General features: G+C 68.5%; 108 protein-coding genes and 1 tRNA gene (2 of these 109 running past the window's edge). 42 read left to right on the top strand and 67 right to left on the bottom strand.

The genetic code is table 11. The features are described from left to right. The 7 genes from EGT29_RS02160 to EGT29_RS02130 all read right to left on the bottom strand — a co-directional run. On the bottom strand, nt 1–378 hold the beginning of the coding sequence (locus EGT29_RS02160) for an aldehyde dehydrogenase (protein WP_124687486.1). The gene continues 1,101 nt to the left of window position 1, outside the view; only the first 378 of its 1,479 coding nucleotides appear in the window; it begins with the start codon at nt 376–378; its stop codon lies beyond the left edge, outside the window. Beyond that, nucleotides 375–2,066, bottom strand: a complete 1,692-nt coding sequence (locus tag EGT29_RS02155) for a thiamine pyrophosphate-binding protein (RefSeq protein ID WP_124687485.1) — start codon at nt 2,064–2,066, stop codon at nt 375–377. The genes EGT29_RS02160 and EGT29_RS02155 overlap by 4 nt, the downstream gene beginning before the upstream one ends. A gap of 19 nt (nt 2,067–2,085) precedes the next feature. Then, a complete protein-coding gene (locus EGT29_RS02150) occupies nt 2,086–3,279 on the bottom strand; it encodes a M20 aminoacylase family protein (RefSeq protein WP_124692185.1) in 1,194 nt (397 codons plus the stop codon). A 35-nt stretch (nt 3,280–3,314) separates the two neighbouring features. Beyond that, nucleotides 3,315–4,082: an ABC transporter permease gene (locus EGT29_RS02145; protein WP_124687484.1), complete on the bottom strand. Its 768-nt coding sequence runs from the start codon at nt 4,080–4,082 to the stop codon at nt 3,315–3,317. Nucleotides 4,083–4,085: 3 nt separating this feature from the next. Beyond that, a complete protein-coding gene (locus EGT29_RS02140; RefSeq protein WP_202865580.1) occupies nt 4,086–4,844 on the bottom strand; it encodes an ABC transporter ATP-binding protein in 759 nt (252 codons plus the stop codon). Next, entirely contained in the window at nt 4,841–5,809 is a 969-nt protein-coding gene (locus tag EGT29_RS02135; protein ID WP_161567664.1) for an ABC transporter substrate-binding protein, read from the bottom strand. Before EGT29_RS02135 ends, EGT29_RS02140 begins: the two co-directional genes overlap by 4 nt. Nucleotides 5,810–5,952: 143 nt before the next feature. Then, complete coding sequence (locus EGT29_RS02130) at nt 5,953–7,266, bottom strand: CapA family protein (RefSeq protein ID WP_124687482.1); 1,314 nt, start codon at nt 7,264–7,266, stop codon at nt 5,953–5,955. A gap of 148 nt (nt 7,267–7,414) precedes the next feature. Between EGT29_RS02130 and EGT29_RS02125 the strand changes: the two genes are divergently transcribed. After that, entirely contained in the window at nt 7,415–8,314 is a 900-nt protein-coding gene (locus EGT29_RS02125; RefSeq protein WP_124687481.1) for a LysR substrate-binding domain-containing protein, read from the top strand. A gap of 45 nt (nt 8,315–8,359) precedes the next feature. On the opposite strand, the gene EGT29_RS02120 is transcribed toward EGT29_RS02125, so the two are convergent. After that, a complete protein-coding gene (locus EGT29_RS02120; protein WP_124687480.1) occupies nt 8,360–8,881 on the bottom strand; it encodes a cupin domain-containing protein in 522 nt (173 codons plus the stop codon). Nucleotides 8,882–9,068: 187 nt separating this feature from the next. Continuing rightward, nucleotides 9,069–10,259 carry a signal recognition particle-docking protein FtsY gene (ftsY, locus tag EGT29_RS02115; RefSeq protein WP_124687479.1) on the bottom strand — a complete coding sequence of 397 codons (1,191 nt, stop codon included), beginning with the start codon at nt 10,257–10,259 and terminating at the stop codon, nt 9,069–9,071. Nucleotides 10,260–10,373: 114 nt separating this feature from the next. Here ftsY and rsmD point away from each other — a divergent pair, with 114 nt between their 5' ends. From rsmD to EGT29_RS02100, 3 genes are all read left to right on the top strand, one after another. Continuing rightward, nucleotides 10,374–10,976 carry a 16S rRNA (guanine(966)-N(2))-methyltransferase RsmD gene (rsmD, locus tag EGT29_RS02110; protein WP_124687478.1) on the top strand — a complete coding sequence of 201 codons (603 nt, stop codon included), beginning with the start codon at nt 10,374–10,376 and terminating at the stop codon, nt 10,974–10,976. A gap of 175 nt (nt 10,977–11,151) precedes the next feature. Further along, nucleotides 11,152–11,652, top strand: a complete 501-nt coding sequence (gene coaD / locus EGT29_RS02105) for a pantetheine-phosphate adenylyltransferase (protein ID WP_124687477.1) — start codon at nt 11,152–11,154, stop codon at nt 11,650–11,652. A 29-nt stretch (nt 11,653–11,681) separates the two neighbouring features. Beyond that, nucleotides 11,682–11,942, top strand: a complete 261-nt coding sequence (locus tag EGT29_RS02100; RefSeq protein WP_124687476.1) for a YfhL family 4Fe-4S dicluster ferredoxin — start codon at nt 11,682–11,684, stop codon at nt 11,940–11,942. Nucleotides 11,943–11,958: 16 nt separating this feature from the next. Here the strand turns inward: EGT29_RS02100 and EGT29_RS02095 are convergent, their stop codons facing one another. After that, complete coding sequence (locus tag EGT29_RS02095) at nt 11,959–13,056, bottom strand: maleylacetate reductase (RefSeq protein ID WP_192901788.1); 1,098 nt, start codon at nt 13,054–13,056, stop codon at nt 11,959–11,961. Nucleotides 13,057–13,294: 238 nt separating this feature from the next. Between EGT29_RS02095 and EGT29_RS02090 the strand changes: the two genes are divergently transcribed. The 4 genes from EGT29_RS02090 to EGT29_RS02075 all read left to right on the top strand — a co-directional run bounded on the left by EGT29_RS02090 (nt 13,295) and on the right by EGT29_RS02075 (nt 17,138). Next, nucleotides 13,295–14,257 carry a VOC family protein gene (locus EGT29_RS02090; protein WP_124687475.1) on the top strand — a complete coding sequence of 321 codons (963 nt, stop codon included), beginning with the start codon at nt 13,295–13,297 and terminating at the stop codon, nt 14,255–14,257. Between the two features lie 41 nt (nt 14,258–14,298). Continuing rightward, entirely contained in the window at nt 14,299–15,087 is a 789-nt protein-coding gene (locus tag EGT29_RS02085) for an alpha/beta fold hydrolase (protein WP_124687474.1), read from the top strand. Nucleotides 15,088–15,162: 75 nt separating this feature from the next. Beyond that, nucleotides 15,163–16,143, top strand: coding sequence for a tripartite tricarboxylate transporter substrate binding protein (locus EGT29_RS02080; RefSeq protein ID WP_124687473.1), 981 nt, complete (start codon nt 15,163–15,165; stop codon nt 16,141–16,143). Between the two features lie 116 nt (nt 16,144–16,259). Further along, entirely contained in the window at nt 16,260–17,138 is an 879-nt protein-coding gene (locus tag EGT29_RS02075; protein ID WP_161567663.1) for a LysR family transcriptional regulator, read from the top strand. Nucleotides 17,139–17,147: 9 nt separating this feature from the next. Here EGT29_RS02075 and EGT29_RS02070 read toward each other — a convergent pair whose 3' ends face one another. After that, complete coding sequence (locus EGT29_RS02070) at nt 17,148–18,614, bottom strand: 2-hydroxymuconic semialdehyde dehydrogenase (RefSeq protein WP_124687471.1); 1,467 nt, start codon at nt 18,612–18,614, stop codon at nt 17,148–17,150. A 21-nt stretch (nt 18,615–18,635) separates the two neighbouring features. Continuing rightward, the gene (locus tag EGT29_RS02065; RefSeq protein WP_124687470.1) at nt 18,636–19,844 is read right to left on the bottom strand and encodes an NAD(P)/FAD-dependent oxidoreductase; all 1,209 of its coding nucleotides are present in this window, start codon (nt 19,842–19,844) and stop codon (nt 18,636–18,638) included. A gap of 259 nt (nt 19,845–20,103) precedes the next feature. Between EGT29_RS02065 and EGT29_RS02060 the strand changes: the two genes are divergently transcribed. Then, the gene (locus EGT29_RS02060) at nt 20,104–21,873 is read left to right on the top strand and encodes a thiamine pyrophosphate-requiring protein (protein ID WP_124687469.1); all 1,770 of its coding nucleotides are present in this window, start codon (nt 20,104–20,106) and stop codon (nt 21,871–21,873) included. On the opposite strand, the gene EGT29_RS02055 is transcribed toward EGT29_RS02060, so the two are convergent. The 6 genes from EGT29_RS02055 to EGT29_RS02030 form a co-directional block, all read right to left on the bottom strand. Continuing rightward, on the bottom strand, nt 21,822–23,402 hold the full coding sequence (locus EGT29_RS02055) for a gamma-glutamyltransferase family protein (RefSeq protein ID WP_124687468.1): 1,581 nt from the start codon (nt 23,400–23,402) through the stop codon (nt 21,822–21,824). The genes EGT29_RS02060 and EGT29_RS02055 overlap by 52 nt on opposite strands. 14 nt (nt 23,403–23,416) lie before the next feature. After that, nucleotides 23,417–25,117 (bottom strand): amidohydrolase, encoded by a 1,701-nt coding sequence (locus EGT29_RS02050; protein ID WP_124687467.1) that lies wholly within the window; start codon nt 25,115–25,117, stop codon nt 23,417–23,419. Continuing rightward, a complete protein-coding gene (locus EGT29_RS02045; protein WP_161567662.1) occupies nt 25,114–26,061 on the bottom strand; it encodes a tripartite tricarboxylate transporter substrate binding protein in 948 nt (315 codons plus the stop codon). Before EGT29_RS02045 ends, EGT29_RS02050 begins: the two co-directional genes overlap by 4 nt. A gap of 58 nt (nt 26,062–26,119) precedes the next feature. Further along, nucleotides 26,120–27,097, bottom strand: a complete 978-nt coding sequence (locus tag EGT29_RS02040; RefSeq protein WP_124687465.1) for a tripartite tricarboxylate transporter substrate binding protein — start codon at nt 27,095–27,097, stop codon at nt 26,120–26,122. A gap of 218 nt (nt 27,098–27,315) precedes the next feature. Continuing rightward, the gene (locus EGT29_RS02035) at nt 27,316–28,188 is read right to left on the bottom strand and encodes an MOSC domain-containing protein (RefSeq protein WP_124687464.1); all 873 of its coding nucleotides are present in this window, start codon (nt 28,186–28,188) and stop codon (nt 27,316–27,318) included. A 22-nt stretch (nt 28,189–28,210) separates the two neighbouring features. Further along, the gene (locus tag EGT29_RS02030) at nt 28,211–30,628 is read right to left on the bottom strand and encodes an AsmA family protein (RefSeq protein WP_124687463.1); all 2,418 of its coding nucleotides are present in this window, start codon (nt 30,626–30,628) and stop codon (nt 28,211–28,213) included. A gap of 117 nt (nt 30,629–30,745) precedes the next feature. Here EGT29_RS02030 and EGT29_RS02025 point away from each other — a divergent pair, with 117 nt between their 5' ends. Together EGT29_RS02025 and EGT29_RS02020 are read left to right on the top strand one after the other, a co-directional pair. Continuing rightward, nucleotides 30,746–31,627, top strand: coding sequence for a pirin family protein (locus EGT29_RS02025; RefSeq protein ID WP_124687462.1), 882 nt, complete (start codon nt 30,746–30,748; stop codon nt 31,625–31,627). A 119-nt stretch (nt 31,628–31,746) separates the two neighbouring features. Then, nucleotides 31,747–32,724: a tripartite tricarboxylate transporter substrate binding protein gene (locus tag EGT29_RS02020; RefSeq protein WP_124687461.1), complete on the top strand. Its 978-nt coding sequence runs from the start codon at nt 31,747–31,749 to the stop codon at nt 32,722–32,724. Between the two features lie 86 nt (nt 32,725–32,810). On the opposite strand, the gene EGT29_RS02015 is transcribed toward EGT29_RS02020, so the two are convergent. Continuing rightward, nucleotides 32,811–33,677 (bottom strand): GyrI-like domain-containing protein, encoded by an 867-nt coding sequence (locus EGT29_RS02015; protein ID WP_124687460.1) that lies wholly within the window; start codon nt 33,675–33,677, stop codon nt 32,811–32,813. A 121-nt stretch (nt 33,678–33,798) separates the two neighbouring features. Here EGT29_RS02015 and EGT29_RS02010 point away from each other — a divergent pair, with 121 nt between their 5' ends. Together EGT29_RS02010 and EGT29_RS02005 are read left to right on the top strand one after the other, a co-directional pair. Continuing rightward, nucleotides 33,799–34,155, top strand: a complete 357-nt coding sequence (locus tag EGT29_RS02010; protein WP_238160266.1) for a nucleotide pyrophosphohydrolase — start codon at nt 33,799–33,801, stop codon at nt 34,153–34,155. A gap of 12 nt (nt 34,156–34,167) precedes the next feature. Next, on the top strand, nt 34,168–35,217 hold the full coding sequence (locus tag EGT29_RS02005; RefSeq protein WP_124687458.1) for an adenosine deaminase: 1,050 nt from the start codon (nt 34,168–34,170) through the stop codon (nt 35,215–35,217). A gap of 1 nt (nt 35,218) precedes the next feature. Here EGT29_RS02005 and EGT29_RS02000 read toward each other — a convergent pair whose 3' ends face one another. Beyond that, complete coding sequence (locus EGT29_RS02000; RefSeq protein ID WP_124687457.1) at nt 35,219–35,725, bottom strand: PRC-barrel domain-containing protein; 507 nt, start codon at nt 35,723–35,725, stop codon at nt 35,219–35,221. Nucleotides 35,726–35,959: 234 nt separating this feature from the next. On the opposite strand from EGT29_RS02000, the gene EGT29_RS01995 reads away from it, so the two are divergent. Genes EGT29_RS01995 through EGT29_RS01980 form a run of 4 tightly spaced genes read left to right on the top strand, consistent with a single transcriptional unit; the run spans nt 35,960 to nt 39,358 of the window. After that, nucleotides 35,960–37,138: a 4-hydroxybenzoate 3-monooxygenase gene (locus tag EGT29_RS01995; protein WP_124692182.1), complete on the top strand. Its 1,179-nt coding sequence runs from the start codon at nt 35,960–35,962 to the stop codon at nt 37,136–37,138. 26 nt (nt 37,139–37,164) lie between these two features. Beyond that, on the top strand, nt 37,165–37,530 hold the full coding sequence (locus EGT29_RS01990) for a protocatechuate 3,4-dioxygenase (RefSeq protein ID WP_124687456.1): 366 nt from the start codon (nt 37,165–37,167) through the stop codon (nt 37,528–37,530). Then, nucleotides 37,530–38,384, top strand: coding sequence for a class III extradiol dioxygenase family protein (locus tag EGT29_RS01985; RefSeq protein ID WP_124687455.1), 855 nt, complete (start codon nt 37,530–37,532; stop codon nt 38,382–38,384). Before EGT29_RS01990 ends, EGT29_RS01985 begins: the two co-directional genes overlap by 1 nt. After that, the gene (locus EGT29_RS01980; protein ID WP_124687454.1) at nt 38,381–39,358 is read left to right on the top strand and encodes a tripartite tricarboxylate transporter substrate binding protein; all 978 of its coding nucleotides are present in this window, start codon (nt 38,381–38,383) and stop codon (nt 39,356–39,358) included. Before EGT29_RS01985 ends, EGT29_RS01980 begins: the two co-directional genes overlap by 4 nt. A gap of 32 nt (nt 39,359–39,390) precedes the next feature. On the opposite strand, the gene EGT29_RS01975 is transcribed toward EGT29_RS01980, so the two are convergent. From EGT29_RS01975 to EGT29_RS01950, 6 genes are all read right to left on the bottom strand, one after another. Further along, nucleotides 39,391–40,299, bottom strand: coding sequence for a LysR substrate-binding domain-containing protein (locus EGT29_RS01975; protein ID WP_124687453.1), 909 nt, complete (start codon nt 40,297–40,299; stop codon nt 39,391–39,393). A 51-nt stretch (nt 40,300–40,350) separates the two neighbouring features. Then, nucleotides 40,351–41,214 (bottom strand): oxaloacetate decarboxylase, encoded by an 864-nt coding sequence (locus tag EGT29_RS01970; protein ID WP_124687452.1) that lies wholly within the window; start codon nt 41,212–41,214, stop codon nt 40,351–40,353. 13 nt (nt 41,215–41,227) lie between these two features. Then, entirely contained in the window at nt 41,228–41,848 is a 621-nt protein-coding gene (locus EGT29_RS01965) for a cysteine hydrolase family protein (RefSeq protein ID WP_124692181.1), read from the bottom strand. Beyond that, nucleotides 41,848–42,375, bottom strand: a complete 528-nt coding sequence (locus tag EGT29_RS01960) for a 3-isopropylmalate dehydratase (protein ID WP_124687451.1) — start codon at nt 42,373–42,375, stop codon at nt 41,848–41,850. Before EGT29_RS01960 ends, EGT29_RS01965 begins: the two co-directional genes overlap by 1 nt. Further along, nucleotides 42,372–43,649, bottom strand: coding sequence for a 3-isopropylmalate dehydratase large subunit (locus EGT29_RS01955; RefSeq protein WP_124687450.1), 1,278 nt, complete (start codon nt 43,647–43,649; stop codon nt 42,372–42,374). The genes EGT29_RS01960 and EGT29_RS01955 overlap by 4 nt, the downstream gene beginning before the upstream one ends. Nucleotides 43,650–43,773: 124 nt before the next feature. Continuing rightward, complete coding sequence (locus EGT29_RS01950) at nt 43,774–44,559, bottom strand: GntR family transcriptional regulator (RefSeq protein WP_192901787.1); 786 nt, start codon at nt 44,557–44,559, stop codon at nt 43,774–43,776. Nucleotides 44,560–44,669: 110 nt separating this feature from the next. Between EGT29_RS01950 and EGT29_RS01945 the strand changes: the two genes are divergently transcribed. Further along, nucleotides 44,670–45,680 (top strand): tripartite tricarboxylate transporter substrate binding protein, encoded by a 1,011-nt coding sequence (locus tag EGT29_RS01945; RefSeq protein ID WP_161567661.1) that lies wholly within the window; start codon nt 44,670–44,672, stop codon nt 45,678–45,680. Nucleotides 45,681–45,687: 7 nt separating this feature from the next. Beyond that, nucleotides 45,688–46,446 carry an aspartate/glutamate racemase family protein gene (locus tag EGT29_RS01940; RefSeq protein WP_124687448.1) on the top strand — a complete coding sequence of 253 codons (759 nt, stop codon included), beginning with the start codon at nt 45,688–45,690 and terminating at the stop codon, nt 46,444–46,446. Between the two features lie 41 nt (nt 46,447–46,487). Here EGT29_RS01940 and EGT29_RS01935 read toward each other — a convergent pair whose 3' ends face one another. Beyond that, nucleotides 46,488–47,987, bottom strand: a complete 1,500-nt coding sequence (locus EGT29_RS01935; protein ID WP_124687447.1) for an aldehyde dehydrogenase — start codon at nt 47,985–47,987, stop codon at nt 46,488–46,490. A gap of 10 nt (nt 47,988–47,997) precedes the next feature. Continuing rightward, nucleotides 47,998–49,206: an NAD(P)/FAD-dependent oxidoreductase gene (locus EGT29_RS01930; protein WP_202865579.1), complete on the bottom strand. Its 1,209-nt coding sequence runs from the start codon at nt 49,204–49,206 to the stop codon at nt 47,998–48,000. Between the two features lie 177 nt (nt 49,207–49,383). On the opposite strand from EGT29_RS01930, the gene EGT29_RS01925 reads away from it, so the two are divergent. From EGT29_RS01925 to EGT29_RS01915, 3 genes are all read left to right on the top strand, one after another. Then, a complete protein-coding gene (locus EGT29_RS01925) occupies nt 49,384–49,815 on the top strand; it encodes a carboxymuconolactone decarboxylase family protein (RefSeq protein WP_124687446.1) in 432 nt (143 codons plus the stop codon). A 52-nt stretch (nt 49,816–49,867) separates the two neighbouring features. Then, nucleotides 49,868–50,746, top strand: a complete 879-nt coding sequence (sigJ, locus tag EGT29_RS01920; protein ID WP_202865578.1) for an RNA polymerase sigma factor SigJ — start codon at nt 49,868–49,870, stop codon at nt 50,744–50,746. 99 nt (nt 50,747–50,845) lie between these two features. Beyond that, nucleotides 50,846–51,328, top strand: coding sequence for an LEA type 2 family protein (locus tag EGT29_RS01915; protein ID WP_124687444.1), 483 nt, complete (start codon nt 50,846–50,848; stop codon nt 51,326–51,328). Between the two features lie 6 nt (nt 51,329–51,334). Here EGT29_RS01915 and EGT29_RS01910 read toward each other — a convergent pair whose 3' ends face one another. Both EGT29_RS01910 and EGT29_RS01905 read right to left on the bottom strand, forming a co-directional pair. Beyond that, the gene (locus tag EGT29_RS01910; RefSeq protein WP_124687443.1) at nt 51,335–53,104 is read right to left on the bottom strand and encodes a YncE family protein; all 1,770 of its coding nucleotides are present in this window, start codon (nt 53,102–53,104) and stop codon (nt 51,335–51,337) included. 80 nt (nt 53,105–53,184) lie between these two features. Next, nucleotides 53,185–53,829, bottom strand: coding sequence for a TetR/AcrR family transcriptional regulator (locus EGT29_RS01905; RefSeq protein ID WP_124687442.1), 645 nt, complete (start codon nt 53,827–53,829; stop codon nt 53,185–53,187). Nucleotides 53,830–53,932: 103 nt separating this feature from the next. Here EGT29_RS01905 and EGT29_RS01900 point away from each other — a divergent pair, with 103 nt between their 5' ends. Together EGT29_RS01900 and EGT29_RS01895 are read left to right on the top strand one after the other, a co-directional pair. Continuing rightward, on the top strand, nt 53,933–54,355 hold the full coding sequence (locus EGT29_RS01900; protein WP_124687441.1) for a VOC family protein: 423 nt from the start codon (nt 53,933–53,935) through the stop codon (nt 54,353–54,355). Nucleotides 54,356–54,468: 113 nt separating this feature from the next. Next, a complete protein-coding gene (locus EGT29_RS01895) occupies nt 54,469–55,506 on the top strand; it encodes a DUF5924 family protein (protein WP_124687440.1) in 1,038 nt (345 codons plus the stop codon). A gap of 7 nt (nt 55,507–55,513) precedes the next feature. On the opposite strand, the gene EGT29_RS01890 is transcribed toward EGT29_RS01895, so the two are convergent. Both EGT29_RS01890 and EGT29_RS01885 read right to left on the bottom strand, forming a co-directional pair. Next, on the bottom strand, nt 55,514–56,437 hold the full coding sequence (locus EGT29_RS01890; protein WP_124687439.1) for a DUF808 domain-containing protein: 924 nt from the start codon (nt 56,435–56,437) through the stop codon (nt 55,514–55,516). 77 nt (nt 56,438–56,514) lie between these two features. Further along, nucleotides 56,515–57,543 (bottom strand): porin, encoded by a 1,029-nt coding sequence (locus EGT29_RS01885; protein ID WP_124687438.1) that lies wholly within the window; start codon nt 57,541–57,543, stop codon nt 56,515–56,517. A 215-nt stretch (nt 57,544–57,758) separates the two neighbouring features. Here EGT29_RS01885 and EGT29_RS01880 point away from each other — a divergent pair, with 215 nt between their 5' ends. Together EGT29_RS01880 and EGT29_RS01875 are read left to right on the top strand one after the other, a co-directional pair. Next, nucleotides 57,759–58,265, top strand: a complete 507-nt coding sequence (locus tag EGT29_RS01880; protein ID WP_124687437.1) for a hypothetical protein — start codon at nt 57,759–57,761, stop codon at nt 58,263–58,265. Then, on the top strand, nt 58,258–59,568 hold the full coding sequence (locus EGT29_RS01875) for a YfaP family protein (RefSeq protein ID WP_124687436.1): 1,311 nt from the start codon (nt 58,258–58,260) through the stop codon (nt 59,566–59,568). The genes EGT29_RS01880 and EGT29_RS01875 overlap by 8 nt, the downstream gene beginning before the upstream one ends. Nucleotides 59,569–59,620: 52 nt before the next feature. Here EGT29_RS01875 and EGT29_RS01870 read toward each other — a convergent pair whose 3' ends face one another. Next, nucleotides 59,621–60,580: a tripartite tricarboxylate transporter substrate binding protein gene (locus tag EGT29_RS01870; protein WP_124687435.1), complete on the bottom strand. Its 960-nt coding sequence runs from the start codon at nt 60,578–60,580 to the stop codon at nt 59,621–59,623. 142 nt (nt 60,581–60,722) lie between these two features. Between EGT29_RS01870 and EGT29_RS01865 the strand changes: the two genes are divergently transcribed. Continuing rightward, nucleotides 60,723–61,502, top strand: a complete 780-nt coding sequence (locus tag EGT29_RS01865) for a phosphatase PAP2 family protein (protein WP_238160265.1) — start codon at nt 60,723–60,725, stop codon at nt 61,500–61,502. On the opposite strand, the gene EGT29_RS01860 is transcribed toward EGT29_RS01865, so the two are convergent. The 3 genes from EGT29_RS01860 to EGT29_RS01850 all read right to left on the bottom strand — a co-directional run bounded on the left by EGT29_RS01860 (nt 61,474) and on the right by EGT29_RS01850 (nt 63,692). Next, nucleotides 61,474–62,154 (bottom strand): isochorismatase family protein, encoded by a 681-nt coding sequence (locus tag EGT29_RS01860; protein ID WP_124687434.1) that lies wholly within the window; start codon nt 62,152–62,154, stop codon nt 61,474–61,476. The two genes, EGT29_RS01865 and EGT29_RS01860, sit on opposite strands and share 29 nt — an antisense overlap. A gap of 1 nt (nt 62,155) precedes the next feature. Further along, nucleotides 62,156–62,770, bottom strand: a complete 615-nt coding sequence (locus EGT29_RS01855) for a DUF937 domain-containing protein (protein ID WP_124687433.1) — start codon at nt 62,768–62,770, stop codon at nt 62,156–62,158. A 133-nt stretch (nt 62,771–62,903) separates the two neighbouring features. Further along, nucleotides 62,904–63,692, bottom strand: a complete 789-nt coding sequence (locus tag EGT29_RS01850) for an EcsC family protein (RefSeq protein ID WP_124687432.1) — start codon at nt 63,690–63,692, stop codon at nt 62,904–62,906. Between the two features lie 133 nt (nt 63,693–63,825). On the opposite strand from EGT29_RS01850, the gene EGT29_RS01845 reads away from it, so the two are divergent. The 5 genes from EGT29_RS01845 to EGT29_RS01825 all read left to right on the top strand — a co-directional run bounded on the left by EGT29_RS01845 (nt 63,826) and on the right by EGT29_RS01825 (nt 69,717). Continuing rightward, nucleotides 63,826–65,424, top strand: coding sequence for an MDR family MFS transporter (locus EGT29_RS01845; RefSeq protein WP_124687431.1), 1,599 nt, complete (start codon nt 63,826–63,828; stop codon nt 65,422–65,424). After that, nucleotides 65,421–65,867 (top strand): MarR family winged helix-turn-helix transcriptional regulator, encoded by a 447-nt coding sequence (locus EGT29_RS01840; protein ID WP_124687430.1) that lies wholly within the window; start codon nt 65,421–65,423, stop codon nt 65,865–65,867. The genes EGT29_RS01845 and EGT29_RS01840 overlap by 4 nt, the downstream gene beginning before the upstream one ends. A 114-nt stretch (nt 65,868–65,981) precedes the next feature. Beyond that, complete coding sequence (locus EGT29_RS01835) at nt 65,982–66,977, top strand: protocatechuate 3,4-dioxygenase (RefSeq protein WP_202865577.1); 996 nt, start codon at nt 65,982–65,984, stop codon at nt 66,975–66,977. A 35-nt stretch (nt 66,978–67,012) separates the two neighbouring features. Beyond that, complete coding sequence (locus EGT29_RS01830) at nt 67,013–68,716, top strand: thiamine pyrophosphate-requiring protein (RefSeq protein ID WP_124687429.1); 1,704 nt, start codon at nt 67,013–67,015, stop codon at nt 68,714–68,716. 35 nt (nt 68,717–68,751) lie between these two features. Beyond that, nucleotides 68,752–69,717, top strand: a complete 966-nt coding sequence (locus EGT29_RS01825; RefSeq protein WP_124687428.1) for a tripartite tricarboxylate transporter substrate binding protein — start codon at nt 68,752–68,754, stop codon at nt 69,715–69,717. A gap of 9 nt (nt 69,718–69,726) precedes the next feature. On the opposite strand, the gene EGT29_RS01820 is transcribed toward EGT29_RS01825, so the two are convergent. Further along, complete coding sequence (locus EGT29_RS01820; RefSeq protein WP_124687427.1) at nt 69,727–70,638, bottom strand: LysR family transcriptional regulator; 912 nt, start codon at nt 70,636–70,638, stop codon at nt 69,727–69,729. Nucleotides 70,639–70,803: 165 nt separating this feature from the next. Between EGT29_RS01820 and EGT29_RS01815 the strand changes: the two genes are divergently transcribed. Next, nucleotides 70,804–71,727: a tripartite tricarboxylate transporter substrate binding protein gene (locus tag EGT29_RS01815; protein ID WP_124687426.1), complete on the top strand. Its 924-nt coding sequence runs from the start codon at nt 70,804–70,806 to the stop codon at nt 71,725–71,727. 3 nt (nt 71,728–71,730) lie between these two features. On the opposite strand, the gene cynR is transcribed toward EGT29_RS01815, so the two are convergent. Continuing rightward, complete coding sequence (gene cynR / locus EGT29_RS01810) at nt 71,731–72,624, bottom strand: transcriptional regulator CynR (RefSeq protein WP_124687425.1); 894 nt, start codon at nt 72,622–72,624, stop codon at nt 71,731–71,733. A gap of 124 nt (nt 72,625–72,748) precedes the next feature. On the opposite strand from cynR, the gene EGT29_RS01805 reads away from it, so the two are divergent. Both EGT29_RS01805 and EGT29_RS01800 read left to right on the top strand, forming a co-directional pair. Next, entirely contained in the window at nt 72,749–73,213 is a 465-nt protein-coding gene (locus EGT29_RS01805; RefSeq protein ID WP_124687424.1) for a nucleoside deaminase, read from the top strand. 38 nt (nt 73,214–73,251) lie between these two features. Continuing rightward, nucleotides 73,252–73,719 (top strand): nucleoside deaminase, encoded by a 468-nt coding sequence (locus EGT29_RS01800; protein WP_124687423.1) that lies wholly within the window; start codon nt 73,252–73,254, stop codon nt 73,717–73,719. Nucleotides 73,720–73,744: 25 nt separating this feature from the next. Here the strand turns inward: EGT29_RS01800 and EGT29_RS01795 are convergent, their stop codons facing one another. Further along, nucleotides 73,745–74,677, bottom strand: coding sequence for a LysR substrate-binding domain-containing protein (locus EGT29_RS01795; protein ID WP_124687422.1), 933 nt, complete (start codon nt 74,675–74,677; stop codon nt 73,745–73,747). 110 nt (nt 74,678–74,787) lie between these two features. On the opposite strand from EGT29_RS01795, the gene EGT29_RS01790 reads away from it, so the two are divergent. Beyond that, nucleotides 74,788–75,255, top strand: coding sequence for a (2Fe-2S)-binding protein (locus EGT29_RS01790; protein WP_124687421.1), 468 nt, complete (start codon nt 74,788–74,790; stop codon nt 75,253–75,255). Then, nucleotides 75,252–77,393 (top strand): molybdopterin cofactor-binding domain-containing protein, encoded by a 2,142-nt coding sequence (locus EGT29_RS01785; RefSeq protein WP_124687420.1) that lies wholly within the window; start codon nt 75,252–75,254, stop codon nt 77,391–77,393. Before EGT29_RS01790 ends, EGT29_RS01785 begins: the two co-directional genes overlap by 4 nt. Before the next feature lie 34 nt (nt 77,394–77,427). On the opposite strand, the gene EGT29_RS01780 is transcribed toward EGT29_RS01785, so the two are convergent. Beyond that, nucleotides 77,428–78,021 carry a TetR/AcrR family transcriptional regulator gene (locus EGT29_RS01780; RefSeq protein WP_124687419.1) on the bottom strand — a complete coding sequence of 198 codons (594 nt, stop codon included), beginning with the start codon at nt 78,019–78,021 and terminating at the stop codon, nt 77,428–77,430. A gap of 99 nt (nt 78,022–78,120) precedes the next feature. Between EGT29_RS01780 and EGT29_RS01775 the strand changes: the two genes are divergently transcribed. Together EGT29_RS01775 and EGT29_RS01770 are read left to right on the top strand one after the other, a co-directional pair. Next, on the top strand, nt 78,121–78,861 hold the full coding sequence (locus tag EGT29_RS01775) for a 3-oxoacyl-ACP reductase family protein (RefSeq protein ID WP_124687418.1): 741 nt from the start codon (nt 78,121–78,123) through the stop codon (nt 78,859–78,861). Between the two features lie 7 nt (nt 78,862–78,868). Further along, entirely contained in the window at nt 78,869–80,428 is a 1,560-nt protein-coding gene (locus EGT29_RS01770) for an MFS transporter (protein WP_124687417.1), read from the top strand. On the opposite strand, the gene EGT29_RS01765 is transcribed toward EGT29_RS01770, so the two are convergent. Genes EGT29_RS01765 through EGT29_RS01750 form a run of 4 tightly spaced genes read right to left on the bottom strand, consistent with a single transcriptional unit; the run spans nt 80,409 to nt 85,288 of the window. Further along, on the bottom strand, nt 80,409–81,419 hold the full coding sequence (locus EGT29_RS01765; protein WP_124687416.1) for a fimbrial protein: 1,011 nt from the start codon (nt 81,417–81,419) through the stop codon (nt 80,409–80,411). The two genes, EGT29_RS01770 and EGT29_RS01765, sit on opposite strands and share 20 nt — an antisense overlap. Further along, nucleotides 81,416–83,962, bottom strand: coding sequence for a fimbria/pilus outer membrane usher protein (locus tag EGT29_RS01760; RefSeq protein ID WP_124687415.1), 2,547 nt, complete (start codon nt 83,960–83,962; stop codon nt 81,416–81,418). The genes EGT29_RS01765 and EGT29_RS01760 overlap by 4 nt, the downstream gene beginning before the upstream one ends. After that, a complete protein-coding gene (locus EGT29_RS01755) occupies nt 83,959–84,693 on the bottom strand; it encodes a fimbria/pilus periplasmic chaperone (protein ID WP_124687414.1) in 735 nt (244 codons plus the stop codon). The genes EGT29_RS01760 and EGT29_RS01755 overlap by 4 nt, the downstream gene beginning before the upstream one ends. Nucleotides 84,694–84,742: 49 nt before the next feature. Beyond that, complete coding sequence (locus EGT29_RS01750; RefSeq protein WP_124687413.1) at nt 84,743–85,288, bottom strand: fimbrial protein; 546 nt, start codon at nt 85,286–85,288, stop codon at nt 84,743–84,745. A gap of 199 nt (nt 85,289–85,487) precedes the next feature. On the opposite strand from EGT29_RS01750, the gene EGT29_RS01745 reads away from it, so the two are divergent. Together EGT29_RS01745 and EGT29_RS01740 are read left to right on the top strand one after the other, a co-directional pair. Then, nucleotides 85,488–86,402: a LysR family transcriptional regulator gene (locus EGT29_RS01745; RefSeq protein WP_124687412.1), complete on the top strand. Its 915-nt coding sequence runs from the start codon at nt 85,488–85,490 to the stop codon at nt 86,400–86,402. Nucleotides 86,403–86,510: 108 nt separating this feature from the next. Then, the gene (locus EGT29_RS01740) at nt 86,511–86,810 is read left to right on the top strand and encodes a hypothetical protein (protein WP_124687411.1); all 300 of its coding nucleotides are present in this window, start codon (nt 86,511–86,513) and stop codon (nt 86,808–86,810) included. Here EGT29_RS01740 and EGT29_RS01735 read toward each other — a convergent pair. Beyond that, a complete protein-coding gene (locus EGT29_RS01735; RefSeq protein WP_124687410.1) occupies nt 86,801–87,709 on the bottom strand; it encodes a LysR substrate-binding domain-containing protein in 909 nt (302 codons plus the stop codon). The two genes, EGT29_RS01740 and EGT29_RS01735, sit on opposite strands and share 10 nt — an antisense overlap. A gap of 109 nt (nt 87,710–87,818) precedes the next feature. On the opposite strand from EGT29_RS01735, the gene EGT29_RS01730 reads away from it, so the two are divergent. Then, nucleotides 87,819–88,442 (top strand): glutathione S-transferase family protein, encoded by a 624-nt coding sequence (locus EGT29_RS01730; protein WP_124687409.1) that lies wholly within the window; start codon nt 87,819–87,821, stop codon nt 88,440–88,442. 94 nt (nt 88,443–88,536) lie between these two features. Here the strand turns inward: EGT29_RS01730 and ychF are convergent, their stop codons facing one another. The 22 genes from ychF to EGT29_RS01615 all read right to left on the bottom strand — a co-directional run. Continuing rightward, nucleotides 88,537–89,628, bottom strand: coding sequence for a redox-regulated ATPase YchF (ychF, locus tag EGT29_RS01725; RefSeq protein WP_124687408.1), 1,092 nt, complete (start codon nt 89,626–89,628; stop codon nt 88,537–88,539). A 95-nt stretch (nt 89,629–89,723) separates the two neighbouring features. Beyond that, the gene (locus EGT29_RS01720) at nt 89,724–90,713 is read right to left on the bottom strand and encodes a tripartite tricarboxylate transporter substrate binding protein (protein ID WP_124687407.1); all 990 of its coding nucleotides are present in this window, start codon (nt 90,711–90,713) and stop codon (nt 89,724–89,726) included. Further along, the gene (locus EGT29_RS01715) at nt 90,710–91,603 is read right to left on the bottom strand and encodes an alpha/beta hydrolase (RefSeq protein ID WP_124687406.1); all 894 of its coding nucleotides are present in this window, start codon (nt 91,601–91,603) and stop codon (nt 90,710–90,712) included. Before EGT29_RS01715 ends, EGT29_RS01720 begins: the two co-directional genes overlap by 4 nt. 109 nt (nt 91,604–91,712) lie before the next feature. Next, on the bottom strand, nt 91,713–92,186 hold the full coding sequence (locus tag EGT29_RS01710; protein ID WP_124687405.1) for a MarR family winged helix-turn-helix transcriptional regulator: 474 nt from the start codon (nt 92,184–92,186) through the stop codon (nt 91,713–91,715). A 67-nt stretch (nt 92,187–92,253) separates the two neighbouring features. Further along, nucleotides 92,254–93,336 carry a porin gene (locus EGT29_RS01705; protein WP_161567660.1) on the bottom strand — a complete coding sequence of 361 codons (1,083 nt, stop codon included), beginning with the start codon at nt 93,334–93,336 and terminating at the stop codon, nt 92,254–92,256. A gap of 17 nt (nt 93,337–93,353) precedes the next feature. Beyond that, complete coding sequence (locus tag EGT29_RS01700; RefSeq protein WP_124687403.1) at nt 93,354–94,256, bottom strand: ABC transporter ATP-binding protein; 903 nt, start codon at nt 94,254–94,256, stop codon at nt 93,354–93,356. Beyond that, nucleotides 94,253–96,178: a dipeptide/oligopeptide/nickel ABC transporter permease/ATP-binding protein gene (locus tag EGT29_RS01695; protein WP_124687402.1), complete on the bottom strand. Its 1,926-nt coding sequence runs from the start codon at nt 96,176–96,178 to the stop codon at nt 94,253–94,255. The genes EGT29_RS01700 and EGT29_RS01695 overlap by 4 nt, the downstream gene beginning before the upstream one ends. Then, on the bottom strand, nt 96,148–97,092 hold the full coding sequence (locus EGT29_RS01690) for an ABC transporter permease (RefSeq protein ID WP_161567659.1): 945 nt from the start codon (nt 97,090–97,092) through the stop codon (nt 96,148–96,150). Before EGT29_RS01690 ends, EGT29_RS01695 begins: the two co-directional genes overlap by 31 nt. A 37-nt stretch (nt 97,093–97,129) precedes the next feature. Continuing rightward, complete coding sequence (locus EGT29_RS01685) at nt 97,130–98,923, bottom strand: gamma-glutamyltransferase family protein (RefSeq protein WP_124687400.1); 1,794 nt, start codon at nt 98,921–98,923, stop codon at nt 97,130–97,132. Nucleotides 98,924–98,940: 17 nt separating this feature from the next. Further along, nucleotides 98,941–99,333, bottom strand: a complete 393-nt coding sequence (locus EGT29_RS01680; protein WP_124687399.1) for a RidA family protein — start codon at nt 99,331–99,333, stop codon at nt 98,941–98,943. Between the two features lie 41 nt (nt 99,334–99,374). Next, entirely contained in the window at nt 99,375–100,370 is a 996-nt protein-coding gene (locus EGT29_RS01675) for a fumarylacetoacetate hydrolase family protein (protein WP_161567658.1), read from the bottom strand. 18 nt (nt 100,371–100,388) lie between these two features. After that, complete coding sequence (locus EGT29_RS01670; RefSeq protein WP_124687397.1) at nt 100,389–101,663, bottom strand: Rieske 2Fe-2S domain-containing protein; 1,275 nt, start codon at nt 101,661–101,663, stop codon at nt 100,389–100,391. A gap of 45 nt (nt 101,664–101,708) precedes the next feature. Next, entirely contained in the window at nt 101,709–103,250 is a 1,542-nt protein-coding gene (locus tag EGT29_RS01665; protein WP_124687396.1) for an ABC transporter substrate-binding protein, read from the bottom strand. A 212-nt stretch (nt 103,251–103,462) separates the two neighbouring features. Next, nucleotides 103,463–104,260, bottom strand: coding sequence for an SDR family NAD(P)-dependent oxidoreductase (locus EGT29_RS01660; protein ID WP_124687395.1), 798 nt, complete (start codon nt 104,258–104,260; stop codon nt 103,463–103,465). Between the two features lie 43 nt (nt 104,261–104,303). Then, nucleotides 104,304–105,104 (bottom strand): type II CAAX prenyl endopeptidase Rce1 family protein, encoded by an 801-nt coding sequence (locus EGT29_RS01655; RefSeq protein ID WP_124687394.1) that lies wholly within the window; start codon nt 105,102–105,104, stop codon nt 104,304–104,306. Beyond that, nucleotides 105,097–105,690, bottom strand: a complete 594-nt coding sequence (pth, locus tag EGT29_RS01650) for an aminoacyl-tRNA hydrolase (RefSeq protein ID WP_124687393.1) — start codon at nt 105,688–105,690, stop codon at nt 105,097–105,099. Before pth ends, EGT29_RS01655 begins: the two co-directional genes overlap by 8 nt. Nucleotides 105,691–105,952: 262 nt before the next feature. Then, on the bottom strand, nt 105,953–106,540 hold the full coding sequence (locus EGT29_RS01640; RefSeq protein WP_124687391.1) for a 50S ribosomal protein L25/general stress protein Ctc: 588 nt from the start codon (nt 106,538–106,540) through the stop codon (nt 105,953–105,955). Nucleotides 106,541–106,681: 141 nt separating this feature from the next. Then, on the bottom strand, nt 106,682–107,632 hold the full coding sequence (locus tag EGT29_RS01635; RefSeq protein WP_192901786.1) for a ribose-phosphate pyrophosphokinase: 951 nt from the start codon (nt 107,630–107,632) through the stop codon (nt 106,682–106,684). 118 nt (nt 107,633–107,750) lie between these two features. Then, nucleotides 107,751–107,827 (bottom strand) — tRNA-Gln (locus EGT29_RS01630). A gap of 89 nt (nt 107,828–107,916) precedes the next feature. Beyond that, on the bottom strand, nt 107,917–108,813 hold the full coding sequence (gene ispE / locus EGT29_RS01625) for a 4-(cytidine 5'-diphospho)-2-C-methyl-D-erythritol kinase (RefSeq protein WP_124687389.1): 897 nt from the start codon (nt 108,811–108,813) through the stop codon (nt 107,917–107,919). Nucleotides 108,814–108,825: 12 nt separating this feature from the next. After that, a complete protein-coding gene (locus tag EGT29_RS01620) occupies nt 108,826–109,416 on the bottom strand; it encodes an outer membrane lipoprotein LolB (protein ID WP_238160264.1) in 591 nt (196 codons plus the stop codon). After that, nucleotides 109,413–111,015, bottom strand: the 3' portion of a protein-coding gene (locus EGT29_RS01615) for a tetratricopeptide repeat protein (RefSeq protein WP_124687388.1). The gene runs 188 nt beyond the window's last position; the window shows 1,603 of its 1,791 coding nt (coding positions 189–1,791); its start codon lies off the right edge, out of view; the stop codon is at nt 109,413–109,415. The genes EGT29_RS01620 and EGT29_RS01615 overlap by 4 nt, the downstream gene beginning before the upstream one ends.

Raw genomic sequence — 111,015 nt, 5'->3', positions numbered from 1 at the left:
CTCTTCCCAAGTCTCGGCGGCGGCGCCAAAGAACTGAAAGGTTCCCGCGGCGCTGGCCACCAGCGCGCGGCACTCCTGGATGGGCTTGCCATTGTCCAGCCGCTGCAGGTGCGCAAGCTCTTCGGCGCGCTCTCTGATGCCGTTCGCCACTCGGTACAGGAACGCTGCGCGCTCATGGTGCCTGAGCCCGGCCCAGGACGGCCGCAGGCGCGCCTGCTCGGCGGCCTGGACCGCCTCGTCCACGTCGGTCTCGGTCGCCGCATGCAGACGCGATACCACTCGCTGGTCATGGGGATACTCGGTGGCGTACTCCGGCCCGGATCCGTCGCGCCAGCGACCGCCGATCAAGGCTTGAAGGCGGAAAATGGCCGTGCTCATGTGCGCGCCTCCTCTTGTTCTTCCGGCCGGGTCTCGGGTCGTCCCGGCGGTCCGGCGAACTTTCCGGCGAACGGCCCCCAGGCGGCCATGTCCACCTCGACCACGAAAGGCCCCGGCGTCGCCAGGGCCTGCTCCAATGCCTGCGCGGCGGCGGCGGGACCATCGAGCCGGACGTGCGGCACCCCCATGCTGCCGCACAGTTGGCCGAAATCCGGCGTGTGCAGGTCGACATAGCAATGACGGCCGCCGTAGATGTCGTCCTGGATGTTCCTGATGACCCCGTAGCGGCGATCGTTCATCACGAGGAAGGCGACATCCGCGCGCTCCTGCGCCGCGCAGGCCAGTTCGCCCACGTTCAGCATGAATCCCCCGTCTCCGCACAGCGCGAGCGTCTTGCGCCGCAACCCGAAGACCTCGCTGGCGATGGCGGTGCCTATCCCCATCGCGAGGCCCTGCCCTATCCCACCGCCCAGGGCATGGACGCCTGCGCGCGGGTGATCCAGCGCCGGAGCGCGATTGCCCCACATGCTGTTGGACAGCGTGATGTCACGCACCCACCACAGGCCTCCGCGCGCGGCCTCCTCCACCGCTCGCTTGAGGGAAACGTAGGGACCCAGCGCCCCCTCCACGGCGGCCTCCGCCGCCTCGCGCGTCCGCCGCACATCCCCCGCCAGCGCCGGATCGATGCGCATGCGCCCCTCCAGCCGGTCTGCCAGCGCATCGAGGGCCAGGCCCGCATCGCCGAGCACGAAGTCCTCGCTGGCGTAGCCCCGGTTGTCGGCCAGGGGATCGGCATCGATGCGGTAGCGGGTCGCCGGCAACCTGAGCTGGTAATTGAGCGTCTCGTTGCTGCGCAGCCGCGATCCGACGACCACCATGGCGTCCAGCGTCTGGTAGAACGCCTCGGTGGGCGCTTGCAGGTTGTACGCGCCCAGCGAAAGCGGGTGGTCCTCGGCCACGACACCCCGGCCCTGCACGGACGTCACGACGGCAAAGCCCATCCCGGCCAGCCGCGCCGCCGCGGCCGCGGCGCCACGGGCCCCGCCCCCTAGCCACAACAGGGGCCGGCGCGCCCCTGCCAGGCGCTCCGCCAACCGGTCCAATGCCGCCGCATCCGGAACCACGGCCTCCACTGCCAGCGGCGAAAGGTCCGCCGGCAGGTCCACCATCGCCTTCTGCACGTCGATCGGAATTTCCACGCTGACGGGACCGCATGGCGCGGTACGCGCCAGCCGCGCGGCCTTCCTCAGCGTCGCCAGGGCCGTTTCCGGATTGCGGATGCGCAAGGCATCCTTGCCCACTGATTTCAACATGGCCAATTGAGCCGGATGCTCGTGGATATAGCCCAGGTCCCGGTCCAGGAACGGCGATTCGATCTGCCCGGTCAGGTGCAGCAGGGGCGTCCCGGCGGTGAAGGCCTCCACCATCGCGCCCGCCGCGTTGCCGCAGCCCGTGCCGGTGCTCGTGACGCACACGCCCAGCGATCCGCTGACCCGGGCAAGCGCATCCGCCATGTTGCAGGCGCCGGCCTCGCCGCGGGCCGAAACGAACCGGATCTTGCCGCGCCGGTGAATGGCGTCGAGCATGGGCATGTTGTGTATGGAAATCACCCCGAAGGCCGCGCGTACGCCGCAAGCCTCCAGGAAACGCGCGGCGAGTTCGCCCACGGTAACGCGAGTACGAGTCATGGTTCTGTCAAGGGGAAAGTCACGTCGGCCGGGACGCCCGGTCGTCGACGAGATAGGTTTCGGCCAGCGCGGTCCAGAAGCGGATGCCGTGCGGAAGATTGTCATCGTTGAAGTCGTACTGGGGCGTATGGAGTCCTGCCGCCCCGCTGCCGCAGCCGTTGCCCAGCCGGATCATGGCTCCGGGGACCTGTTCCAGCATGTAGGCGAAGTCCTCGCTTCCCATCGACCGCCTGGCGCCGCGAACGACCCGGCTCTCGCCGAACAGCCGCCCGGCCACCGACGCGCCCAGGGCCGAGGCGTCGGCATCGTTCCGGACCACGGGATAGCCATGGACGTAGCGGACTTCCGCCTCGGCGCCATAGGCCTGCGCCGTGGCATTCACCAATCCCAGGACCCGTTCCTTGATCAGGCTGCGGATCGCTGGGTCGAACGAACGGATGCTCAGGCCGAGCTGCGCGGCCTCGGGAATGACGTTCAGGGCCTCGCCCGCGTTGAACCGGCTGACGGTCACGACCGCGGCCTCCTCCGGATCGAGATTGCGCGCCACCACCGACTGGAGGTTCATCACGATCGAAGAGGCCGCCAGGATGGGGTCGACGCTTTGATGCGGCCTTGCGGCATGCCCCCCCTTGCCTCGTATCGTCACGAATACGCGGTCGCCGGCGGCCAGGAATCCGCCATCGCGAAAAAGGAAGACGCCGCTCTCGGCCCCGGGCAGGTTGTGGATGGCGTAGATGCGATCGCAGGGAAAGCGCTCGAACAGGCCGTCGCCAAGCATGGCGGCGGCACCGCTGTCGAAGCCTCGCTCCTCGGCCGGCTGGAAGATCAGGTTCAGCACGCCGGAGAAGCGCCGCGTTTCGGCCAGCCGGCGTGCGGCCCCGAGCAGCATGGCGGTGTGGCCGTCATGGCCGCAGGCATGCATCACGCCCGGCCTGCCGCTCGCATAGTCGAGCCCCGTCGCCTCGGTGATCGGCAGCGCGTCCATGTCGGCCCGCAGCCCCAGCGCACGCGTCCCGCCGCCATGACGGAGCCTGCCGACAACCCCGGTTCCGCCCACGCCACGGGCCACTTCGTAGCCCCACTCCTCCAGTTTCCCCGCCACGAGGTCGGCGGTCGCGAATTCCTCGAAAGCCAGCTCCGGATGGTGATGCAGATGCCTGCGCAACGCCCGCGCTTCGTCTACGGCGGCATCGAATGCCGGACCCTCGTCCATCACGGCGTTGATATCTTGCACGTCGATCATGTCGCTCATAGGCTTGCCCGTTGCTTGGCGGACTCATGCCACGGCACGAGGATCTTGCGCAGCGATCCCACGGAGAAATAGAGAAGAAACCCGATCGTCGCCAGCAGCAGGACAACGGCGAACAGCGTGTCGACCTGCATCTCCTGGAGCTTGACGGTGGCGAGATAGCCCAGCCCGCGGGAGCCGGCCACGAACTCGGAGACCACCGCGCCGATGATGGACAGCACGATCGCCATTTCCATGCCGGTCAGGATGAAAGGCAGCGACGAAGGGATGACCAGCAGCCGGAACCGCTTGCGCACCAGCGCCTTGCCTACCGTGAACACCTCCGACAACCCGCTATCCACCGACTTCGCGCCCAGGTAGCTGTTGGAGAAGACGGGGAAGAAACCCATGACGGCCGAGATCACGATCTTCGATTCGATGCCGAAGCCGAACCACAGGATGAACAGCGGGATCAACGCCACCTTGGGGGTCAGTTGCAGGCCCACGATGAAAGGCTTGAAGATGGTGTCGAGTATCGCCACCCGGCCCAGCACCTGGCCCAGGACGGACCCCAGCACAACCGCGATGCAGAACCCGCCCAGGCATTCGAAAAGCGTCGTGCGCATGTGCATGTAGGTATCCGGCTGTTGCAGCAGGACGATCAGCGCGGTCAGGACAGCCTCGGGAGGCGGCAGCACCAGCGGCGACACCTCGAACAGCACGACGTACGATTTCCAGATGGCAAGGAAGACGATGATCGACGCCGCCTGTATCAGTGTTTTCTTCACGGTTCATATCTCCAGGAGACGGCGCAATTGATCGCACAGCTGCACGTAGCGCGGGTTGGAACGCTCGCGTACATGGGGCCGGGGCAGATCCACGGTGATTTCCGCCGTGACACGGCCCGGCCTGGGAGAAAGAACCAGTACGCGATCGGCCAGCTGTACCGCTTCGTCGATCGAATGCGTGATCAGGAAGGCCGTGAACCGGCGCTCCAGCCAGATGCGTTCGGCGTCGGCGATGATCTTTTCCCGCGTCAGCGCGTCCAGCGCCCCGAAGGGCTCGTCCAGCAGCAGCAACTCGGGCTCCGCGTACATCGCCCGTGCGAACGAGGTGCGTTGGCGCATGCCTCCGGACAACTCCGACGGCATGCGTTTCTCGAAGCCGTTCAATCCCACCAGCGCGCACAGGTCGCGCGCACGCTCCCTGCTGGCCTTGGAGAACTTCGCCGTCATATGGTCCGCGAGCGCGATGTTGTCCTCGACCGTCATCCAGGGAAGCAGGCGATGCTCCTGGAATGCCACGCCGAAGTCGACGGCGCCGCCGCCGCTGTAGCGGATGCGGCCCTGGGTGGGCTGCTCCAGGCCGCACAACAGCCGCAGCAAGGTGGACTTGCCGCATCCCGAGGGGCCGATGACCGCCACGAACTCGCCCTTCCCTATGGACTGACTGATCCCCTGCAGCGCGACGGTTTCCCCCGAGCCCGTATGGAAGGACTTGTGGACGTCCTCGAATGTGACCAGGGCCTGGCCCGATGTGCCGGTGCTCACTTTGCCGCCTTGTTCCAGATGTCGTTGGTGTACATGTTCCGGGAAGATGCCTTGATGACCCCGGCGCTTTCCAGCAGGCGGCGGCCCTCTTCCCACTGCCGCTCGTCGTTGCGGACGACCTTGTCCACGCCATGCGTGGTCCAGAGCGGCCGGGTGGCCTTGACGTCCTGGAGCGCCACGTCGAGCTTGTCCAGCCCCGGTACGTCGTACTTCGCCCGGATGCGGACCAGCGCCTCGGTCAACGCCTTGTCGTCCATGGCGACCAGTTCGCGGGCGGCCTGCATGACGCTGCGGGTGAAGGCGATGTACGGCGCCGGCGTCCGGTTCAGGTTTTCCTCGCGCGCCACGTACACGTTTCCGGGAACGTCATCGTCGATGTCCATCACATGGATGGGCATGCGCTCGGCCTGCATGCGGGCCACCGCGCTGGTGTTGGCGAAGAAGCCGTGCAGCCTGCCCGCCTCGATCAGCCCGAAGGTGGCCGGACTGTAGGCGACCTTCTCCCTGCGGACACTGGCGGGCGCGACGCGGGCCTTTGCCAGCATCAGGTTCAGGCTGACTTCGGCGGTACCGCCGAACGAAGGCAGCCCGATCACTTTCCCCTCCAGGTCCTCGGCCCGGCGCAACGGCGCCTTGGCCGCGGAAACCAGCAGGAAGGGCGACGTCTGCGCGATCGTCCCGAAAGCGATGACGTCCGAATTGGCCGCCGCCCGGGCCGCCATGTAGGCATCGCCGCCGGCCCGCCCGATGTGGATCTGGTTGCCCGCCACCAACTGGATGGCCTGGGCGCCGCCGCGGCCCACCTCGAGGCGCACCCGTACGCCGTTGCGCTCGTATATGCCGGCCACGTCCGCATAGAATTCGGGCGCGTATGCGAGCGACAGCGTACTGGGCGTCATATAGGTAAGTTCCGCGCCCGGTTGCTGCCCGAATACGGGAGCAGCCAGCAGGGAGGCCCCTGCCATGCCCAATCCCGCCTGCATGAAAGTTCTGCGATCCACAATGATCCCCTTTGGTCCAGTCAGTGGGTACGACTCCGAAACTTCTCGTCCTTGCATCGCCGTGCTCGGTCGCACGTGTTGTTTTTCCTGCTTCCCGCCCCGACCGCTCACATCACCAGCCGGCCCATGCCGTCTTCGATGTGCAGCCTCGTTCCATAGGGCTCGCACAGCTTCTGGAAATCGCGCAGGATGTCCTCGTCAGGGACCAGGGCCGGCGTTCCCCGGCGCCATCGCGGCTGGCCCGGGCCCAGCGTCACCGGATGCAGGGTCAGGGCTTCCAGCCGCCCCTCCTTCATCGTCCAGCGCGGCAGCACCGCTCTCCAGATGTCGGGGTTCGTGGCCAGGCCCTTGCGGCCTTGGTCCGACCGCGCATCGAATGCTTCCTGGGGCGACGCCCGCTCATCCAGTCCGTATTTCTCGTAGAAATCGCTGGGCAGCGACGCGACGGTTTCATTCTGGAAAATGAAATTTCCAAGGCTGTAGAAAATAGGGCATCCCTTGTATATTTCGAGCCCTCGCATCACGTGGGGGCCATGGCACAAAATGGCGTGCGCACCCGCGTCGATATATGCATGCGCGGCCTCTTTTAGAAACCCGGCCGGAGCGCATTTATTTCCGCGATGCATTTCATGGGAATGGATACTGACGAGCACATAATCGGCCTGGGCCCGAGCGTCTCGTATTCCGGCCAGGGTCCTGGCCATGTCCCTGGCGTCCGGCCGGCTGACCGGACCGGGCTCCGGGCCCGCCCTGAAACCAATACCTCCGAACACATGGTCCACCCCGTCGGCGGCCAGGGAAAAACCTTCCTTTATACGCAGGGAATCGTGGTCGTTGATGCCGGTGGCCTGGGCGATCGACCGCAGGCATTCGATTTCCGCGGCGGGCAGGGTGTAAACCGTTCGATGGCGCAGCGGATTGACGCCCGGGCGCCCTCGCATATCCATCCGTTGCGCTCCCGCCGCGGCCGATTCATGGAAGGTGGACGCCATCGAGATCAGCCCCACCCTCCCGGCGGCGGTCTCCACGAAACAGGCCTGGCTTGCCTGGGCAAGATCGGCCCCGGCTCCCGCGTGGGCCAGGCCGGCCTTCCGCAACGCCCCGATCGTATCCAGCAGGCCTCTTTCGCCGAAATCCAGGGCGTGATTGGTGGCGGCGGCGACGATATTGAATCCGTAATCAGTCAATATATTCGCGTGATTTTCCGAAGTGCGGGCCCAAGTGCCGCCGCTGATGGCCGCGGGACTGGCTTCGGCCGACGCGAAAGTGGTTTCCAGGTTGCAGAAACGGGCATCCGCGCTTCGTATGAATTCCTGCAAATCTCGAAACGCCGAATCGGGAAAAACATCCCGGTTGACGAAGACATCTCCGGCGGCGACAAATACGATCTCTCCCATTTTCGCATGGGTATTATTTTCCAAAGCCAACTCCCGGCATTTACATGATCATCGAATCCGAAAATAAAACTCCGGCTCCGGGATTCATTGTTGAATATTGACGGGATCAGTATACTGACGTGAAATATCCACGTCGCATGCGATTTTTTCGCAGAAACCATTCCGTTTTCGCATGAAATATTCCCTGGGCCGTCACCTGCCCTCCACCATCAATCTGATAGCCCTGGTCACGGTGGCCCGGACGGGCAACGTCACTCGCGCCGCCCAGGAACTGTTCCTGACGCAGAGCGCGGTCAGCAGGCAGATCAAGGACCTGGAGGAGTTCGTCGGCCGGGCGCTATTCAAGAGAAACCGGGGTGAACTTTCCCTGACGCCGGAGGGCCGCCGCTACGTCGAGCAGATCGAGGCCTTGCTGAACCAGATCGAGGAAGCCACCCTCGGCCTGAGCACCTCGACCGACACGAACGCGCACGTCACCGTTTCCAGCCAGGCGACGCTTGCCGTCAAATGGCTGCTGCCGCGTCTGGCGGATTTCGGAAAACAGCACCCCGACATCATCATCGACGTGGAAACCCATGTCGGGCAGATCGACATGAAGCGCGTACATGCCGATATGCTGATCATTTTCAGGGAGCACGCCGAGCCGGGGTGGACGCTGGACCGGTTGGCCAGCGGCGGCGGTTATCCCGTCTGCGCCCCGTCGTTGCTGGAAACCACGGACAAACGCGGCATCGCGGCGCTTGCCGTATTGCCGCTGCTGCACCAGCGATCCAGCACGGGGGGCTGGGTGGAATATTTCGAAAGCCTTGCCCAGCCCGATCTCCGAGCACGGCCGGGTCCCACTTATTCCCTGCTGACCATGGGCCTGCAAGCGGCTCTTGCCGGAATGGGAATCGCCATCCTGCCCGATTTCGTCGTCCAGGAAGACCTCAACGCGGGCAGGCTGGTCAAGGTGCACGACGTCCCGCTGGTCAAGCGAGGTTCGTATGTGCTGATGATCAAGGAATATGCGCGCGGCGCGCCCGCCATCGAACGCCTGCGGGAATGGCTGCTGGCCGCCACCGCCCTGTAGCGCGCCGGCGCGCAAGGCTGCCTCGAGGGCAGCGGCGCCGCGGCCTTATTTCTTTCCGTGCAACTCGTGGCCGGGCGGATACGTGGGGCGCAACGGGCGCGGCGCGCCAATGACGACGACGAAGCGGCTTTCCTCGTCCGTTTCGGAAACGATGGATCGATAAACCCCGGGCGGAACCGAAATCAGGTCCCCTTCCTGAAGGCTGGTTTCGGCGCGTATGCCGTCATGCTCGATGACGAACCGTGCCTTGCCCTGGGTCAGGTAGAAAACTTCCTCCACATCCACATGCAGATGCGGGGGAAATTCATGGCCGGCCGGCAATAACATGGTCGTGAACGTGAAATGCTCGGGATCCAGGCTTTTGGAATCCGCCGTCGCCCCGGCGGCCCCGAATCCGATATATCGCATTTGCGCGCGCGAATATTTCGGATTGATATCGGCCTGGAATTTCAATACCCCCCAATCGTAGGCCAGGCTGCTCTTGCGGACGACGCGCGACGCCAGCAGGCTTTCCAGCGTGTGCCCCTCCGGCAAGGGACATGGGGAGGTCGTATCATAATCTTGCATACCCGGCTCTCTGCTTCGTCATGAAAAGCAAAGTGTAGATATGCCCGACCCGCGCCACCCAATGAATTAATTTTCAGGACGGCATTCCCTTTTTTCATCGCCGGGCCGTCCCAAGATGAAAAGCGCCCCTTGGGGGGCAGCGCCGCCGCGAAGCGGGCAAGCGTGGGGGCTTTTTCATTGCCGGGGTTCAATTCCCCAGCAGCGCCCCGGCGAACTCGTCCGCCACGAAGGGCTGCAGGTCGTCGATCCCCTCGCCCACGCCTATCCAGTACACCGGCACCGGCCGCACGCCCTGCGCGCCGGCCGCCACCGCGGCCAGGATGCCGCCCTTGGCGGTGCCGTCCAGCTTGGTCACGATCAGGCCGGTCAGGCCCAGGGCCTGGTCGAAGGCCTTGATTTGCGCCAGCGCGTTCTGCCCCGTGTTGCCGTCTATCACCAGCAGCACCTCGTGCGGGGCCGAGGCGTCGGCCTTGGCGATCACGCGCTTGATCTTCTTGACCTCTTCCATCAGGTGCAGCTGCGTGGGCAGGCGGCCGGCGGTATCGACCATCACCACGCCCATGCCGCGCGCCTGGCCGGACTTGACCGCGTCGAAGGCGACGGCGGCCGGGTCCCCGCCTTCCTGGGCGATGACCGTGACGTCGTTGCGGCGGCCCCACTCCACCAGTTGCTCGCGCGCGGCGGCGCGGAAAGTGTCGCCCGCGGCCAGCAGCACGCGGCGGTCCTGTTGCTGGAAGGTGCGCGCCAGCTTGCCGATGGACGTGGTCTTGCCGGCCCCGTTCACGCCCGCGATCATGGTCACGATGGGCGCGGGGCGGTCCAGGTCGAAGCGGCGCTCCAGCGGCCGCAGGTGCTCGGCCAGCAGCTCGCGCAGGACCCGGCGCACCCCGTCGCCGTCCTCGATGCGTTCCTGGCGCACGCGCTCGCGCAGCCCCTTGAGCAGAGACTGCGCCGCGTCCACGCCGGTATCGGCCATGATCAACGCGGTTTCCAGCTCCTCGAACAGGTCCTCGTCGACCTTCACGCCGACGAACAGCGTGGTCAGGCTCTGGCCGGTGCGCGACAGGCCGGTCTTCAGGCGTGCCAGCCACGACGACTTGGCGGGCGCGGCCGCCTGGGGGGCCGAGGGCGGGGCGGGAGCGGGCTCGACCGGGGCAGGCGCCACCGGCTCGACAGGCATGGAAGGCGGTGCCACGGGTTCGGCGGCAGGTGCCGCGACGTCAGGGGCCGCCGGCTCCTGGACAGGCGGCTCCTGGACGGGCGGCTCCTGGGCAGGCGGCTCCTGGGCAGGCGGCGGAACGGGCGCGGCGGCCGGCGCCTGGGCACGGTCCTGCTCGGGGGAAGGCGTGGGGGTCTTCTTCTTGAAGAAACTGAACATGGAAACCTGTCTGCTGTAACGGCCTGCGGCATCATCGGAACAACGGGCCGCGGCCCGCCCGGCGGACTCGCGGCCGCCGGCGTATAGAATCTGGGATTCTACCGGTCCATCGCCATGTCCTCATCCCGCCCCTCCACCGCCCGCTCCCACCGCACGGCCCCCCACAAGGTCCGCATCATCGGCGGCCGCTACAAGCGCACCCCGCTGCCCGTCCTGGACCTGCCCGACCTGCGGCCCACGCCGGATCGCGTGCGCGAGACGCTGTTCAACTGGCTCAACCATCTCTGGGGCGGCGAATTCGCCGACAAGACCGTGCTCGATGCCTTCGCCGGTTCGGGCGCGCTGGGCTTCGAGGCCGCCTCCCGTGGGGTGGCCGAGGCGGTGCTGGTCGAGACCGACCGACGCGCGGCGGCCTCCCTGGAGGAGCTGCGCGCGCGCCTGGGCGCCGGCAATGTCAGCATCGTGGCCGGCGATGCCCGCAGCTACCTGGCGCGCGCGGCCGCCCGCTACGACCTCGTGCTGCTGGATCCACCGTTCGGGCAGGACTGGCTGGACCGTATCCTGCCGTCGGCATTGCAAGCACTTACTAACGGTGGAATGCTTTATATTGAAGCAGAAGCGCCGATCGCGGCTCCGCCCGGCACCGAATTGCTGCGGCAGGACAAAGCCGGCGCGGTACATTTCCACCTGCTGCGTTCCCTGCCGGAAACGGCGTAGCGCCTGGAAACGTCCGATACGCGTCATTTCCAATTTGCTGCGCCGCGCAAATAAGGAAATAATCACATCATCCGGAAACCGGATGCCGGCCGCCGAAGGCGCCGGACGATTCGTCCCGCCCCCCGGCCGGGACCGAAGAGGCTGACGCCCATCAATAGAAATACGGAGCCTACGCATGATCATTGCCGTATACCCTGGCACCTTCGACCCGATGACCCGTGGCCACGAGGATCTCGTCCGCCGCGCGGCCGGGCTGTTCGACAAGGTGGTGGTCGGCGTGGCGGTCAGCCGCAACAAGGCCCCCTTCTTCACCGTCAGCGAACGGGTCGAGATCGCCCGCGAGATCCTGGGCCATTACCCCAACGTCCAGGTGGCCAGCTTTTCCGGCCTGCTCAAGGACTTCGTTCGCGAGCAGAACGCCCGCGTCATCGTGCGCGGCCTGCGCGCCGTCTCGGACTTCGAGTACGAGTTCCAGATGGCCGGAATGAACCGATACCTGCTGCCGGATGTCGAAACCATGTTCCTGACGCCGTCCGACCAGTACCAGTTCATCTCGGGCACCATCGTGCGCGAGATCGCCCAATTGGGCGGCGACGTGAGCAAGTTCGTGTTCCCGTCCGTCGAACGCTGGCTGCAAGCCAAGGTCACGCAGCTGGGCGGCCGCGACGGCGCCTGAGCTCCCCAAGCAGCAAGGAAGTCCCTGTCATGGCTCTGCTGATTACCGACGAATGCATCAACTGCGACGTCTGTGAGCCCGAGTGCCCCAACGATGCCATCTACCTCGGCACGGAGATCTATGAGATCGACCCTGCCCGGTGCACCGAGTGCGTCGGGCACCACGACGAGCCCCAGTGCAAGGTCGTCTGTCCGGTCGAGTGCATCGAGCTGAATCCCGAATGGCCGGAAGACCGGGACCAGTTGATGAGCAAGTACCGCAGGCTGACGGTGCATCCCGTGACGGAATGACCGCCGCCCGGCGCGTTCACTGCGCCGCTAACGGCGCGTCGCCTTCGTAGGCCTGCTGCAGCAGTTCCCGGATCGCGGTCCGCTCCAGCGGACGCGGGTTCGGATAGGGCTGGCTGGCCGCCAGGTCCGCGACCCGGTCCAGCTGCGACGCCCGCACCCCCAGTTCCCTGAGCCCCTTGGGTACCCCCAGCGCCCGGCCCAGCGCATACAGGCCGGCGGCCGCGTCCTGCGCGCCCAGCGCGCGGCGGATCGCCGCCATGGCTTCAGGAGCGGCCGGCGCGTTGTAGGCGGCCGCATAGGGCAGCACGATGGCATGGGTCTGGGCATGGGGAAGGTTCAGGCTGCCTCCCAGCACGTGGCACAGCTTGTGATGCAAGGCCATCGACACCACGTTGAGCGCCATGCCCGCGAGCCAGGCGCCGTACAGGCAACGCTCGCGCCCCGGCAGCGCGCCGGGATCGCGCAGCACCTCGGGCAGCCCGCGCGCCAGGGCGCCGATCGCCTCCTCGGCCATGAGCGACACCACGGGGTTCCCGTCCGCCGCGTACAGCGCCTCGACACAGTGCGCGACCGCGTTCAGGCCGCTGCTGGCCGACAGCGGCGCGGGCAGGCTCAGCGTCAACGCCGGGTCGTACAGCACGGTGGCGGGCAACACCCGGTCGTCGCGGCCCGTGCGCTTCTCTCCGCCATCGGTCAGCCCGTAGATGGACGTCATTTCCGACCCGGCATAGGTGGTGGGAATGGCGAGGATGCGCAGCGGCAGTTCCCGGGCCATGGCCTTCGCCAGGCCGGTCGCCGAGCCTCCTCCCAGCGCGACCAGGCCGTCGGCATCCGATTCGCGAGCCCGGGCCACCGCCGCCCCGACCACCGCCACCGGCACGTGCATGACCGCCTCGGCGAACACCGACGGCTGCGCATCGCCCAGGGCCGCGGCCACGGCTCGCGCGTCGTCCGCCTGCTCCGGCGTGCACAGGATCAGCGGGCGCTTCATGCGCAACATCTCCAGCTCGCGCCCCAGGTGGCGCAGGCTCCCTTCCCCGAACACCACGCGCGCGGGCGCGCTGCGATAGATGAAGGCGGCGATGCCTTCCGACGGATTCCTGCGACCTTGCATGACGGCTCTCCCTTGATGTCCGGTGGACATGGTAGGGACGCCGGCCCCAGCGGGTCGATAACGGAACCCTTATGCATCCAATGCGAAAACGGCATGCGGCGCGCCATCGGGCGGCCCGGGCTTGTATGCCGATTTCGCATGCGGCGCATCGCGAAACCGGTATGGTGCCCCGCGATGCGCTGCCGGATACTGCCCCGGCGCCTGTCGTGAGGAGGCGCGGCACCACACAGGAGACGACATGACCGAACGCTCTAGCTCGATACAGGGCCTGCATCACATCACGCTGTGCACCGCCACGGCGCAAGGCGATGTGGATTTCTTCGTAAAGGTGATGGGGCAGCGCTTCATCAAGCAGACGCTGTTCTACGACGGCAAGATTCCCATCTATCACTTGTACTTCAGCGACGCCGACGGCACGCCCGGAACGGTCATGACGACCTTCCCCATGCGCCGCACCGAACTGGTGGGCCGCAAGGGCTCGGGGCAGTTCACCGCGATCGCGTATTCGGTCCCCCCGGGTTCGCTCGATTTCTGGCGCGAGCATTTCCGCCGCAACGGCATCGCCATCGCCGGCGAGTCGGAACGCTTCGGCGAGAAATACCTGCGCGTGGTCCATGCCGGCATCGATTTCGAAGTGGTCGAGGACCCGACCGACCAGCGCAAGCCCTGGAAATCCGACTACGTTCCCGAGCAGTACGCCGTGCGCGGCTTCCACAACTGGACCGTGACCGTGCGCGAGCTGGAGGACATGGACACCTTCATGCACGCGGCCTGGAGCTTCCGCCGCACGCTGTCCGACGGACTGTTCACGCGCTACGAGGTGGCCGAGGGTGGCGCCGGCAAGCGCATCGACATCCTGCATGCGCCCGACCTGCGGCAGGGCACGTGGACGGTGGCCGAGGGCATCGTCCACCACGGGGCCTTCGACGTGCCGGACTACGACACGCAGATGCGCGTCAAGCTCGAGACCGAGGGCATGGGCTTCACCGATTTCTCCGACCGCAAGAACCGCGGCTACTTCGAATCCACCTACGTGCGGACCCCGGGCGGAGCGATGTTCGAAGCCACCAAGTCGCTGGGCTTCAAGATGGACGAGACCGAGGAAGAACTCGGCACCGACCTGAAGATCTCCCCGCAGTTCGACGTCTCGCACGAAGAGCTCAAGGCCTTCATGCAGAAGGCAGATCCCATCCACCTCTGAGCTGCGTCTCGAACTCGCTCCCCACTCTGGAACACGCCGCCATGAATACATTCACCACCTTCGGCACCGGCCCCCGGAAAGTGCTGGTCCTGCCGGGCCTGTTCGGCGCCCGGCCGCTGGAGCCCATGCTTGCGATGGCAGACGGCGACGCATGCCAGTACGTCGTCATGGACTACCGCGGCTACGGCGCCTCGCGGGCCCTGCCCGGCCTGTGCCACCTGCGCGAAGTCGTCATCGACGCCATCCGCCTGCTGGACTACCTGGGCTGGACGCATGCCCACGTGCTCGGCCATTCGATGGGCGCGCTGGCCGCGCAGATGCTGGCGGTAGCCGCGCCGCGGCGCATCCGCTCCATCGTCTCGCTGGCCGGACTGAACGCCCAGGGCGCCTCCCGCGATCCCGCCCACCGGCGCCTGATGAGCGAAGCCGCGCACGACCTGTCCAAGCGCGCGGCCATCATCGACAACGGCACGGGCAAGCGCCATGGCGCCGCGCAGGTCCGCCAACTGGCCGAGGCCTCCTGGAACACGATGAAGCCCGAAGCCTTCGCCGCCTATGCCGCGGACGCGGCCGCCACCGACATCCATCGCGAGGTCGACGGCAGCACCGTACCCTTCCATGCCATCGTGGGCGCGCACGACCCCGCCGCGAGCGAGAAGTCCGCGCGGGAAACCAGCCTGCGCTGGTACCGCGACAGCAGCCTTACGGTTCTGGCCGACGCCGGCCACTACCCCTCGATCGAAACGCCGGTGCAGGCCATCGCGGCGATCGAATCCTTCCTGAGCCAGGCCGAATCGGCCGCGCGCGAGAAAGAGAAACTGGCGGCCTGACCCAGGCATCCGGCGCCGCCGCCAGGCCGCCGGCCCGGCCGGCGGCCGACCCCATAATCAGAACGGAGACACACCATGCATGCGCGCTTGCCGCGGGCCTTCGCCCGCCTGCTTCTCTTCGCCCCGGCGTTGGTCTCGGCAGCTGAGGCGACCCCCTATCCCACCCGGCCGCTGCATCTGGTGGTCCCCTTCACCAGTGGCGGCATCGCCGACATCATGAGCCGCGTACTGGCGGAACGCCTCAAGGACTCCCTGGGCCAGCCCGTGATCGTGGAGAACCGTCCCGGAGCCGGTACGCTGCTCGCATCCGAGTACGTGCAGCGCGCCGACGCGGACGGCTACACGCTGATGATGGCGGCGTCGTCCCTGACCATCGCGCCCAGCGTCTATCCCAAGGGACGGGTGAAGTACGACCCCGAGCGGGATTTCACGCCGATCTCGCTGGTGGCCGAGGTGCCGCAGGTCCTGGTCGTCTCCCCCTCACTGCCCGTCGGCAGCGTGGGCGAGCTCATCCGCTACGCGCAAAAACATTCCGGACAGCTCAACTATGCCTCCGCCGGCGCCGGCACCTCGAATCATCTCGGTGCGGAACATTTCAAGCAGATGGCCCACGTCAGCATCACCCACGTCCCGTACAAGGGCACCGTGCCGGGGCTGAACGACGTCATGACGGGCAACGTGCAGATGATGTTCGCCGATCTCGCCGCGGCGGACCCATTCATCCAGGCGGGCCGGCTCAAGGCCCTGGGCCTGACCAACGCCAAACCCTCGGCCGCGCGTCCCGAGCTGCCCCCCATCGCCCAGGCCGGCGTGCCGGGCTACGACAGCAAGTCCTGGCTGGGCGTCGTGGCGCCCGCGGGAACGCCCCCGGCCATCGTGGCCCGGCTCAATGCCGGCATCGCCAAGGTCCTCGCGCAGCCCGAGGTCAAGCGCCGCTTCCAGTCCCTGAACGTCGACGTCGCGCCAAGTTCGCCGGAAGAGTTCAGGAACTACATCTCGGCCGACACGGCGCGGTGGGCCCGGATCGCGAAAGAGACCGGCGCTGCGGTCGACTAGCGGCGCCTTGACGCCCCTGCGCCGGCTGGACAGAATGAACGGCCGTTGACCTATCCTGGCTCCCGCCCGTGGCGGGAGCCGCCGGAGGACCAAGCGTGCGCTCCCTCGATCTCCGATTGCTAGCCGTATTCGACGCCATCCTGCGCGAGAAGAGCGTGACCGTCGCCGGCGAAAGCCTGGGCCTGAGCCAGCCGGTCATGAGCCAGTCCCTCAGCCGCCTGCGCGACTACTTCGGCGACCAGTTGTTCGTCCGTACATCCGAAGGCATGATGCCCACGCCCCGCGCGTTGTCGCTGGCATCCAGCGTGGGCGAAGTGCTGGGCATCGTCAGCCAGCGCTTCGAGCCGCCCAGGACCTTCGACCCCTGTACCTCCTCGCGCACCTTCAGCTTCTTCGCCACCGATTTCGCCGCCGCCATCCTGGTCCCCAGCCTGATGGCCCGCTTCCGGCCGCACAGCCCCAACCTGCGGGTGCGCGCCCTGCCGATGCGGCCCAAGGGCATGGACGAGGCGCTGGAAAGCGGCGAGGTGGATCTCGCCTTCGGTAACCTCTCGGAATTCGGCACCGGCTTCTACCAGACCGGCATCTACCACTCCGACTATGTCTGCCTGGCTCGCGGCGACCACCCCGAGATCCGGGAAACGCTGACCGTCCAGCAATACCTGTCGGCCTCGCACGCGCTCATCTCGCCCTTGCCGCCGGGCTACGACGGCCTGGAGAAATTCCTGCGCGACATGCTCGACCCCGCGCGCATCGTCCTGTGCCTGCCCAACTTCTTCACCGTGCTGACCTTCCTGCCTCAATCGGACATGCTCGTGACCATGCCCCGACGCGCGGGCACCACCGCCGCCCGCATCATTGGCGCCCAGGTGCTGGAACCCCCGGTGAAGATCCCGGGCTTCGACGTCAAGCTGTTCTGGCATGAGCGCTTCCACAAGGACCTGGCCAACCAGTGGTTCCGCAACCAGGTCCGGGAAGCGTTCAACGATCGCTAGCGCTCCCCCTCACACCAGCGAACATACATTGCGCTGCTGGCTGTAGAAGTCCAGCGAGGCCAGCCCGCCCTCGCGGCCTATGCCCGATCGCCCCAGGCCCCCGAAGGGCGTGCGCAGGTCGCGTATCCCCCAGGCGTTGACCCAGACCACGCCCGCGCGCAGGCGGGCGGACACGCGCAGCGCCTGCGCGTGATCGCGCGACCACAGGGCCGCCGCCAGGCCGTATTCGCTGTCGTTGGCCAGGTGCACCGCCTCGTCCTCGTCGTCGAAAGGCGCGATGTGGCAGCAGGGACCGAACACCTCGTGCCGGACGATGGCGGACGACTCGTCCAGCCCGGTCCAGATCGTCGGCGCCATCCATGCCCCCTCGGCCAGACGGCCGGACATGGACGGGGCCTGGCCACCGGCGTGCACGGTCGCGCCTTCGTCGCGCGCCACGGCGCAGGCCCGCAATACCTTGTCGCGGTGGCGGCGGCTGATCAGCGGCCCCATGGTCGTGCCGGGATCCAGCGGATCGCCCATCCGCAGCGCGGCGGCCCGCGCCGACAGGCCGTCGACGAATCGCTCGAACAGCGGCCGGTGCACGTAGATGCGTTCGGTGCCGAAGCACACCTGCCCCGAGTTCAGGAAAGCGGACCGCGCCGACCCCTCGATCACGGCGTCGAGCTCGGCCGATCCGAAGACGATGGCGGCGTTCTTGCCGCCCAGTTCCAGCGACACCGGCCGGACGCCGCGCGCCGCGGCCGCCATGATCGCCTCGCCCGTCCGGGTCTCGCCCGTGAACGTCAGCGCGTTCACGCCGGGATGCGCGGCCAGCAGGGCGCCCGCCGAATCCTGGCCGAAGCCGTAGACGACATTGAAGAGGCCCCTGGGCAGTTCAATCTCTTCGATGACCCGGGCCAGCAGCGCCACCGAGGAAGGCGTTTCCTCGGAAGGCTTGACCACCACGGCGTTGCCGCAGGCCAGCGCCGGGGCGATCTTCCAGACGGCCAGCACCAGCGGGAAGTTCCAGGGGCAGATGATGGCCACCACGCCATGCGGCAGGCGCGTGGTCATGTTGACGGCGCGCCTGCCTTCCGGCAGGGCCGTGACCACCACGTCGTCCCGATGCGTCCTGAGCAGTTCCGCGAAGATCTCGAAGGTGGCGATGGCGCGCGGGATCTCGACGCCGCGGACCATGGACAGGGGCTTGCCGGTGTCGCGCACCTCGGCATCGACGAAGGCGTCGAACCGCCCCCGGATGGCGCCCGCGATCTTCAGCAGCCAGTCCGCCCGCTGGTCTGAGGAAGCGGCAGCCGCGATGCCGCGCGCCGCCCGCCTGGCGGCTTGCACCGCTTCGTCCACCAGTCCGGCGTCGGACTCCTCGACCTCGGCAATCAAGGCATCGGTGGCGGGGTCGCGCTTCTCGAAGCGGCGCAGTTCGGGGCGTGAAACATGCCTTCCATCCAGGAAGGCGGATATGACGGGAGTAGCCATCGTCGTCTCCATCGGCAAGGGTCAGCGGATCGCGGCGGCCTGCGCCACCGAACTGATCATGGAACTGTCGCGCAGGTAGGACTTCGCCAGCTCCGGATCGCGGACCACCGTGCGCAGCTCGTCGATGTTCTGCCGGCGCACGCCGGGATCGCGCTCCTGCATGAGCCGCTTGTTGCGTATGCTCTGGCGCTGCACGTTCTCGACCGCCACGTGCCGGCGCTGGCGGTCGTAGAGATCGAGCAGCGCGCAGTCGGCCCCCGTGCAAACGGCGGCCAGCTTCTCCGACAGATTGATCGCGTCGTGCACGCCGCCGTTCAATCCGAATCCGCCTATGGGATTGTTGATGTGGGCCGCGTCGCCCGCCAGCAGCACGCGCCCGTTGCGAAAGCTGGAGGCCACGCGCTGATGGACGCGGTAGGTGCTCTGGTAGACCAGCTTGCAGTTGCGCTCCCGGCCCAGCACCTCGCGCAGCATGTCCTGCGCATAGTCCTCGGCCAGCACCTCCTCTTCGGGCAGGTCGGGATCGGACGGCATGGCGATGCGCCACAGGTTCCCGACCCGGGGATCGGCCAGCCGCAGGATGACGGCCCACTTGTCCGGGTCGGCCACGTACGAGGTCTCGGCAAAGCCCTCGGCGGCAAGGTCTTCGTCGACGTTGGTGACCAGGAAGCGTTCCGGCCACGTGAAGCCCTCGTAGTCGATGCCGCTGCTCTTCCTGACCGCGCTGCGGGCGCCGTCGCATCCCACCACCCAGCGGGCGGCGATCGTCTCGAACCGTCCGTCGGCATCGGCGTACCGGACCTCGACGCGTTCCCCGTCCTGTTTCACTTCCTCGACGCTCGCGCCGAACACGACCGCCGCGCGCGGCTCCCGCTCGAGCTTGGCCAGCACGTCGGCGGCCAGATGATGCTGGGGCAGGTGGAACCGATAGGGGTAGCGGGTTTCCCCGGCCAGCATGCCGAGATCGAACTCGGCGACGACGCCCTCTTCCTTGTCCCGTATCTGCCAGACCGGGATGCGCAGGCCCAGCGGCAGCAGGTCGTCCGTGATCCCCAAGGGTTCGAGCATTTCCAGCGTGGGAGGATGGAAGGCCGCGCCGCGCTGCTCGCGGGGCAGTTCCCGCAGCGCCTCCAGCACCACCACCTCGACTCCCGACCGCGCCAGCGCCAGCGCGGTCACCAGGCCCACCGGGCCGGCCCCAACGATCACTACCTGAGTTTCTGATGTCATGATGAATGTATGGCTGATCGATGAACATCGCCGCGCTCCGAATCGCGGAGCCGGCGTCCTGTCGCCACCATACGAAGGGCTCGTACCCGCGTCGAGAACGTGCCGCTAATGCCCGGCATGCACAATATGCATGATTCGCCGGTGGACACGGAGCGGCCGGGCATAGCGTTCGCGCATGCCGCGCATTAGCGTTCGGGGATGGCAGGCAGCCCCGGGACGCGGCTAAGGTGGCGGCCGACCTCCACTCCCGGAAACTCCGATGGCCTTGAAAGAAAGCGCGGTCCATCCCTCGGCCGCAGAACGCCTCATCCGCCTTGCCTCCCGCCTGGGCATCGAATACATCTTCGCCAACCTGGGCAGCGACCATCCGGCCTTCATCGAGGCGCTGGCGCGCCTGCGCGAGGCCGGCGAGCCGGCGCCGCGGGTCATCGTCTGCCCGCACGAGATGACCGCTCTGAGCGCGGCCCACGGCCATGCCATGCTGACGCGCCGCGCCCAGCTCGTGCTGGTGCACGTGGACGTGGGCACCCAGAACCTGGGGGGCAGCGTGCACAACGCCTGCCGCGGACGCGTGCCGGTCATCGTGGTCGCGGGGCTGTCGCCCGTGTCCGAGGACGCGGCGCGGACGGGTTCGCGCACCGAATACATCCACTACATCCAGGACACCACGCGTCAGCACGATCTCGTGGCGCCGTTCATGAAGTGGCTGTACGAACTGCGGGATCCGGCCACCACCGAGGCGACCCTGCTGCGCGCGCACCAGCTCGCCGCCTCGGAGCCGCAGGGCCCCGTCTACCTGACCGGCGCACGCGAGGTCTGGGACGCCGCCGCCCCCGCCGCCGCGCCGGACCCCGGGCTGCGCGGCCCCGTGGGCAAGGCCGCGCTCGCGCCGGAGGCGGTCGAGAACCTGCATGCGCTGCTGGCCGGCGCCCGCCGGCCCCTGCTCATCACCACCTATGCCGGACGCGATCCGGCCACGGCCGGGAAACTGGTTGCCCTGTGCGACAAGTACGGCCTGGGCGTGGTGGAGGTCGGCCCGCAGTACATGAACTTCCCCGGCGACCACGCCTGCCACCTGGGGTACCGGCGCGACTGGCTCGTCGACGAGGCCGACGCCATCGTGCTGCTCGACGTCGACGTGCCCTGGCTGCCCCGCAACACCGGACCGGCTCCGGACGCCCGCGTCATCCACATCGATGCGGACCCGGTCAAGCCCACCCTGGGCGCCTGGCACTTCGAAGCGCACGAGCGCCACCTGGCCGACAGCGGCGTGGCGCTCGACCAGCTTCTGCGGGCCGGCCTACCGGTGGATGCCGCGTTGAAGCAGGAACGGCTGGCGTGGATCCGGACACGATCGCCGGCCGCCGCCGGCGCCGCGCCCGCCAGCGGCCCGCTGACGGCGCAGGAAGTGACGCTGGCCGTGAAGGAACTGCTGCACGAACGCAGCATCGTCCTGTGCGAAGAACCCTCGAACGCGTACGCCATTGCCTCGACGCTGCGCATGAACCGCCCCGGCAGCTTCTATGCCAGCGGCGGCAGCGGCCTGGGCTGGTGCATCAACGCCGCCGTGGGCGCGAAGCTGGCGGCCCCGGATGCCGAAGTCATCGCCCTGGTGGGCGACGGCTGCTATGTCTTCGGCGTTCCCGCCAGCGCCTACTGGGTCGCCCGGACCTACGGCGCCCCCATGCTGACCGTCATCTACAACAACAGCGGCTGGCGCTCGCCCAAGGTCTCGACCGAACTCGTCCACCCCGCGGGCGCGGCCCATGCCGGCGACGCCTACTGGGTCGCGGCCAGCGCCGGTTCGCGCCTGGCCGACCTGGCCGCCGCGGCCGGCGACGCGCTGGCCATCCGCGTCGAAGACCGGCGCGAGCTGCGCGCGGCCCTGGCGCAGGGCCTGGCCAGCGTGCGCGCGGGACGGCCGGCGGTCATCGAAGCGATGCTGGCGCCCGCCACCAGCCAGGCACTGGGGACCCCTCACATCCCCACCGGCACCCCGTCCCTGCGCGGATCTGACCCCGCCGCGTAGCTCTCTCCTGTCCGGACCAGGCACTGGCCGCCGCCGAACTCCATGCTCCCGGCCGGCGTGCGCGTCACGGGGTGCCCACGCTCGCGCAACCCGGCCTCGACGTCGGCCGGGAACGCCGCCTCCACCCTCACCCCTTCCCCATCGTCGTCGACGCGCCAGCGCGGCATGTCGAGCGCGGCCTGGGGATTCAGGCCCAGGTCCTCCAGCGCCGAGATGACCTGCATCTGTCCTTGCGGCTGCATGTTGGCGCCGACCACGCCCACGGCCCCCCACGGTGCCCCGTCGCGCAGCAACAGGCCGGGAATGATGGTGTGGAAGGGTTGCTTGGCGCCATCGACCTGGTTGGGATGGCCCGGGCGCAGGGAGAAGCCCGAGGCCCGATTGTGCAGGCTGACGCCAGTGCCCGGCACCACCACGCCCGAGCCGAAGCCCTGGAAATTGGACTGGATGAAGGAGACCACCATGCCTCCCCGGTCGGCGGCGGCGAGGTAGACGGTGGAATGGCGCGGTATGTCGCACGCCTCGTGCCGGCCCGCCCGGCGCGGATCGATGCCGCGTGCGCGCCCGGCCAGGTAGGCGGGGGCGAGCAGTTGCGCCGGATCCATCCGCATCATGGCGGGATCGGCCACATGTCCATAGATGTCGGCGAAGGCGATCTTCATCGCTTCGATCTGCAGGTGCGCACGCAGCGCGGCGTCCTGCGACGGTCCAAGGTCGAAGTGGCGCAGGATGCCCAGCGCCATCTGCACCGCCAGCCCTTGCGATGGCGGCGGCATTTCATGCACCTGCAGGCCGCGGTAGTCGATGGACTGCGGCCGCACCCAGCGGGAACGGTGGTCGGCCAGGTCCTGCGCGGTCAGCGCCGCGCCGTGGCGGCGGGCGTCGGCAACCAGGCGCCCGGCGATCTCGCCTTCATAGAAGTCGCGGCCCCGGGATGCGGCGATCCGCTCGAGCGACGCGGCCAGCTCGGGAAAGCGAAAGCGCTCGCCGGCCTCGGGCATGCTTCCTCCGGGTAGAAAGGCCTGCGCGAAGCCAGGCTGGTCCTTCAAGCGCGGGGCATGGATGCGCCATTGGCGCGCGATGGCCGGCGATATCGGAACGCCTTCGCGCGCATAGTGGATCGCGGGGGCGAGCACGACATCCAGCGGCAGCTTGCCGTAGCGTTCGCTCAGGTCGGCCCAGACGGCCACCGCGCCCGGCACCACCACCGATTCCCAGCCTTCGTTGGGCATGCGCTCGCACCCGGCGAAACGCTCGGGCGTCCAGGCCGCGGGCGATCTGCCCGTGCCGTTCAGGGCAACGACTTCCTTGCCGTCCCACAGCAGCACCTGGGCATCGCCGCCCAATCCGTTCATGACCGGCTCGACCGCGGTCAGCGCGGCGGCGGTGGCGATCGCGGCGTCGACGGCATTGCCGCCGCGATCGAACATCGATGCGCCGGCCCGCGCCGCCAGCGGCTGGGAAGTGGTCACCACGTTGTCGGCCAGCACCGGCTGGCGCTGCGAGCCGTAGGGCAAAGTCCAATCCATGCACACTCCAGTTGTCAGGCGTTGCCGCCCGGATAGACCTGCCGCCCGCCGACCCAGGTCATGTCGGCCTCCAGATGGCTCAAACGGGCAAGCTCCACGTCCAGCGGACTGTCCCGCAACACGAGCAGGTCGGCTTGCTTGCCGGCTTCCAGCGACCCACGATCGGCCTCGTCCAGGCACAACCACGCGCCGTGCACCGTGGCGCAGCGCAGTGCCGCCATGCGGTCGATGCGTTGCCCCGGCGCGATCACGGCGCCCGTGTCGCGATCGATGCGGGCCACGGCATGCCAGACACAGGGCCACAGCGAGACCGGCACGTTGTCGGTCGCCAGCGAAACCGGCACGCCCGCCTCCAGCAGCGATCGTATCGGGCAGATGGTTTCTTCGAGCGCCGGGCCGACGCGTTGCAGCGTCGCCGCCGCGCGCCGCCAGACGTAGGCGCCGGTATGCGTGGTGACGACCATGCCATGGTCGCGAATGGCGCCGATCTGGCGCGCGTCCAGCGTGGCCGGATGCGCGACCACCCAGCGCAGGCCGTCGATAGGCACGCGCGCGCCGACCTCGGCGAAGCGTTCGGCCATGCCGGCCTGGATGCCGCACACGCGCAGCCCGGCGCGGGCCGCCTCTTCCAGCAGCAATCGCAGCCGCTCGGGCGGCAGGCCGCAGTCGTAGCGAAACCCGGCCCAGCCGGTGCGCGGTTCACAGGCCGCGCGCAGGCGGGCATCGTCCGGCCGGGCCTGTAGTTCGGCGAACAGTCCTTCAATCCGCAGCCACTCGTCACCCTCGCCCTTGCCATGCAGGCGCGAGGCACGTTCGCGCACCCAGGCGCGCACGTCGTCGTCCGACGCACCGCTCCAGCCGGGGCTGAACACCAGGCGCGTACGCACGCTGGGCGCGCGCCGTCCACGCGCCGCGCGATAGGCACGTATCAGTTCCGGCGCGGCACCATGCCCTTCGAACACGCCCGTGGTCCCGTAGCGGTTGTAGGCCGACATCGACGCGGCCAGCGTCAGCGCGCGCTCGTCTTCGGTAAAGTGCGGCGCCCGCCGGAACACCGTGAACTCGGCCAGCGGCTGCAGGTCGTCTTCGTACAGACGTCCGGTGGGCACGCCCGCGGCATCCGTCTCGATGCGCAGCCGGGGCGAAGGCGACACCGGATCCGGGCCGATGCCGGCCAGCCGCAGCGCCGCGCCGTTGGCAATGGAAACCGTGGGCACGCGCCCCGGCCAGTGCCCCCACGCGCAGCGGATCAACACCGGGTGGGCGGTGGTGGCGCGATCCAGGTCTTCGCGATCAGGCAGCCTCCCCTCGGCGTACATGTCGGGCGAGCACAGATACTCGGGCGGCTCGCCCAGCGGCATGGTCACGATCCACTGGCCGGGCGGCGTCGCCGCCGCGATGCGGCGCACACGCTCGACCAGATCCGCGATCGACGCGCATCCGGATAGCGACGGCAACAGCGATTTGAGGCCTTCGCGATCCATATGGGCATGGCCGTCGATCATGCCGGGCATGACCGTCCTGCCCCGCAACTCGATGACCCGGGTGCGCGAGCCGATCCGCGCCGACACGCCGGCATCCGTGCCCACCGCGGTCAACCTGCCGTCCGCGAAGGCCAGCGCGCTGGCCACCGACGAACGCTCATCCATGGTCAGGACATGGCCGCCGCGCATGACCACGTCGTCACCGGCACCGTCCATGACGACGGCCATCATTGCCTGGCGATACCGGCCGCCTGGGTGATACGCGCGTACTTGTCGAGGTCTTCCGTGATGACGCGTCCGAAATCCGCGGGCGTGCCGTGCACCACTTCGATGTAGCTTTCCTCGATGCGCCGCCGGATGTCCGGGTCGCCCAGCGCCTTGGTGAAAGCCATGTTGAGTTTTTTCACGATGGGCTCGGGCGTGCCGTGCGGTGCCATCACGCCATGCCAGCCGACCAGGACAAAACCGGGCAGCGTTTCGGCAATGATGGGCAGGTCGGGCAGCGGAGAACCCCGTTCGGCGCGCGTCAGCGCGACCGGCCGCACACGGCCCGCCTTGACCTGGGGCAAGGCGGTGTTGAACAGGTCGATCATGATGTCGACCTGCCCGCCCATCAGGGCGGTCAGCGCCTGCGCGTTGCCCTTGAACGGCACGTGCACGAAATCGGCCTTGGTCATGGAACGCAGCCAGTCGCAGCCGAAACCCGACAGGCCACCGCCCGAGGCGCAGGTGACTCCGCCCTGGCGGGCCTTCGCCACGATGTCGGCCACCGAAGCCGGCTTGAAAGCGCTGCCCGCGAGCAGCAGATAGGCCTGCGCGGTAAGTTGCACCACCGGAGTCAGTTCCTTCACCGGATCGACCGCGACGTTATAGAGCGAGGGATTCGTGACCACGTTAGGCACGACGTAGAGAATGGTGTAGCCATCGGGTTCGGCGCGCGCAACGGCCTCGTGGCCGATGTTGCTGTTCGCGCCGGCCCGGTTCTCGATCACGATGGGCTGGCCCAGCTCCTGGCTCAGCTTGGGTACCAGCAGGCGCGCGATCGCATCGGCCGGGCCGCCCGCGGTAAATGGCACGATCCAGCGGATCGCGCGCTCGGGATAGGCCGAAGCGGCCATGGCGGGCGCCGACGACACGAGCAATACGCTCCACAGCAAGGCGAACAGCGGTTTCATGCGAACTCCTCCATAGATGTGGTGCCCGCCTGGCCGGCACCCGCGTGGAAAGAAGGCATCAATTGACTGCGATGCCCGCCTGTTTGACGACTTCGCCCCAGCGGCGCGACTCATCGGCCACGAAGCGTTGGAAATCGGCCACCGAGCCGCCCGCCACCACGAATCCCTGCTGGGCGAAAAAACCGGAGACTTCCGGCATGGCCAGCACCGCCGCCACCTCGCGGTGCAGGCGCTCGACCACCGGCGCGGGTGTCCCGGCGGGCGCGAACAGGCCTTGCCAGGACAACACTTCGAAATCCTTCAGGCCGCTTTCGGCCATGGTGGGCACCTGCGGCAGGACGGGGTTGCGCTGGCGCGAACTGACCGCCAGCGGCTTGAGCTTGCCCGACCCCAGGTGGGGCGCGATGACCGGCGGATCGACGAACAGCGCGTCGATCTGTCCGCCCAGCAGGTCCGCCATGGCCTGGGCGCTGCCCTTGTACGGCACGTGCGTCAGGCTTATTCCCGCCTCGCGGCTGATCAGTTCCGCCGTCAGATGCATCGAGGTGCCCGCTCCCGACGAACCGTAGGTGATCGAGCCGGGCTTGCGCCGTGCATAGGCGACGAACTCGCCCAGTGTCGAGACAGGCAGCGAAGGGCGCACCACCAGCACCAGCGGCGCGGTCACCAGCAAGGCGACCGGCTCGAAGTCCCGGACCGCATCGTAGAGGGGCTTGGCCGTCAGGTGGCTGGCGATGGAATGCGAGCCGGTCACGCCCACCACCAGCGTGTAGCCGTCAGGCGCGGCACGCGCCACCTGCTGGCTGCCTATCATGCCGCCGGCGCCTGCCTTGTTTTCCACGACCACGGGCTGGCCGAGCCGGGGCGCAAGCTGCTCGGCGATCCGTCGCGCCAGCAGATCGGTGGCGCCGCCCGGCGGGAAAGGAACGACGATCTTGACCGGCTGCGCCGGATAGGTCTGGGCCAGCACAACCGGCGGTCCGGCAAGGCAGGCAACCACGGCAACGACCAGCGCACGGCAAGGCAACCGCATCATGAGCACTCTCCTGAAGAATCCGCATCTCCGGCAATGCTGGGCAACTCATCCCGAATAAATCGATTTTTAATATTTTGTTCGATTATTTTTTTATATTATTTGACAATCGTTTATGTCAATAAAAATCGATTTACAGAAAAGAGGCAGGTAAAAAAAAAGCGCCCCGGAGGGCGCGTGCCATGGCTTGGGCCGACGGCTGGCCGCCGTCCTGGATCCGATCAGAAATCGAGCAGCACTTCGGCGCGGTCTCCTACCTCCAGCACCGCTCCCAGCGGCGCGCTGACGATGGCGTTCATCCCGAAAGTGACGCCGCCGCCGGGCTGGTTGCGGAAGGTCGTGAGCGTGGACATCGGCTCGGCCGCCCGCGCGCCGGTGAACTGATCGGTATTGGGGATCTCGCAGCGCACGCAGGGCTTGACCAGTGCCATCCGGATATCGCCGATGGCCACGAGCACGGTGTAGTCCTCGTCGAAGGCCCCGAATTCGCTCAGCACCACGTTGGGCCGGAACCGGTCCATGCCGACAGGCGCCTCGCCCCTGGCGGCCAGCTTCTCGTTCAGTTCGATCAGCGATCCCTCGTTGGCCACCAGGATGGGATAGCCGTCGGCGAACGCGAAGACATGCTGGCGGGCAAAGCCCTCCACCGCGGGATGCCCGGCCAGCCAGCGGTCGATCCGGTCCACACTGGCCAGCCGATGCGATTGCGGATGGACCTTGACCAGCCGGCACGGCGTGCCCAGCAGCGCGCCGAACCACTGGGCGGCCAGATCGCCTTCGTCCACGGCGTCGACCTCGTCGCGCCAGACCGTGACCCGCGTGCGCACGCTGTCATCGTCTTCGATCACGTCGACCGGAATGTCCAGGCGCGGCTGCCCGGGCGCGGTCGCGATCAGGTAGCCGTCGCGCAGCTCGGTGCGGACCCTGGCCATGGCCGGATGGCTGCGCTGCGTAAGGAAGACGCCATCGGCATCGACCACCATCCACCGGCGGTCGTTGTGCAGGCCGGCCATGCCGATGGCGGAACGTTCCAGCGCAATGCCGCCGCAGGACTTGATGGGATAGATGTAGAGGCCGGAGATGGAAATGGACATCGGCTTTTTGCTGAAGATGCGACTACCGGAACAATCCCTTGAGCCGGTCCCTGACCTTGCCGCGCAGCTTGTCGCCCGATTCGGACGGCTCGATGCCCAGCTCTTCCTGGAGTTTGTTCTTGACGGTGTTCCTGAGCACGTCGGTGGCGACCTTGCTCCACTGGATCGTGTAGGACGGCGACGCGAAGGGGCCGGCCACGTGGACCGGCACGGTAACGTTGCGCAGGTCCGCGAGGTCCTTGCCGTCCTGGCCCGTGGAGGTGTTCACGACGGTGACCAGGGCCATCAGGTCGAAGCGTTCGCCAGGGATATCGATGCGGGCCGGTTCGCCTTCCGAGACGCGCAGCAGCGGCGCCTTGACGCTCAGGCTGCGCACGGTCCCGATGCCGCTGGCGAACACCAGCTGGGCCTGCATTTCCGAGAAGTCGGTCTGGAGCGCATCCTGGTGCTGCCTGGCGTCGTCCTTGCGCGCCGACAGCAGCGAACGGAATTCGCGCAGGGACTGGGCGATGTTCACGCCCTTGACCGCGCCGTCGCGCACCGCGAGGCTGGCCGTGCCGTTCAGGGCGCGCTTCATCTGCCCCACGGTCTTGCCGGTCGCGGTCAGATTGAGCGCGACCGTCGCGCGGCCGATCAGTCCGTCCTTGTGTTTCACATCCGACAACAGCGGCTGCAGCGCCACGTTCGTGAGCGTGGGCGCGAGGCCGATGCGATTCGTGGCCGCGTCCGCGAACACGCTGCCCGACAGCGAGCCGCCGTACAGCGACGCCTTCAGGCCGCTCACGTCGGCGCGCCCCTTGGCCACGCGCACCGAGGCGGAGACGTTGCTGGCCTTGAGCCCCCGCGCGACCAGTTTGCCGACCTTGATGGTGCCGCTGGCCGTGATGTCCTCGAGCGCGGACAGGTCCACCGGCGGATCCGCCGGGGCGCGGGCGCCCGCGCCGGATCCACCGCCCGCCGCCCCCGGCCGGGCCGAGGGCAGCAGCTTGTCCAGGTCCAGCGTATCGGCGGCGACCATGAAGGCGATGCGGGGTTCGTCGAACTGCGACACCTCGGCCGAGGCGTTGAACTCGCCGCCCTCGATGGTGGCCTCGAGCTTGGCCACCGCGTGTTCCTTCTCGAAGTTGGCGCGCACGCTGCCCTTGATGGGAATCGCCATCTGGCTGGCGGGAAACGCGGGATCCTGGATCTCCAGCTGGCCCGTCAGCTGGGGCACCGACACCTTCCTGCGGGGCAGGCTGGCCTGGACCGGCGATGCGCTGGCGAGCCGGACCACGCGATCGCCTTCCTTGAGTTCGCCGTCGAGCGCCAGGCGCTCGATGCTGAGCTTGTCGGCGGTGCCGGATATGCCCGACAAGGCCACGCGCAGATCCAGGTCCCGCTTGCCGTCCAGGCTTACGCGGGCGGTCAGCGCCTCGCCTTGCGCCGATTGCGGCGAAACATGCAGCGCCGGCGCGGACAGCGACAGTTCGAAGGGATCGGCGCCCAGCTTGCCCTGCGCGGACAGCGACAGCTTCTCGACCTGCACCCGGCCCTCGGCCAGTCCGGCGTTCAGCCGCGGGGCGTCCAGCCGCAGGTCCACGCCGCTGAGCGGCCGGCTGCCCGCCACGTCGCCCTGGAAGGCGACGGCGACGCCCGAGGCGTCGATGGCCTGACGCTGCCCGTCGTAGGCCAGGTCGCCCTGCGCCGTAAGCGCGGTGGCCCGGATGGAGGGCAGCACGCCGGTCGCCTTCAGGTCGAAGCCCTTGGCCGAGAAGAACCGTTGCTCGGGGTCCACCGTCAGCCGTCCCTGGACCTGGATGGTGGCGTCCACGCGGGGACTCTGGCCCAGCACCCGGGCCGACAGCTCCATGTCGAACGGCGTGCGGGGCGCCACCCGGCCCGTGGTGGCGGACAGCCGCTCCACCCGCATGGACGTGCCTTTCATGTAGTCGCGCAGCGCCAGTTCGCCGCCGCTGAATTCGATGCCGGCCACGTCGAACAGCAGGGGCTTGCCGCCGGCGTCGAGTTCGCCGCCGCCCGGCTGGCCCGGTGCCTTGGGCGCCGGGCCCAGCAGATCCTCAAAATTGAACTTGCCGCTCTGGTAGCGCACCACGTTGGCCTTGAGCCCGACCACCCGGACGCGGTCGACCACGATGCGGCCGGACAGCAGCGGCAGCACCGCCACCGATACCCGCGCGGTGTCCACCGCCGCGAATATCTGGGTGGAGCGCGGTTCGGACAGCGACAGCTTCTCGATCTCCACGCCCAGGTTGGGGAAGACGCTGAACCGGACGTTGCCATCCATGCGCAGGGTACGGTCGTAGCGCTTCTTGACCGCGTCGGCGACCGGGCCCTTGTAGTGATTGGGATCGACCAGCACCACCAGGGCCGTCAATCCGATGGCCGCCACGGCGAGCAGGACAGCCGCACCGATTGCGATGCGCTTGAACCACCGCATTTAACACGTCTCCGAAAAACCTGGATGGCCGGCGTGCCGCTGCCGGTTCCGCGACTGTACCCCAGGAGGACTATATGATAACGGGTCCCCCCTACGCGCTGCATATGGAGCACTGACATGACCGCCGAGAATTCAGGTATCGAACGCATCGAGTCGCGCACGGCGCAGATCGGGGGCGGCATCAGCGTGGACCGGGTGCTGCCCGTACGGCAGCGCCGGCGCATCGGGGCCTGGTGTTTCCTGGACCATGCCGGCCCGGCCCGGTTCGAGCCCGGCCAGGGGATGCTGGTCGAGGCACACCCCCACATCGGCCTGCAGACCTTCACCTGGCTGATCGAGGGCGAGGCCCTGCATCGCGACAGCCTGGGCAACGAGCAAGTTCTGCGCCCGGGCCAGGTCAACCTGATGACGGCCGGCATCGGCATCAGCCATACCGAGGAATCCCTGGCCGACCAGCGCGTGCTGCACGCGGCGCAGTTGTGGATCGCGCTGCCTCCCGGCAAGCAGGAAATTCCCCCGGCGTTCGACCACTATCCCGACCTGCCACGCTGGTCGGAAGGCGGCGTGGACTTCACCCTGCTGGCCGGCTCCCATGTGGGACGCACCGCGCCGACCCGCGTCCATACGCCGCTGGTCGGCATGGACCTGCAAAGCCCGGCCGATGCTTCGGTGCGCCTGGCGCTCGAGCCCGGCTTCGAACACGGCCTGCTGGTGCTGGAAGGCGCGGCGCAGGTCGACGGCCAGCGCTTCGCCACGAACGAGCTCGCCTACCTTCCCAAGGGGCGGACGGAACTGGCCCTGTCCACGGGAGCCGGCAGCCGCCTGCTGCTGATCGGCGGCGAACCGCCCACCGACGACATCACCATCTGGTGGAACTTCGTCGGCAGCAAGTCGGCCATCGCCCAGGCGCAGCGCGACTGGGAAGCGGGCAGCGCGCGCTTCGGCTCGGTCCGGGGCTACGAGAACCGGCGCCTGGTCGCGCCGCCCGTGCCCTGGTAGGTTTTCGCAGGGCGGAAACTCGGAAAATCCGGCTTGAGATCGCTCTACGCCCGGTGTCTAGTGTGCTTGGCGCGCCCCGCGGGCGCGCCATATCCCCACAAAAACATCCGGAGACTTCCATGCGCGTCCTTGCACCCGGACGGCTCGCGGCCGCACTGACCGCCGCGTTTGCGCTGGGCCCCCCGGCCCTGGCGGCCGACTACCCGTCCCAGCCCGTCACCTTCGTGGTCGGCTACACCCCCGGCGGCGCCATCGACCAGTCCGCCCGCCTGATCGCCAGCGAACTCGCCAAGCGCTGGAAGCAGTCGGTCATCGTCGACAACAAGCCCGGCGCCAACGCCACGATCGCCGCCACGGCGGTGGCCAACGCCCGGCCGGACGGCTATACGCTGCTGGTGGCCGCCAGCAGCCACAACCTCAACAAGTTCGTGAACAAGAATCTGCGCTACGACGTGGAAAAATCGTTCACGCCGGTCGCCCTGACCGTCGAGGTGCCCAACGTGCTGGTGGTGAACGCGGCCTCGCCCTACCGGGACCTGGGCCAGTTGCTGGCCGCGCTGCGCGAGAAGAAGAAGCCGTTCAGCTACAGTTCCCAGGGCATAGGCGGCGTGCCGCACCTGGCGGGGGAACTGTTCAAGCTCCGCACCGGCACCGACATCCTGCACGTACCCTACAAAGGCGCGGCGCAGGGCATGACCGACCTGATGGGCGGCGTCGTCGACATGTCCTTCCCCACCCCGGGCTCGGCCATGGGCTACATCAGCCAGGGCAAGCTGCGGGCGCTGGCCGTGGCCTCCCGCGAGCGGCTGGCGCAGTTGAAGGACGTGCCCACCTTCGCCGAGGCCGGCGTGCCCGATTACCTGATCAGCACCTGGCACGGCCTGCTGGCCCCCGCGGGCACCCCGCCCGAGGTAGTGGCCAGGATCAACGCCGACGTCGCCGACATCCTGCGCGACCCCGTCGTGCAGCGAGCCATGGAAGCGCAAGGCAATCTCGCGGCCAAGCCGCTGACGGCCGAGGAGTTCCGCGCCAAGCTGTCCCGCGAGCTGTCGGTCTACGGCGACATCGCGTCGCGGATAGACCTGAGCGGAGGCTGATTCCCGCTCCCCCCTACGCGCTTACGCGCGCCCCCCCAGGGGGCGGCACTGGCGGACCGGCGAAGCCGGATCCGCTGTGCCCTGGGTCAGACGGCACCCGCTTCTTGCTTCACTTCCGCCAGAGGCAGGTAGATGCGGGTCTTCAGGTCGGACGGCGGGGTGGTCTTCGGGTCGTTCACGTATTCCTCGAACACCGGGAAGTCGGCCGGCTGCTCGCCGCTGGCCGGCAGCCATCCCCCGAACAGCCATGCATAGGCGGACTCCAGTTCGCTGTACGGCCCGGTGTGTTCGAGTACCGCGCAGCGGCCGGCGGGCAGTTCCAGGCGATGCAGGGGCTCATCCACGGCGACGCCGGGCGCCACCTCCAGGCCGGCCTCGCTGCGCAGGTCCTGCGCGGCCACCTGCTCGGGATCGTCGTAGTACACGCCGAAGCTGCGCGGTTCGCCCCGCAGCAGGTTGCGGCTGCCGGCCAGCATGAACAGGCGGTCGAAGGTGGCGCCTATCTGGAGATAGTCGCCGGCGTGCGGCAGGGCCGCCAGGGAGGCGCCGGGAAAAGATGCGATCTGCACGGGATACATGGTGAGCTCCTTGCTGCGATAGATGACGTCGGGAGAACGGTCCTCGCGATATCGCCCGGGCGGCATGCCGAACGCCGCGCTGAATGCCCGGCTGAACGCGGCGGTCGAGCCGTAGCCCGCCCGCCGCGCGACCTGGTCCAGCGTGCGGCCGTCCCGGCGCAGCTCCGCCGATGCCCGCATCAGCCTGACCCGCTGCACCGTGGCCGCCACGGTCTCGCCCAGCATGGCGCGATAGACCCGGTGGAAGTGATACGGCGACAGGCAGGCCAGTCCGGCCAGGTGGTATAGGTCGGCATCCTGGTCCGGACGCGCGGCCAGCCATGCCAGGACCGGCTCCAGGCGTCGTTCGTAATGGCTGCGTGTTTGCGATTTCATGAGTACCTCCGGGTACGAACTGTACGGGGGGACGTATTGCGGATTTTGCGGATTTGGTGCCCGGCGGACCGGCCGGCGGCGAGGGCTAGAATATAAGCGTCCCGCTTTGCAAGGTATCAACGTGTCCGACTTCGACCAGATCAGGCGCGCCGTCCGGCGCTTCACCGAAGAACGCAACTGGGACCAGTTCCACTCCCCCAAGAACCTCGCCATGGCGCTGAGCGGCGAAGCAGGCGAACTCGTCTCCATCTTCCAGTGGATGACCGAGGAAGAATCCAAGGAACTCAATCCCATCAAGCTGGCCGAGGCCGCCGACGAAATCGCCGACGTGCAGCTCTACCTGGTCGCGCTGGCCGACAAGCTGGACATCGACATCGGCCAGGCGGTGGAGCGCAAGATGCTGAAGAACGCGATCAAGTATCCGCCCCAGGCGTTCTACGGCAGCTCCCGCAAGTACAACGAAAGCGACGAGACCTGAAAGGCGGCCGCCATGACTCCGTCCCAGCCCATAACCCCGCACCACCTCGCGACGCTGCTGCAGGCCATGCCCAAGGCCGAGCTGCACCTGCACATCGAAGGCACCCTGGAACCCGAGCTGATCTTTGCGCTGGCGCGGCGCAACGGCCTCGACCTGCCCTACCCCGACATCGACAGCCTGCGCCGGGCCTATGCGTTCCAGGACCTGCAAAGCTTCCTGGACCTGTACTACGCGGGTGCCGCCGTGCTGCAACGCGAGGAAGACTTCTACGACATGGGCATGGCCTACTTCCGGCGCGCCGCGGCGGACAACGTCGTGCATGCCGAGATATTCTTCGACCCGCAGACGCACACGGTGCGCGGCGTGGAATTCGGCACGGTCATCGCCGGCCTGGACCGCGCGCGCCGCGATGCCCGCGACACGCTGGGCGTCAGCAGCGAGCTGATCATGTGCTTCCTGCGCCACCTGCCCCAGGAATCGGCCTTCGAGACCCTGGCGGCGGCGCTGCCCTACCGCGACCGCATCCTGGGCGTGGGGCTGGACAGCGGCGAAGTCGGCAACCCGCCCGAAAAATTCACCGAGGTCTTCCGGCGCTGCCGCGAACTGGGATGGCATGCCGTCGCCCACGCCGGCGAGGAAGGGCCGGCCTCGTACATCTGGAGCGCCCTGCGCGACCTGAAGGCCGAACGCATCGATCACGGCGTGCGCTGCCTGGACGATCCGCGGCTGGTGGCCCACCTGGCCGAGCACCGGATCCCGCTGACCGTCTGCCCGCTGTCCAACGTCATGCTGAAGGTCTATCCCAGCATGGAGCGGCACACCCTCGCGCGGTTGCTGGACGCCGGGCTGTGCGTGACGGTGAACTCCGACGACCCCGCCTATTTCGGCGGCTACGTGAACCGGAACTACCTGGCCTGTTTCGAGGCCCTGCCCGAACTGGGCGCGCGCGACGCGTACCGGCTGGCGCGCAACAGCCTCGACGCGAGCTTCGCGCCCGAAACGGATAAGCAGGCCTGGCGGCGAAGGCTGGACAAGGCCTTCGACGGCATTCCCACGGGCTAGGCTACAAGCCTTCCGAGAAACCCGTGCGCGGAGCGTTCACCACCGGCTGGTCTATGACGACCCGTTCGCCCTGGCGCTGGTGCCAATAGGGCTCCGTGCCGTAGCGGCCGTGCAACTCGGTGGCCCAGCCCGCGTCGGCGAAGCTGGGCCAGCGGTCCTTGTCGAAACCTTCGGCCTGCTTCACCACATCGGCCGCGACGCCCAGGATGAACACCTTGCGGTCGGTGTCCAGCGTCAGCGCGTTCCAGGGGATGGCCACCAGCTTGTCCCCCATGCCCAGGAAGCCGCCGCTCGACAGCACCGCATAGGCGATGCGTCCCGCCGACACGTCCAGCATGATGTCCTTGATCGATCCGACATGGACATCGTCTGCGCTGTAGACCTTGTTGCCGTCCAGCGTCGAGGCGGCCATGATGTGCGGGCCCGGCCCATCGGCCGTGGCGCTGCCCTTGCCCACGATGCCGGCGCCGCCCTGCTGGCGCGCCGCGGTGCTGTCGATTTGTGCCATGTTGATCTCCTTCATGGACGCCGGCGGCTTCCACGCCTGCGTCCGGGGACGAGAAACTGCGGAAGCGTCGGGATACCAGCAAGGAACGTGCCCCGTGATCCGCGGTTGCTGATAGCAAACCGTTATCGAGATAAGGAAAAACTGGCTTTTCGCTGTGCGCGTGGATCGTGATACTGCCGCCGGGCCTGGATGAACGGGCCCGGCAACGGAACTACGACCCACGGCATGGAAACCATCAAGACTCAAGTCGGCATCGTCGGCGCCGGCCCCTCCGGACTACTGCTGGCACAGATGCTGCATCTGGCGGGCATCGACTCGGTCATCCTCGAAAGCCGCCCGCGCTCGTACATCGAGAACCGGCAGCGCGCCGGCGTGCTCGAGCACGGCGTGGTGCGGACGCTGGCGGACTGCGGCGTCGGCGCCCGCCTCGCGCGCGAAGGCATGGTCCACGAAGGCATAGACATACGCTTCGGGGAAACCAGCCACCGCCTCGACGTCAAGGCGCTGTCCGGCGGACAGTGCGTCACCGTCTATCCCCAGCATGAAATCGTCAAGGACCTGGTGGCCGCGCGCCTGCAAACGGGCCGGCCGCTCTTGTTCGAGGCGCGGGTGGCCTCGCTGTCCGACCTGGAATCGTCCCGGCCCCGCATCCGCTTCGAGCAGGAAGGCGAAACCCGCGAACTCGCGTGCGACTTCGTGGCCGGCTGCGACGGCTTCCACGGCATCAGCCGTCCGGCCATCCCCGGCGACCGCATCGACAGCTACGGCAGGGACTATCCCTTCGCCTGGCTCGGCATCCTGGCCGAGGCGGCCCCGGCCTCGCATGAAGTGATCTACGCCCACCACGAACGCGGCTTCGCGCTGCAAAGCATGCGCTCGCCCACGGTCAGCCGCCTGTACCTGCAATGCCCGGTGGACGACGACGTCGAGCAGTGGTCCGACGACCGCATCTGGTCGGAACTGCACGCGCGCTTCGCCACCCATGACGGCTTCCGCCTGAACGAAGGCCGCATCGTGCAGAAATCGCTGACGCCCATGCGCAGCTTCGTGGCCGCGCCGATGCGCCACGGCCGGCTGATGCTGGCGGGAGACGCCGCGCACATCGTTCCACCCACGGGCGCCAAGGGATTGAACAGCGCGGTGGGCGACGTGCGCGTCATGGCGGCGGCGCTGGAGGCCTATTACCGCCACGGCGACGGCGACCTGCTCGAACGGTACTCCGAGATCGCCCTGCGCCGGGTATGGAAGACCCAGCGCTTCGCCGCCTCGCTATGCACGCTGCTGCACCGCTTCCACGACGAGCCGCGCTTCCACATGCGGATGCAGCTTGCCGAACTCGAACAGATCGTCGAAGACCCGCGTGCCGCGGAATTGTTCGCGCGCAACTACACGGGCCTGCCCTTCGACGTCTGACCGCCCACGTCCTACCAGGAGACACGATGACGGACGCATCACCCCCGCCCCGGGATTGGGGCATAGACGGCACCTATGTCTTCGACGGCGATCGCAGCCGCCAGGGCTATCCCGTCAACAAGCTGTGCATGTCGCTCACCCGGCCCGAAAACCGCGAACGCTTCCGGCAGGACGAGGACGCCTACATGGCTTCGTTCGGACTGTCCGAGGCCCAGAAGCGGGCCATCCGCGATCGCGACTGGCTGGAACTGGTCAGGCTGGGCGGCAACATCTACTACATGATCAAGATCGGCGCGACGGTGGGAGCCGGGCTCTACACGATGGGCGCGCAGATGCGCGGCCAGAGCCTGGACGAATTCCTCGCCACGCGCCAGGACAAGGGAGCCGTCTGATGGCACGCATCGTGGCAGGCATAGGCAGTTCGCACGTTCCGTCCATCGGACGCGCCTTCGACCTGGGCAAGCAGCAGGACCCGGCATGGAAGCCGCTTTTCGACGGCTATCTGCCGGTCAAGGACTGGCTGGAGAACGAAGTACGCGCCGACGCCGTGATCTTCGTCTACAACGACCACGGCTCGGACTTCGGCCTGGACCGCTGCCCCACCTTCGCGCTGGGCACGGCCGACAGCTATCCGCTGGCCGACGAAGGCTTCGGCCAGCGGCCGCTGCCCGCCGTCAGGGGTGACGCGGACCTGTCCTGGCACCTGGCCAATGCCCTGATCGCCGACGAATTCGACCTGACGGTATGTCAGGAAATGGCGGTGGACCACGGCCTGCTCGTGCCTCTGCCGCTGCTGTGGTCCTACCAGCCCGACTGGAACATCAAGGTCGTGCCGCTGGTCGTCAACGTGATCCAGCATCCGCTGCCCACCGCTCGCCGCTGCCTGCGGCTGGGCCAGGCCCTGCGCCGCGCCGTCGAAAGCTACCCCGCCGACGCACGCGTGGCGATCGTCGGCACCGGCGGCATGTCGCACCAGTTGCACGGGGAACGCTTCGGCCATCTGGACGAAGCCTTCGACCGGAGATGGCTGGACCTGATCGAGTCCGACCCCGCGTCGCTCGCGGCCATGAGCCACGAGGACATCATGCAGCCGGCCGGGGCCGAGGCGGTCGAGCTGATCATGTGGCTGATCATGCGCGGCGCGATGACGCCGCGGGTCCGGCGGCTGCACAAGAACTACTACGCCCCGATGACCAGCGGCATGGGGCTGATCACTTTCGTGGACGCCGAGGAGGAGACCTCATGATCCGCCTTACCCCGCCGGCATGCCTGCTGGCCCTTGCAGTAACGACCGCGGCCGCGCCCTGCGCAACCGCGCAACCCGCCTATCCCGGCGGGCCGGTCCGCATGCTGTCCGGCTCCCCGCCGGGCGCGCCGTCGGACATCATCGCCCGGTCCCTGGCCGAACAGTTGGCCGCCTCGTTCGGCCAGACCTTCACGGTCGAGAACCGGCCGGGGGCTGGCCTGAATCTCGCGCCCGGCGAGATGCTGCGGGCCCGGCCCGATGGGCACGTGCTGCTGGTCGGCGCCGACACGGTCGTCACCGTGAACCCGCTGGTCTACAAGAAACTCAGCTTCGATGCGCGCCGCGACATGGTGCCCGTATCCATGGTGGCCACCTTCAACCAGGTGCTGGTCTGCCATCCGGGCGTGAAGGTCGACCGCGCCAGCCAGCTGGTGGAGCTGGCCGGGAAGAAGCGGCTGACCTATGCCTCGGGCGGCAACGGCACGCCCGGACACCTGGCCGGCGCCATGTTCCTGCGCGCCACGGGCGCCGACATCCAGCATGTGGCCTATCGCGGCCCCGGCCCCGCGCTGACCGACGTGCTGGGCGGCCAGGTCGATTGCGGCTGGCTGGCGGGTCCGACCGTGCTGCCCCACATCAAGACCGGCAGGCTGACGGCGCTTGCGGTGTCCACCGCGATCCGGTCGCCCAGCCTTCCCGAGGTGCCCACGCTCGCCCAGGCCACGGGCGTGGATGGCCTGGACGCGACGTTCAAGCAGTACGTGTGGGTGCACAAGGACACGCCGCCCGCCAGCATCGCGGTCCTGCAGGAGGCGGTCGCCCGCGCGATGAAACACCCGGCCATCATCGCCCGGTTGACCGAACTCGACATGGTGACCGCCGGCACCCCGTCGGCCGAGGCCGCCGCGATGCTCAAGGCCGATACGGCACGCTGGGAGCCCATCGTCCGCAGCCTGGACCTCCAGCTGGATTGAGGCATGCGGCCCGCGGGCAACCGCGGGCCCTTCTACCGGCCCATGCCGGCGATGATGCGGCTGCACGATTCGCACATCGCGGCGAAGGCGGCCGCGGCGGGCGTCAGCGAGGCCTCGGCGCGGCGCACCAGGCAGATCTCGAAGCTGTGCGCGTGCTCGTCCAGTTCGACCGGCACCACGAGGCTGCCCAGCAGTCCCTGGTCCAGCATCACGCGCGGGACCAGTGCCAGCAGATCGGTGGAATTGACCAGCGCCATGACCTGGGCGAACGATTCACAGCGCACCGCGGCCTTGGGCGCGGGCAGACCGTTGTCCTCGAAGAAACGCACGATCGTGCCGCCCGGCCGCCCCGGCGGCCCCATCACCACCCATTCGCAGTCGGTCAGTTCGCGCAGCGACCGGGCATCCGCCATCGGATGCCCCTTGCGGGCCACCACGCCCAGGCGCGTCTGCAACAGGGGCGTGCTGACCAGCCCTCCGCCCGCGCCTTCGTCCGGCACCGACGTCACCGCGAAATCCACCTGCCCCAGCTGCAGCGAGGGCAGGATCTGCTCGAAGAAACCGCTGGTCAGGCGCAGTTCGACCTTGGGGAAGCGCGCGCGGAAATCCGCCACCACGCGCGGCAGCAGCAGCGCGGTCATGGACGGCCCGATCGCCACGTCCACCGTGCCCGTCTCGTGGCCGTGCATCTGCCGCACCTCGTCCTCGGCGCGCCTGGCCTCGCGGTCGATCAGGATCGCCCGGGCATACAGCCGGTGGCCGGCGTCGGTCAGGTGGACCCCGCGCCCCGAACGGGCGAGCAAGGATCCCCCCAACGAGGATTCGAGCGCCTTCACGCTATTGGTCAGGCCAGCCTGGGAAACGTCCAGGATACGGGCGGCCTGCCTGAAGCTGCCCTGCTCCACCACGGCCAGAAAGTCGCGCAGTTGCTGCAGCGTCATCGCGGCTCCTTGTCGAAGCCGCCATGATCGCATCACATGGGGTCCGCGTGCTCAGGTGGAATACGAACTTCCCAGCCGCATCAGTTCCGGCGTGCCGATCAGCGCGTTCAATTCGTCGAAATCCAGCATGCGGTCGCGCCAGGGGGCTGTCGTGCCGTGCTCGCGCAGGCTGCCGTAGTAGCCCTGCAGCACGTGGGCCACCGCGCGCGCGGTGCCGCCCGGGAAGATCGCGATGCCGAAGCCGTGCCGCTCCAGTTCCGCCGCGCTCTGGATGGGGGTCTTGCCGCCCTCCACCATGTTGGCCAGCAGCGGCGCCCGGCCCTTGAAGCGGCGGCAGGCGGCGTCCATCTGCTCCGGAGTCCTCAGGGCCTCGATGAACAGCGCGTCCACTCCGGTCTCCAGGTATCGTTCGGCCCGGTCCAGGGCCGCCTCCAGTCCTTCGACGGCGACCGCATCGGTACGCGCCAGGATCAGGGTGGACGAGGACACCCGCGCGTCCAGCGCGGCCTTGAGCTTGCCGGCCATCTCGGCGGCCGGCACCACGGACTTGCCGTCCAGGTGGCCGCAGCGCTTGGGGAAGGTCTGGTCCTCGAGCTGGATCATCGCGGCGCCGGCGCGTTCCAGGCCGCGCACCGTGCGCATCGCGTTCAACGCGTTGCCAAACCCGGTGTCCGCATCGACGATCACGGGCAGCGATACCCGCTCGGTGATGCGCGCCAGGGTATCGGCAACTTCGGTATAGGTGGTCAGGCCGACGTCCGAGCGCCCGAGGCGGGTATAGGCGATGGATGCGCCGGACAGGTACAGCGCCTCGAAGCCCGCCTGTTCGGCGATCAGGGCGCTGAAGGCGTCGTAGACGCCCGGGGCGAGCACGATGCCGGGACGGGCCAGACGGGTACGCAAATCGTGGGACATGGCGGAGTTTCCTTCAGGCGGCCAGGCCGCGCTCGAAGCTGCGGCAATCGATCACGTCGGCGATGCCCGCCATGTCGGCCAGCGCCGTGGCGTGCACTTCCTCGCGAAAGGCGGCGCAACCGTCCGCCAGCACGGCGACGTGGTACTCGCGCATGTGGGCGTCGCGGACCGTGCTCGCCACGCCGCCGTTGGTGACGATGCCGCACACGGCCACCGTATCGATGCCCGCGTGGCGCAGCACCCAGTCCAACTGCGTATTGAAGAAGGCGGAGTACGCCACCTTGCAGACCGACACGTCCACCAGGCCATCCAGTTCGGCGACATTGGCCTGCCCGCGGCTGCCCGGCGCGAAGTCGCCCTTGCGCAGGAACGGCCGCAGCGCCGCCAGGTGCGGGGCGATCATCGGCTCGCCGCGGCCGTCGGGCCACAACGTGAACTGGCTGGCGACCACCATGCCGCCGGCCGCCTTCAGCGCGCGCGCCGCTGCCGCCACGCGCGGCGGCAGTACGGCCGCGGCGGCGCTGACGGCCCCGCCCCTCGCATAGGCGCCGTCGGGCGCGAGGAAGTCGTTCTGCAGGTCGACGATCAGCAGCGCGGTGCGCGCCGGGTCGGCGGGAAAGGATGCGTTCGTCATCACGATCGATGTCCGGTGGAAGAAGTGTCGGGACCGTTCCCGGCCAGGCGCCTGCGCAACTGGTTCAGCAGGCCGCCGCTGCGGGCCATGTCGACCAGGAAATCCGGGATGGCCTCGCATTCGAGCACCCGGCCGTCCCGGGTCGCCACCTGCGGCGTCTCATGGAACCGGATCTCGATCTGCGCGGCCTCGTCCAGCGACTCCGCCTGCGGGCAGGTCAACAGCATCAGCCCGACGTTGAAGGCATTGCGGAAGAACAGGCCGCCATAGGACGGCGCGATCACCGCCGCCACGCCCAGGCGCACCAGCGCCGCCGCGGCCTGCTCGCGCGAGGAACCGATGCCGAAGCCCGGCCCCGCCGCCACGACGTCGCCCGGCCTCACGGCGGCGGCGAACTCGGGCCGGACCGACTCCAGGCAATGACTGGCGATGACGTCGATACCGTGCTTCATGACGTAGCCGGGCGCCAGCAGGTCGGTATCGATGTCCTGTCCCAGCTTCCAGACACGATGCGTGGTCCCGCTCATGCCAGCACCTCCCTGGGATCGCTGATGACGCCGCGCAATGCCGAGGCGGCCACGGTATAGGGCGAACCCAGGTAGACCTGGGCGGTGGGCGAGCCCATGCGGCCCTTGAAGTTGCGCGCGGTGGTCGAGATGACCGTGACGTCGTCCCCCATGGGACTGCCGTAGCCGGAGCAGGCGCCGCAGGAGGTCGGAAAGAGTTCGGCGCCGGCGTCCATCAATACCTGCAGCACGCCTTCGTCGCGCGCGGCGTCCTGGTCGCGCAGGCTGGCCGGCGCGACGATCAGCCGCACCCCCGGCGCCACCCGGTGCCCCCGCAGCACCGACGCGGCGGCGCGCAGGTCGTCGAGCTTGGCGCCCGTGCAGGCGCCGACATAGGCCACGTGGACCGGCACGCCGCGATAGTCGTCCACCGGCCGCGAATTGGCGGGGCTGTGCGGCGCGGCCACCATGGGCGACAGCGCGCCGGCATCGAAGTCGTACCGGGTGCAGGCGGCCCCTTCGTCCGTATGCCATCCGCTCAGGTCGGGCACCTTGGCGCCGGTGGCGGCCAGCCATTCGGCCGTGACGTCGTCGGGCGCGATCAGGCCGGCCTGGGCGCCCAGCTCGGCGCTCATGTTCGACAGCGTCATGCGTTCCTGCATGCCCAGCGCCCGCACCGCCGGCCCGCAGAACTCCACGGCCTGGTAGGCGCCGCCGTTCATGCCGAAGCGGCCCAGCATGTGCAGCATCATGTCCTTGGCGGTGACGCCCTCGGACAAGGTGCCGGACCAGTGCATGCGCAGGGTGTCCGGCACGCGCAGCCAGATCTCGCCCGTCACGACCACGCCCAGCATCTCGGTCGAGCCGATGCCGAACATGTAGGCGCCGAACGCGCCGCCCGTGGGCGAATGCGAATCCCCGCCCACGCAGAACATGCCGGGCAGGATATGCCCGCCCTGCGGCACCACGACGTGGCAGATGCCCTGGCTGTCGTAGACGTGCGGCAGATCCTGCTCGCGCGCCCATTCGCGCGCAATGCGGACGATCCTGCGGGAATCCTCGTCGCGCTCGGGCACGTAGTGGTCCATGACCAGCACCACGCGCGACTTGTCCCAGATGCTCGCGCCCAGCTCTTCCAGCATGGGCTTGAGCCGCCTCGGTCCCGAGGAGTCATGGAACATCGCGAGATCGACCTTGCAGGTCACGATCTCGCCCACGCGCACGCTGGCGCGTCCCGACGCGCGCGCGATCAGCTTCTGCGCCAGCGTCCGGCGTTCATCCGGCGGTGTAATCAAGCTGTCACCCGAAATCCTCGAAGAGCCCTGCCGGGCTCCTGCTATCTATTGTCCTAACAATAGTACATTTGATTCGGGTTCTTGTGTTCGTATTTGTGGCGCGCCGGATACCCGGCGCGCCACGTCAGCGCATGTAGGCGTTGAAATCCTTGCTGACCCAGACCTTGGCATCGATGTTGCCCACCCGCGACAGCTCCATCTCGTACTCGTAGCGGTCAGGGCAATACAGGCCCTGCAGCCAGAGCACCGGGCGATCCTTCACGTCGTAGACCACGCGGCTGACCGACAGCAGGGCCGCTCCCAGCGGCAGGCCCAGCAGGGCCGCCACGTTGGCATCGGCCTGGCGCGCGGAAATGCTTTGCCGGGCCCGGCCGATCTCCACGCCCGATTCCTCGATCAGCACCAGCATGGCCTTGCGCCCGAGCTGCCGGCGCCCGAGGTTATGGGCGAACTCGCGCGGCACCCAGGTCGTGATGAACGACACGGGCCCCGCCTTGGTGCTGCGCACCCGCACCGCCCGCAGCACCTGGCTGCGTGGCTCGATCTGCAGCATCTGCGCCACCGGTCCGGTCGCGGGGACGTACTCGTGCTCGATGACCTTGACCGTCGTGTCGAGGCTGGCGGCGATGATGTTGTCCAGCAGGCCCGCCATCCGGTGGGCGGGCGAGGCCTGCTGCCCCGCCTGGCCCGGAGGCTGCAAACGCCGCGTCCCGCGGCCGGCCGATCGTTCGATCAATCCTTCCTGGGTCAGGTTCTCCAGGGCCTTGCGAACGGTCGCCCGCGAGACCGCGAACTCCTCCATCAGCTCCAGTTCGCCGGGCACGCGCTGGTCGTACAGGCCATCGCGCAGCCTTTCTTTCAACACCAGGTATACGCTGTGGTACTTCGGCAGGGGCAAGGTTTGCTGCATAGACTGGGGTTCTGTCTTATTGTCTGTCCAATAGAACAATTTAGCTTGACTCGATGGCGAAACCTGACGGAATATCCACATGCGTCGTTCATATTCTTTCAGGTCCTGCCATGCGCCATCATAGTACAGGGGAACACCGCGCCCACCCCCGCGCGCTGAATATCTGCCGCCGTGCATTCCTGGCCCTGGGCCTGGCTGCGGCCTCGTTCACGGTCCATGCGCAAACCTACCCGGACCGCCCCATCAAGCTGATCGTGCCGTTCAGTCCGGGCGGCTCGACCGACGTCATCGGCCGCCTCGTCGCCAGCGCGCTGGCCGAGCAGGTCGGCCAGTCCGTCATCGTCGACAACAAGGGCGGCGCGGGCTCCATCCTCGGCACCGACCTCGGCGCCAAGGCGCCCGCCGACGGTTACACGCTGGTCATCACCAACGGCGCGGCCATCACCACCGGGCCGCTGCTCGGCCAGAAGATCCCCTACGATCCGTTCCGCGACTTCACGCACATCATGCTGCTGGGCACCTTTCCCAACGGTCTCATCGTGCGCACCAGCCATCCGGCGAAGAACTTCAAGGAATTCGTCGAACTGGCCCGCCAGGCCGGCGGCAAGTACAACTACGGTTCGGCGGGCGTAGGCTCGGCCGGCTTCCTGACCGGCGAAATGCTCAAGCAAAAGGCCCGCCTGGACATGACCCACGTACCCTACAAGGGCACCGGGCCGGCCATGAACGACCTGCTGGGCGGACAGCTCGACGCCATCTTCAACAACATGTCGGTCGCCTCGACCCAGGCCAAGGCGGGCAACGTGCGCATCCTGGCGGTCAGCGGACCCAAGCGCGTCGCCGCCTTCCCGGACGTGCCCACCATGGACGAAATCGTGCCGGGCACGGTGGGCGAGGCCTGGTTCGGCGTCTCGGCGCCCGCCGGCACGCCCGCCGCCGTCGTCGACCGGCTGCAGGCCGCGCTGGGCAAGGTCATGGCCAACGCCGAGATCCGCACCAAGCTGTCCGACCTGGGGCTTACTCCCGTCGGCGCCCCGCAGGCCGAGTTCGTGAAATTCCTGCACGACGAAGACCGCAAATGGGCGCCCATCATCAAGGCCGCCAACATCAAGCTGGATTGATGTCCGCATGGCCGTCGAATACGCACCCAAGGGGCTCATCGGCCTGCTGACCCCGCAGGCCAACACCACGGTCGAACCGGAATACTTCATCCTGCTTCCGGCCGGCTACGCCCACATCAATGCCCGCTTGATGAGCGACAAGTCCACCATCGAGGCGCGGCTGGTCGATTACGTGGACAGGCTGGACACCGCCTGCGACCAGTTCGCCAATGCGCCCATCAAGGCGGTCGCGGTGGGCTGCACCGGCGCCTCCTACCTGGTGGGCCGCGAACGCGAGGAACAGGTGCTGGCGGGCATCGAGCGCGAGCGCGGCGTGCCGGCCTTCACCGCGGCCACCGCGGTGGTCGCCTCGTTGAAGCAGCTGGGCGCCCGCCGGATCGCGCTGGCCTCGCCCTATCCCGCCGAACTGACCGCCGCCAGCAAGGCCTATTGGGAATCCCAGGGCTTCACGGTATCGCGGGTGGCGTCGGCGGCCATGGACCACACGCAGTTCCATCCCATCTATTCGATGAAGGCGGACGCCGCCGGCGCGCTGCTGGACGACCTGGCCCGCGACGACACCGACGCCATCCTGATGCTGGGCACGGGCATGCCCACGCTGGCCCCGCTGCTGGCGGCGAATGCCCGGTCGCGCGTGCCGGTGCTGTCGTGCATGCTGTGCCTGGCCTGGATGGGCGTCTCGGCCGTGGACGGCCGGCCCGCGCCGCTGGAGCCCTGGCTGCGGGGCGACCACTGGCGCGAACGCCTCGCGCGGCAGCAACCCTAGGCCGACAAGAAAACGGCGCTTTCACCAGAAAGCGCCGTTTTTTATATACCCATGCGAGGGATCGATGGCGGCACCGTGGGCAGCATGACCGTCTTTTCGAAGGTATAGAACTTCATGCTGGACTCGCCGCCCTCGCGGCCGTAGCCCGAGGCCTTGATGCCGCCGAAAGGCGCGCGCAGGTCGCGCGTCATGGGCGTATTGATCCACACCATGCCGGCCCGGATCTCCGACAGCGCGCGCATCACCGTGGGTTGATGGTCGCTCCACACATAGGACACCAGGCCGAACTCGCTGTCGTTGGCGATGGCGTAGGCCTCGTCCTGCGTATCGAACGGCACGATGGTCGCGAAGGGGCCGAAGATTTCTTCGCGGCAGACGCGCGCGGTGTTGTCCCGCGCCAGCACCGCCGTCGGCTGGAAATAAAAGCCCGGCTCCAGCGCCTCGACCGGCGCGCCGCCGCACAGCAGTTGCGCGCCGTCGGCACGGGCGATGTCCACGTAGCCGGCCACCCGCTGCCGATGCGCCTGGAACGCCAGGGGACCGATCTCGGTGGCCGGGTCCAGCGGGCTGCCTATGCGCAGTTTCCGGGCACGCTGCGCGAAGGCCTCGACGAAGCGCTCCAGCACCGTACGCTGCACCAGGATGCGCGAGCCCGCCAGGCACTGCTGGCCGTTGTTCGAGAAGATGCCGACCAGCGCCGCGTCCACCGCGCGGTCCAGGTCGGCCGATTCGAAGATGATGTTGGCCGACTTGCCGCCCAGCTCCAGCGACAGGGGCTTGAGCCCTTCGCCGGCGCTGGCCGAGATCCGCCGCGCCGTCTGCGTGCCGCCCGTGAAGGACACCAGGTCCACCTGCGGGTGCGCCACCAGCGCTTCGCCCGTGACGCCGCCCCGGCCGTTGACCAGGTTGACGACGCCCGGCGGCACGCCCGCTTCCACCAGCAATTCCATGAAGCGCGCGACCGCCAGCGGCGTGACCTCGGACGGCTTGCAGACGCAGCTGTTGCCGAACGCGATGGCGCCGGCGATCTTCATCGACGTCAGGGCCAGCGGCGCGTTCCACGGGCCGATCAGCGCCGCGACGCCCACCGGCTCGCGCAGCACCAGGGTCAGGTACCCGTCCGTCTGGCCATGCAGCTTCTCGGCATGCTGGCCCAGGAACTCCGCGAAGAAACGGAAGTTGTAGGCGGTGCGGGGAATCTGCCCCTTTTGCAGATGGCGCATGGGAATGCCGGAATTCATGCATTCCAGGTAGGCCAGTTCGTCGCGGTGCTGGTCGACCAGGTCGGCCACCTTGCGCATCACGGCCTGCCGGGCCTCGACCGGCTGCCTGCGCCAGCGTCCGTCTTCGAAAGCGGCCCGGGCGGACCGCACCGCCGCGTCGACCTCGTCCGCCGGCGCCTCGACCAGGGTCGATATGCGCCGCGCGTCGCCGGGGAAGACTACCGGCAGTTCGTGCCCGGCCAAGCGCGTGTAGCGCCCCTCGATGAAACTCGTTACCTGTTCGCGGATAGGGAATCCCGCTTGCATGGATTGGCTCATGGCGCTGCGCCTACTCGATCGCGGCCGCTTCGCGCAGGCTCAGGATCATCGATGTTTCAAGCAGGTACTCGCGGGCGAGGCGAGGATCGTCCGCCTTGCGCTTCAAGTCCTCCAGCGTCGCGCGGCGCTGCGCTTCCCCGCGCTCCTGCATGCGGGCGCGGTTGCGGCCCGACTGCTGCAGCACGTGCTTGATGGCGATCGGGCGCCGCTGGCGCTCGTACTGGCCCAGCAGCGCATCGCTTTCGCCCGCGTAGATGCGGCGCAGCTTGTCCGTGAGGTTGAAGGCGTCGTGGATGCCGCCGTTCATGCCCATGCCGCCGCTGGGACTGTTGATGTGGGCGGCATCGCCGGCCAGTACGATACGGCCGTTGACATAGTTGTTCACGACCCGCTGGTGGATGCGGTAGGGCCGGATCTCCATCACGTCGTAGGCCTGTTCTCGCGGCAGGACGTGCTGGAGCTTTCTCTGGATGGATTCGGGCTGGAGGGCATCGTCGATGGACTCGCCTTCCCAGGGATACAGGCTGACCCGCCACAGGCCAGGCAGCCGCAACAGGCTGAAGGTGCCGGTCGAAGCCCAGCAGTAGTTGATGTAGGACAGCGTGGGAATGTGCTCGTGGAACGGAAACCGGGTGGTGGCCAGCACCGTGGTCTCGGGAAAGGTATGCCCCTCGAAGCTCAGGTCCAGCGCCGTGCGCACCGTGCTGCGGGCACCATCGGCCGCGATCAGGTAGCGCCCCGTCAGTTCCTGGCGCTCGCCGCCGGGCGTCTCCACCGTGACACGGACCGAATCCTCGTCCTGCGACACCGCCACGCAGGGATGCCCCATCAGCACCCGCACCGCCGGCAGCTTTTCCCGGATGTGGGCCAGCAGCAGCTCGGACAGTTTCCACTGCTCGGTCTGCAGGCGATAAGGGTGGGCGGTCTCGTCCTTGAGCGCCGACAGGTCGAATTCGGCGAACTCGCCCGTCTCGTGCATGCGCACCTGCCAGGTGGGGGCGACCAGCCCGGCTTCGATCAGCCCGGGCGTGATACCGTATTCGTCCAGCATTTCCAGCGTGGGAGGATGGAAGGTGGAGGCCTTCAAGGCCCGCGACACCTGTTCCTCGGCTTCCACGACCACGACCGGAATGCCGTAATGGCCCAGCCGCATCGCCGCGACCAGGCCCACGGGGCCGCCGCCTACAATAATGACCTGCTCGGGGGTCCCGGTGCTCACACGCTACCTCGCTTGGGTTATGGGATTTTTTCGAGTCATTTCACATTTATTCTATTGACCTGTCAATCGGACAATTGAACCGCCTGGTTCGGGATCTCGGGCGCCGTCGCGCGCAGACGTCACAAACCGGCTGGCTCGCTCGTCATACAGGCGTAAACCCCTTTTTTGGAGATCGCCATGAGCAACGCCTCGCCCGTCAATACCGCCGCCCGGCTTCCGTCCGTCTACCAGGCTTTCGCCGCCGCGCAGGCGCAGATCCGCGAACAGGGCCTGGATCCCCTGCTGCACCACCTCGTCGTCCTGCGCGCCTCGCAGATCAACCAATGCGCGTTCTGCGTGAAAATGCACATCCGGGAAGCCCGGGAGGACGGCGAGACCAGCGAGCGCCTGGACCGCCTGGTCGTCTGGGAGCACGTCAGCGACTTCACCGAGCGCGAGAAAGCCGCCCTGGCCTGGACGGAGGCCCTGACCGTGCTCGACCGCAAGGCCGACTACGCCCCGCTGCGCGCCCGGCTGCGGGAACACTTCTCGGACCAGGAAATCGCCGTGCTGACCAGCACGATCGCGATGATCAACCTCTGGAACCGGCTCCAGGTGTCGATGCACTGATGGGACGCCAGGCAGATGAAACGCGGCAAATGACCAGTGGTGGCCCATGGACATGATGGCGGGAGATGGGACGGAGGCCTTCGAGGCGCGGCGGCGGTTCCTGTTCGGGCTGGCCTACCGCATGCTGGGCACGCGGGCCGATGCCGAGGATGCCGTGCAAGAAACCTTCATCAAGTGGATGCAGGCGGATCGCGGCGCGATCGCGAATCCGGCGGCGTGGCTGACCAGCATCTGCACCAACCTGTGCGTGGACATGCTGCGCGCCGCGCACCGCACGCGGGTGGACTACGTGGGTTCGTGGCTGCCGGAACCCATCCATACCCGCGAGGACGACACGCCGGAGTCGCGGCTGGAACTGGCCTCGTCGCTGACCACGGCCTTCCTGCTGGTGCTGGAACGGCTCACGCCCAAGGAGCGCGCGGCGTACCTGCTGCACGAGATATTCGACACGCCCTACCCCGACATCGCCGCCACGCTGGGCATGCAGGAAAGCGCCTGCCGCAAGCTGGTCTCGCGGGCGCGCGAGGCCATCGAGTCCAGCAAGGTCCGGCACACCACGCCGGCCGAACGCCAGGAGCAGTTGCTGTCGGCGTTCCAGGACGCCATCAACGGCCATGGCACGGGGCCGCTGGCGGCGCTGCTGTCGGACGACGTCCGCTTCTCGTCGGACGGCGGCGGCAAGGCCATCACGCTGCAGCAGGAACTGATGGGCAAGGTGTCGGTGATACGCTTCGTCGAACGCGGCCTGATACGGTTCTGGCAGGGCATGGACTGGATCGTGGCCGACATCAGCGGCGCCAGGGGCGTGCTGCTGCGCGAGAACGGCGTGGTCATCGGCGCGCTGACCTTCGCCTATGGAGAGAACGGCGCGGTATCGAACATCTACCTGATGCGCAACCCGGACAAGCTCGCTTGCCTCCAGGGCCCGTGACGCGGCGCTTGCAGGGCTTGCCGCAAGAGGTAACAAGTTTTGCGGACCGTGCACCACGTTTCTAAGATGAAGGCTACGCGGCTTTCACAGGCACCGATCATGCACCCTTTCTTCCATGGATTTTCGTCGCCGCGCCGGGCCGCCCTGGCCGGCCTGCTGGCCCTGGCGCTGGCCGGCTGCGCCAGCCTGCCCGGCCGCGACCCGCTCAACGTGCAGGTCGCCGGCATCGAGCCTCTGGAAGGCCAGGGCCTGGAGATGCGGATGGCGGTCAAGCTGCGGGTCCAGAACCCCAACGACTCCGCGGTGGACTACGACGGCGCCGCGCTGGAGCTGGAGTTGAACGGCAAGCGCTTCGCCACGGGCGTCAGCAACGAGCGCGGCAGCGTGCCCCGCTTCGGCGAAACCGTGCTGACGGTACCCGTGTCGGTGTCCGCATTCAGCGCGATCCGGCAGGCGCTGGGCCTGGCGGATGGATCGCGCCTGGACAACATTCCCTATGTGGTCCGCGGCAAGCTGTCGGGCGGGATGTTCGGCACGACGCGGTTTTCGGACAGCGGACAACTCAATTTGCCGGGCATCTAGATCTGCTCAGTCGAGTTGCGGATCATCAATGAACTGAATGGCCGTCCCGCGAGACACTGCCACCTGACCACGAGAGCCTGCGACAAGAATAGCCCGCACGTTGTCAATCTCCTGCACCGCTAGGCTCCCTAACTGCGCGTGGGTCGTGGCATCGAAGACCGCCAATTGGCTGCTCCCGTAGTTTCCCCCGCACACTATCCGTTTACCTGTCAGAGCATAGATACAGCCCCCCTCTTGCCCCAGTGTCCCCATCAACTCCAAGTTCGGCTGCGAGTAGTTTTGTCTTCCCGCTAGGATGCCCAAAGGGGAGACGTCCAGACTGGAAGGCCCCGGACGGGTCCGGACTACCAATTGTTCTTCTAGGCCATCTGCTACCACCCTGATGCGACGCAAGCCGAACTCGCTCGTCTCGGTGTTGTAGCCATAGATTGTCTCGCCATCTGTGCCAAAACGGATAATGTTCGATCCCGTATGCGCTTGTGTCCTTCGTGGCTCAATGACTCCGCCGCGGATCAGGGCGACTCCCGCATGGCGAGGGCTAATACCGCTGCTGGCAAGAGCAACTGCGATAACGGACGGATCCGTCGGAGAAACACTAATGGAATCCGCGTACGTTTGCCTCAGGCGAGAATCTTGCGGCAGCTTGACACGATCCAGCAACGTCAGGCTTGGCAGCGACAACCTTGCCACATCTCCTGCCCCGGATATACCCACGTACATCATCATGCCATCAGCTGAGATCGCAATTGTGCTGGGCTCCGATCCAATGGCGGAGGACGAATAGCTGACTACCCCGGTAACGGGATCGATCTTGGCGATACGGTTGCCGTACGGCACAACCGAAGATGGCAAAGACGCGTAGTAGACATTGCGTAAACGATCGTAGACGAGAGCCGTATGTGTCAGCGAAATGGTCCGATCTCCGGCGACTATTGGCGGTTCGTCGTCAAACGAAACCTCCATTCCATTCACGGTGGCTTGCTGCAGACTGTATGTCGAAGGCGGCAACAGCCACTCTCCCGTTGACCTCCTGGCTGAACGCTCCAGGATGACCGGTCCGACTCCCGCGGCAAAATAGACGTCCTCCTGAGTTGTGACTGTTTGAATCACCGCTGGCCCGGAGCTTCCCTGTACAGTAGCAACTGCCGTGGAGGAAAAATGTGCAGTGCCGATCGTCTGGCCCATGACCACACGATCTTTAAAGCCTTGGAAAACCTGTTCGAAAGTGAATTGATAGAAGTCATTCTTGCCATCGCCATCGAAATCAAGTTTCGCATTTCCCTGTCTAACCACACGTCGCGCCCCTCCCACGGGATAGAAGGGTGTCGGATACTCCACTATCGACGGCAACACTCGGTACAGTTCGGGAAGGCTCCGCTGGGCACCGGCGGGATCATGCGCCACCAGGCCTTCGGGCGTCCGCATGTAGCTCGCGCTAGAGACCGTTCCTGTACCGGAATCTCTCTCTTCCACGACCACGCTTCCATCCGAGCGGACATTCGCGACGCGTCGCGTAAGTGTGCCCCCCTGCGAACCTGTAAATACCCAGCTATCGCCAGCATTCAAGGGGAAATAATCCCGACCCGCCAGGTCCACACGCGGGCCGGAGGGATTGGAATCCTCTGCCAACGTCGGGATCAGTTCCGCCTGCTCACCACTTGGCGAGCCTCCCCCTTCACTTGGCGAGCCTCCCCCTTCTCCCCCACCACATGATGTAAGCGTCGATACACAAAGGACCAACCACACCCACAATTGCGGCTGCCGTATCAATTCCATTGGTCTCCCCCGGAAGTTCTGATGTCTTTGCCGAATATTGACACAACATCTTCACTGAGGGACGAAAAGTAGCGGACGAACTACAACCCTTTCTCCACCATCTCCAGCAGCCGCTGTCCCACCGCTTCCACCTGCGAGGGACTGAAGCCGCGCAGCGGCCCTTCTATCACGAGCATGGCCAACCCGTGGACGGACGACCATGCCAGGTATTCGGCGGCGTGGCGCCGCTCCGGCGTCAGCAGGTCCGCCGCCGCCATGCGATCCAGCGCGGCGCTGAGCAACTGGAACGGATCCAGCCCGCCACGGCCGGCCTTGTCGGCGGGAGGTACCTTCAGCGGCCCGTCGGCCGGGGCGAAAGCGGTGCGGAACAGGCCGGGCTCCAGCCAGGCGAAACGCAGGTAGCCCGCGCCCACCGCGCGCAGGCTGGCGCGGGCGTAGTCGGCGGGCGGGCTGTTGCCGTCCAGTTTGTCGAGTTCGGTTTCCATGGCGCTTGCCAGCTCGGACAACGCGGCGGCCCGCACCGCCAGCAGCAGGTCTTCCCGGCTGGCGAAATGGCGGTAGGCGGCGTTCGGGACGACGCCGGCGCGGCGGGTGGCTTCGCGCAGCACGATCGCCGACGGGCCGCCCTGGCGGGCAAGCTCGATGCCCGCTTCCAGCAGGGCGCGGCGCAGGTCGCCGTGGCGGTAGGTGCTGCGCGAGGCGGGCGGGGTGACGGCGCTGGTCATGGGAACTCCATGTGGACACTGTACATTATCTCTGATAACTTATGTGTACAGCGTCCACAATTTTTCACCCCCCTTCATCCAGCAGTCAGACGAGGAGACCGTCATGCACATCCAGCCCTATCTGTTCTTCGAAGGCCGGGCCGAGGAAGCGGCCGAGTTCTACGCCAAGGCGCTCGGCGCCCAGGTCACCATGATGCTGCGTTTCAAGGACGCTCCGCCGGCCTCGGGCGATGACGAGAATTGCGCACCGCCGCCGGGGTCGGAAAACAAGATCATGCACATGTCGCTGGAGATCGGCGGCGCCGTCGTGATGGGATCGGACGGCATGTGCAAGGGGCCGGCCGAATTCAAGGGCGTCTCGCTGGCGCTGAGCGTGGCCGACGACACCGACGCCGAACGCAAGTTCGCCGCCCTGGGCGAGGGCGGCACCGTGATCGCGCCGATGGGGCCCACCTTCTTCTCGTCGCGCTTCGGCATGGTGACCGACCGCTTCGGCGTGACCTGGATGGTGCAGGTCGCGCCCTGACCGGGGTCCGGGAAGGGGCTGGCACGGCACCGGGCGGACCGCGCGAAGCGACGTTCCGCCGGTGCTAACATGAGTGGCACCCGGCATTTTTTACATGCCCGGCTGGCTTTACCGTGCCTATCTGGAAGACCATCCCCCTTCGACTCATCGCGCTGGCCCAGCGCTACCCCGGCACCATCGCGGCCTTCGGCTTCGCTTCCGGGGTGGTCAGCTTCTTCACCGTCGAGCGCCACGAGGCCTTTGCCCGCGTGATCGCCGCGGTGATGCTGCTGAGCTGGCTCTGGCTGATGCTCGAGCGGGCGCTGCGGCGGCGCATCGCACGGCGCTTCGGCTGGACCATACCGATACCGGTGCTGCGCTACGGCACGCAGATGATCCACCAGGAAGGCCTGTTCTTCGTGCTGCCCTTCCTGTACACCGCCACCACCTGGAACAGCGGCCAGGCCCTGTTCACCGGCCTCGTGGGCGCCGCCGCACTGGTGGCCCTGGTCGATCCGCTGTATTTCCGGTGGCTGTCGACCCGCCGCTGGGTTTTCCTGACGTACCACACCTTCACGCTGTTCGCGGTGCTGCTGACCGCGCTGCCCCTGGTCCTGCACATCCCGACGGGCAACAGCTACAAGCTCGCGCTGGGTGTCGCGGTGCTGCTGTCCTTTCCCACGCTGGCCGAGCTGGTGCCGCTGGAAGCCCGCTGGCGCAAATGGGCGGTCGTGGCGCTGATGCTGGCGCTCGGCTCCGGCGGATGGCTGCTGCGACTGTGGGTCCCCCCCGCCACGCTGTGGCTGACCGAGGTCGCCATTTCAACCAGCATGGACAGCCTCAACATGAAGGCCGGCGAGCGCCTGCGCACCGTGACGCCCGCCCAGATGCGCGACCAGGGCATCTACGCCTATACCGCGATCAATGCTCCACTGGGCCTGGAGGAACACATCTACCACGTCTGGCTGCACGACGGGCACGAGGTGGATCGCATCGCGCTGGACATACGCGGCGGGCGCAAGGAAGGCTACCGGGCCTGGACCCACAAGCAGAACTTCCCCGCCGACGTGCGCGGCCGCTGGCAGGTCAAGGTGGTGACGAACGCCGGGCAGATGATAGGCATGCTGCGATTCCGCGTGGAGGACCAAGAGACGCCGGCCGCCGCACCGTAGCCCGCCGCTATTTCCGCAGCAGCTTGCGGACGAGTTCGACGACGAGCACGATGAGCGCCCCGGCGGCCACGCCGAACGCGATGTTGAGCAGCACGGGCAGCACCGCCGCCGCGACGGCGCCGATCACCGGCAGGCCGGCCGCCGCATGCGCCAGGCGTTCGATGCCGCCGTGCACCGGGTCCAGCCCGTGCGTCAGGATGGAGCCTCCCACCGCGAACATCGCCACCGTGCCGATGACCGACAGGCTGCGCATCAGGAACGGCGCGGCGCCGACGATGCCCCGCCCCACCGCGCGGGCCAGCGCGGAGCGCCTCGCGCCCAGGTACGCCCCGGCATCGTCCAGCTTCACCACGCCGGCCACGATGCCGTAGACCCCCACCGTCATCAGCAGCGCGATCCCCACCAGCACGGCCACCTGCGTGCCGAAACCCGCGCCGGCCACCGTCCCCAGGGCGATCGCGACGATCTCGGCGGACAGGATGAAGTCGGTCCGCACGGCACCGCGGATCTTGTCGCGTTCGAAGGCCACCATGTCCACGCCCGGGTCCTCCAGCGCCTTGCGCCGCTCATCGTGCCGGGCCTCCTTGTCGTGCCCGGGCAGGAATTTCTCCGCCAGTTTCTCGGCGCCCTCGAAGCACAGGAAGGCGCCGCCCACCATCAGCAGCGGCAGGATCGCCCATGGCGCGAAGGCACTGATGAGCAGCGCCGCCGGCACCAGGATGGCCTTGTTGCGCAGCGAGCCCTTGGCCACCGCCCATACCACCGGCAGCTCGCGGTTCACCGACACGCCGGTCACTTGCTGCGCGTTCAGGGCGAGATCGTCGCCCAGCACACCCGCCGTCTTCTTGGCGGCGACCTTGGTCATCAACGAGATGTCGTCCAGAACCGACGCGATATCGTCGAGCAAGGCGAAGAAGCTGCTTCCTGCCATCGAGGCTCCTTGAACGTCGCAGCCATGGTAGGGGCGCCGCGCCGGGACGTCTGTAACGCCTGGCGACAGCGGCGTCCTCAGAAACTATGGTTCACGCCCATGCCGACGTTGGTCCGGCTGCCTTCGCTGGACGGCCGTGCGTGGCCCAGCCCGGCGTAGACCTGCGTGCGCTTGGACAGCGCATACGAGACGCCGGCGCTGACGTAGTTCGTCGCGCCGCTGCGGCCGTAGCCCTGGAAATCCCGGCCCACGCCGACCTTGAACGTGGCCGCGCCGATGCGGTGGGTGGCGGCCAGCATGGCGCTGGTGCGGCGCCGGCGGCTCTCGCCCAGGAACACCTGGCTGGCCGCCGTCAGGTCGGTCAGGTTGGCGGAGGCCATGACCCGAGTCGGGCCCGACCCGTAGGCCAGGCCGACGAAATAGGTCTTGTCGTTCACGCTGTTGCGTTCGGCGGAAAGCAGGAAGGTCGCCGCGCCGTCGTCGTAGTTGATTCCGGCCGCCAGCCCGCGCCTGCTTTCGACCGTGCCGTTCGCGTCGGGCACCTTGCTGCGCTCGCCGTTGGCGGCCAGGTGTACCGACCAGCCGCGCGCCGCCGGCGAGTCGTAGAACACGCCGTTGTTCGCGCGGTTGTAGTCGCCCAGCGGGCCGTTGCGATAGGGATCCGTCCGGTACGCCGGGTGATAGATCTGCCACGCGATGGAGGCCACGCGGTCGAAGTTGTACCAGGGGTCGAACTGCCAATCGAGCGCCCACATGGGCGTCATGGCCCGCCCCAGCCGCAACTGGCCGAAGGGCCCCTTCACCCCCACCGTGGACTCGCCGTAGAACAGGGGAGCGCCGCCGCTGGCCTCCAGGCGGCCGGTGTCTATCTCGAAGCGGGACTGGAGATGGAACAGGGCGGTATAGCCATTGCCCAGATCCTCCATCCCCTTGATGCCCCAGTAGCTGCGCTGGATGTTGCCGATGGAGGTGGCGCCGCGCGCCAGGCGGTAGATGCCGGCGTCGACCACGCCGTACAGGGTCAGGGACGACTGGGCGTACGCCGCGCTTGCCGGCACCAGCCACGCGGACAGTACGGCCAGCCGGATGCGATGCGATCTTGTCATGTTCGGACATGCCTGGAAAAACGAAACCCGACGCAAGTGTGGCGCGATCGGCGCGGCTTGGCAAAGCGCCGCCTACGCGCCACCCCCGACGGACAAATTGCCGCCTCCACGCTCCGCGCGTGCGCGGGTCCCGGCCTAATGGCACCTCGCCCACGCCGCATCGGCCGGGACGCCTTCGCCATGCGGGCGAAGGAACGCCACGCATGGGGATCGCCATGACACCACGCCACCGGGCCATCCTGGCCCCCTGCCTGCTCCTGCTTGCCGCCTGCGGCGGCGAAGATCCCGCCCCGCGGCAGGCCCGCTCCATCGCCGACCTGGAACGCCAGGGCGAACTTCCCGTGCTGGATCGCTCCGAGGACCTGGGCGGTCCCGATGCCGACGGCAACGGCGTGCGCGACGACATCGATGCGTGGATCGCGCGCCAGGGCGGGGCGCCCGCGCGGCAGGACGCGCTCAGGCAGCTCGCCCGGTCCTTCCGCGATGCCCTGCTGGCCCGAGGCGATTCCGTCGCGGCGCAGGAGGCCGCCTGGCGCACCACCCGGGGCGTGTCCTGCGTGATGGCGCGCAGCGGCTCCAGCACCGAAGGGGCCGACGCCGTGGCCGACATGCGCAAGATGTCCGCCAACACCCAGGCCCGGGTCCTGGCTTATCTCGACTACTCCGCCGCGCTGGACGGCGCCATCCTGTCGCTGCCCGCCGGAGACGGCTGCGATGAATAAGACACCGCGCCAATTCGCACGGGCGCTGCTGGCGGCGGCGAGCCTGCTGGCGCAGGGTGCGTGGGCAACGAGCCTGTGCCCGGCCCATACCCACACCCTGGCCTTCTTCAACGGCGTCTGGAACACGCCCGACGCCGCCGCCGGGGGCGCGCGGGCCCTGCTCGCCACGCTGGACGAGGCGCTGCGCCCGCACCCGGCCCGCGCCACGCTGGCCATCGGGGCCGAGGTGTTCTACAACGCCAGCGGATTGCAGCGTGGAAGGCGCCAGGGCATCGAAGACCTGGTCGAGGTCTTCGCGCAGCGCGCCGCGGAACTCGACGACGCCGTGCGCCAGCGCTGGGAGCTGTTCTGGGAAATCGTCGATGGCCGCCAGAACGGCTGGCGCCGGATAGCCGCCGTGCTGCCTCGCGCCTACGACACCGCCGTCGCGCTGACCGAGGCGCGCAACGCGCGCCTGCTTGCCCAGGCCACCTCGTTCGCGGCCGACCCGCCCACCGGGATCGACTACGCCGCCCATCGGCTGCGCCTGCGCGCGCTGCATGCGTTGGGGCGGGGCGTCCTGCTGGTGGGCCATTCGCAGGGCAACTTCTTCCTGAACGCCGCTTACCGGACCCTGCCCGATCCGGCGGCGCTCGCGGCCGTCCACCTCGCGCCCGCCTCGGCCCGTACCAGTGGCCCGCACCTGCTGTCAGGCAACGACATGGTCATCGCGGCACTGCGCGGCGTGGTGCCAGGCACCCCGCCGCCGCCCAATCTCTGGATCCCGCCGTCGGCCCGCGATGCCTCCGGCCATCAGTTGATCGAGACCTATCTCGACGCTGACCGCAACGGCCGGTCCTCCGCCGGTACCCTGATGGCCGACGGCCTGCTGGCGCTGAAGACCCCCGAACCCCGGGCCAGCCCGGGATACTTCACCGCCACGCTGGCCTGGGACGGCGAAGGCGACATCGACCTCCACGTGATGGAGCCGGGCGGCGACCACGTCCATTATGGCGCGCGCGTCGGCGCCAGCGGCACCCTCGATCTGGACAACACCGCGGGCCATGGTCCGGAGCACTATCACGCGACCTGCGACCCGCAGCGCCTGCAGGCCGGCATCTTCAGCGTGGGCTTGAACAACTATGCGGCGCCCGCGGGCAGGCAGGCGATGTTGCAGGTCGCCACCGCCGACCACGGCGTGATCCGCACCGTCCAGGTGGATGCGGGCCCGCCGCGCGGCGAAGCGGGGGATACGTCGCCGCTCATCGTCCTGCGCGTGGCGGTGGCCCGGTCCGGCCCGGCGTGGACGGTCTCCGTCCACTAGGGCCTGTTCGCGCCAAAAGGAGCCTCGCACAGGCCCCAAGGCAGCGCACGGCTCACTCGGCGCGTATGCCCCGCTCCTTGATCACCCGCCCGAAACGCGCGTAGTCCTTGGCGAAACCGGCCGCCGCCGAGCGGGGGTCGTCGCCCACCGGCACGAAGCCCATGGCCCCGAGCTGTTTCCCGACCTCGGGATCGCGCAGGGCGCGGGCGAACTCGGCGTGGATGCGGTCCACGATGTCCGGCGGCGTGCCCTTGGCGACGAACAGCAGCTGGAAGCCCTCGACCTCCGTGCCCGGATAGCGGCCAGCCATGGGCTGGGCCGACGGGAACAGGAAAAAGGGCTCGGCCGAGGTCACGCCCAGCACGCGGACGGTGCCCGTGCCGACCAGAGGCTGCACGTTCGTGGGTGTGTCGATGCCGCAGTCGAGCTGCCCGGACGCCAGGCTGGGCGCGGCCTGCGAGAAGCTCCGGTACGGGGCGTGGACGATATCGACCGAGGCCGCCTGCTTGATCAGTTCCAGCGCCAGGTGCGGCGGCGATCCCACGCCGTAGCTCGAACAGGTCAGCTTGCCGGGGTGGGCCGCCGCATAGGCCACGAAGGCCTCGAACGAATCCACCGGCAGGGACGCCCTGACGACCAGCGCATAGGGGGTGCGCGCGATGCGGGTCACGGGCACGAGGTCGCGCTCCACGTCGAACGGCAGCCGGGACAACCAGGGGGTGATGGCCAGCGCCGAGGTCTGCATCAGCAGCGTATAGCCGTCCGGCGGCGCCGCCACGACGGCCTGGGTGCCGATGTTGCCGGTCGCGCCGGTCCGGTTGTCGACGATGACCGGCTGCCCCACCCGGGCCTGGATGCGCTCGGCCAGCAGGCGCGCCACGCGGTCGATCGAACCGCCCGCCACGAAAGGAACGATGAGCCGTATCGGCCGTTCCGGGTAAGCGGCCACCGCCGGGGCGAGCGGTGCCAGAAGAATGGCCGCCGTCAGGCCGTGCCAGAACGCTCGGATCATGTGCCGTCTCCGTTGTTGTCATGTATCGTGGTGCGCGCCCGATCGCAGCACTGTAGAAGGCGGGCGCCTCTCCCGCCATCGGCGCGAGGCAATGCGGCCATTGCCGGCAGGTGATGACGCCGTACGGACGCGAGATCGCACGATGACAACCCTGGAACTGATCGCCGGCCGCCATGCCGGTCTTGCCTTTCTCGCCTGGCTGGCCGGCGCGTGCGCGCTCGGCCTGTGGGTGGGCGGACTGCTGGACGCGAGCCGGATCTCGCCGGCACGCCGGTCGCGCGTGATGGCGGCGCTGATCGTGGGCGGCGTTGCCGTGTTCGGACTCATCGCCGCCAACGTCGTGACCGAGTCACGGCTGGTGGTCCTGGACAAGACCCTGGCCGAAACCCTGGCCGAACGGGCCTCGCCGGCGTGGCTGCGGTTCCTGGCCGTGCTGACCGTGGCTGGCGACCGGGACTTCCTGCTGGGGCTGGGCACCGTCGTGCTGGCCCTGCTGCTGTGGCGCCGCCGCGGGCGCGACGCGGTGCTCTGGCTGGCGGGGACGCTGGGCGCGGCGGGGCTGAACGTGCTGCTCAAGGGCGCTTTCCAGCGGGTTCGCCCCGAACACCTGCACGGATTCACCCAGGAACTGGGGTGGAGCTTTCCCAGCGGACACGCCACCGGCGCGATGGCGGTCTACGGCATGCTGGCCTATCTGCTGGCGGGCCTGGCGCCGCCGGCGTGGCGCCAGGCCATGGCCATGTTCGCGGCCGGCCTGATCGCCAGCGTCGGCTACAGCCGGGTGATGCTGCAGGTGCACTACCTGAGCGACGTCATCGCCGCCTTCGCCGTCACGGCGGCCTGGCTGATGGCATGCGTGGCCGTGCGCGAGCGGGCGGACCGCTCGCGCGGGCTCACGCCATCAGGCCCTCGATCTCGCTGACCTCGCGCACGTCTCCGAAGTTCTGCACGAAGGTCTCCAGCGCCGCCCGGTGCTCCTCGTCGGACAGGGCCGCCAGGCAGTCCGCCACCATGATGGGGAAGAAGTCCAGCATCATGGCGTCGCGGCCGGTGGATTCGCAGCAGATGTTGGTCTTGGTGCCGGCGATCAGCAGATGGGTGATCCCCGCGCTGCGCAGCACCCGCTCCAGCCCGGACGAACCGTGCGCCAGGGCGCTGTAGCGGTTCTTGGCCAGGTGGACGTCGCCCGGGGCGGGCTCCATGCCCTGCCACAGCGCCTCGGACGCCGGCCTCGGGGCGTTCGCCTCGATGGTGCGGGCGCGTACGTCGGCGGCCACGAAATGGTCGTAGAAACCGGACCAGTCCGATCCCTGCCCCACCGGCAGGTTCGCGTGCGTGACCCACACGACCAACCCGCCCCGGCGGCGCAGCACGCGGGCCAGGGCGTTGATGTTGCCGACCACGGAGCGGGACTCGGGAACCTCGGCCGGACTGCCGGGAGCGACGAAGGTGGGCTGCATGTCGATGACGACGAGGGCGGTCCTGGCCGGATCCAGCCGCTCGTGCAGGTGGACGCGGCCGCGCCGGGCGACGACGCGATCGACGATGTGCTGGCGTATCGGTAGCGTATGCATGCTAGCGCCGGCCACCCAGGAGGCTGCCGCCGATCTTGATCAGGTCCTCCAGGCCTACCTGCCCGTCGCCGTTCTGGTCGAGCAACGAACCCAGCAGGCCGCCGCCCAGACCGCCCTGCTGGCGCGCGGCATCGCGCTCCTGGCCCAGCGTGTTGCCCAGGCTGTCCGGCGTCATGCCGCCCGATTGCACGCGCTGCGCCAGGAAGGCCATCACGATGGGGGCGAGCATCTTCAGCAGATTGGCGGCATTGCCGCCGCCCAGGCCGGTGGCCTCGCCCAGACCAGCCTCGGCGCGCTGCTGCCCGGCACCGAAGATGTGGCCCAGGATGGCGCCGCCATCCGATTGCGCGCCCGCATTGCCGCCGCCCAGCAGCGACCCCAGCATGCCTTCCAGGCCGCCGCCCCCGCCGTGGTCCTGCAGCGCGCCGAACAGCGCCTGGGCGCCCTGCGGCTGGGCCGCGTTGTTGCCCATCGCGCCCAGCAACAGGGGCAGCGCGGCGCCCACTGCCTGCTGGGTCTGGGCGGTGTCCGTGCCCAGTTGCTGCGCGAGCTGCTGCAGGGGGGCGCCTTGCAGCTGGGACATCAGTTCGTCTGACAGGGAAGAGGAGGCGTTCATGGCGATTCTCGCTGAAGACGCCGGCGCTGTGCCGGCACAGGGGCCATCGTAGCTCGCCATGCATGAGCGCGCATGGCGTTAACAGACTGATACGTCTGGCGGACCCGATTGTTTCGACCGCGCCCGCACGGGGTCAACGCCGCGGCAGCGCCAGGTACGCCTCGCGCACGGCGTCGGTCCCATGGACGCGCTCCAATCGCCGCACGGTGAAGTGGCCCCGCCCCATGTCCTGGAAATGATCGATGAACAGCGCGTTGATCGCCCCGCCGCCGATGGCTCCTATCATCGGCACCGCCTGGGCCAGCGCCTTCTCGGACACCGCGATCGAAAAGCGCGAGGCGACCTCGGAGATCAGCCGGACCAGCACCGGCGCGCTGCCCTTGGCCGTGCCATGCTGCGCGAGGTACTGGCTGGCCGAGGCGATGGCCTGCGCCAGCGCGGCGCGCGAGGCGAAGTAGCCGGCGTCGGTCGCGTCGTCGGACTTCGAGGAACCGCCCAGCGCCAGCACGTGCAGGCACTCCAGCCGCGATTCCGGCGTCTTCAGGTCCTCGCCCTGGCTGCGGGCGATGTCGGCGATGGAACGCAGCATGATGGTGGTCGAGATCGGCAGTTCCACGGCCAGCCCCGCCATGCCGAAAGCGCCGCCCGCGGCGCCCGAGGCCCCGGCCGCCAGCTTGTGCCACCAGTCGGTGGCGGCCGCCGGCCGGGTCGGATCCATGGTCCTGACCGCCACGTCCAGCGCCTTGCTGATGGAGCGGCGGGCGATCTCGTCGATCATCGACGACACCCGGTCCGGCAGCGCGGCCAGCGTGCGCTCGATGGGCTTGCCGGCGATCCCCGCGATGCGCGCGGCGATGCCCGGGTGCTCCAGCAGGTGCCGGGCCCGCGCCAGTTCCTGCAGGTCGGATTCGGAAAGCGGCATGGAAAGTCCTCGGAAGACGTCCTGGTCCATGTTAAACAAAAAAGCTCCCATGCCTGCCGCGACCCGGCGGCGCTGCCCCGAAACGCCGGGAGGACTACAATCATTGATCAATCAATGATTTTGGCATCTTCCCATGTCCACGCTTCCCCAGCATTCCGAAGGCCAGGTCCTGCCCTTCCGGCAATCGCTGATGGCCGTCCTCGGCATGTGCTTCGTCATGATGATGGTCGCCATCGACCAGACCGTCGTGGGCACCGCGCTGCCCACCATCGTGGCCGAACTGCGGGGATTCGACCTGTACGCGTGGGTGGCCACCGCCTACCTGCTGCCGTCCGTCATCACCGTGCCCATCTTCGGCCGGCTGGGCGACTACTACGGCCGCAAGCCGTTCGTGATCGCCGCCATCTTCGTCTTCACGGCGGCCTCGGTGCTGTGCGGCGCGGCCACCAGCATGCTGTGGCTGGTCGTGGCGCGGGGCCTGCAGGGCATAGGCGGCGGCATGCTGGTGGGGTGTGCGTTCGCGTGCATCCCCGACCTGTTCCCCGAGCCGCGCGTGCGCCTGCGCTGGCAGATCATCGTCAGTTCGGCCTTCGGCATCGCCAACGCCATCGGCCCCTCGCTGGGCGGGGTGATGACCGAGCAGTACGGCTGGCGATCGGTGTTCTACGTCAACCTGCCGGTCGGCCTCCTGGGGATCCTGTTCGTGGCGCGCTTCCTGCCCCGCATCCGCCACCACACGGCCGGCAAGATACAGCTCGACTGGCCCGGCGCGCTGCTGATCGCGGTGGCGCTGGGCTGCCTGCAGATGGTCGTCGAACTCCTGCCCAAGGGCGCCGCCTCGACCACGGTGCTGCTGCTGGGGGCCGGCAGCCTGGCCGCGTTCGCCGGCCTGTATTTCTGGGAACAGCGCTGCCCGCAGCCGCTGCTGCCCATCGACATGTTCCGCAACCCGGCGCTGGCCGTGCTGTTCGTGCTGGCGACGCTGGTCGGCTTCATCATCTTCGCGCTGATGTTCTACGCGCCGCTGCTGCTGCAGGGCGGCTTCGGGCTGTCGCCCCAGGAGGCCGGCCTGCTCATCACGCCCATGGCCGCCTGCATCACCGTGGGCAGCATCCTGAACGGCCGCATCATCAGCCACATCGACAAGCCCAACCGCATGCTGTATGCGGGCTTTTCCACGCTGGCGCTGGCTTGCCTGGGGGTCGTCACCACTCACCACGACACGCCGCACGCACTCTTCGCGTTCTACATGTTCCTGGCCGGCATAGGCATCGGCTTCACCATGCCCAACCTGACGATCTTCGCCCAGCACACGGCCGATCGCACCCACCTGGGCATCGCCACCGCCACGCTGCAATCGACGCGCATGGTGGGCGGCATGCTGGGCACGGCCATCGTGGGCACCATCGTCTCGCACAGCTACCTGTGGCGCGTCACCGACGTGCTGCAGTCGGAGAACGCGCTGCAATGGCTGCCGCAGCTGCACAACCCGCAGGTCCTGGTGGACCCGCAAGCGCAGCGCACGCTGGCCGAGCAGTTGGCCCAGCATGGCGGCCAGGCCACCGAACTGCTCGAGCACGTGCGCGAGGCCCTGGTTTCGGGTATTCACAACGGCCAGATCCTGGCGGTGCTGATCGCCCTGGTCGGGCTGTGGCTGGTGCGGCGCGTGCCGGCCATCCAGATCGTGCGCCCCGAGCGCGGCAAGCAGCCGGCCTCCGGGGACGAATCGTGAACCGCGAACAGCGCGGCCTGCAGGTCATCCAGCGCCTGGGCCAGACCTACCGCGCCATGCAGGCGGGCTTCAGCGGCCGCATCGGCCATGCGCTGCCGCGCTGGCGCATCCTGCTGACGCTGTCCGAGCACGGCACCTGCCCGCAGAAGCTCCTGGCCGAGCGCTGCCGCCTGGATCCGGCGTCGCTGACGCGGCTGCTCCATGCCATGGAACAACTGGGCTGGCTCGCGCGGCAGGTGGATGCCCAGGACAACCGCCAGACCAACGTCAGCCTGACCGCGGCGGGGCAGGAAGTGGTGGACGAAGCCATGCCCCGGCGGGCCGCCTTCCTCGACGAGGTCCTGCAGGGCTTGTCGGAGAAGGAGCTGGATGCGCTGCTGCGAACGCTGGAGACGCTGGAGGGCAATTTCCGGCGGGCGGCCACGGGGCCCGCGGGCAACTAGCTTCGCCGTTCTATCTGCTTTTTTGCTAAGGCCTATACAAAGAATCCGTTATCCCGCGCCGATGCGCCTGCCTACACTGGGCGCCTGTTCCCCTAGCAAGGCGCGACGCAGGCCATGGCAAGAATCGTCCTGGGTATCGGATCCTCACACAGCCCCATGCTCAACAGTCCCGCCGAGGACTACGCCAAGCATGGCGCGATCGACCTGGCCGGCCGCAAGCTGCTGGACCTGGACGGCCGGCCGGTCAGCTACGACGCGCTGCTGGCGCGCCGCGGCGACAGCCTGGCCCGGGCGCTCGAGCCGGACGAGCTGACGCGCAAGGCCGCCGCCTGCGACGTCCACATCCGCCGCCTGGCCGGCACGATCGAGGCCGCGGCGCTGGACGCGCTGATCGTGATCGGCGACGACCAGAACGAACAGTACGGCGAGGAAAACCTGCCGGCCATCCTGGTCTACTGGGGGCAGACCATCGCCAACCGGCCGCTGTCCATGCCGGCGGACGCCCCGCCGTTCTGGCGCCACGCGCGGTCCCAATACCATGAGGACGAAACGCCGCGCGAGTATCCCGTCGCCCACGAACTGGGCCGGCATCTCATCGGCTCCCTGATGGACGAGGACTTCGACCTCAGCACCTCCCGCCACCTGGCCAAGGCCCATGGCGAGGGCCACGCCTTCGGCTTCGTGCACCGGCGCCTGATGCCGGCGCGGCCGATTCCCATGCTGCCGATTTCCCTGAACACCTATTACCCGCCCAACCAGCCCCGGCCGCGCCGGTGCTATGAACTCGGCCGGGCCATCGCGCGCGCGGTCGACAGCTGGGACACGCCGGCCCGCGTCGGCATCGTCGCCTCGGGCGGATTGAGCCATTTCACGGTGGACGAGGATCTGGACCGCCTGGTGCTGCGCGCCTGCGCCGAGAAGGACGCGGCCGCGCTGGCCGGCATCGATCCGGCTCGCCTGAACTCGGGATCTTCCGAGATCCGCAACTGGATCACCACGGCGGGCGCGGCCGAGCACCTGGACTTTGCGTGGCAGGCCTACGAACCGTGCTATCGGACACCCGCGGGGACGGGCTGCGGCATGGCCTTCGCGGTCTGGAAACAGGATTGACATCGCGGGCCATGCCCCACCCGACAGGAGCCAGCATGCGGATCGAGCAGGACACGACGGCGGCCGAAGCCCTGCTGATGGCCTTGAAGGCCAGCGGCATCGATTACCTGTTCGCCAATGCCGGCAACGACTTCGCCCCCATCATCGAGGCGCTGGCCAACCCCCGGCTGCGCGACGCCATGCCCGTGCCCGTCACCTGCATGCACGAGACCGCCGCGATGGGAATGGCGCACGGCCATTACCTGGCCAGCGGCCGCATGCAGGCCGTGATGGTCCACGTGAACGTGGGCATGGCCAATGCGCTGTGCGGCCTGCTGAACGCCCACAGCGACAACGTGCCGGTGTTCCTGCTGGCCGGGCGCACGCCGCTGACCGAGCATGGACGCGACGGCGCGCGGCTGACTCCCGTGCAGTACGGGCAGGAGCTGTACGACCAGCACGCCATGGTGCGCGAGCTGGTCAAGTGGGAATACGAGCTGCGTTATCCCGAACAGGCGTGCGGACTGGTCGCCCGGGCGGCCGCGCTGGCGATGGCGCAACCGTGCGGACCGGTCTTCCTGGGCTTTCCGCGCGAACCGCTGCTCGACCCCCTGCCGCCGGGCGTGCGCTTCGAACCGTTCCCGGTGGCCCGTCCCACGGCCCCGCACCCGGATCCGGCCGCCATCGAAGAACTCGCGCAATGGCTGGCGCGGGCGCGACGTCCGCTGATCGTGGCCGAACGCGGCGATCCGGCCGGCAAGGTGGGGGCATCGCTGGCCCGGCTGGCGCAGGCCCATGCCATTCCCGTCATCGAGATCATGCCGGTGCGCAACGTCATGCCCTCGTCCCACCCGATGATGCTGGGCCATGCCGCCGGCGACCATCTCGAGGCGGCCGACGTCATCCTGGTCGTCGACGCCTCCACGCCCTGGGTGGAACGGCTGCATCGCCCGAGCCCCGGCAAGCGCATCGCGCACCTGGGTCCCGATCCGCTGGCGGGACGGCAGCCCGTGCGCAGCTTCCAGACCGATCTCGCGATCTGCTGCGATACCGCCGCCGGGCTGGATGCCCTGCTGGCCGCCCTGCCGCCGCCGACGGCCGAGGTGGAGCGGCGCCGGGCCCACTACACCCGGCTGTCCGAACAGCGCCGGCAGCACGCACGCGAAGAGGCCCTGCGCGGTGGCGGCAAGCCGGTCTCCGGCGCCTACATCTCCGCTTGCGTGTCCGACGTGCTCGGCGACGACGGCCTCTGCTTCAGCGAACTTGGCACCGTGCCGGACTACATGGACCTCAAGGGGCCCAACCGCTATTTCTTCACGCCTTATTCCGGCGCGCTGGGCTGGGGCATGCCTGCCGCCCTGGGCGCGCAGCTCGCCGACCGCGACCGGCTCGTGGTGGCGTGCGTGGGCGACGGCTCCTACGTGTTCGCCAACCCCGTCGCCTGCCACCAGATCGCCGAGGCGCAGGCGCTGCCCATCCTGACCATCGTCAAGAACAACGGCATGTGGAACGCCGTGCGCCGCTCCACGCTGGGCGTGCATCGGGACGGCCACGCCGCGCGGGCGGCAGCCATGCCGCTCACGTCGCTCGAACCCTCTCCGTCCTATTCGATGGTGGCGGCCGCCAGCCGTGCCCACGTGGAAGTGGTGGAGGACGGCGCCCGGCTTGCCGGCGCGCTCGAACGGGCGATCGACGTCATCCGCAACGAACGCCGGCAGGCGCTGGTGGAGGTCCGCACGTCCCTTTCGGCGACCCATTGAAGGGCGCCCTCATACAAGACGAGGAGGAGAGCACCATGTTCACGAGATCCCTGATCGCCACGCTGATCGCCGGATGCGCGGCCCCCGCGCTGGCGCAGGCACCGGCCTACCCGAACCAGCCGATACGCCTTATCGTCCCGCATCCGCCCGGCGGCTTCACCGACATCCTGGCGCGCCTGGTCAGCCAGAAGCTGGGCGAGGACGAAGGCTGGCAAGTCATCGTCGAGAACAAGGGCGGCGGCGGCAGCACCATTGCCGAGAACTTCGTCGCGCGCGCCGCGCCGGACGGCTACACCCTCTTCGTCACCGGCCGCGACGTCACCCTGCGCAGCGCGCTCTACGACAAACTGCCCTATGACCCCGACCGCGATTTCGCGCCGGTCAGCCAGTTGGTGTGGTCGCCCATGGTGCTGGTCGCCCACCCGTCCCTGCCGGTCGGCAACTTCCGCGAACTGCTCGACGCCGCGCGCAAGACGCCGGGCAAGATCGCCTATGCATCGCCAGGCAACGGCAGCGGCGCGCACCTGGCCATGGAGATGCTGGAATCCGACCTGGGCGTGGACCTGCTGCACGTGCCCTACAAGGGCGTGGGCCCCGCCACGACCGACCTGCTGGGCGGACAGGTCTCGCTGATGTTCCTGCAGATGGCCGTGGCCTTGCCCCATATCCGGGCCGGCAAGCTCAAGGCGCTCGCGATGCCGGCGGCCCGGCGCTCCCCCATGCTGCCCGACGTGCCCACGGTGGCGGAGTCGGGCGTGCCCGGCTTCGACGTCACGCCCTGGTTCGGCATCATGACGACCGCCGGCACGCCGTCCGAAATCGTCCACAGGCTGAGCACCGCACTGGCCAGGGTCGTCCAGGCGCCGGACGTCAAGAAGAAGCTGGCCGAACAGGGGGTGGAAGCGGTGGGCAGCACGCCCGAGGCATTCGCCGCGCTGATCGCGTCCGAGTCGCCCAAATGGAAGAAGGTGGTCAAGGACGCCGGCGTGCGCGTCGATTGAAACGGCTGCTCACGCGCCCTGGATGACCGTGTCGCCGCGACAATGCTCGAAGAAGTCCTTGAGGTTGTCCGACAGGAATTTCTTCTTGTGGTGGATGAGATAGAAGCGGCGGGTGAGCGGCGGCAGATCGGTGTCCAGTATGCTCAACTGGCCGGCGGCCACCATGTCCTTCACCGCGCAGCGCGACAGGCAGGCCAGCCACAGCCCTTCGGCGGCCGCGTACTTGATGGCTTCCGTGCTGCCCAGCTCGATGTCCATGTTGAGCTGGTGCAGATAGGGCAGCAGCGCCTGCTCCACCGCCAGCCTGCTGCCGGAGCCGCGCTCGCGCAGCAGCCAGCGCGACTCGCGCAACTGCTCGCGGGTGATGCGGCGCGTATGCCATTCGGACGCAAGCGGATGCCGCGCGGAACATACGATCACCATCTCGTCCAGCAGCCACGGCGTCGGCTGGATGTCGGCATCCTGGCACGGCCCTTCGATCAGGCCCATGTCGACGTCGAACCCCGCCACGGCGGCCGACACCTGCGCGGTGTTGGCGATGGTGACCTCGATGGGCGTGTGCGGCGCGCGCAGCCGATAGCGCGCCAGCAGTCCCGGCAGCACGTAGTTGCCGATGGTGGTGCTGCATCCGAGCTTCAGGGTGGCCGCCGCGTGCCCGAGCTTGTCGAAGAAGCCGCGTTCGATCTGCTGGGCGTTGTCCAGCAGCGCCGTGGCCTCGGCCAGCAGGCCTCGGCCGTTGTCGTTGAGGATCAGGCGCTTGCCCACCCGGTCGAACAGACGCGTATGCAGCAGGCCTTCGAGCTCGTTCAGCGCCGCGCTGACGGCCGACTGGGACAGGGCGATTTCCGATGCCGCGCCCATGGTGCTGCCGGTCTTGGCAACGGCAACGAAGATTCTCAACTGCCTGAGGCTCATGGGCATGGGCTGTGCCTGCGATGGGGTTCCTTGCGCGGATCGTGGTGTCGCCGTGCCGGGCATAGGCGACCACTATAATGGCAACCGCCCCCAGCCGTGAACGTGACGATCCCTCCGGCCGACGCGGATGCCGCATCGACGACGGGGCATGACTCGACAGGCGCACAAGCCATGGCATCGCACGCATCGACGGCCGAAGGCGCCGGCACCGGCCGGCCCGCCAGGATCCTGGTCCCGCAAACCGCGGGCACCACCAACGACCTGCTGGCCCGCGCCATCGCACCCGGGCTGGCGGCGCTGGCCGGCCGCCCCTTTCTGGTGGAGAACCGCGAAGGCGCCTCGGGCATGCTCGGCATGGATGCCGCGGCCAAGTCCGCCCCCGACGGCCTGACGCTGCTGAACAACGTCTCGAACACCCTGGCGCTGCCCTACTTCTACAAGAACCTGCCGTTCGACGTGCTGGCCGACCTGGAACCGGTCGGCATCGAAGGCTACGGCAACCACGCGCTGGTGGTGCACCGGAGCGTGCCGGTCGAGAACGTGCGCGACTTCCTGGCCTACGCCGCCCGGCACCCCGGCATGGAATACGCGGCGCCGGGCCTGGCCACCCATCATCATCTGTGCATGGCCATGATCCAGGCCATGGCGGGCATCCAGTTGAACCCCGTGTTCTACAAGGGTTCGGCCGGCGCGATGGCGGACCTGCTGCGCGGCGAAGTCCGCATCATGATCGTGCCCATACAGATCGCCGCCGAGCACGCGCGCAGCGGCGACCTGCGCATCCTGGGCGCCACCAGCAGGACGCCCTTTCCGCTGTACCCGGACATTCCCTCGCTGCACGACCAGGGGCTGGCGGGATTCGACGTCGAACCCTGGTTCGCCTTGTGGGCGCCGCGCGGCACGCCGCCCGATGCGCTGGCGCGCTACAACGGGCTGCTGAACGAGGCCATCGGCCAGGCCGAGGTCGGCGGTGCCCTGGCCCGCCACGGCGTCGTGCCCACGCCGGGCACCGTCGACGACCTGCGCCGCAAGGCGGCCGCCGAACACCGGATGTGGGGCGAGGTGCTGCGAAAAATGCGGATACGGCCGGAATAGGCCCTAGCCGCGGGCGACGCGCTCGCCCTCGTGTTCGAGCGCGAGCCGGACGAATTCGCGCGCCGCCGCCGTCTGGTAGGCGCCGCGCCGCTGCATCAGCACCGCGGTCCTTTCCAGCAGGGACGGCGTAAGCGCGATCGACACGAGGCCGTCCCGGCCGCTGGCGATGGTGGCCGGCAGCAGGGTGGACAACGAGGTGCGCCGCACGATCTCGATGACGGCGCCCAGCGAGTTGGCCTCCATCAGGACCCGGGGACGCAAGCCATGCCGGCGGCAATAGCGGTCGATCTGCTCGCGCGTCGCGAACTCCGCGGTCAGCAACACCAGCGATTCGGCATCCAGCGCCTTCAGCGCCATCCGCCGCCGCCCGGCCAGCGGGTGCCGGCTGCCGACCACCAGCGCCAGCGTTTCCACCAGCAGCCGCTGCGAGGCGATCTCGGGCGAGCGCACTTCCTCGAAGCCTATGCCCACGTCGTACTCGTCGTCCGCCAGCAGCGCCTCGATGCGCTCCTGCGGCATCTCGCGCAGGATCAGCGAAACCTTGGGGTGGCGGGCGTGGAAGCGCTCGACCAGCGGCCCGACCAGGTACGAGGCGAAGGTCGGCGTGACCGCCAGCCGCAGCGACCCCCGGCTCAGGTCGCTTACGTCGTGGATCGCGCGCCGGCCTTCCTCCAGGTCCTGCAAGGCCTTGCGGGCATGCTTGAAATAGACGTGGCCCGCGTCCGTCAGCCGCGTCGCCCGTCCCGTCCGGTCGAACAGCGATGCCCCCAGCATCTCTTCCAGTTGCCGTATCTGCTGCGACAGCGCCGGCTGCGAAACATGCATCGCCGCCGCGGCGCGCGTGAAGCTGCGATGTTCGGCCACGGCCAGGAAATAGTGGATGGGGCGAAGCAGCATGGACGAATCCTATAAGATTTGATTATCGAAAATATAACAAATCCGTCTTTTACCTTATTAATGGCGCGACGTAAGCTTGATGTCACTGCGCCGGCCCCGCTTCAAATACCCCAGGAAACCCCAGATGGATTTCGTGAAACACACTATCAATCTCGCGATGAAGAACGTGGAGGAAGGCGGCCGACCCTTCGCCACCGTGATCGTCCGGGACGGCGAGATCCTTGCCGAGAGCCCCAACCTGGTCGCGCAAACGTCCGACCCCACCGCGCACGCCGAAATCCTGGCCATCCGTCAGGCTTGCACGAAACTCGGCACCGAACACCTGTCCGATTGCGATATCTACATTCTGGCCAGCCCGTGCCCCATGTGCCTGGGTTCGCTCTACTATTGCAGCCCAAGGCAGGTGATCTACATCACCACCCGCGAAGACTATGCGCCGTTCTACCGGGACGACCGCAAGTACTTCGAACTCGATACGCTCTACGCCGAATTCGCCAAGCCCATGGACGAGCGGCGGCTGCCCATGGTGCGGCAGGGACACCAGGATGCGATCGAAGTCTACCGGCGGTGGAAGGAACTGAACGCTTGAAGACACCGGCCGACCCGGCCTCATTGGGAGACAGCAACATGAACATGCCCGAGCATTTCCTGCGCATGGCGGTCGATCTCGCCCGCAAGAACGCGGAATGCGGCGGCCGCCCCTTCGGCGCGGTCATCGTCAGGAACGGTTCGGTCATCGGCACCGGGGTCAACCAGATACTCTCGTGCGCCGACCCCACCGCCCACGCCGAACTGTCCGCCATCCGCGCGGCCTGCCGCGCGCTGGAGTCACCGCGCCTGGACGGCTGCGTGGTGTACGCCAGCGCGCAGCCCTGCCCGATGTGCCTGGCCGCGATCCACATGACCGGCATACGCGAGGTCGTCTACGCCTACTCGAACGACGACGCCGAACCCTACGGGTTGTCGTCCGCGCCCGTCTACCGCGAACTGGCCCTGCCGCTGTCCGAACAGTCCATCCGCATCGTCCACCATCCGATCTCGCCCGCGCCGCAGTTGTACGAGTCGTGGCGCGCCGCGACCATAGAACGGGCTTGAAGCGCCCCCATGCCGGTCCCGGCCGTCAGGCCTGGTCCGGAAACACGCCGCGTTCGGACGGGAGCGGCGCGCCAGGAGGCAGCGCCGCGTTGCGCAGCCACCGGGCGAAGCGGCGTATCAGCTCCTGCTTGGGATTGTCCCCGCGCCAGACGATGTAGCAATTGACGCTGGCCGGAAAACACGCGGCCAGCGGACGCACCAGCCGTCCCGCCGCCAGCGCGTCGCGCACCAGCAGCGCCCGGGTCAGCGCGAGCCCGAGGCCGCTGGCCGCTGCCTCGGCCATCAGCGCCCGGTTGTCGAACACGATACCGTCCTCTGGCTCGTCCAGTTCCACGCCCGCCGCGGCGCCCCATTGCGACCAGCGAAAGCGCGCGTGCCTCAGCCTCGGCAGCCGGGCGACGTCATCGATGCGCATGCCGGAATGCCGCTGCGCGAACTCGGGACTGCAAACCACGACTATCTCGTCATCCAACAGCTTGGCGCACTGGTAGCCCGTGAAGGGCGCGGCCGCATAGCGCAGGCCGACGTCCAGGTCCGCCCGCTCGAAGTCCGGATCGTCGGTGGTCGTGGCGATGGAAAGGTCGAGTTCCGGCAGGGCCGCGCGCAACTGCGACAGGCGCGGGACGAGCCAGGCCCCCGCGAGTTCCGGGCTGACGTTGACGTTCAGTGACGAGCGGTCACGCTTGCGGCGTTCGGCCGCGTCCGTGAGCGAGGCCTCGACCGCGCGCAGCGCGCTTTCCAGCCCGTCGGCCAGCTGCCGCCCCGCGGGCGTGAGCTCGACCTGGCGGCCGGCGCGCTGGAACAGCTCGCAACCCAGCTGATCCTCCAGCGAACGGATATGCCGGCTGATGGCCCCGTGCGTGACGTACAAGGCGTCCGCCGCGCGCGTCATGCTGCCGTAGCGGGCCGTGGTGGTGAATGCCTGCAGGATCTGCATGGAGGGAAGGCGGCGAACCATCCTGTGATTCTGCCTCACAGGTCATGCCAAAACAAGTCGATTGTCCCGGCCGCGCGGACTCGCCGATACTCGGCGCCGGACAGCCGGCCTGCAGGCCGGGAGGAGATCCTATGAAATTGCAGCTCAAGGTCAACGGCGAGCCCCTCGCCGTCGACGCCGACGGCGACATGCCCCTGCTGTGGGTACTGCGCGACTACCTTGGCTATACCGGCACCAAGTTCGGTTGCGGCATGGGCCTGTGCGGCGCCTGTACGGTGCACGTCGACGGCAAGGCCACGCGGTCGTGCGTCACGCCGGTCGGCACCGTGCTGGACGCCGACATCACCACCATCGAAGGCCTGTCCAAGGACGGCACGCATCCCGTGCAGGCGGCGTGGATCGCCGAGCAGGTCCCCCAATGCGGATATTGCCAGTCGGGCATGATCATGGCCGCCTGCGCCCTGCTGAAGGAAAACCCCACGCCCACGCGCCAGGACATCCACGACGGCATCAGCAACCTGTGCCGCTGCGGCACCTATCCGCGCGTCGAGCGCGCCATCCTGCGCGTGGCCGCGGCCACCAACGGGGGCCAATCATGAACGCGCCCGCCGTCAATCGCCGCCAGTTCCTGCAGGCGGCCGGCGCCGTGTCGGCCGGACTGGTGCTGGGCTTTCGCATCCCCGTGGTCCAGGCCGCCGGCGCGCCCGCGCGCGACCCGGACGACGTCAACGCCTGGCTGCGCATCGCCACCGATGGCGAAGTCACCATCATGGTGCCGTCGGCCGAACTGGGCCAGGGCGTGACGACCTCCGCGCCCATGCTGGTCGCCGAGGAACTCGAATGCGACTGGACCCGCGTGCGGGCCGAACTGGCCCCCACCGACCCGGTCTACGCCAACCGCATCTTCAAGGTGCAGGCCACCTCCAGCAGCACCTCGGCCCGCTGGTCGTTCGAGCCGCTGCGGCGCATCGGCGCCACCGCCCGCGAGATGCTGCGCGAAGCCGCGGCGCAAACGTGGAAGGTGCCCGTGGCCGAATGCCTGGCCTCCCAGGGCCTGGTCCGCCACACGCCCAGCGGCCGCACGCTCGGCTACGGCGAACTGGCCGCGCGCGCGGCCGCCCTGCCCCGCCCGGCCAACGTGGTCCTGAAGGAACCGCGCGACTGGAAACTGATCGGCCATTCGATCGACCGCCTCGACATCCCCGAGAAGACGCGCGGCGCCGCGACCTTCGGCGTGGACGTCAAGCGCGAGGGCATGCTGATCGGCACCATCGTGGCCTGCCCCGCGTTCGGCGGCAAGCTGGCCAAGGTCGATGCCAAGCCGGCCCTGGCGGTGCGCGGCGTCAAGCACGTGGTCCCGCTGCATGACGCGGTGATCGTACTGGGCGACAGCTACTGGACCGCGCGCCAGGGCGTGCTCGCCCTCGAGCCCGAATGGCGGATGCCGGACGGCACGCCGCTGGACGGCGACGCGTTGATGCAGGGCTACCGCGAAGCGGCGCGCAACGCGACGGCCGAGGCGCGGCGTGTCGGCAACCCCGACCAACACCTGCAAGGCGAGACCGTCTACAGCGCCGAGTACGAGGTGCCGTACCTGGCACACGCCACCATGGAACCCATGAACGCCACCGCCGACGTGCGCGGCGGCAAGGCCGAGCTGTGGGGCCCCACCCAGGTCTGCGGCGAGATCGCCGAACGCCTGGCACCGGCGCTGGGACTGCCCGCCGACCGCATCACCGTGCACTCGACCCTGGTGGGCGGCGGCTTCGGCCGGCGCGAGGAATTCGACGTCTTCACCCAGGCCGCGCTGGCCTCCAAGGCGGTGGGCCGTCCGGTCAAGCTGATCTGGTCGCGCGAGGAAGACATCCGCCACGACTTCTACCGCCCCGCCGCCGCGGCCCGCCTGAGCGCCACCATGGCTCCCGGCAAGGACGGCAACATCCTGGCGCTGGAGGCCCGGCTGTCCTGCTCGTCGATCTACATCCGCAACTTCACCGACCGGGTCAAGGGCGGCATCGATCCCAAGTCGGTCGAAGGCGCGGTCGACCTGATCTACGACCTGCCCCACTTCGCCGTGCGCTATGCGATGGTCAACACGGCGATACCGGTGGGCTTCTGGCGCGGGGTGGGCTACACGCAGAACACCTTCTTCGCCGAAAGCTTCATCGACGAACTGGCCGCGCGCCAGCAGCGCGACCCGCTGCAATTCCGGCTCGCCATGCTGGCCAGCCGTCCTCGCCACGCCACGCTGCTGCGCAGGCTGGGCGAGCAGGCGGGCTGGGGCAAGGCCGCCGCCGGGCGCTTCCAGGGCCTGGCGATCACCGAGGCCTGGGGCTCGCTGTGCGCCACGATGGTGGAGCTGTCGGTGAAGGACAAGCAAATCACGCTGCACCGCATCGTCAACGCCATCGACTGCGGCACCGTCATCAACCCCGCCACGGTGGAACGCCAGCTCGAAGGCGCCAGCATCTGGGGCCTGACCGCCGCCATGTCGGGCGACATCACCATCCGCGACGGCGCCGTGCAGCAGTCGAACTTCCACGACTATCCGCTGCTGTACCTGTCGCAGGTGCCGCCGTTCGAGGCCGTGCTGGCCCCCAGCGGCGAGCGCATCGGCGGCGTGGGCGAATCGGCGGTGCCGACGCTGGCGCCGGCGCTGGCCAATGCGCTGTTCGCCGCCACGGGCGAACGCATCCGGTCGTTGCCGCTGTCGCGGCACGGGTACGAACTGGTGTAGGAAACGAGGCTTCCCTTCCGGGGGAAGCCTCCGCCTAGGCGGGCCAGATCGCCATCGCCGCGCGGGCCACCCGCTCCAGCTCCCCGCGCTTGACGCCGTCCCTGGCCTGCAGCGACATCCCCTGCACGACCGTCGTGAAATACCGGGCCAGGGTGTCCAGGTCGACCTCCGGCGACAGCTCCCCATCGGCCACGCCCTGCTCCAGGCGTTCGCGCACGTGCTGGGTCGAGGCCAGCCGATGGCTCCGCAGGAAAGCCGCCATGCCTTGATTGGCCGGCGTGCAATTGGTCGCCCCCAGCACCATGAAGCATCCCTTGGGCTTGCCCGGCAGCGTCAGCGCCGTCGCGGCGGCCATCAGCATGCCTTCGACCGCCGCCCGCGCGGTCTTGCCCTCGCGCAGCGCCACGTCGGTCATCCCGCCATCGGTGTGGCGGTAGCGTTCCACGGCCTCCCGGAACAAGGCCTCCTTGCCGCCGAAGGCCCCGTACAGGCTGGGCGCGTTGATGCCCATCGCCGTCGTCAGATCCGACAGCGACGTGCCTTCATAGCCACGCTCCCAGAAAACTTCCATTGCCCGCTGCAAGGCAGCGTCGCGGTCGAAGCCGCGCGGGCGTCCCCGTTCAGCCATATCGCACCTTTTTTGTAACGATCGATATAAAAATCCTTGACGCTCCGTGAAGAGGTCATGGATCATTTTATAACGATCATTACGGAAATGGAGCACAGCATGTCCCGATTGACAGGAAAAGTGGCCTTGGTAACCGGCGCGAGCCGTGGCATAGGCGCGGCCATCGCGTTGCGCCTGGCGCGCGAGGGCGCGGATGTGGCGATCACCTACGCCAGTTCGCCGGACAAGGCCGAGGCGGTGGCCGGCGAACTGCGCGAGACGGGCCGCCGCGCCGTGGCCCTGCGCAGCGACAGCGCCGAACCCCACGCTCCCGCGCAGGCGGTGGCGCGCGTGGTCGAGGAATTCGGCCAGCTCGACATCCTGGTCAGCAACGCCGGGATCGGCTACTGGAAGGCGCTGGAGGATTTCACCATCGAGGAATTCGACCGCGTGATGGCGGTGAACGTGCGCGCGGCCTTCACGGGCGCCCAGGCCGCGGCGGCGCGCATGGGGCAAGGCGGCCGCATCATCACGATCGGCAGTTGCAACGCCGATCGCGTGCCGGCCCCCGGCTCGACGCTCTATGCAATGAGCAAGTCGGCGCTGATCGGCCTGACCAAGGGCATGGCGCGCGACCTGGGCCCGCGCGGCATCACTGCCAACCTGGTCCAGCCCGGCCCGATCGACACCGACATGAATCCGGCCGACGGCGAACGCGCGGACGGCCTGCGCGCGCTGATGGCGCTGGGACACTACGGCGAAGGCGAGGACGTGGCGGGGCTGGTCGCCTATCTGGCAAGCGCCGAGAGCCGATTCATCACCGGTACCGCGCTGACCATAGACGGCGGCTACAACATCTGAGCCGGACATGGAAACGACCGCCTCCACTCCCCATCGTTCCGACACCGCCGGCCAGGCCATCGTCCTGGCCGCCGTCTGCCTGGCGGGGCTCATGATGCCGCTCAGCTTCACCGGTCCCGCCGTGGCCACCCCGGCCATCGCGCGGGACCTGGGCGGCAGCCCCATCGCCCTGGCCTGGGTCGTGAACGCCTTCGTGCTCGCGTTCGGCAGCTTCGTGCTGGCGGCCGGAACGCTGGCCGACCAGTATGGCCGCAAGCGCATCTTCCGTCTGGGGGTGCTGGGCTTCACCCTGCTGTCGGCCGTGACCGCCTTCGCTCCCAGCCTGCTGGTGCTGGACCTGCTGCGCGGCGCGCAAGGCATCGCGGCGGCGATGGCGATGGCAGGCGGCGCGGCCTCGCTGGCCCAGGAGTTCGACGGTCCGGCGCGCACGCGGGCCTTCAGCCTGCTGGGCACCACCTTCGGCGTCGGCCTGGCCTTCGGCCCGCTCTGGTCGGGCCTGCTGATCGAACACTTCGGCTGGCGGGCCATCTTCCTGTCGGGCACGGGCATCGGGCTGCTGGTGCTGCTCGCCGGCGTGCCGCGGATGCGCGAAACGCGCGATCCCGGTGCGCGCGGCATCGACGCCTGGGGAACCGCGGCCTTCACCGCCGCGCTGTGTCTGCTGATCTTCGGCATCGTGACCGGGCCCCAGTACGGCTGGTCGAGTCCGGCCGTGCTCGCGCTGCTGGGCGGATCGGTTGCCCTGCTGGCCGCATTCGTCGCCGTCGAGCGGCGGCAGGTCCGGCCCATGCTGGACCTGTCGCTGTTCCGCTACCGCCGCTTCGTCGGCGTGCAATTGCTGCCGCTCGCCACGGCGGTGTGCTTCGTCGTGCTGCTGATCCTCCTGCCCATCGGGTTCATCGGCGTCGAGGGCTATTCGGAAATCCAGGCCGGCCTGATGATGATCCCGCTGTCGCTGCCCATGGCCATCGTGCCGTTCCTGGCGGGGATGCTGGCGCGCAGGTACCCGGCGGGCGCGCTGTCCGCGGCGGGCCTGGTGGTGGCTGCCGCGGGCCTGGCATGGCTGGCCGCGATACCCTTGGGTCAGCAGTCCACGGCCATCGTCTGGCCCATGCTGCTGATCGGCGTGGGTACCGGCCTGCCCTGGGGACTGATGGACGACCTCTCGGTCAGCGTGGTGCCGAAGGAACGCGCCGGCATGGCCACCGGCATCTTCTCGACCATGCGGCTCGCGGGCGAGGCGGTCGCGCTGGCGGCCGCCGCGGCGCTGCTGCTGGCCCTGACGCAGTCGGGACTGGCGCATGTCCTGCACGAGCCGGGCACAGTGGCGGCCATCCCGGCCCTGGCCAACGATATGGCGGCGGGGGCATTGGGGCATGCGGCCACGCAATTGGGCGGTGAAGGGCGGGCACTGCTGGTGGCGGTGTACGCCGAATCCTTCAGCGCCTTGCTGCGGGTCCTGGCCGCGGTGACCCTGGCCGGGGCGCTGGCCGCCTGGCTGCTGCTCAGGCCCGGCCGGGCCGGCGTGGCCGACCGTGGCCCCGCCGCTACTGGTAGCTCAACGTGAACGTGGCGATGCCCTTGACGACCCCGGGCTTGACCGTGCCGGTGGCGACGTACTGCGCCGTCAGCGGCACCTCGGCCACGCTGCCCGTGGCGCCCAGGCGCCATTGGTTCGGGTTGCCCGCGGCGGCGGAATCCGGGCCGTAGGCGACGGGCACGCCGTCGTGCAGCAGGCGCAGCTGCACGCCCTCGGCGGTGGAGCCGGCCGCCGGCGTCAGCAGGTTGCCGCGGTTGCCGGGATTGGTGGCATCGGTCAACGTGACGTAGACATCCGCGCTCCGCTTGCAGTCCAGGCCGATGCGCAGGTTCGTATCGCCACGGGTCGACCCCACGCCGGCAAAGTCCCGCGTGTTGACCGGCGGCAAGGTCACGGCCACCGACGGCGTGGTGACGAGGCAGGTCCCGCTCACGATCCGCGCCCCGGGGGCGATGGTGATGTCGAAGGGAAGGAAGTTGTTGTAGCAATCGCTCATCGTGACGTAGAGACTGGGGAGCGTGATCAGCGTGCCGCCCTCCACGGGACCGGTCACCACCAGTTCGGCGGCGGCCCGCCACGTCGTGCGCGAGGAGGGCGGCACGTAGTAGTTGGTGTCGACCGGACCGAGTTCCCAGCCGCCGGCCCACCCCCGGGTGGTATAGAAGCGCACCCCGATACCGGCCACGTTGGTGCGATAGGTCTTCTCCATGCCCGGCACCAGCGTGCCGTTCACCCGCATTCGCTTCTGGACCGTGCAGGTCCTGACCCGGGTCAGGATGATGGTTTGGACGAACGCCCCCTCCTTATCCTGCAGGATGGTACCGACCGGGGGGTCGCCCTGCGGCGTATAGGACGGGCTCAGGGTGATGACATAGCTGCTCCCGTTCAAGGGAGCAGCCTGCGCGATGCCGTCGGCGCCCCGCGCGGGCGTGCCGGCCAGCGTCGCGGCGCCAAGCACGGCCAGTCCCGCCGCGGCGCGTAGCGGATGGCGGATGCGGCGAAGGAAGGAATGTTTCATGGTCGCAGGGCGGTGGATACCTCGGGCATCGTGCACACCGCCTTCAAATGGAAATAGGAAAGGCTCGACTGGCCGCGCTCGGGCAGGCGATAGTCGAGGCGGCACCGGGCGTCGGGCTGCTCGCCCCAACGGATGTCGAGCGAACCGGTGTCGGCCACGCCGCGCACCAGCGCGCGGCCGCCCTGCCCCACCAGGCCCACTTCCGCTCCGCTGGCATCCCGGACGCTGGCGCCGAAAGGCGGATGGGAGCCGTCGGGCAGCGCCACCGTCACCATCGCGGAACGGCCGGCAACGGTGGCGAAGCGCACCATGACGACCGAGTTGGCGCGCGGGGCGATCCGGGCGCGGGTGGCCGACAGTTCGACGTCCAGCGGCAAGCCCTTGGGATCGAGCTCCACGCTGTTCAGCGCATAGGGCGTCAGGTAGGGAATGACGGCATAGCCGCGTCCATCGACGCGCACGCCGGGCGCATTGGTGACACGCGCTCCCTTGGCATCCTTGGCTTCGACGATGCCCACGGTCTCGCCCAGATCGTTCGCCAGCGTCACGCCGCCGGGATGCGCGACCACCGCGCCCCGGAGCCCCATCGCATACTGCGTGTAGGACGAACCCCGGCTCAGGCTGGCCGATACCGTGCCGGCGCGCGCCCGGTACTGCACATTGCCGCCGGCCATGGCCCCGCCCTGCCCGCGGCTGGCGCTCAGGCCGTAGCTGAGCGAATTGTCTTCCAGGGCCGAGCCATTGAGGAGGGCCTGCTGCATGCTGCCGCCCGGCCCGCCGGAGGTCGACGCCAGCGACAGCATGGGCGCCTGCGGGCTGCGCCCCAAGGGCAGCGACATGCTGGCATAGATCTGGTTGCTCATGCGCCCGGTAACGCCGTCGCGCTGCCGCGACGCGGCGATGGTATAGGCCACGCTGGTGCCGAACAGACGCATGCGGTTGTTGTAGCCCGCCTGGAACTGCGTGGTGCGGCCGCCGCGATCCCAGTAGTCGCGCGACGAGCCGGACAGGTACAGGTCCCCCCACTTCTCGCCCAGGTGCTGGTTCAGCGTCAGTTGCAGTTCACTGCGCCGGCGGCCCGCCGCCAGGAAATCGCGCGGGCCGTCTTCGCCCGGCGCCCGCGCCTGCAAGGCATCGCGCAGGCTGCGAAAGCCGCTGGAGGAAAACCGGTAGGCCGCCAGCGTCAGGTTGGTGAAGGTCGACGGCACGAACTTGCTGTAGCTCAGCCGCGCGCTCGACCCCGACGAACCGGCCACGCCCGCCTTGTCCAGCCGCGCCTGCGTCAGGTCCAGCGCGAACGCGCCGACGCGGGTGTTCAGGGCCAGGCCGGCCAGCCCGGACTGGTAGTCGCGCATGGCCACCGCGCCGGCATAGCCCGTGAGCAGATTGGTGAAGCCCCGCTGCACCGTGGCCTGCACCAGCATGTCCTTGCCGGTGAACAGCGCATCGCGCGCCTGGCCCACCGCCACCGAATACCGCATGGCCCCGGGACGCAGCAGTTGCGCCACCGAGGCATACGGCACGGCGAAGCTGTGGACGCGGCCGTCCGCCTCGGTGACCCTGACGGTCAGTTCGCCGCCATAACCGGTCGCGTACAGGTCGTTGATCTCGAAGGGGCCCGGCGCCACCGACGTCTCGTACAGCTTGTTGCCGTTCTGGCTGACTTCCACCCGCGCGTTCGACTGGGCGATGCCCCGGATCAAGGGCGCATAGCCGCGCAGCGAACTCGGCAGCATCCGGTCGTCGCTGGCCAGCCGCACGCCCCGAAAGCCGATGCTGTCGAACATGATGCCCTCGGTGAACGCATCGCCCAGCGTCAACTGGCCGCGCAGGTCCGGCAGGTCGCGCTGCAGATAAGTCGCGATGTTCTGATAGCGGTACCCGCCCGCCGATTGCCAGTTGAGCATGGAGCGCTGGCGCAGGTGCCAGTTGCCCAGGTTCAGGCCGGCCTGCAGGCCGAGGTAGGTGCTGGAACTGTCGATGGCGCCCCGGGTGCGATAAGTGTTCAGGTCATACGCCAGGGTCGCCGACGTCACGCCGCCGTCCCACGAGCGGGGATCGACATAGCCCTGCACCGAGCGACGCAACGCGGCCTGCGGCACGCTCAGGTCCAGGCGCAAGATGGACAGATCGAACGTATGCGAGGCATCGCCGATCAGGCTTCCCAGTTGCGTGCACGCGCCCTGCCCGGCGTTCCTGGCCGCGGTGCGCGCGGCGTCGGTCAGGTTCATCTGGTCCAGCAGTTCCTCGTCCACGCACGGCACCGCCTGGTCGCCGGGACCATCGAAGCGCACGAGCCGGCGGCCCAGCCAGTCGCCGTTCACATACACGTCGACCGTGTAGTCGCCGGGAACGACCCCGTCGCCACGCGCGAAACGCCCCACGTCCACCTGCTGGCCCGGCTTGCGCATCAGGAAGCGGGAGTCGAACTCGACCGGTTCGGTGGCCGCGCTGCCGGGAGCCTGCCAGGCACTCATCAAGGCCGTGGCGAGCACGCGGGGAAACACCCGGGATGCGAGCGAACGGAACCGGCGTGCCTTCATGGCTTGCCGCGATAGGTGTCCGTTACAGCGGCGCCGTAATCATTGATGGAGGTGTACCGGACCTCGGCCGGCGCGTCCACGCCCGGCGCCTCGGTGCCGATGTCGAACTCGCCGCTGGCAAGCGGCGCGATCATCAGGCCGGCGTCATGCCGGTAAGTCTTGCCCGCCGCCTCGGCTTCGATGCGGCTGAACGTGATGTGGTAAGGCGTGGGGTTGTCGCCGCGGACGACATAGCGTCCATCCGGCTTGCGCGCGAAACTCCAGGTGACGCCCGCGGGCGCGTCCCTGACGTCCCCGGACAGGCCGCCGGGGCGGAAGAACACCTTGATCCGCGAGCGGAAAGCCAGTTGCAGCGCATTGGTACCCGTATCGGCATTGACCGGCGGCACTTCCAGCGCATTGAGCCAGAACAGCGACTCGCGATCGGTCGGCAGGGGCTCGCCCGTATGGATCAGGCGCAGCGTCTGGCCCTTGGACGGATCCAGCCTGAACAGCGGCGGCGTCAGCGTGAAGGGAGCCTTGGCCTCGTCGGGGACCGCATTCGCGTTGCCGTCGTCCAGCCATGCCTGCACCAGCAGGGGGATGCTGCCCTGGTTGTCCAACCTGAGGGTGACTTCGCGTTCGCCGGCCGGATAGATCACCCGGGTGGCGCCAAGCACCAGCGCGGCCTGGGCGGCGCCGGCGACGAGCATGCCGGCCAGGGCGGCCAGCCATTTGTGATTGCGTCGCATGGAGACTTCCCCAGCCGCCGGAAAGGCGGCTGGGGATCCTATCGGCCGATTATTGGTAGACGATGGAATAGAGCGAACGGGCGGTAACCGCGCCGGCCGTGGCCTTGTCGGTGGCGACGTATTGCGCGAAGTAGTTCAGCGTGGCCGAACCGCCGGCAACCGGCACGTACTGCAGGTTCTGGCCCGACTCCTGGGCGCCCAGGCGGATGTCGGAATGGTCGGCGTTGAGTAGTCCCACCTGCACGTTCTTCGCCCCGTCGTTGGCGGTGTTCGTCAGACGTCCGGTCACGGCATCGACCGTCGCATCCGGCTCGAAGTACACGCCGACGTTGCCCGAATCCGGGGTGCAGTTCGTCAGGGCGATGTTGAACGGCGTGCGGCCGGCCGTCGCGCCCGCGGTCGCCAGCGCGCTGGTGGACACGGTGGGCAGGGTGACCGTGAAGTTCGGTCCGCCGCCGTTGCCGCTGACCTCGCAAGTCTGGGCCGTGACCAGCCCGTTGATGGTGACGGTGCCGTCGTTGGCCTGCGCGGCGCCCGAGAAGCTGGCGGCAACGCCCAGCACAGCCGCGACAATCGCCCGATTCGCGTATTGCATGTTGACCTCTGAATGAATGGAGAAAAGCGGCGCGCCTGCGCTGCCGCGGATACGACGAACGGAAGACGATCCGTACGCCGGCATCAGGGAAAACTCTCTCTTGCCTAGTCCCCCTGATCGACGGCGAAATTCTATTCATCAATAAGATATGAGCAAGTTGGTTTCCATCTAGAAAACAGATATCGGAGTAACGAAAGCAATGAACGTATCCCTGGAGCAACTCCAGGCTTTTGTCTCGGCCGCCGACCACGGCTCGTTCTCGGCCGCCGCCCGTGCGCTGGGCAAGGCGCAATCCGCGATCAGCACGCAGATCAACAGCCTGGAGGTGGATCTGGGCGTCGAGCTGTTCCAGCGCACCGGCCGCAATCCCGTGCTGACGCCCATAGGCGAACGCCTGCTGCAGGAAGCCCGCGTGACGCTGGACCGGCGCCGGCACCTGATCGGCATCGCCGCCAGCCACGAGGCCGGAGTCGAAGGCAAGCTGGTGCTGGCCTTCGACGAGATCTTTCCCCAGAGCGCGCTGGCTCCCATCCTGGCCGACTTCGCCCGGCACTTCCCCTACGTGGAGCTGAGGATTCTTTTTCCCCTGATGGAGGACGTGGGCGCCCTGGTGTCCGCCGGCGAGGTGGACCTGGGAGTCATGTGGCGCAACGAAAGCTATCTGACCGAACTCGACTTCCGCTGCATCGGCTGGGCGCCGATCAGATTGATCTGCGGCCGGGAGCATCCCTTCGCGATGCAGCCCGAGGTCGAATACGAAGACCTCAAGCGCGCGCGCCAGATCCTCGTTTCCTCGCATCGCGGCCCGGACAGCCCCAGGCTGCGCGTCGCCTCGGACGTCTGGTGGGTGGCCAGCCACTGGGTCGCCCTGCAACTGGTCACGGCGAACATCGGCTGGGCGCTCGTATCGGCCGAAGTCATCGCCAGTTCGCCGCAAAGCGCGGACCTGGTCGTGCCGGCCCTGGGATTCGACGCGTTCACCGCCTTCCCCATCGCGATCGACATGGTGTGGCGCAAGAACCGGCCGCGCGGCCCCGCCGTGCGGTGGCTTCAACAGCGGCTGAGCGCCTCGCCCATCGCCCAGGTACGCTTCGGACGGCCGGCCTCGCCCTGAGGTTTCGCGTCTCGGCTTCAGCTTCTGGCGGCTCCGCCGTAGATGAAGGATGATGGGAAGGCAATCGTGGTTCCTTCCCCCTTGTTCTTCACACGGCAGGAGACAGGCATGGAGCGAAAGCGCTTTCCGCAGGCCTCGCGGTACGTGCTGGCCGGCATGCTGGCCGCGCTGGCAACGAGCTCCCTTGCGGGGCAAGATGGCAAAGTGGACTTCGCCGGGCGGATCGTGGTGGCGGCACAGTGCCGCGCCACCATGGACCGCGCTCCCGATGGACCGCACGCCAAGGTCGACTGCGCGCGTGACCAGGCAAAGCCCCATGCGGCCGACGCCACGCCACGGGCCGGCGCCAGGGTGCGGCCAGCGCAGGACATCGACGGCGCCTACATCGTGGAACTGGTCTATCTCTGACCTGACGCGCCGGCCATCTGCCGTGCCTGGTCCCTGACCCAGTCCGCGAACGCCTGGACCTCAGGCCGCCGCGCGACATCCGGCCGCATCACCAGGTAATAGGCGAATCGCGCCGGCCAAGGCCGGTCCAGCGCCAGCGCGAGGCGGCCGGCGGCAATCTCGTCGCGCGCGTATTCCTGCGGCACCAGCGCCAGGCCCAGCCCGGCCTGGGCCGCGCGGATCAGCAGGTAGTCGTCCTCGAACGCCGACCCGCGCGCGGCGCGCGGGTCCTCGGCCGCGCCTTGCGCCGCCAGCCACAACGCCCAGTCCGCCCGATCGGCATCCTGCAACAGCGGATAAGCCAGGCAATCGGCCGGCTCGCGGATCGCCGCGCCCGCCGCCAGCAGTGCGGGACTGCCGACCGGCGCCAGCACCGGCGTCATCAGGCGTTCCGACAACAGGCCCGGATAGCCGCCCAGGCCGTGGCGGATGGCGATATCGACCCCATCCCGCCGCAAATCGGCCAGCCCCGTCGATGCCTCGACGCGAACCTCGATGTCCGGATGGCGGGCGGTGAAGCTACCCAGCCGCGGCACCAGCCAGGACGCGGCGAAGGAAGGCACCGCGCTGAGCGTGAGTGCCTTGCGGGCGCGTTCGGTTTCCAGCGTCCGCAGGGCCTCTTCGATCTGGTCGAACGCGCCCAGCAACAAGGGATGCACCCTCGCACCCGCGTCGGTCAGCGCCATCCCGTGATGGCTGCGCACGAACAGCGGCACGCCGACCCGCTCTTCCAACTGCCGGATCTGCTGGCTGACGGCCCCCGACGTGACGCCCAGCGATGCGACGGCGCGCTTCATGCTGCCATGGCGTCCGACCTCCGCGAAGGCGCGCAAGGCAAGAAAGGGGAACACAGGATTCATTGGTTTAGTTTTTCTAAATCTTTGAAGCAGATCAAATCGTTTTGTTTTTGTTTTTCATCTAGGGAGAATCATGGAACCCCTTCGCTTTCCAGTTTAGCCCTTCTTCTCCATGATCGATCTCTACACCGACAGCTCGCCCAACGGCTTCAAGGCCACCATCGCCCTGGAAGAACTGGCGCTGCCCTACCGCCTGCACCACGTGCGCATAGACCAGGGCGAGCACCGGCGGCCGGGCTTCCTGGCGCTCAATCCGCATGGCCGCATTCCCGTCCTGACCGACGACGGCGCCGGCGTCACGCTGTTCGAGTCGGCCGCCATCCTGCTCTACCTCGCCGAAAAGACCGGGCGGCTGCTGCCGCGCGACACCCCCGGGCGTTGGGAGGCGATCAAGTGGCTGCAATTCCATGCGTCCAGCATGGGGCCCATCATCGGACAACGCGTGCATTTCGAGCTGTTCGCCCAGGAGCGCCTACCCGCTGCCGTCGCCCGCTACCAGGGCCTGACGGAAGACGTCTTCGCCGTGCTCGACACCCGCCTGGCCGGGCATCCGTACCTGGCCGGCGACACGTACTCCGTCGCCGACATCGCGACCTTCGGCTGGACGCACATCGCGCGCATCATCGACTTCGACTTCAGCCGGCACCGGCATCTGTCCGCGTGGCATGAGCGCGTGGCCGCGAGGCCAGCGGTGCGCAAGGGGGTCACGCTGCCCGCGCCGGCGACGGGGGCATGATTGCGCGCGCCAATGAAAACATCCCCGCCGAGGACGCGCCAGGGCGGGGATGTCGAGGAGCCGCCCACCCATGCCGGGGTGGACGCAAGAGCTGTCAGACGTTGAACAAGAAGTTCATCACATCCCCATCCTTGACGATGTACTCCTTCCCTTCCGCCCGCATCTTGCCGGCTTCCTTCGCGCCCGCTTCGCCCTTGTACTGGATGAAGTCGTCGAACGCGATGGTCTGCGCGCGGATGAAGCCGCGCTCGAAGTCGGTGTGGATCACGCCCGCGGCCTGCGGCGCGGTGGCGCCGATAGGCACGGTCCAGGCGCGCACTTCCTTCACGCCGGCGGTGAAATAGGTCTGCAGGCCCAGCAGCTTGAAGCCGGCCCGGATCAGGCGGTTCAGGCCGGGCTCTTCCATGCCCATGTCGGCCAGGAACACCGCGCGGTCCTCGTCCTCCATCTCGCCCAGTTCGGCTTCGATGGCGGCGCAGATGGCCACGGTGGGCGCGTTCTGCTTGTTGGCGTATTCGACCAGCTTGTCCAGCAGGGGATTATTGGTGAAGCCGTCTTCCTTGACGTTGCCCACGTACATGGCGGGCTTGGCGGTGATGAAGCACAGCGGCTTGATCAGGGCCTTCTCTTCGTCGGACAGGTCGAGCGCGCGTATCGGCTTGGCCATGTTGAGCTGCGCCACGCACTTCTCCAGCACGGCCACGAGCTTGGCGGCGTCCTTGTCGCCGGACCGGGCGGTCTTGTTGTTGCGATGGACGGCCTTCTCGGCGGTCTGCATGTCGGCCAGCGCCAGTTCGGTCTCGATCACCTCGATATCCGCGATGGGATCGACCTTGCCGGCCACATGGATGACGTTGGAGTCCTCGAAACAGCGCACGACATTGACGATGGCGTCGGTTTCGCGGATGTGGGCCAAGAACTGGTTGCCCAGGCCTTCGCCGGTGCTGGCACCGGCCACGAGACCCGCGATGTCGACGAATTCGACGGTGGCGGGCACGACGCGTTCGGGCTTGACGATGGCCGACAGGGCATCGAGGCGCGGGTCGGGAACCTCGACCACGCCGACGTTGGGTTCGATCGTGCAGAAGGGGTAGTTTTCCGCGGCGATGCCGGCTTTGGTCAAGGCATTGAAGAGTGTGGACTTGCCGACGTTGGGCAGGCCCACGATGCCGCACTGGAGGGCCATGGGGGAGAAACCTATGTTGTCATGGAAAGGAGCTGGGGGGCATTGTACCGCCCCCACCCCGGTTGCAGCCCGGCCGCGCCTGCCCCCTGGCGCGCTCACTCCGCCTTGATGCCTGCCTTCTCGATGATGCCCTTCCAGACGGCGGCCTCGCGCTGGATCTGGGCGCCGAACTCGGCCGGGGTGTTGCCGACCGCGGTCAGGCCCAGTTTCTCAAATTGCCGGGCGATCTCGGGCTTGGCCACGGCGGCCTTCACGGCGTCGGCCAGCTTGCCGACGATGGCCGGGTCGGTGCCCACCGGCGCGGCCAGGCCCCACCAGTTGCCGGCCACGAGGTCGGGCAGGCCCTGTTCGGCGGTGGTCTGGACCTGGGGCAGCGCGGGCAGCCGCTGCGGCGCCGCCACGGCCAGCGGCTTGAGCTTGCCGCTGGCGATGTGGCCGGCCACGGTGCTGATGCCGGCCGAGGCGAAGAAGATCTGGACGTCGCCCGCCAGCAGCGCCTGCACCGCGGGCGGCGAGCCGCGATAGGGCACGTGCACGAGTTCGATGCCGGCCGACTGTGCGTACAGGGCGCCGATCAGGTGCGGCGGCGTGCCGCTGCCCGGCGTGCCGTAGTTCAGCTTGCCGGGGTTTTTCTTGGCGTAGGCGGTCAGTTCGGCCAGGTTGTTGGCCGGCAGGCTGGCATTGACCACGACCACGGCCGGTGCGTTGTTGATGACGGTGATGGGCAACAGGTCCTTGATGGGGTCGTAGCGCAGCTTGGCCAGGTACTGGTTGGTGGCGAAGTTGTTGGTCGCGCCCAGCAGCAGGGTGTAGCCGTCGGGCGCGGCGCGGACCACGTCCTCGGCGCCGATGTTGCCCGAGGCGCCGCTCTTGTTGTCGATGTAGAAGTTGGCGCCCAGGCGGGCCTCCAGCTCCTGCTGGACGATACGGAAGGTCACGTCGCCGGCGTTGCCCGGCGCGTAAGGCACGACCACGCGTATCGGCCGCGACGGCCAGTTGTCGGCGGCCTGCGCGGCGGTGCCGAAGGCGCACAGCGACAGGGCTACGGCCAGCGCGCGGCGGGGAGTATCGGAAAGGCTGCTCATGTCGGAGTTCTCCGGTGGGCAAAGCGGGCGCCGCTCCCCTCGATCAACTGCATGACGGCGCGATACAGGGTGCTCGACCGGTCGCACAGGTCGAGGATCACATCGAAGTGATGACGGCCTTCGAACACGTGCTCGGAAGCCAGCAGGCCGCGTTCGCGCCAGTAGCGGGCCACTTCCCCGCTCTGCCTGCGGAACTCGTCGGTATCGCCGCGGGCCACCGCCACCACGACCGGCGTGCGGCCGCTGGGTTCGTTGTCCAGCAGCGAGAACTCCCGCACCTGCTCCGGCGTCAGGTGCAGGCGCTGGTTGCGATAGGACAGGCGCACGGGCTCCAGATGGCCCAGCCCGCTGACCAGCACGGCGCCCGCGAAGTCGTTGCCCGGCAGGCCGTCCGCCGTCCAGTCGTGGATCAGGCACTGGGTAACCAGATGGCTGCCGGAAGAATGGCCGATCAGCACGATACGCGACGGATCGCCGCCATGGCGGGCGATGTTGCGCACGATCCAGCCGACGCCTTCGCGCACGGCGGCGACCATCTCGGCGAAGGGCACCTGCGAGGCGCGGGGAAAGCCCAGCGCCACGTACATGCAGCCGTCCCGCACGAAGGCGGACGCAGCGAAGGCGCTTTCTTCCTTGTTCTGCCCCAGCCAGGCGCCGCCATGCACATAGACGACGACGGGATGGGGGCCGGGCCCGGCCGGCGCGTAGATGTCCAGCCGGGCATCCTGGTGCGCGCCCCATCGCACATCGTGTTCGGTGCGCAAGGGTGCGGCCTCCAGGCTCAGGCGCGCGCCCTCGTCCAGGGTCTGGCGGAAGGTGGGACAGTAGCGCTGGTTGTCGTACTGGTAGTCCAGCGCTTCCTGGTCGTAGCCTGCGAAGACTGCTTTCATTCATGCATTCCGATACGGGATCTGCCCAAGTTAGCAAAGGGCATTCTTTTTCGGAATTGAATTGTTCCTATAGATTGATATCAGGAATTCATGAATGAGCCGCGCCTTGTCAGGCCGTGGAGTCCGGCTTGAACACCGCCGCCAGTTCAGGATCGGCCAGATTGGACTCGACCTGGGCCAAGAGACGCTCCATCAGCTCGACCTCGTCCGGCCCCATTCCGTGCAGCGCATGGCGCAGGAAGGCCTCGCGTCGCTTCTCGAGCCGCTTGTACAGGGCGCGGCCGGAAGCCGTGAGCCTGACCAGGGTCAGCCGGTTGTCGGACCGCACCAGTTCGCGCTCGATGAAGCCCTCTTCCTCCATGGGCTTGACGGCGCGGGTGATGGACCACCCGTCCAGCCCGGTATGCTCGGCCAGTTCCTTCTGGGTGGACTCGCCCCGGTTGTACAGCATGAACAGCACACGCCAGCGGACGATATGGATGTCCGTGTATTGCTCGAAGGCCGAAATGCAGGCCGCGTAGGTCCGCGCGATCTGGAGATGGACTGTCGATTGCGACGGAAAAGCACGGGTGTCGGACGACATGTAGGAGTACTCGCGTCTGTTGATCGATGAAGCCTGCGGGCCGGCTGCGCGCCGGCCCCGGAGCGGATCAGAAGGAATGGATTATGCCTGCCGTCAACATGGTCTGTGAACGGCCGGAGGCCACGCCTATGTCCTGCATGGCGGCGAATTTCGCGTCACCGGCGGCCCGTTGGTACTGTCCGAGCAGGTAGGCGCTGGTGCGCTTGGAGAACCCGTAGATGCCCACGAGCTTCAACTGGTTCCAGCGCGCGCCCTCGAACCGTGAATGCGTGAACGTGGCCTGAACCGTCTGCGACGGCGCGTAGGTCCAGGCGCCGCCGATGTCCACGTTGTGCTGGGTGGCGTCGCCGCCCAGCGCCGACATGCGGGTGCGGGAATAGGCCACGCCGACGATGGTCGAGGCCCCCCGCCACGACGTGCCGACCGCGACGTTGCGCACCGTGTCGGTCGTCACGGCGACCCCCGGAGTCAGGGTGACACCGAACGCCTGCGTGAGTCCCATGCGGCCGGCGATATCGACGGGCCGGTTACGATGCTCGGAAGCCACCAGCGCGGTGCGCCAGGGCCCGGCGGTATAGGTCGCCCCCACGCTCATGTTGCGGTTGCGGCGCGAATCCCCCGGCACCTCGCCGAAGCCGTACTGAGCGGCCAGCTTGAAGCCACCGAAGTCCGGCGTGGTGTACATCGCGGAATTGCCGAACTGGTACTGGCTGGCGTAGTTGTCCCAGTTGCCGGGATGCTTGGCGACGATGGCGGTCAAGGCCGGCGGGCTGAGGTACTTGGGAATGAACTCGTACATCAGGTCCGGCATCCGCCCCATGCGGAAGGACCCGAAGGCGCCGCTCAGGCCCAGGCTGGCTTCACGGTTGAACAACCGGTCCGCCACCACCTGCCGCCCGCTCTTGGTCAGGATGCCGGTCTCAAGCCGGAAATCCGCCTTGAGCCCGTTCCCCATGTCCTCCACGCCACGCAGGCCGAAACGCTCGGGCTGCATGGCGCCGGACCCCAGCGACCATCGGCTGCGTCCGCCGATGTCATCGACCACCTGTACCCCGGCATCCACCGTACCGTAGATGACGACGCTGCTTTGGCCGAACGCCGGCGCGGCGCACAGCCCCGCTGCCAGCCACAGCGCGCTGCAATGCTTCATGGATGTTCTCCCCCTCGTTATCGTGGACACTCGCCGCGCTGGCGGACCGGTCCTTGTACAGATGTCCCGCCCCATGACGGGCCCGGGCGGGACGGTGTGCCGGCGGACATCTCGTCCGCCAGCGGTTCGAGCGGCCCGGGCTCGAGAATGGATCCGATCAATTCCCTGGTGTAGGCATGGGCCGGCCGCTCGCACACCTGGTCCGCGTCGCCGCTCTCGACCAGGCAGCCGCGCCTGAGCACCGCGACACGGTCCGACAGGTAGCGCACCACGCCGATGTCGTGCGAGATCAGCAGGTAGGCCACCCGCGTCTCGCGCTGCACCGCTTCCAGCAGGCGCAGTATCTGGGCCTGGGTGATCACGTCGAGCGCGCTGACCGGCTCGTCCAGCACGATCAGCCGGGGCGACGGTGCCAGCGCGCGGGCGATGGCGACACGCTGGCGCTGGCCGCCCGAGAACTGGTGGGGCAGCTTGGCCGCGTCGGCCGCGCGCAGGCCCACCTGATCCAGCAGTTGAGCGACGCGCCGGCTTCGTGCCGCCGCGTCCATGCCCGGATCGGTGCGCAAGGGTTCGCCGATCTGCTCGCCCACGGGCAGGGTGGGCGTCAGCGAGGCATAGGGGTTCTGCCAGACCATCTGCACGGTGCGGCGATAGGCGCGCAAGTCGCGGTGGCGCAGGGCCCCCACGTCCCATTGCGCGACGCGAATGCGGCCCGCGGCGGGCGGCACGGCGCCCAGCAGGGTCTGGCCGATGCTGCTCTTGCCCGATCCGGACTCGCCCACCAGGCCCAGGGTCTGCCCCGCGTCCAGGCTCAGGTCCACCCCTTCGACGACGCGTATCCGTTCGCGCGGACCGCCCAGGCGGCGGCGCGCCGGGTAGTCGATCGCGAGCCCGCTGATCTCGATCAAAGGCTGGTTCATGCCGCCTCTCCAGAAATACGCACGCAGCGCGCCAGGCCCGCACCGCTCGCCAGCAGGGCGACAGGATGCTCGGTACAGGCCGCCGCGACGCGCGGACAACGGGGTGCGAAACGGCAGCCCGGGAACTCCGCGCCGGGCCGGGGCACGTTCCCGGGCAAGCCCGCCAGCTCGCCGCGGCGTGCCGTGTTGCGCGGCACCGCCTCCAGCAACGCCCGCGTATAGGGATGGGCGGGACGGTGCACCACCTGCCCGACCGGCCCCGTTTCCACGACCTCGCCGCCGTACATCACGACCACCCTGTCCGCGACGTGGCTGACCACGCCCATGCTGTGCGTGATGAGCAGGATGGACAGGCGCCGCTCGCGCCGCAGACGGGCCAGCAGTTCCAGCACCTGCGCCTGCACCGTGGTGTCGAGCGCGCTGGTCGCCTCGTCGGCCACCAGCAGCCTGGGCTCGCGCGACAGGGCCATGGCGATCATGACGCGCTGGGCGATGCCGCCGGACAACTCGTGCGGATACTGGTCCAGGCGCCTTGCCGGCTCGGTCACGCCGACCTCGGCCAGCAGCGCGAGCGCCCGCGCGCGGGCCTCGGCGCGCGGCCATCCCTTCAGGCGCACCATGGGTTCGATCAACTGGCTGCCCAGGGTGTGGACAGGGTTCAGGCAACTATGCGGATCCTGGAAGATGACGCCGATCTCGTGCGCGCGCGCCTGCCGCAGCTGCGCCGCCCCCGCACCCACCATCTGCCGGCCGGCCAGCAGCACGCTGCCGCCCGCCACGTGCGCCCCCGCCGGCATCAGGCCGAGCAGCGACATGGCCGTCAGGCTCTTGCCCGATCCCGATTCGCCGACGATGGCGACGATCTCGCCCTGGTCCACCCGCAGGTCCACGTCGCGCACCGCCAGCCTCGGCCCGGTTGCCGGATCGGCCACCATCACGCGCAGGCCTTCGACGCGCAGCGGGATCTGCTCCTCGTCCTGCGCGGGTCTGGCGGGCCGGCCCCGGCCCCGCGCCGATTCCAGCAGGCCGCCGGCCATCGTCCGGGGCCGCAGCCGATCGCTCACGGCGTCGGCCAGCGCATTGAGCACCAGCGCCACCACGACCAGCGCGATACCCGGCGGCAACACCTGCCAGGGCGCGGTCAACGACGCCGACTGCGCGGCCTGCAGCATGCTGCCCAGGCTGGATTGCGGGGGCTGCACGCTCAACCCGAGATAGCTGAGCGAAGCCTCGACCAGCAGCGCCACCGGCAGGAAAAGGCCGACCTGGATCACGATGGCCGGATACACGCCTGGCAGCACGTGGAACACCAGCAGCCGCAGGCGCGATGCGCCGCCCAGCCGGGCCGCCTGGACGTGCGGGGCCCGCCGCAACATCAGCACCTGCCCCCGTACCAATCGAATGAAAGCCAGCGACAGCACCAGGCCCAGGGCGACCATGGAGCCGTACAGCCCGCGGCCCAGCACGGCGACCACCGCCAGGATCAGCACGATGGGCGGCAGCGACAGCGCGGCATTGACCAGCCACATGCAGAACCGGTCGAAGCGCCCGCCGACGAAGCCGATCAGCGTCCCAGCGGGCACGCCCAGCGCAGCGCCGCAGCCCACCGCGAGCAGCGCCGCCAGGAGATCGACGCGCAGTCCGTACAGTAGCCGGCTCAGGACGTCGCGGCCCTGCTCGTCGGTGCCCAGCCAGTGGCCGGACGACGGCCCGGCCAGGCTGGCCAGGAGGTCCTGCGCGTCCGGGTCGTGCGGCGCCAGCCACGGCCCGATCAGGGCACAGGCGATCAGGAAGGCGAACAGCAGCACGGGCCACCGCAGGCCGGGCGGTACCAGGCGCCGGCTGGCCACGTCCAGGCCCAGCCATCGCGGCAGGCGCACCATGGCGGCCATCATGCGGCCCGCGTTCTCGGATTGATCCATGTGTAGGCCAGGTCCACGAAAAGATTCACGACGACGACGATCAGCGCGAACGTCATCACGCAGCCGAGCAGGACGGGCGTATCGCCGCGGAAGACCGCGTCCAGCGCCAGGGTCCCCAGGCCGTCGATGGCGAAGACCCGCTCCACCACCACCACGGTGCTGAGCTTGACCACCACCTGGAAGCCGATGATGGTGACCGCGGGGCCCATCGCATTGCGCAGTGCATGGCGCAGTACGATGTGCATCCGGTCGAAGCCTTGGGCGACGGCGTTGCGGACGTAGTCCTCGCCCAGTTCGCCGGCCAGCGCGCCACGCAGTTGGCGGGCGATCGCCGCGGTGGACGGCAGGCCCAGCGCGATCGACGGCAGCAGGATGGATTGCAGCCAGCCCGGTACCGACACCGACGCCGGCACGTAGCCGGTAGCCGGCAGCCAGCCGAGTTGCAGCGCGAACAGGGTCACCAGCAGGATGCCCAGCCAGAAGCCCGGCACCGCCTGCACCAGCCCGGTGAACACCGCGAGGCAACGCCGTGTGGCGGGACGTCTCGCCAGCGCCGACGACACTCCCAGGGCCAGGCCCAGCGCACAGGCGATCACGATCGCCAGCGTCACCATGGACAGGGTGCGGGGCGCGCGCACGGCGATCTCTTCCGCGACGGACGTATCCGACACGTAGGAGCGCCCCAGGTCGCCGCGCACGGCGCTGCCCGCCCATTCGACGAACTGCGCCGCCAGCGGGCGGTCCAGCCCCAGCTCGTGCCGGACCTCGCGCACGGCCGACTCGGGGGCGTCCGCCCCCAACCGGTGCACCTCGGGATGGCGCGGCGACAGCGCGCTCAGGCCGAAAGCCATCAGCGACACGATGACGAGCAGCGCGACCGCTCCCACCGCTTTCTCGATCAATACGGAGATCATCGTTTCTCCTGTTGGTCCGGTACGCGCGCGCCCACGCTCACCACGCCAGTGCCAGACAGTCGCGGCGCGGATCGGCGGCGCCCAACAGCCCCTCGGCGCCGGACTGCACCGCGCACAGCGCGCCCACGCCATAGCTGAAGCGGGGAATGGCCTGCACGCGATGGCCGCGCCGGGACAACTCCTCCAGCGCGGCGGCTCCCAGCGTTTCCTCGGCCAGCATCGCGCCCGGACGGAACACGTGCGGGTGGAAGGAACTGGGAAAGCCCTGGCTCGCCACCCGAGGCGCCTCGATCGCCGATTGCAAGTCCAGTCCGAAATCCAGGTGCTGGCAGAGCATCTGCACCATGGCCTGGGTCTGCGCGTCCTCGCCGGGACTGCCGAAGGCCATTTCCGCCCTGCCGCCGCGCACCAGCATCGCGGGGTTGGGCGTCAGGCGCGGACGCTTGCCGGGCGCCATCGCCGACGGATGCGCCGGGTCCAGCCACAATTGGGCGCCGCGATGCGACACCACGATGCCCAGGCCCGGCACCAGCGGCGAGCCCATGGCATGGTCCGAGGGCGTGGCCGAGAACGCATTGCCTTGGGCGTCCATCGCACAAACATAGGAGGTGTCGGGCGGCGCGACGCCGCCGGCGGGCGCAGGCACGTATCCTTCACGGCCGGCGCGGCCCTCGTGGCGCCATGGCGCCCCGGGCGGCGGCAGCCCGGGATGGGCCCGGTCCAGCCGGATCAGCCGCCGCCGCTCGTCGGCGTAGGCCTTGTCCAGCAGCCCCCGCATGGGCACGTCCACGTGCCGGGGGTCGCCGAAGAAACCTTCGCGGTCGGCGGCGGCCAGCTTGATGGCCTCGCAGAACAAGTGATGGAAATCCGCCGTCCCGCCGCCCATCGCCGCCAGGTCATAGCCCTCCAGGATGTTCAGGGCCAGCCCTATCATCGGCCCCTGGGTCCAGGGCCCGCAGAAATGCACGTCGGCGCCCCGATAGTTGACCGACGGCGCGGTCTCGATGGTCGGCCGCCAGCCCGCCAGATCCTCGCGCGTCAGGTGCCAGCCCTGCTCGGCGACGAAGGCCGACATGCGCTCGGCCACCTCGCCTTGGTAGAAGACGTCGACAGCAGCCTGGATCGCGTCTTCCCGCGACGCTCCCGCTGCCGCCGCGGCGCGCTCGGCGCCGGCCAGCGTATCCAGCAGCCGGCCCAGGTCCGGCTGGACCATGCGCTGGCCCACGCGCAGCGGACCGCCCTGCGGCAGCCACTGCGCCGCCGACGCCGGCCATCCTCGCAGCCGGTCGGCGAAATGGTTGACGAACGACGCCAGGCCCGGGTACACGGCGAAGCCATCCACGCACAGCTCCATGGCCGGCTCCAGCACCTCGGCCAGTGTCAGGCGGCCGTGGCGGGCCAGCGCGGTCAGCCACGAGGCCGGGGCGCCCGGCACCACCGAACGCTCCAGTCCGATCGGCATGTCGCCGCCGAACCATTGCCGGTAGTCCTCCAGCGCCAGCCCGGCAGGCCAGGCGCCCACGCCGTCTATGGTCTCCGGCGCGGCCATGCCCGGCCGCATGACCATGATGGGCGCCACGCCGCCGAAATTGCACATGTGCGGCTCCAGCACCGCCAGCGCGATGCCGGCGGCCACGCCCGCGTCGATGGCATTCCCGCCCCGCGCGGCGACGCGCTGCCCGGCCAGGGTCGCCAGGTCGTGGGTGCTGCTGATGGCGCAGCGCAGGCCGCGCACCGCGGGCCGGGTGTGGCGCGCAACGATGGCCGGTGGGCGGCGCTCGTCGGCACTCGGGATGCGCGGTCTGTCGTCGGGACGGAAAGCAATCGTCATGATGGGCACCCGTCGCGTCAGGCCGCGTCCTCGACCACCGCGATGGCCTCGATCTCGATCATCAGATCGGGATGCATCATGCCCACCTGCACGGTCGAGCGCGCCGGCGGCGCCTTGCCGAAGCGGCGCGCGTAGATGTCGTTGACCGTCTGGAAGTGGCGCGCGTCGGTGACGAACACCGTGGTCTTGACCACATCCTCGAAACCCGCGCCGCCGGCGGCCAGGACCTTCTCCAGGTTGTCCAGGGTCTGTTCGGTCTGGCGCGCGATGTCGCCCACGCCCACCAGGTTGCCTTCGGCGTCCAGCGGCGCCATGCCGCTGCAGAAGACCAGGCGGCCGGCCTTGACGCCGACGGACAGCGCCAGGCCCAGCGTGGGGATGGAGTCGATGTTCAGTCTTTCTTTTTGCATGTCGTTGTTCTCTGTATGGGTAGCTTGCGCGGATGAAGCGTTCAGGAAACCGCGCCGGACGCGCGCCCGTCCGCCACGATGGTGGTCTCGAGCATGCCGAGTCCGTCTATTTCGGCCCGCACCACGTCGCCGGGCTTGAGCAGCCAGGACGCCGGATCGCGACTGAAGATGCCGACGCCCGCCGGCGTGCCCGCGGTGATCACATCGCCCGGCTCGAACGTGTAGCGAGCCGACCAGTACGACAGGATCCGCGCGCAGCTGAACAGCGCCGCGCGCATCGACTCCCGCTGCCGCAGTTCGCCGTTGACCCACAGGCGCAGTTCGCGATCGTCGGGATCGCCCAGTTCGTCCAGGGTCACCAGCGCAGGCCCCAGGGGGCAGAAGCCGTCGAAGTTCTTGGCCAGGAAAGGATTGCCGCCCGAGCGGAACAGCAGGTCCCTCAGGCTGTAGTCCACGGCAATGGTCAGCCCCGCCACGTGTTCCGCGAAGGCCTCGGGCGCCACATCGGCGCAGCGCCGGCCGATCACGAACGCCAGCTCGACCTCGTAGTCGAGTTGCCTTCCATGCCGGGGCAGCACGATGGAGGCGCCGTGTCCCGCCAGGGCGCTGGCCACCTTGCCGAAGCCCAGCGGCTCGGCCGGCGCCTCGGGCACCGGCTGGCCCGCCGCCCGGGCCTCGGCGATGTGCGAGGCAAAGTTCAGGCCCACGCACACGACCTTGCCCGGACGCCGCACGACCGGCAGGAAGCGCACCGTCTCGCGCGGCAGCATGATGCCGCCAGCCAGCAGCGACTGCCGTTCAGCGGGTTTCCTCCAGCCCTCGCGCACACGGTCCAGCGCGGCGCGCGCGCCCTCCAGGGCAGGCAGGCCGTGTGCGAGAAAGGCCGCCATGTCCCCCACAGCGGCGGCATCGCCGCCCGGGTCCTGCCCGGTGCTGGACCTGGCCCGCGCGCGGGCCAGGTCCAGCACCGGTGCATCGGGCTCCGCGCCCAGCAGCACCCCCAGCCGGGCCGGGCCGTCGGGCGCGAGAAAGCTCACCAGCCGCATCGCGAGGCCTCAGGAAACCAGGCTGGCGGCCACGGACTTCTGCTCCAGCAGCCGTGCGTATTCTTGCGCATCGACCATGCGCTCGCCCGTGCGCGGCTTGACGACCGTATCCGGGGCCAGGTCGCGGAAGGTGCCCGGAGGATCCCCGCCCTCCTGCACGCTCGTCGCGGCGTCCAGGTAAAGCTGGCGGATCATCGCCAGCCCGTGGTCGGCGGTGGGCAGCAGGTTCTCGTTCTCGTGGTCGATGACGGCGCCTATGCTTTCGACGATGGTCGCATCCTCGCGCGATGCGCCCGGCGGCACCGTATGTCCGAGCCTGACCGCCTCCTGCGAAGGCGCCTCGCGGTACTCCTGGTACGGTTCGGCGCGCGTGGCCACCCACGCCAGGTCCCAACGCTCGTCCTCGGCGCACTCGCGCCATTCGCCCACATGGCCCTCGGGCTTGTACATGATGCGGAACATCAGGGTATGGGTATCGTCCACCGGCACGGCCCAGCGCGCGGTGATGGGCGGATCGTCGCTGCCCGCGGCGCCGGAGATCCAGCGGTCCGTGTTGCCGCTGTGGCTGATGGCGGGCAGCAGCAGGTTGTGGACCCGTATGCCGAAACGGCCGTCCTTGCCCGGCACCGGCCGCGCCGACACGTAGGCCACGCCCAGGTCGTGCTCTTCGAACCAGACCTCGGGCTCGGCGCGCAGGTCCTTGAACGACGGCGCGTGGGTGAAGCTCAGGTGCAGCGGATCCATCGCGTTCTCGATGGTCGGCATCCAGTTGCATTCGGCATAGCCGGTGACCTTCACGATGCGCTCGCCCGGATCGACCAGGAAATTGAACGGCGGCAGGGCCGGCGCGGGTTGAGGGCCGAGGTAGGCGAAGACGATGCCGCCCAGTTCCTGGACCGGATAGGCGGGATGCCGCACCGAGTCCTTGAAGGACTTGTCCGGCTCGCCCGGCGTGGCCTTGACCCGGCCTTCGGCATCCATCAGCCAGCCGTGATAGCGGCACCGGATGCCATCGTGCGTGACGTTGCCGAAACAGAGATTGGCGCGGCGATGCGGACAGCGCGACCCGACCAGCCCCAGGCGGCCCTGCTGGTCGCGATAGAGCACGAGTTCTTCGCCCAGCAGCTTGACCAGCGTGGGCTTGTCGTTCAGGTCGGCGGAAATGCCGACCGGCCACCAGTAGCGGCGCAGCAGTTCGCCCATGGGCGTGCCCTTGCCGGTCTGGTTCAGGATGAGGCTTTCCTCCGCGGTGTTGTTGCGGGTGCGGGTGATGCGCGACGTCATGATGCTGAGCTTCCTTGTGTATAGGCGATGAAGCGATGCGTCGTCCTACTTGACGACGATGTTCCGGGGGTCCGGCAGCCCCGCCGACGCGAAGGTCTGCGGGCCCGTATCGATGCCCCGGCGCACGGCGGCGACGATGTCCGCATGGACGACCGGGAAGACGACGGCCTCGGTGGCGATCATCCGGCCGAACAACGCACCGTACAGGCGGCCGGCCTCGGAAGTCGGCTGGCGCGCGGCGTCCTTCGCCAGGCTTTCCAGCTCGGCGTACTTCAGGCCGAAGGGGTTGTATCGGCCGCTGGGAGACAGCAGCGAGGCGTAGAGCGTTTCGGGCATCGCCGTCTGGTGTGCGAAGATGCCCAGCGGAGACTGGCGATGCTGGACCGCGGCCTGGAACGAGCCCGTGTCGGGCATGGTCTTCAGGTTCACCTTGATGCCGACCTTGGCCAGTTCGCCCGCCACGGCCGCGGCGAAGCGCGCATTGTTGGTCTGCACCACCGCGTCCACCGCGAAGCCGTCCACGCCCGCTTCGCGCAGGAGCTGCCGGGCCTTCGCCGGATCGTACGAGGGTGTCCGGTCCAGCGCGGAATCATGGCCCGCCGTGCCTTCGGGAAAGAAATTCAGGGATGCCGTCCCCCGGCCGCCGAAGATGACCTTGAGCACGGCCTGGCGATCGATGGCCAGGCTCATGGCCCGCCGGACTCGCACGTCGGCCAGCGGTTTGACCACGCTGCCACCCGCATCCCAGACGGCCATCAGATAGTGCACCCGGTTCGCGGCGGCGATGCGAAAGCCCAGTTTCTCCAGCGCCGCGGCCTGGTCCTGCGGCACCGTCGCCACGTCGAGCTGGCCGCTGCGCAGCGCGTTCACGCGCGCAGCCGACTCGGTCATCTGCTGGATGAACACCGTGTCGACGCGCTGCGCCGCCGGGTTCCAATAATCCTTGTTGCGCGCGAACACATATTGCGTGCCATGCACGCTGCGCTGCGCATCCAGCAGCCATCCACCGGTGCCGACCGGCTGGCGGGCCAGGGCGGTCTCGTCCTGGAGCGCCTTCGGGCTGACCATCATGCCGGGCATGTTCGCCAGCGATTCGAGCAGCGCGGGGTTGGGTTCGACCAGTTGCAGCTCGATCCGGCCCGGACCCGCCACCGTGACGCGCTCGATGTTCCGATAGACCGCCGCCCACGGACTGCCCTCGATGCGGCGGCCCCGCTCCAGGTTGGCCTTGACTGCCTCGGCGTCGAAGCGCGCGCCATCCGAAAAGCGCACGCCGTCGCGCAGCGTCAGCGCCAGCTTGCGGTTGCCGTCGGAAAACTCCCAGGCCGTGGCCAGACAGGGCTCGAAGCGATCGATGCCCAGGCGCGTGACCAGGGTGTCGTAGACCGGCCTCAAGTAGTCGACCGTCTGCGGCGTCGCCCGCACCGGATCGAAGGTGCTCATGCCCACGCCCGAGGCCATGCGGACCTGCAAGGCGGTCGGCGCCGCCAGCAGCGGCCCGCCGACGGCCCCCTGCGCGACCAGCACGATGCCGGCCCACAAGGCGGAATGCGCCAGGCGGCGACGGGCTTGCGAAAAAGCAATCATGGACACTGTCTCCTCGACGGCCGGTCCTTGCTCCGGCCTTTATTTATTGCATTAGCAATCTTTGCATTAGTTAATGCTTGCATGTGCAAGCGTTAATTTAAGCAAGCCGTCGAGGAATGGCAACAGGATTCACCCGTACCTAGGGATGGTCCTAGGAATCGTTGCAGGCAGAGGAAGGAAAAGGACCAGGGGCCGCGCCTTCGCGACCCGGATCAAATGAAGGGTGCCGCGCAGCCGTCCATCGGAATGACGGCGCCCGTGACGTAGCTGGCCAGGTCGGAAGCCAGGAACAGCGCGACGTTGGCGATTTCCTCGGGCTGCGCGAGCCGGCCCATGGGAATGCCCGCGACCTGTTCGGCCAGCACCTCGTCGCGCGGCCGGCCGCTGGACTGCGCCGCCACGGCCAGCCCTTCCTCGACGCGATTGGTCTGGGTCATGCCGGGATTGATCGCGTTCACGCGCACGCCGCGGCCGGCATAGGCTTGGGCATACCCCACCGTGGCGAGCATGAGCGCCGCGTTGGCGGCCCCGCCGCCGATGTGGAAAATGCCGGGCGACTTGCCGCCCTGCCCGACGATGTTGACGATGCTGCCCCGCCCCCGGCTCGCCATCAGCCGGGCGGCAGGATCCTGGACGTGCATGTAGCTGAAGTACTTGGCGTCCATGGTCTGCCGAAACGCCTCGTGTCCCAGTTGTTCGGGCGCGTACCGGCGCGCCGCGCCCGCCGAGTTCACCAGCACCGCAATGGGACCGCACTCGCGCTCGGCCCAGTCCACCGCCGCCTGCGCCGCGGCCGGATCCGACAGGTCGGCGGCCTGGACCCGCATGTCCAGGCCCTCGGCCTGCAAGGTCCGCCGCGCGGCGTCCAGGTTCTCCTGGCTGCGCGACACCCCCGCCACCACCGCCCCCGCCTGCGCGAAGGCACGCGCGCAGGCCAGGCCTATGCCCTTGCTGGCACCGGTGATCAAGACGACTGAGCCGTCGAACGACAGCGTGGGAGCTTGCTTCATGTCGTGTCCTGTTGCGGAATCGCGCGGGTTGCGGGAAGGATCATTATCCATCCAGCAGACCGGGCGCATAGTTCTGCAGGGCCCACAGCAAGGCCATGGGTCCGGCGTTGAAGCAGGCGTGCAGCGCGATCGATGCGCCTATGCCGAAGCGCACGCGCATCCAGCCCAGGACGAGGCCGCAGGCCCACTGCGGCAGGACCAGCAGCGGCAGCAGCAGCCAGCCGCCTTCGCCCAGCCGGAAGTTGGCCAGGTGCAGGAAGGCGAAGGCCAGCGTGGCCAGATGGAAGACCAACGGAAAGGCCCGGGCATAGCGGCGCAGCCATTTCCACGGCCAGCGATGGCCTCGCCAGGCCAGCACGGCGGTGATCGCGCCGCAGGCCAGCGCCACGCTGGCGCCTGCGGCCAGGCTGGGCCGCATCAGCATGGCGGAGACCAGCACGGGCAGCAGCCACAGCGCCGGCGCGGGCCGCCGCAGCCCGTAGCGGAAAACCATTTCCTCGATCACCGGCGCCCACAGGACGACGTGGAACCACGACAGGTACAGCGCGTCCAGCCTGCGCTCGGCCCCCGAGGCCGTCGCGACCGATGCCGCCAGGGGGCCCAATACCAGCAGGTTGATGCCCCACAACACCAGCACCCACCGGAGCAGGTGCGGACCGTTCAAACCGCCCAGCCATTCCTGGGATCCGTGGTGCGACTGGGCGCCACGCCATCCGCGCGGCATGCGCGGCCCCAGCCGCGGACGCCTGACGAAGGCGAGGAAATCCGCGAACTCCTCGCGAAAGGCCGGCCTGCCCCGCACCGGGGCGGCAGCAGCCGCGCAAGGCAGCCGGGCTTCAGGCATTGCCGCTGTGCAACTGCTGTATGGCCTGCTCGAACTCGCCCTTGAGCACGGCGGGAATGATCGCGCGCGAACGGTCCAGTGTCTCGTCTATGCGGGCCTGTTCTTCCTTGCGCGGCGGATGCAGCACGAAGTCCACCACCTGCTGCGCCAGCCCCAGCGAACGCGGATGCCCGATGCCCAGCCGCAGCCGCCAGAATGCCTGCGATCCCAGCGCCGCCTGGATGTCCTTCAAGCCGTTGTGCCCCGCATGGCTGCCGCCCTGCTTGAGCTTGGCCTGTCCCGGCAGCAGATCGAGTTCATCGTGCGCCACCAGGATCTGCTCGGGAGCCAGCTTGTAGAAACGCGCCAGCGCGCCCACCGCCTGCCCGGAACGGTTCATGTAGGTCATGGGCTTGACCAGCAGGATGGCCGCCCCTTCGAAGCGGGCCTTGGCCACGTGGCCGAAGAAGGGCTTCTCGTTCGTGAACGATACGCGCAGGTCATCGGCGATCTGGTCCAGCAGCCAGAATCCCGCGTTGTGGCGGGTGCGTTCGTAATCGAGGCCGGGATTGCCCAGCCCGGCGATGAGGCGTATGGGTTCGGACATGAAGATGCAAGGCGGGATACGGGAAGGCCCGTTATCTTAGCCCGATCGCCGTCCCCGCATTCCCGGGGCGAAAAAAAACCCCAACCGTAAGTTGAGGCTTTTCACACCATGGGCACAGTGGATCCGGCTCCGCCGGTCCACCCGCCGCCCCCGGGACCCGGCGCCGGGCCGCCCCAAGGCGGGTCCCGGCCCCCTTGGGGGCTGCCGCGTAGCGGCTGGGGGCCCACCATTCGGGGCGCGCGCAAGCGCGTAGGGGGGGACCCTACTCAGCAGCAGGTTCCTCGGCGGCAGCGCCACCGGGCTTGGCGATGGCGGTCGCGATGACCGTATCGCTGCCAGCCGGGAACGTCACGCCCTTGGGCGCCTTGACGTCGGCCAGGTGGATGGACGCGCCGGCGATGATGTTGCCCAGGTCCACTTCGATGAACTGGGGCAGATCGTTCGGCAGGCAGGTCACTTCGATTTCGGTCAACACGTGGTTGATGATCGCGCCGCTGAGCTTGACGGCGGGCGACGACTCGGCGTTGACGAAGTGCAGCGGCACCTTGGTGTGCAGGGCCTGGCCAGCGGCGACGCGCTGGAAGTCCACGTGCAGCACTTGCTGCTTGTAGGGGTGCCATTGGACGGCGCGCAGCAGGACTTGCGTGCCCTTGCCTTCGAACTGCATGTTCAGGATCGACGAGTGGAACTCTTCCTTGCGCAGGGCATGGTAGATCTCGTTGTGATCGAGTTCGATCGACAGGGGCGCTACGTCGCCGCCATAGACGATGGCGGGAACGCGGCCGGCGCGGCGCAGGCGGCGGCTCGCACTCGAACCCTGGACGCTACGCGAAGTGGCGTTGAATTGCATGGTTTTCTCCAAAATGCGGCGGACGATATGCCCGCTCGCGGTGCACGGAACGCGACCATCGCATTCCGTCCGGCAGCGCCGCGACCAGCGCTTCCGGCTCGCCCCGCCGCCCTGCGCGACGCAGGGCGGCGGGAGCAGAACTTATTCGACGAACAGCGAGCTGACCGAGTCGGCCCGCGAAATGCGCAGCATGGTTTCACCGATCAGGGCCGCGCACGACAACTGGCGGATGCGGCTGCAATCCCGGACCTCGTCGCTGGCGGGGATGGTGTCGGTAACGACCAGCTCGTCCAGGTCGGATTCGGCGATGCGGCCCACCGCGCCGCCCGACAGCACGGCGTGCGTGCAATAGGCGTAGACGGCCACCGCGCCGCGCTGCTTGAGGACCTGGGCCGCCTTGCACAGCGTGCCGGCGGTATCGACCATGTCGTCCATGATGATGCAGGTGCGGCCTTCGACGTCGCCGATGATGTTCATCACCTCGGACACGTTGGCGCGCGGACGGCGCTTGTCGATGATGGCCAGGTCGACCTCGAGGCGCTTGGCCAGCGCCCGGGCACGCACCACGCCGCCCACGTCGGGCGAGACCACCATCAGGTTGGACAGGTTGCGCTTCCAGATGTCGCTGAGCAGGATGGGCGCGGCGTAGATGTTGTCCACCGGGATGTCGAAGAACCCCTGGATCTGGTCCGCGTGCAGGTCCATCGTCAGGATGCGGTCCACGCCCACGACCTGCAGCATGTTCGCCACGACCTTGGCCGAGATCGCCACGCGCGCCGAACGGGGGCGGCGATCCTGCCGGGCGTAGCCGAAATACGGCATCGCGGCGGTGATGCGTCCGGCGGAAGCCCGGCGCAGCGCATCGACCATGACCATGATTTCCATCAGGTTGTCGTTGGTCGGTGCACAGGTGGGCTGGAGGACGAAGACGTCTTTACCGCGGACGTTCTCGTTGATTTCCACCATGACTTCGCCGTCGGAGAACCGACCGACGCTCATCTTGCCCAGTGGTATGCCGAGGTGACTCGCGACGTCCGCCGCCAGCTTGGGGTTGGCAGTCCCCGTGAAAATCATGAAGCTTTCTTGCGCCATGACGCATTGCCCGTGGCTGTGGCCCGGTGACCTGTAACCGAGGCCGATCGACAAAACAACAAAGCTGTTGATCCTGCGAAACGCTGACAGGCATCAACAGCTTTTAGGTCAAAGACTTTGGCTGGGGAGGAAGGACTCGAACCCTCGCATGCCGGAATCAAAATCCGGTGCCTTAACCAACTTGGCGACTCCCCAACTCGTTACCCCCGCAGGAACTGCGTGAGCATCGAAACTTGCTGCGCTGGCGCCCGGCTGCGGCGGATCGCCCTCGATTCGGTGGCCGCTTACGCGGCCCAGTCCAGTAGCGGATGCGCATCGAGTCCGGCACATGCCAGGTTCACTCTCAACGCCGGCAGCCCGCTGGGCTGGCCCTGCATTGTAGCGGCGATTTTATCCACCGCGCCATCGGCCCGCGCCTGCGTGTCGCATTCGACAAATAGGCACGCGCCCGATCCGGACATCCTGACCTTGGCACCATCAAGTGCCTGGGCCAGCACCGCCGAAATCCGCCCCACTTCCGAAAAGCGGGCAAAAACGACGGCTTCCAGATCGTTTCCGTAGGGACATTCAAATGTTCCCCGAGGAAAGTCCGCTATTTTGACGCGTGGCGTATCTCTTGTCAATTCGGGTGCACGGAATACGTCGGCGGTCGGCACGCTGGCGTCCGGCTGGACCACGACGTACCAGCGCGGCGGCAGGTCGATCGCGGTCAGTTCCTCGCCCACGCCCTCGGCAAAGGCGTTGCGGCCGAACACGAACACGGGCACGTCCGCGCCCAGCGGCAGCGCGAGCCGCATCAGCTCGCGCCGCGACAGGCCGGTGCCCCACAGGCGGTTCAGCGCCAGCAGCACCGTGGCCGCGTCGCTCGATCCGCCGCCCAGGCCGCCGCCAGCGGGTATGCGCTTCTCCAGGCCGATCTCGGCGCCCTGCCCGCAGCCGGTGGCCTGCTGCAGGGCGCGCGCCGCGCGCACGACCAGGTCGGCGCCCTCGGGCACGCCGGGCAGGTCGTAGGCGCGGACGATGCGGCCGTCGGAACGGGCGCGGAAATGCAGCGTGTCCTGGAGGTCGATGAAACGGAAGGCCGTCTGCAACAAGTGGTAGCCGTCGGGACGGCGCCCGACCACATGCAGGAACAGGTTGATCTTCGCGGGCGCGGGGACGTCGCGCAATTCGGTGGTCATGGCGGCCCCTGCCTAGGGATTGATGACCAGGCGCAGGTCCACGTCCTGCCCGCCTTCGTTGCGCGCCATCTGCAGCCGCGTGGGGCCCAGCGCATCGTACTGCCGGGCGGTCACGCGCCAGCCCGCCTGGTCGAACACCAGTGGACGGCCCTGTTCGTCGCGCTCGACCACCTCGGCGGGCGGCTGGGCCGCGACGCGGCCGCGCAGCCAGTCGCGCAGGCCGGATACCGGGATGTCGCTGCCGAGCACGACCGCCACCAGCTCGTCGGGATCGGCGGCGCGGGTTTCCTTGCCGCTGGATTCGCGCAGCAGCGCCTCGCCCGGCACGGCCTCGACCCGCGCCAGGGTGGCGCCCAGCGGCGACACGAGGTCGAGCGCGAGGCGGCGGCCGTCGTCGCGCCATGCGAAGCTGCCCTGCACCGCGTTCTGCTTGCCCCCCACTTCCTCGATCCGCAGCGCGAACCGGCCCACCCGCGACAACGACCGGCTCTCGTCCGCGCCCTGGGGCGCGGGAATGGGAACCGGCACGGCACAGGCCGCCAGCATCGCGACCAGCACCCCGGCGGCGGCCGCGCGGGCCAGGCTTGGCAGGCGGCCGATCACAGTGTCACGTCGAGGCGGGCCAGGGTGCCCCGCAACGCGGCGTTGGACGGATCCTTGGACTGGACCTCGCGCCACAGCTGGCGCGCGCGATCCTGCTGGCCCGAGGCCCACAGGACCTCGCCCAGGTGCACGGCGATCTCGGCGTCGGGCCGGATCTCGTAGGCGCGCTCCAGGTAGGACAGCGCCTTCGCGTTGTCGCCCATGCGGTAGTGGACCCACCCCATGCTGTCGACGATGAAGGGATCGTCGGGAGCCAGGTTCATGGCCCGTTCGATCAGCCGTTTGGCCTCGGGCAGCCTGACGTTGCGGTCGGCCAGCGAATAGCCCAGCGCGTTGTACGCATGGGCATGATCGGGCTTGATCGCGATGATCCGGCGCAGCCGGCTTTCCATGTCGTCGATCCGGTTCTGCTGCTCGTACAGCATGGCCAGGTCATACATGAGGTCGGGGGCGTCGGGATAGCGCTGGTTGGCCGCCTCGAGCACCTTGACCGCCTCGTCGCGATCGCCGGCATTGCGCAGGATCTGCGCCTCGGTCAGCGCGACCTGGCTGCCCTCGCGCACATCGCGGGGATCGATCAGGCCCAGGATGCGGCGGGCGTCGTCCACGCGGCCCTGCTTGCCGGGCAGGACCGCCTGGCGCAGACGCGCCGGCAGCACGGCATCGGGATCGTCGACCTTGGCCAGCAGGTCGAATGCGTCGTCGTAGCGCTGCTGGTCCTCGGCGATCTGCACGCGCAGAAACAGCGCGTTGTCCGCCTCGGACAGCGGCGCGGCGCCCTTGGCCGTGCGCTGCTCGTGTACTTCCAGGTACTGCTTGAGGTAGCCGTCGGCGTCCGAGGGGCGCTGCGACTGGTAGGCCAGCACGCCCTGCATGTAGAGGATCTCGAAATCCTCGGGGTTGGCACGCGCCAGGGCCTGCAACTCGTCGCGCGCGCCGTCGTAGTCCTTCAGCGAGGCCAGCGCGCGCGCCAGCAACACGCGCAGGTTGCGCGATTCGGCATGCGTGGCGATGAACGCGCGCGCACGCGCCACCGACTGGTCGGGCTCGGTTTCCACGCCCATCTGCAAGGCCAGCATGGCGGCCGCTTCCGAATCGGGCTGGGCATCGAGCGCCGCGCGGGCCTCTTGCAGCGCGCGCGGCTTGTCGCCGGCCGCCGCGGCGACGCGCGACAGGGCCAGATGCGCTTCCGGCAGGTTGCGTACGTCGGCCAGGGCCTCTTCCAGGATGGACAGCGCCTTGCGCTTGTCGTCCAGGCGGGCGACGACCCGGCGGGCATCGACGATGGCAACGGACTTGTCGGGAGCGGCCGCGATGCGGGCCCGCAGCGCCGAGCCCATGCCCTCGACCCGCCCGGCCGCGGCGGCCAGCGACAGGGCGGTCTGCCGCGCCTCGACGTCGGCCGGATCCAGTTCGGCCCAGGCCTGGGCGGCGTCGAGCGCGCGCACCAGGTCGCCGCCGGCCAGCGCGAACTCGACCGCGCGGCGCGCCAGGCGCGGATCGCGCGTTTTCTCGGCCAGGTCGAGCGTCGTGCTGGTGGCGGGCCCGAAGGCGCCGCGCTGGGCAGCCACTTCCGAGGCCAGCACCTGGAACAGGATC

Source organism: Pigmentiphaga sp. H8 (assembly GCF_003854895.1).
Lineage (GTDB): Bacteria > Pseudomonadota > Gammaproteobacteria > Burkholderiales > Burkholderiaceae_B > Pigmentiphaga.
Note: the sequence above shows the minus strand (reverse complement) of the source record. Positions and strands in the feature narration are given on the sequence as shown.

What these genes read in the sequence shown, in the direction of transcription:
- EGT29_RS02065 (WP_124687470.1), bottom strand. Translation starts at nt 19,844, where the DNA reads ATGACATCAGAAACTCAGGTAGTGATCGTTGGGGCCGGCCCGGTGGGC.
- EGT29_RS01975 (WP_124687453.1), bottom strand. Translation starts at nt 40,299, where the DNA reads ATGACGCTGCAGCAACTGCGCGACTTTCTGGCCGTGGTGGAGCAGGGC.
- EGT29_RS02060 (WP_124687469.1), top strand. Translation starts at nt 20,104, where the DNA reads ATGGCCTTGAAAGAAAGCGCGGTCCATCCCTCGGCCGCAGAACGCCTC.
- pth (WP_124687393.1), bottom strand. Translation starts at nt 105,690, where the DNA reads ATGTCCGAACCCATACGCCTCATCGCCGGGCTGGGCAATCCCGGCCTC.
- EGT29_RS02080 (WP_124687473.1), top strand. Translation starts at nt 15,163, where the DNA reads ATGCATGCGCGCTTGCCGCGGGCCTTCGCCCGCCTGCTTCTCTTCGCC.
- EGT29_RS01805 (WP_124687424.1), top strand. Translation starts at nt 72,749, where the DNA reads ATGGATTTCGTGAAACACACTATCAATCTCGCGATGAAGAACGTGGAG.
- EGT29_RS01820 (WP_124687427.1), bottom strand. Translation starts at nt 70,638, where the DNA reads ATGCCCATGAGCCTCAGGCAGTTGAGAATCTTCGTTGCCGTTGCCAAG.
- EGT29_RS02000 (WP_124687457.1), bottom strand. Translation starts at nt 35,725, where the DNA reads ATGGCACAAATCGACAGCACCGCGGCGCGCCAGCAGGGCGGCGCCGGC.
- EGT29_RS01980 (WP_124687454.1), top strand. Translation starts at nt 38,381, where the DNA reads ATGATCCGCCTTACCCCGCCGGCATGCCTGCTGGCCCTTGCAGTAACG.
- ychF (WP_124687408.1), bottom strand. Translation starts at nt 89,628, where the DNA reads ATGGCCCTCCAGTGCGGCATCGTGGGCCTGCCCAACGTCGGCAAGTCC.
- EGT29_RS02050 (WP_124687467.1), bottom strand. Translation starts at nt 25,117, where the DNA reads ATGATGGCCGTCGTCATGGACGGTGCCGGTGACGACGTGGTCATGCGC.
- EGT29_RS01890 (WP_124687439.1), bottom strand. Translation starts at nt 56,437, where the DNA reads ATGGCAGGAAGCAGCTTCTTCGCCTTGCTCGACGATATCGCGTCGGTT.
- EGT29_RS01900 (WP_124687441.1), top strand. Translation starts at nt 53,933, where the DNA reads ATGCACATCCAGCCCTATCTGTTCTTCGAAGGCCGGGCCGAGGAAGCG.
- coaD (WP_124687477.1), top strand. Translation starts at nt 11,152, where the DNA reads ATGATCATTGCCGTATACCCTGGCACCTTCGACCCGATGACCCGTGGC.
- EGT29_RS02020 (WP_124687461.1), top strand. Translation starts at nt 31,747, where the DNA reads ATGCGCGTCCTTGCACCCGGACGGCTCGCGGCCGCACTGACCGCCGCG.
- EGT29_RS02040 (WP_124687465.1), bottom strand. Translation starts at nt 27,097, where the DNA reads ATGATGCGGTTGCCTTGCCGTGCGCTGGTCGTTGCCGTGGTTGCCTGC.
- EGT29_RS01760 (WP_124687415.1), bottom strand. Translation starts at nt 83,962, where the DNA reads ATGAAGGCACGCCGGTTCCGTTCGCTCGCATCCCGGGTGTTTCCCCGC.
- EGT29_RS01770 (WP_124687417.1), top strand. Translation starts at nt 78,869, where the DNA reads ATGGAAACGACCGCCTCCACTCCCCATCGTTCCGACACCGCCGGCCAG.
- EGT29_RS02045 (WP_161567662.1), bottom strand. Translation starts at nt 26,061, where the DNA reads ATGAAACCGCTGTTCGCCTTGCTGTGGAGCGTATTGCTCGTGTCGTCG.
- EGT29_RS01985 (WP_124687455.1), top strand. Translation starts at nt 37,530, where the DNA reads ATGGCACGCATCGTGGCAGGCATAGGCAGTTCGCACGTTCCGTCCATC.
- EGT29_RS01655 (WP_124687394.1), bottom strand. Translation starts at nt 105,104, where the DNA reads ATGCCTGAAGCCCGGCTGCCTTGCGCGGCTGCTGCCGCCCCGGTGCGG.
- EGT29_RS01945 (WP_161567661.1), top strand. Translation starts at nt 44,670, where the DNA reads ATGCGCCATCATAGTACAGGGGAACACCGCGCCCACCCCCGCGCGCTG.
- EGT29_RS01705 (WP_161567660.1), bottom strand. Translation starts at nt 93,336, where the DNA reads ATGAAGCATTGCAGCGCGCTGTGGCTGGCAGCGGGGCTGTGCGCCGCG.
- cynR (WP_124687425.1), bottom strand. Translation starts at nt 72,624, where the DNA reads ATGCTGCTTCGCCCCATCCACTATTTCCTGGCCGTGGCCGAACATCGC.
- EGT29_RS01950 (WP_192901787.1), bottom strand. Translation starts at nt 44,559, where the DNA reads ATGCAGCAAACCTTGCCCCTGCCGAAGTACCACAGCGTATACCTGGTG.
- EGT29_RS01860 (WP_124687434.1), bottom strand. Translation starts at nt 62,154, where the DNA reads ATGCATACGCTACCGATACGCCAGCACATCGTCGATCGCGTCGTCGCC.
- EGT29_RS01965 (WP_124692181.1), bottom strand. Translation starts at nt 41,848, where the DNA reads ATGACGAACGCATCCTTTCCCGCCGACCCGGCGCGCACCGCGCTGCTG.
- EGT29_RS01865 (WP_238160265.1), top strand. Translation starts at nt 60,723, where the DNA reads ATGACAACCCTGGAACTGATCGCCGGCCGCCATGCCGGTCTTGCCTTT.
- ftsY (WP_124687479.1), bottom strand. Translation starts at nt 10,259, where the DNA reads ATGTTCAGTTTCTTCAAGAAGAAGACCCCCACGCCTTCCCCCGAGCAG.
- EGT29_RS01915 (WP_124687444.1), top strand. Translation starts at nt 50,846, where the DNA reads ATGCACCCTTTCTTCCATGGATTTTCGTCGCCGCGCCGGGCCGCCCTG.
- EGT29_RS01690 (WP_161567659.1), bottom strand. Translation starts at nt 97,092, where the DNA reads ATGATCTCCGTATTGATCGAGAAAGCGGTGGGAGCGGTCGCGCTGCTC.
- EGT29_RS01940 (WP_124687448.1), top strand. Translation starts at nt 45,688, where the DNA reads ATGGCCGTCGAATACGCACCCAAGGGGCTCATCGGCCTGCTGACCCCG.
- EGT29_RS01755 (WP_124687414.1), bottom strand. Translation starts at nt 84,693, where the DNA reads ATGCGACGCAATCACAAATGGCTGGCCGCCCTGGCCGGCATGCTCGTC.
- EGT29_RS02070 (WP_124687471.1), bottom strand. Translation starts at nt 18,614, where the DNA reads ATGGCTACTCCCGTCATATCCGCCTTCCTGGATGGAAGGCATGTTTCA.
- EGT29_RS01765 (WP_124687416.1), bottom strand. Translation starts at nt 81,419, where the DNA reads ATGAAACATTCCTTCCTTCGCCGCATCCGCCATCCGCTACGCGCCGCG.
- EGT29_RS01835 (WP_202865577.1), top strand. Translation starts at nt 65,982, where the DNA reads ATGGCAAGAATCGTCCTGGGTATCGGATCCTCACACAGCCCCATGCTC.
- EGT29_RS01830 (WP_124687429.1), top strand. Translation starts at nt 67,013, where the DNA reads ATGCGGATCGAGCAGGACACGACGGCGGCCGAAGCCCTGCTGATGGCC.
- EGT29_RS01875 (WP_124687436.1), top strand. Translation starts at nt 58,258, where the DNA reads ATGAATAAGACACCGCGCCAATTCGCACGGGCGCTGCTGGCGGCGGCG.
- EGT29_RS01635 (WP_192901786.1), bottom strand. Translation starts at nt 107,632, where the DNA reads ATGGCGCAAGAAAGCTTCATGATTTTCACGGGGACTGCCAACCCCAAG.
- EGT29_RS01970 (WP_124687452.1), bottom strand. Translation starts at nt 41,214, where the DNA reads ATGTCCCACGATTTGCGTACCCGTCTGGCCCGTCCCGGCATCGTGCTC.
- ispE (WP_124687389.1), bottom strand. Translation starts at nt 108,813, where the DNA reads ATGACCACCGAATTGCGCGACGTCCCCGCGCCCGCGAAGATCAACCTG.
- EGT29_RS02150 (WP_124692185.1), bottom strand. Translation starts at nt 3,279, where the DNA reads ATGGACGAGGGTCCGGCATTCGATGCCGCCGTAGACGAAGCGCGGGCG.
- EGT29_RS02120 (WP_124687480.1), bottom strand. Translation starts at nt 8,881, where the DNA reads ATGCAAGATTATGATACGACCTCCCCATGTCCCTTGCCGGAGGGGCAC.
- EGT29_RS01670 (WP_124687397.1), bottom strand. Translation starts at nt 101,663, where the DNA reads ATGACGTCGCGCATCACCCGCACCCGCAACAACACCGCGGAGGAAAGC.
- EGT29_RS01750 (WP_124687413.1), bottom strand. Translation starts at nt 85,288, where the DNA reads ATGCAATACGCGAATCGGGCGATTGTCGCGGCTGTGCTGGGCGTTGCC.
- EGT29_RS01745 (WP_124687412.1), top strand. Translation starts at nt 85,488, where the DNA reads ATGAACGTATCCCTGGAGCAACTCCAGGCTTTTGTCTCGGCCGCCGAC.
- EGT29_RS01680 (WP_124687399.1), bottom strand. Translation starts at nt 99,333, where the DNA reads ATGCAAAAAGAAAGACTGAACATCGACTCCATCCCCACGCTGGGCCTG.
- EGT29_RS01800 (WP_124687423.1), top strand. Translation starts at nt 73,252, where the DNA reads ATGAACATGCCCGAGCATTTCCTGCGCATGGCGGTCGATCTCGCCCGC.
- rsmD (WP_124687478.1), top strand. Translation starts at nt 10,374, where the DNA reads ATGTCCTCATCCCGCCCCTCCACCGCCCGCTCCCACCGCACGGCCCCC.
- EGT29_RS02055 (WP_124687468.1), bottom strand. Translation starts at nt 23,402, where the DNA reads ATGGATTGGACTTTGCCCTACGGCTCGCAGCGCCAGCCGGTGCTGGCC.
- EGT29_RS01870 (WP_124687435.1), bottom strand. Translation starts at nt 60,580, where the DNA reads ATGATCCGAGCGTTCTGGCACGGCCTGACGGCGGCCATTCTTCTGGCA.
- EGT29_RS02100 (WP_124687476.1), top strand. Translation starts at nt 11,682, where the DNA reads ATGGCTCTGCTGATTACCGACGAATGCATCAACTGCGACGTCTGTGAG.
- EGT29_RS01665 (WP_124687396.1), bottom strand. Translation starts at nt 103,250, where the DNA reads ATGATTGCTTTTTCGCAAGCCCGTCGCCGCCTGGCGCATTCCGCCTTG.
- sigJ (WP_202865578.1), top strand. Translation starts at nt 49,868, where the DNA reads ATGATGGCGGGAGATGGGACGGAGGCCTTCGAGGCGCGGCGGCGGTTC.
- EGT29_RS01780 (WP_124687419.1), bottom strand. Translation starts at nt 78,021, where the DNA reads ATGGCTGAACGGGGACGCCCGCGCGGCTTCGACCGCGACGCTGCCTTG.
- EGT29_RS01850 (WP_124687432.1), bottom strand. Translation starts at nt 63,692, where the DNA reads ATGCCGCTTTCCGAATCCGACCTGCAGGAACTGGCGCGGGCCCGGCAC.
- EGT29_RS01720 (WP_124687407.1), bottom strand. Translation starts at nt 90,713, where the DNA reads ATGAGCAGCCTTTCCGATACTCCCCGCCGCGCGCTGGCCGTAGCCCTG.
- EGT29_RS01910 (WP_124687443.1), bottom strand. Translation starts at nt 53,104, where the DNA reads ATGGAATTGATACGGCAGCCGCAATTGTGGGTGTGGTTGGTCCTTTGT.
- EGT29_RS01855 (WP_124687433.1), bottom strand. Translation starts at nt 62,770, where the DNA reads ATGAACGCCTCCTCTTCCCTGTCAGACGAACTGATGTCCCAGCTGCAA.
- EGT29_RS01695 (WP_124687402.1), bottom strand. Translation starts at nt 96,178, where the DNA reads ATGGATCAATCCGAGAACGCGGGCCGCATGATGGCCGCCATGGTGCGC.
- EGT29_RS02135 (WP_161567664.1), bottom strand. Translation starts at nt 5,809, where the DNA reads ATGGCAGGGGCCTCCCTGCTGGCTGCTCCCGTATTCGGGCAGCAACCG.
- EGT29_RS01925 (WP_124687446.1), top strand. Translation starts at nt 49,384, where the DNA reads ATGAGCAACGCCTCGCCCGTCAATACCGCCGCCCGGCTTCCGTCCGTC.
- EGT29_RS01815 (WP_124687426.1), top strand. Translation starts at nt 70,804, where the DNA reads ATGGCATCGCACGCATCGACGGCCGAAGGCGCCGGCACCGGCCGGCCC.
- EGT29_RS02095 (WP_192901788.1), bottom strand. Translation starts at nt 13,056, where the DNA reads ATGCAAGGTCGCAGGAATCCGTCGGAAGGCATCGCCGCCTTCATCTAT.
- EGT29_RS01785 (WP_124687420.1), top strand. Translation starts at nt 75,252, where the DNA reads ATGAACGCGCCCGCCGTCAATCGCCGCCAGTTCCTGCAGGCGGCCGGC.
- EGT29_RS02085 (WP_124687474.1), top strand. Translation starts at nt 14,299, where the DNA reads ATGAATACATTCACCACCTTCGGCACCGGCCCCCGGAAAGTGCTGGTC.
- EGT29_RS01640 (WP_124687391.1), bottom strand. Translation starts at nt 106,540, where the DNA reads ATGCAATTCAACGCCACTTCGCGTAGCGTCCAGGGTTCGAGTGCGAGC.
- EGT29_RS02090 (WP_124687475.1), top strand. Translation starts at nt 13,295, where the DNA reads ATGACCGAACGCTCTAGCTCGATACAGGGCCTGCATCACATCACGCTG.
- EGT29_RS01715 (WP_124687406.1), bottom strand. Translation starts at nt 91,603, where the DNA reads ATGAAAGCAGTCTTCGCAGGCTACGACCAGGAAGCGCTGGACTACCAG.
- EGT29_RS02155 (WP_124687485.1), bottom strand. Translation starts at nt 2,066, where the DNA reads ATGACTCGTACTCGCGTTACCGTGGGCGAACTCGCCGCGCGTTTCCTG.
- EGT29_RS02030 (WP_124687463.1), bottom strand. Translation starts at nt 30,628, where the DNA reads ATGCGGTGGTTCAAGCGCATCGCAATCGGTGCGGCTGTCCTGCTCGCC.
- EGT29_RS01990 (WP_124687456.1), top strand. Translation starts at nt 37,165, where the DNA reads ATGACGGACGCATCACCCCCGCCCCGGGATTGGGGCATAGACGGCACC.
- EGT29_RS01660 (WP_124687395.1), bottom strand. Translation starts at nt 104,260, where the DNA reads ATGAAGCAAGCTCCCACGCTGTCGTTCGACGGCTCAGTCGTCTTGATC.
- EGT29_RS02005 (WP_124687458.1), top strand. Translation starts at nt 34,168, where the DNA reads ATGACTCCGTCCCAGCCCATAACCCCGCACCACCTCGCGACGCTGCTG.
- EGT29_RS01775 (WP_124687418.1), top strand. Translation starts at nt 78,121, where the DNA reads ATGTCCCGATTGACAGGAAAAGTGGCCTTGGTAACCGGCGCGAGCCGT.
- EGT29_RS01935 (WP_124687447.1), bottom strand. Translation starts at nt 47,987, where the DNA reads ATGAGCCAATCCATGCAAGCGGGATTCCCTATCCGCGAACAGGTAACG.
- EGT29_RS01685 (WP_124687400.1), bottom strand. Translation starts at nt 98,923, where the DNA reads ATGACGATTGCTTTCCGTCCCGACGACAGACCGCGCATCCCGAGTGCC.
- EGT29_RS01735 (WP_124687410.1), bottom strand. Translation starts at nt 87,709, where the DNA reads ATGAATCCTGTGTTCCCCTTTCTTGCCTTGCGCGCCTTCGCGGAGGTC.
- EGT29_RS01825 (WP_124687428.1), top strand. Translation starts at nt 68,752, where the DNA reads ATGTTCACGAGATCCCTGATCGCCACGCTGATCGCCGGATGCGCGGCC.
- EGT29_RS02025 (WP_124687462.1), top strand. Translation starts at nt 30,746, where the DNA reads ATGACCGCCGAGAATTCAGGTATCGAACGCATCGAGTCGCGCACGGCG.
- EGT29_RS02015 (WP_124687460.1), bottom strand. Translation starts at nt 33,677, where the DNA reads ATGAAATCGCAAACACGCAGCCATTACGAACGACGCCTGGAGCCGGTC.
- EGT29_RS02035 (WP_124687464.1), bottom strand. Translation starts at nt 28,188, where the DNA reads ATGTCCATTTCCATCTCCGGCCTCTACATCTATCCCATCAAGTCCTGC.
- EGT29_RS01795 (WP_124687422.1), bottom strand. Translation starts at nt 74,677, where the DNA reads ATGGTTCGCCGCCTTCCCTCCATGCAGATCCTGCAGGCATTCACCACC.
- EGT29_RS02125 (WP_124687481.1), top strand. Translation starts at nt 7,415, where the DNA reads ATGAAATATTCCCTGGGCCGTCACCTGCCCTCCACCATCAATCTGATA.
- EGT29_RS01710 (WP_124687405.1), bottom strand. Translation starts at nt 92,186, where the DNA reads ATGTCGTCCGACACCCGTGCTTTTCCGTCGCAATCGACAGTCCATCTC.
- EGT29_RS01880 (WP_124687437.1), top strand. Translation starts at nt 57,759, where the DNA reads ATGACACCACGCCACCGGGCCATCCTGGCCCCCTGCCTGCTCCTGCTT.
- EGT29_RS01730 (WP_124687409.1), top strand. Translation starts at nt 87,819, where the DNA reads ATGATCGATCTCTACACCGACAGCTCGCCCAACGGCTTCAAGGCCACC.
- EGT29_RS01905 (WP_124687442.1), bottom strand. Translation starts at nt 53,829, where the DNA reads ATGACCAGCGCCGTCACCCCGCCCGCCTCGCGCAGCACCTACCGCCAC.
- EGT29_RS01885 (WP_124687438.1), bottom strand. Translation starts at nt 57,543, where the DNA reads ATGACAAGATCGCATCGCATCCGGCTGGCCGTACTGTCCGCGTGGCTG.
- EGT29_RS01960 (WP_124687451.1), bottom strand. Translation starts at nt 42,375, where the DNA reads ATGAGCGGGACCACGCATCGTGTCTGGAAGCTGGGACAGGACATCGAT.
- EGT29_RS01740 (WP_124687411.1), top strand. Translation starts at nt 86,511, where the DNA reads ATGGAGCGAAAGCGCTTTCCGCAGGCCTCGCGGTACGTGCTGGCCGGC.
- EGT29_RS01845 (WP_124687431.1), top strand. Translation starts at nt 63,826, where the DNA reads ATGTCCACGCTTCCCCAGCATTCCGAAGGCCAGGTCCTGCCCTTCCGG.
- EGT29_RS01700 (WP_124687403.1), bottom strand. Translation starts at nt 94,256, where the DNA reads ATGAACCAGCCTTTGATCGAGATCAGCGGGCTCGCGATCGACTACCCG.
- EGT29_RS01790 (WP_124687421.1), top strand. Translation starts at nt 74,788, where the DNA reads ATGAAATTGCAGCTCAAGGTCAACGGCGAGCCCCTCGCCGTCGACGCC.